Annotated in this window: 110 protein-coding genes, 1 pseudogene and 1 other annotated feature (1 of these 112 running past the window's edge); of the genes and pseudogenes, 32 read left to right on the top strand and 79 right to left on the bottom strand. The window is 52.5% G+C overall.

The annotated features are described in order from the left end of the window. The 5 genes from EDM54_RS09485 to EDM54_RS09465 all read right to left on the bottom strand — a co-directional run. Nucleotides 1-1160, bottom strand: partial view of a spore germination protein gene (locus tag EDM54_RS09485; RefSeq protein WP_003387798.1) — the 5' portion only. 373 nt of this gene lie to the left of the window's left edge; the window shows 1160 of its 1533 coding nt (coding positions 1-1160); its start codon is at nt 1158-1160; its stop codon lies off the left edge, out of view. Nucleotides 1161-1277: 117 nt separating this feature from the next. Next, on the bottom strand, nt 1278-1664 hold the full coding sequence (locus EDM54_RS09480) for a DUF1294 domain-containing protein (RefSeq protein ID WP_052259620.1): 387 nt from the start codon (nt 1662-1664) through the stop codon (nt 1278-1280). A 2-nt stretch (nt 1665-1666) separates the two neighbouring features. Beyond that, nucleotides 1667-2284 (bottom strand): DedA family protein, encoded by a 618-nt coding sequence (locus tag EDM54_RS09475; RefSeq protein ID WP_003387800.1) that lies wholly within the window; start codon nt 2282-2284, stop codon nt 1667-1669. A 179-nt stretch (nt 2285-2463) separates the two neighbouring features. Beyond that, nucleotides 2464-4245: a B12-binding domain-containing radical SAM protein gene (locus EDM54_RS09470; RefSeq protein ID WP_122958119.1), complete on the bottom strand. Its 1782-nt coding sequence runs from the start codon at nt 4243-4245 to the stop codon at nt 2464-2466. Nucleotides 4246-4363: 118 nt separating this feature from the next. Next, complete coding sequence (locus tag EDM54_RS09465) at nt 4364-4876, bottom strand: MogA/MoaB family molybdenum cofactor biosynthesis protein (RefSeq protein WP_122958118.1); 513 nt, start codon at nt 4874-4876, stop codon at nt 4364-4366. Nucleotides 4877-5081: 205 nt separating this feature from the next. Here EDM54_RS09465 and EDM54_RS09460 point away from each other — a divergent pair, with 205 nt between their 5' ends. Beyond that, nucleotides 5082-6521 (top strand): aminotransferase-like domain-containing protein, encoded by a 1440-nt coding sequence (locus EDM54_RS09460; protein ID WP_122958117.1) that lies wholly within the window; start codon nt 5082-5084, stop codon nt 6519-6521. Nucleotides 6522-6631: 110 nt separating this feature from the next. Further along, entirely contained in the window at nt 6632-7978 is a 1347-nt protein-coding gene (locus tag EDM54_RS09455) for a TrkH family potassium uptake protein (RefSeq protein ID WP_003387806.1), read from the top strand. Between the two features lie 22 nt (nt 7979-8000). Here EDM54_RS09455 and EDM54_RS09450 read toward each other — a convergent pair whose 3' ends face one another. From EDM54_RS09450 to EDM54_RS09405, 10 genes are all read right to left on the bottom strand, one after another. Continuing rightward, nucleotides 8001-9401, bottom strand: coding sequence for a sodium:solute symporter family protein (locus EDM54_RS09450; RefSeq protein ID WP_170208324.1), 1401 nt, complete (start codon nt 9399-9401; stop codon nt 8001-8003). Nucleotides 9402-9609: 208 nt separating this feature from the next. Next, nucleotides 9610-10704 carry a 3-isopropylmalate dehydrogenase gene (leuB, locus tag EDM54_RS09445; protein ID WP_024984402.1) on the bottom strand — a complete coding sequence of 365 codons (1095 nt, stop codon included), beginning with the start codon at nt 10702-10704 and terminating at the stop codon, nt 9610-9612. Nucleotides 10705-10925: 221 nt separating this feature from the next. Further along, nucleotides 10926-12461, bottom strand: a complete 1536-nt coding sequence (locus EDM54_RS09440) for a 2-isopropylmalate synthase (RefSeq protein ID WP_003387809.1) — start codon at nt 12459-12461, stop codon at nt 10926-10928. 42 nt (nt 12462-12503) lie between these two features. Then, nucleotides 12504-13493, bottom strand: a complete 990-nt coding sequence (ilvC, locus tag EDM54_RS09435) for a ketol-acid reductoisomerase (protein ID WP_003387810.1) — start codon at nt 13491-13493, stop codon at nt 12504-12506. A gap of 55 nt (nt 13494-13548) precedes the next feature. Then, nucleotides 13549-14049, bottom strand: coding sequence for an acetolactate synthase small subunit (gene ilvN / locus EDM54_RS09430; RefSeq protein ID WP_003387811.1), 501 nt, complete (start codon nt 14047-14049; stop codon nt 13549-13551). Next, nucleotides 14050-15786: a biosynthetic-type acetolactate synthase large subunit gene (gene ilvB / locus EDM54_RS09425; RefSeq protein ID WP_003387812.1), complete on the bottom strand. Its 1737-nt coding sequence runs from the start codon at nt 15784-15786 to the stop codon at nt 14050-14052. Nucleotides 15787-15995: 209 nt separating this feature from the next. After that, a complete protein-coding gene (locus EDM54_RS09420) occupies nt 15996-16454 on the bottom strand; it encodes a hypothetical protein (protein ID WP_122958115.1) in 459 nt (152 codons plus the stop codon). Nucleotides 16455-16463: 9 nt separating this feature from the next. Then, the gene (sat, locus tag EDM54_RS09415) at nt 16464-17630 is read right to left on the bottom strand and encodes a sulfate adenylyltransferase (protein ID WP_003387815.1); all 1167 of its coding nucleotides are present in this window, start codon (nt 17628-17630) and stop codon (nt 16464-16466) included. Between the two features lie 19 nt (nt 17631-17649). Then, nucleotides 17650-18351 carry a phosphoadenylyl-sulfate reductase gene (locus EDM54_RS09410; protein WP_003387816.1) on the bottom strand — a complete coding sequence of 234 codons (702 nt, stop codon included), beginning with the start codon at nt 18349-18351 and terminating at the stop codon, nt 17650-17652. Between the two features lie 182 nt (nt 18352-18533). Then, complete coding sequence (locus EDM54_RS09405; protein ID WP_003387817.1) at nt 18534-18800, bottom strand: hypothetical protein; 267 nt, start codon at nt 18798-18800, stop codon at nt 18534-18536. A gap of 272 nt (nt 18801-19072) precedes the next feature. On the opposite strand from EDM54_RS09405, the gene EDM54_RS09400 reads away from it, so the two are divergent. Further along, nucleotides 19073-20110: a hypothetical protein gene (locus tag EDM54_RS09400; RefSeq protein ID WP_039071390.1), complete on the top strand. Its 1038-nt coding sequence runs from the start codon at nt 19073-19075 to the stop codon at nt 20108-20110. Between the two features lie 285 nt (nt 20111-20395). Here the strand turns inward: EDM54_RS09400 and EDM54_RS09395 are convergent, their stop codons facing one another. Next, nucleotides 20396-20683 carry a tyrosine-protein phosphatase gene (locus tag EDM54_RS09395; RefSeq protein ID WP_003387819.1) on the bottom strand — a complete coding sequence of 96 codons (288 nt, stop codon included), beginning with the start codon at nt 20681-20683 and terminating at the stop codon, nt 20396-20398. A 36-nt stretch (nt 20684-20719) separates the two neighbouring features. On the opposite strand from EDM54_RS09395, the gene EDM54_RS09390 reads away from it, so the two are divergent. After that, nucleotides 20720-21103 (top strand): hypothetical protein, encoded by a 384-nt coding sequence (locus EDM54_RS09390; RefSeq protein WP_122958114.1) that lies wholly within the window; start codon nt 20720-20722, stop codon nt 21101-21103. A 114-nt stretch (nt 21104-21217) separates the two neighbouring features. Here the strand turns inward: EDM54_RS09390 and rplT are convergent, their stop codons facing one another. The 6 genes from rplT to EDM54_RS09360 form a co-directional block, all read right to left on the bottom strand. Further along, on the bottom strand, nt 21218-21577 hold the full coding sequence (rplT, locus tag EDM54_RS09385) for a 50S ribosomal protein L20 (protein ID WP_003387821.1): 360 nt from the start codon (nt 21575-21577) through the stop codon (nt 21218-21220). Between the two features lie 151 nt (nt 21578-21728). Then, on the bottom strand, nt 21729-21926 hold the full coding sequence (rpmI, locus tag EDM54_RS09380; protein ID WP_003387823.1) for a 50S ribosomal protein L35: 198 nt from the start codon (nt 21924-21926) through the stop codon (nt 21729-21731). 54 nt (nt 21927-21980) lie between these two features. Beyond that, the gene (gene infC / locus EDM54_RS09375; protein WP_031932304.1) at nt 21981-22484 is read right to left on the bottom strand and encodes a translation initiation factor IF-3; all 504 of its coding nucleotides are present in this window, start codon (nt 22482-22484) and stop codon (nt 21981-21983) included. Between the two features lie 260 nt (nt 22485-22744). Continuing rightward, nucleotides 22745-23764 (bottom strand): GTP 3',8-cyclase MoaA, encoded by a 1020-nt coding sequence (gene moaA, locus EDM54_RS09370; protein WP_003387825.1) that lies wholly within the window; start codon nt 23762-23764, stop codon nt 22745-22747. Nucleotides 23765-23803: 39 nt separating this feature from the next. Continuing rightward, the gene (locus EDM54_RS09365; protein WP_031932303.1) at nt 23804-25726 is read right to left on the bottom strand and encodes a molybdopterin biosynthesis protein; all 1923 of its coding nucleotides are present in this window, start codon (nt 25724-25726) and stop codon (nt 23804-23806) included. Between the two features lie 76 nt (nt 25727-25802). Continuing rightward, entirely contained in the window at nt 25803-27038 is a 1236-nt protein-coding gene (locus EDM54_RS09360; protein WP_122958113.1) for a molybdopterin molybdotransferase MoeA, read from the bottom strand. Between the two features lie 79 nt (nt 27039-27117). Between EDM54_RS09360 and EDM54_RS09355 the strand changes: the two genes are divergently transcribed. Beyond that, on the top strand, nt 27118-27393 hold the full coding sequence (locus tag EDM54_RS09355) for a ubiquitin-like small modifier protein 1 (RefSeq protein ID WP_003387828.1): 276 nt from the start codon (nt 27118-27120) through the stop codon (nt 27391-27393). 1 nt (nt 27394) lies between these two features. Further along, nucleotides 27395-27667, top strand: coding sequence for a MoaD-like domain-containing protein (locus EDM54_RS09350; RefSeq protein WP_003387829.1), 273 nt, complete (start codon nt 27395-27397; stop codon nt 27665-27667). Nucleotides 27668-27742: 75 nt separating this feature from the next. Here the strand turns inward: EDM54_RS09350 and EDM54_RS09345 are convergent, their stop codons facing one another. Next, complete coding sequence (locus EDM54_RS09345; RefSeq protein ID WP_024984409.1) at nt 27743-29551, bottom strand: aldehyde ferredoxin oxidoreductase family protein; 1809 nt, start codon at nt 29549-29551, stop codon at nt 27743-27745. 254 nt (nt 29552-29805) lie between these two features. Between EDM54_RS09345 and EDM54_RS09340 the strand changes: the two genes are divergently transcribed. Genes EDM54_RS09340 through EDM54_RS09320 form a run of 5 tightly spaced genes read left to right on the top strand, consistent with a single transcriptional unit; the run spans nt 29806 to nt 34153 of the window. After that, nucleotides 29806-30735: a substrate-binding domain-containing protein gene (locus tag EDM54_RS09340; protein WP_003387831.1), complete on the top strand. Its 930-nt coding sequence runs from the start codon at nt 29806-29808 to the stop codon at nt 30733-30735. Between the two features lie 31 nt (nt 30736-30766). Further along, the gene (locus EDM54_RS09335) at nt 30767-31681 is read left to right on the top strand and encodes an ABC transporter substrate-binding protein (RefSeq protein ID WP_171506404.1); all 915 of its coding nucleotides are present in this window, start codon (nt 30767-30769) and stop codon (nt 31679-31681) included. A gap of 12 nt (nt 31682-31693) precedes the next feature. Next, nucleotides 31694-32356, top strand: a complete 663-nt coding sequence (locus tag EDM54_RS09330; protein WP_003387833.1) for an ABC transporter permease — start codon at nt 31694-31696, stop codon at nt 32354-32356. Between the two features lie 4 nt (nt 32357-32360). Further along, nucleotides 32361-33101 (top strand): ABC transporter ATP-binding protein, encoded by a 741-nt coding sequence (locus EDM54_RS09325; RefSeq protein ID WP_003387834.1) that lies wholly within the window; start codon nt 32361-32363, stop codon nt 33099-33101. 17 nt (nt 33102-33118) lie between these two features. Beyond that, a complete protein-coding gene (locus EDM54_RS09320; protein WP_024984411.1) occupies nt 33119-34153 on the top strand; it encodes a ThiF family adenylyltransferase in 1035 nt (344 codons plus the stop codon). 221 nt (nt 34154-34374) lie between these two features. Here the strand turns inward: EDM54_RS09320 and thrS are convergent, their stop codons facing one another. The 4 genes from thrS to EDM54_RS09300 all read right to left on the bottom strand — a co-directional run bounded on the left by thrS (nt 34375) and on the right by EDM54_RS09300 (nt 38970). Beyond that, the gene (gene thrS, locus EDM54_RS09315; protein ID WP_003387837.1) at nt 34375-36288 is read right to left on the bottom strand and encodes a threonine--tRNA ligase; all 1914 of its coding nucleotides are present in this window, start codon (nt 36286-36288) and stop codon (nt 34375-34377) included. A gap of 352 nt (nt 36289-36640) precedes the next feature. Next, nucleotides 36641-37558 (bottom strand): putative sporulation protein YtxC, encoded by a 918-nt coding sequence (gene ytxC / locus EDM54_RS09310; protein WP_039071393.1) that lies wholly within the window; start codon nt 37556-37558, stop codon nt 36641-36643. Between the two features lie 166 nt (nt 37559-37724). Further along, nucleotides 37725-37943 (bottom strand): hypothetical protein, encoded by a 219-nt coding sequence (locus EDM54_RS09305; RefSeq protein WP_003387841.1) that lies wholly within the window; start codon nt 37941-37943, stop codon nt 37725-37727. A 79-nt stretch (nt 37944-38022) separates the two neighbouring features. Further along, complete coding sequence (locus tag EDM54_RS09300) at nt 38023-38970, bottom strand: spore coat protein (RefSeq protein WP_024984412.1); 948 nt, start codon at nt 38968-38970, stop codon at nt 38023-38025. A 220-nt stretch (nt 38971-39190) separates the two neighbouring features. Between EDM54_RS09300 and EDM54_RS09295 the strand changes: the two genes are divergently transcribed. The 3 genes from EDM54_RS09295 to gerQ all read left to right on the top strand — a co-directional run bounded on the left by EDM54_RS09295 (nt 39191) and on the right by gerQ (nt 40855). Further along, nucleotides 39191-39757 (top strand): YqaA family protein, encoded by a 567-nt coding sequence (locus EDM54_RS09295; protein ID WP_003387844.1) that lies wholly within the window; start codon nt 39191-39193, stop codon nt 39755-39757. Nucleotides 39758-39945: 188 nt separating this feature from the next. Further along, on the top strand, nt 39946-40368 hold the full coding sequence (locus EDM54_RS09290) for a cell wall hydrolase (RefSeq protein ID WP_003387845.1): 423 nt from the start codon (nt 39946-39948) through the stop codon (nt 40366-40368). Between the two features lie 46 nt (nt 40369-40414). Then, complete coding sequence (gene gerQ, locus EDM54_RS09285; RefSeq protein WP_003387846.1) at nt 40415-40855, top strand: spore coat protein GerQ; 441 nt, start codon at nt 40415-40417, stop codon at nt 40853-40855. Nucleotides 40856-40910: 55 nt separating this feature from the next. Here the strand turns inward: gerQ and EDM54_RS09280 are convergent, their stop codons facing one another. The 14 genes from EDM54_RS09280 to EDM54_RS09220 all read right to left on the bottom strand — a co-directional run bounded on the left by EDM54_RS09280 (nt 40911) and on the right by EDM54_RS09220 (nt 55983). Next, nucleotides 40911-41375 carry a PilZ domain-containing protein gene (locus EDM54_RS09280; RefSeq protein ID WP_003387847.1) on the bottom strand — a complete coding sequence of 155 codons (465 nt, stop codon included), beginning with the start codon at nt 41373-41375 and terminating at the stop codon, nt 40911-40913. 138 nt (nt 41376-41513) lie between these two features. Beyond that, complete coding sequence (locus EDM54_RS26425) at nt 41514-41687, bottom strand: hypothetical protein (protein WP_155807990.1); 174 nt, start codon at nt 41685-41687, stop codon at nt 41514-41516. Nucleotides 41688-41749: 62 nt separating this feature from the next. Beyond that, entirely contained in the window at nt 41750-43015 is a 1266-nt protein-coding gene (locus EDM54_RS09275) for a GNAT family N-acetyltransferase (protein WP_238986202.1), read from the bottom strand. Between the two features lie 218 nt (nt 43016-43233). Continuing rightward, entirely contained in the window at nt 43234-43863 is a 630-nt protein-coding gene (locus EDM54_RS09270; RefSeq protein WP_024984414.1) for an NUDIX hydrolase, read from the bottom strand. A gap of 211 nt (nt 43864-44074) precedes the next feature. Next, nucleotides 44075-45028, bottom strand: coding sequence for a Gfo/Idh/MocA family protein (locus tag EDM54_RS09265; RefSeq protein WP_122958112.1), 954 nt, complete (start codon nt 45026-45028; stop codon nt 44075-44077). A 346-nt stretch (nt 45029-45374) separates the two neighbouring features. Then, nucleotides 45375-46643 carry a cation:dicarboxylate symporter family transporter gene (locus tag EDM54_RS09260; protein WP_003387851.1) on the bottom strand — a complete coding sequence of 423 codons (1269 nt, stop codon included), beginning with the start codon at nt 46641-46643 and terminating at the stop codon, nt 45375-45377. Nucleotides 46644-47082: 439 nt separating this feature from the next. Beyond that, the gene (gene murQ, locus EDM54_RS09255) at nt 47083-47988 is read right to left on the bottom strand and encodes an N-acetylmuramic acid 6-phosphate etherase (protein WP_003387852.1); all 906 of its coding nucleotides are present in this window, start codon (nt 47986-47988) and stop codon (nt 47083-47085) included. Between the two features lie 37 nt (nt 47989-48025). Beyond that, entirely contained in the window at nt 48026-48988 is a 963-nt protein-coding gene (locus tag EDM54_RS09250) for an ABC transporter ATP-binding protein (protein WP_003387853.1), read from the bottom strand. Further along, a complete protein-coding gene (locus EDM54_RS09245) occupies nt 48985-49959 on the bottom strand; it encodes an ABC transporter ATP-binding protein (RefSeq protein ID WP_003387854.1) in 975 nt (324 codons plus the stop codon). The genes EDM54_RS09250 and EDM54_RS09245 overlap by 4 nt, the downstream gene beginning before the upstream one ends. Before the next feature lie 18 nt (nt 49960-49977). Then, nucleotides 49978-51315: a serine hydrolase domain-containing protein gene (locus EDM54_RS09240; RefSeq protein WP_122958111.1), complete on the bottom strand. Its 1338-nt coding sequence runs from the start codon at nt 51313-51315 to the stop codon at nt 49978-49980. Nucleotides 51316-51328: 13 nt separating this feature from the next. Then, nucleotides 51329-52162, bottom strand: coding sequence for an ABC transporter permease (locus tag EDM54_RS09235; RefSeq protein WP_003387856.1), 834 nt, complete (start codon nt 52160-52162; stop codon nt 51329-51331). 15 nt (nt 52163-52177) lie between these two features. Then, on the bottom strand, nt 52178-53119 hold the full coding sequence (locus tag EDM54_RS09230) for an ABC transporter permease (RefSeq protein ID WP_003387857.1): 942 nt from the start codon (nt 53117-53119) through the stop codon (nt 52178-52180). Between the two features lie 63 nt (nt 53120-53182). Beyond that, nucleotides 53183-54736 carry an ABC transporter substrate-binding protein gene (locus EDM54_RS09225; protein WP_003387859.1) on the bottom strand — a complete coding sequence of 518 codons (1554 nt, stop codon included), beginning with the start codon at nt 54734-54736 and terminating at the stop codon, nt 53183-53185. Between the two features lie 23 nt (nt 54737-54759). Continuing rightward, complete coding sequence (locus EDM54_RS09220) at nt 54760-55983, bottom strand: anhydro-N-acetylmuramic acid kinase (RefSeq protein WP_051925446.1); 1224 nt, start codon at nt 55981-55983, stop codon at nt 54760-54762. Nucleotides 55984-56195: 212 nt separating this feature from the next. Between EDM54_RS09220 and EDM54_RS09215 the strand changes: the two genes are divergently transcribed. Further along, nucleotides 56196-56978 (top strand): YheC/YheD family protein, encoded by a 783-nt coding sequence (locus tag EDM54_RS09215; RefSeq protein ID WP_122958110.1) that lies wholly within the window; start codon nt 56196-56198, stop codon nt 56976-56978. A 69-nt stretch (nt 56979-57047) separates the two neighbouring features. On the opposite strand, the gene mscL is transcribed toward EDM54_RS09215, so the two are convergent. Genes mscL through EDM54_RS09200 form a run of 3 tightly spaced genes read right to left on the bottom strand, consistent with a single transcriptional unit; the run spans nt 57048 to nt 59221 of the window. After that, complete coding sequence (mscL, locus tag EDM54_RS09210) at nt 57048-57512, bottom strand: large conductance mechanosensitive channel protein MscL (RefSeq protein ID WP_003387862.1); 465 nt, start codon at nt 57510-57512, stop codon at nt 57048-57050. A 48-nt stretch (nt 57513-57560) separates the two neighbouring features. Then, a complete protein-coding gene (locus EDM54_RS09205; protein WP_003387863.1) occupies nt 57561-58487 on the bottom strand; it encodes a nucleoside hydrolase in 927 nt (308 codons plus the stop codon). Next, entirely contained in the window at nt 58484-59221 is a 738-nt protein-coding gene (locus EDM54_RS09200; protein ID WP_122958109.1) for a nucleoside hydrolase, read from the bottom strand. Before EDM54_RS09200 ends, EDM54_RS09205 begins: the two co-directional genes overlap by 4 nt. 225 nt (nt 59222-59446) lie before the next feature. Between EDM54_RS09200 and EDM54_RS09195 the strand changes: the two genes are divergently transcribed. Next, nucleotides 59447-59806 (top strand): hypothetical protein, encoded by a 360-nt coding sequence (locus EDM54_RS09195; protein WP_003387865.1) that lies wholly within the window; start codon nt 59447-59449, stop codon nt 59804-59806. Nucleotides 59807-60511: 705 nt separating this feature from the next. Here the strand turns inward: EDM54_RS09195 and EDM54_RS09190 are convergent. The 7 genes from EDM54_RS09190 to EDM54_RS09165 form a co-directional block, all read right to left on the bottom strand. Then, on the bottom strand, nt 60512-60700 hold the full coding sequence (locus EDM54_RS09190; protein ID WP_024984421.1) for a hypothetical protein: 189 nt from the start codon (nt 60698-60700) through the stop codon (nt 60512-60514). A gap of 342 nt (nt 60701-61042) precedes the next feature. After that, the gene (gene hrpB, locus EDM54_RS09185; protein ID WP_122958108.1) at nt 61043-63601 is read right to left on the bottom strand and encodes an ATP-dependent helicase HrpB; all 2559 of its coding nucleotides are present in this window, start codon (nt 63599-63601) and stop codon (nt 61043-61045) included. A gap of 45 nt (nt 63602-63646) precedes the next feature. Next, nucleotides 63647-66064 (bottom strand): RNA polymerase recycling motor HelD, encoded by a 2418-nt coding sequence (gene helD, locus EDM54_RS09180; protein ID WP_304363370.1) that lies wholly within the window; start codon nt 66062-66064, stop codon nt 63647-63649. A gap of 259 nt (nt 66065-66323) precedes the next feature. Beyond that, nucleotides 66324-66458, bottom strand: coding sequence for a hypothetical protein (locus EDM54_RS26965; protein ID WP_255320242.1), 135 nt, complete (start codon nt 66456-66458; stop codon nt 66324-66326). Between the two features lie 28 nt (nt 66459-66486). After that, a complete protein-coding gene (locus EDM54_RS09175) occupies nt 66487-66930 on the bottom strand; it encodes a hypothetical protein (RefSeq protein WP_003387870.1) in 444 nt (147 codons plus the stop codon). Beyond that, nucleotides 66927-67172 carry a hypothetical protein gene (locus tag EDM54_RS09170; RefSeq protein WP_003387871.1) on the bottom strand — a complete coding sequence of 82 codons (246 nt, stop codon included), beginning with the start codon at nt 67170-67172 and terminating at the stop codon, nt 66927-66929. Before EDM54_RS09170 ends, EDM54_RS09175 begins: the two co-directional genes overlap by 4 nt. 112 nt (nt 67173-67284) lie before the next feature. Continuing rightward, the gene (locus EDM54_RS09165; protein WP_003387872.1) at nt 67285-67584 is read right to left on the bottom strand and encodes a zinc ribbon domain-containing protein; all 300 of its coding nucleotides are present in this window, start codon (nt 67582-67584) and stop codon (nt 67285-67287) included. Between the two features lie 143 nt (nt 67585-67727). Between EDM54_RS09165 and EDM54_RS09160 the strand changes: the two genes are divergently transcribed. Both EDM54_RS09160 and EDM54_RS09155 read left to right on the top strand, forming a co-directional pair. After that, complete coding sequence (locus EDM54_RS09160; RefSeq protein WP_031932287.1) at nt 67728-68627, top strand: SDR family oxidoreductase; 900 nt, start codon at nt 67728-67730, stop codon at nt 68625-68627. 208 nt (nt 68628-68835) lie between these two features. Then, nucleotides 68836-70818: a methyl-accepting chemotaxis protein gene (locus EDM54_RS09155; protein WP_122958107.1), complete on the top strand. Its 1983-nt coding sequence runs from the start codon at nt 68836-68838 to the stop codon at nt 70816-70818. Nucleotides 70819-70986: 168 nt separating this feature from the next. Here EDM54_RS09155 and EDM54_RS09150 read toward each other — a convergent pair whose 3' ends face one another. Then, nucleotides 70987-71406: an NUDIX hydrolase gene (locus EDM54_RS09150; protein WP_003387875.1), complete on the bottom strand. Its 420-nt coding sequence runs from the start codon at nt 71404-71406 to the stop codon at nt 70987-70989. A gap of 89 nt (nt 71407-71495) precedes the next feature. Continuing rightward, complete coding sequence (locus EDM54_RS09145) at nt 71496-71690, bottom strand: hypothetical protein (protein WP_003387876.1); 195 nt, start codon at nt 71688-71690, stop codon at nt 71496-71498. A 185-nt stretch (nt 71691-71875) separates the two neighbouring features. On the opposite strand from EDM54_RS09145, the gene EDM54_RS09140 reads away from it, so the two are divergent. Then, nucleotides 71876-72538, top strand: a complete 663-nt coding sequence (locus EDM54_RS09140; RefSeq protein WP_024984427.1) for a YHYH domain-containing protein — start codon at nt 71876-71878, stop codon at nt 72536-72538. A 262-nt stretch (nt 72539-72800) separates the two neighbouring features. On the opposite strand, the gene EDM54_RS09135 is transcribed toward EDM54_RS09140, so the two are convergent. Further along, the gene (locus EDM54_RS09135) at nt 72801-74024 is read right to left on the bottom strand and encodes an RtcB family protein (RefSeq protein ID WP_174768845.1); all 1224 of its coding nucleotides are present in this window, start codon (nt 74022-74024) and stop codon (nt 72801-72803) included. A 222-nt stretch (nt 74025-74246) separates the two neighbouring features. Here EDM54_RS09135 and EDM54_RS09130 point away from each other — a divergent pair, with 222 nt between their 5' ends. Further along, entirely contained in the window at nt 74247-75356 is a 1110-nt protein-coding gene (locus tag EDM54_RS09130; RefSeq protein ID WP_031932283.1) for an NADH-dependent flavin oxidoreductase, read from the top strand. 38 nt (nt 75357-75394) lie between these two features. Here the strand turns inward: EDM54_RS09130 and EDM54_RS09125 are convergent, their stop codons facing one another. Further along, nucleotides 75395-75958 (bottom strand): histidine phosphatase family protein, encoded by a 564-nt coding sequence (locus EDM54_RS09125; RefSeq protein WP_122958104.1) that lies wholly within the window; start codon nt 75956-75958, stop codon nt 75395-75397. A 151-nt stretch (nt 75959-76109) separates the two neighbouring features. Here EDM54_RS09125 and EDM54_RS09120 point away from each other — a divergent pair, with 151 nt between their 5' ends. Next, nucleotides 76110-77054, top strand: coding sequence for a TIGR01777 family oxidoreductase (locus tag EDM54_RS09120; RefSeq protein ID WP_122958103.1), 945 nt, complete (start codon nt 76110-76112; stop codon nt 77052-77054). Nucleotides 77055-77211: 157 nt separating this feature from the next. Here the strand turns inward: EDM54_RS09120 and EDM54_RS09115 are convergent, their stop codons facing one another. The 3 genes from EDM54_RS09115 to EDM54_RS09105 all read right to left on the bottom strand — a co-directional run bounded on the left by EDM54_RS09115 (nt 77212) and on the right by EDM54_RS09105 (nt 79964). Further along, nucleotides 77212-77757: a hypothetical protein gene (locus EDM54_RS09115; RefSeq protein WP_122958102.1), complete on the bottom strand. Its 546-nt coding sequence runs from the start codon at nt 77755-77757 to the stop codon at nt 77212-77214. Nucleotides 77758-77933: 176 nt separating this feature from the next. Next, nucleotides 77934-78326 carry a hypothetical protein gene (locus EDM54_RS09110; RefSeq protein WP_122958101.1) on the bottom strand — a complete coding sequence of 131 codons (393 nt, stop codon included), beginning with the start codon at nt 78324-78326 and terminating at the stop codon, nt 77934-77936. 300 nt (nt 78327-78626) lie between these two features. Then, the gene (locus EDM54_RS09105) at nt 78627-79964 is read right to left on the bottom strand and encodes a glycosyltransferase family 2 protein (protein WP_122958170.1); all 1338 of its coding nucleotides are present in this window, start codon (nt 79962-79964) and stop codon (nt 78627-78629) included. Between the two features lie 355 nt (nt 79965-80319). On the opposite strand from EDM54_RS09105, the gene EDM54_RS09100 reads away from it, so the two are divergent. Beyond that, nucleotides 80320-81030 carry an FHA domain-containing protein gene (locus tag EDM54_RS09100; RefSeq protein WP_003387887.1) on the top strand — a complete coding sequence of 237 codons (711 nt, stop codon included), beginning with the start codon at nt 80320-80322 and terminating at the stop codon, nt 81028-81030. A gap of 93 nt (nt 81031-81123) precedes the next feature. Here EDM54_RS09100 and EDM54_RS09095 read toward each other — a convergent pair whose 3' ends face one another. The 4 genes from EDM54_RS09095 to EDM54_RS09080 all read right to left on the bottom strand — a co-directional run bounded on the left by EDM54_RS09095 (nt 81124) and on the right by EDM54_RS09080 (nt 88316). Further along, entirely contained in the window at nt 81124-83148 is a 2025-nt protein-coding gene (locus EDM54_RS09095) for a penicillin-binding transpeptidase domain-containing protein (RefSeq protein WP_412679382.1), read from the bottom strand. 242 nt (nt 83149-83390) lie between these two features. Next, nucleotides 83391-85271 carry a molecular chaperone HtpG gene (gene htpG, locus EDM54_RS09090; protein WP_003387888.1) on the bottom strand — a complete coding sequence of 627 codons (1881 nt, stop codon included), beginning with the start codon at nt 85269-85271 and terminating at the stop codon, nt 83391-83393. A gap of 205 nt (nt 85272-85476) precedes the next feature. Continuing rightward, a complete protein-coding gene (locus EDM54_RS09085) occupies nt 85477-86652 on the bottom strand; it encodes a PstS family phosphate ABC transporter substrate-binding protein (RefSeq protein ID WP_122958100.1) in 1176 nt (391 codons plus the stop codon). Nucleotides 86653-86762: 110 nt separating this feature from the next. Further along, complete coding sequence (locus tag EDM54_RS09080; protein WP_003387893.1) at nt 86763-88316, bottom strand: 2-isopropylmalate synthase; 1554 nt, start codon at nt 88314-88316, stop codon at nt 86763-86765. A gap of 93 nt (nt 88317-88409) precedes the next feature. Continuing rightward, nucleotides 88410-88639: a binding site (T-box leader), on the bottom strand. Nucleotides 88640-88939: 300 nt separating this feature from the next. Here EDM54_RS09080 and EDM54_RS26760 point away from each other — a divergent pair. After that, nucleotides 88940-89122, top strand: coding sequence for a hypothetical protein (locus tag EDM54_RS26760; RefSeq protein ID WP_218032624.1), 183 nt, complete (start codon nt 88940-88942; stop codon nt 89120-89122). A 32-nt stretch (nt 89123-89154) separates the two neighbouring features. Next, complete coding sequence (locus EDM54_RS27355) at nt 89155-89322, top strand: VOC family protein (protein WP_218032625.1); 168 nt, start codon at nt 89155-89157, stop codon at nt 89320-89322. A 194-nt stretch (nt 89323-89516) separates the two neighbouring features. Here EDM54_RS27355 and EDM54_RS09065 read toward each other — a convergent pair whose 3' ends face one another. The 4 genes from EDM54_RS09065 to EDM54_RS09045 all read right to left on the bottom strand — a co-directional run bounded on the left by EDM54_RS09065 (nt 89517) and on the right by EDM54_RS09045 (nt 92278). Next, nucleotides 89517-89915, bottom strand: a complete 399-nt coding sequence (locus tag EDM54_RS09065; RefSeq protein ID WP_003387896.1) for a DoxX family protein — start codon at nt 89913-89915, stop codon at nt 89517-89519. 332 nt (nt 89916-90247) lie between these two features. Beyond that, nucleotides 90248-90670, bottom strand: coding sequence for a VOC family protein (locus EDM54_RS09055; protein ID WP_024984441.1), 423 nt, complete (start codon nt 90668-90670; stop codon nt 90248-90250). A 32-nt stretch (nt 90671-90702) separates the two neighbouring features. Then, complete coding sequence (locus EDM54_RS09050) at nt 90703-91179, bottom strand: helix-turn-helix domain-containing protein (protein WP_122958099.1); 477 nt, start codon at nt 91177-91179, stop codon at nt 90703-90705. 61 nt (nt 91180-91240) lie between these two features. Further along, on the bottom strand, nt 91241-92278 hold the full coding sequence (locus EDM54_RS09045) for an AraC family transcriptional regulator (protein ID WP_170208327.1): 1038 nt from the start codon (nt 92276-92278) through the stop codon (nt 91241-91243). Nucleotides 92279-92503: 225 nt separating this feature from the next. On the opposite strand from EDM54_RS09045, the gene EDM54_RS09040 reads away from it, so the two are divergent. Further along, the gene (locus EDM54_RS09040) at nt 92504-93079 is read left to right on the top strand and encodes an NAD(P)H-dependent oxidoreductase (RefSeq protein ID WP_031932270.1); all 576 of its coding nucleotides are present in this window, start codon (nt 92504-92506) and stop codon (nt 93077-93079) included. A 51-nt stretch (nt 93080-93130) separates the two neighbouring features. Here the strand turns inward: EDM54_RS09040 and EDM54_RS09035 are convergent, their stop codons facing one another. Beyond that, nucleotides 93131-93460: a hypothetical protein gene (locus EDM54_RS09035; protein ID WP_122958098.1), complete on the bottom strand. Its 330-nt coding sequence runs from the start codon at nt 93458-93460 to the stop codon at nt 93131-93133. A gap of 20 nt (nt 93461-93480) precedes the next feature. After that, on the bottom strand, nt 93481-93918 hold the full coding sequence (locus EDM54_RS09030; RefSeq protein WP_122958097.1) for a hypothetical protein: 438 nt from the start codon (nt 93916-93918) through the stop codon (nt 93481-93483). A gap of 330 nt (nt 93919-94248) precedes the next feature. On the opposite strand from EDM54_RS09030, the gene EDM54_RS09025 reads away from it, so the two are divergent. Then, entirely contained in the window at nt 94249-94719 is a 471-nt protein-coding gene (locus EDM54_RS09025) for a DinB family protein (protein ID WP_122958096.1), read from the top strand. 33 nt (nt 94720-94752) lie between these two features. Here EDM54_RS09025 and EDM54_RS09020 read toward each other — a convergent pair whose 3' ends face one another. Then, nucleotides 94753-97146 (bottom strand): penicillin acylase family protein, encoded by a 2394-nt coding sequence (locus EDM54_RS09020; RefSeq protein WP_122958095.1) that lies wholly within the window; start codon nt 97144-97146, stop codon nt 94753-94755. Between the two features lie 406 nt (nt 97147-97552). Here EDM54_RS09020 and EDM54_RS09015 point away from each other — a divergent pair, with 406 nt between their 5' ends. Together EDM54_RS09015 and EDM54_RS09010 are read left to right on the top strand one after the other, a co-directional pair. After that, a complete protein-coding gene (locus tag EDM54_RS09015) occupies nt 97553-98155 on the top strand; it encodes an RNA polymerase sigma factor (RefSeq protein WP_227277557.1) in 603 nt (200 codons plus the stop codon). Nucleotides 98156-98237: 82 nt separating this feature from the next. Continuing rightward, nucleotides 98238-99050, top strand: a complete 813-nt coding sequence (locus tag EDM54_RS09010; RefSeq protein ID WP_141334126.1) for a DUF4367 domain-containing protein — start codon at nt 98238-98240, stop codon at nt 99048-99050. A 186-nt stretch (nt 99051-99236) separates the two neighbouring features. Here EDM54_RS09010 and EDM54_RS09005 read toward each other — a convergent pair whose 3' ends face one another. Continuing rightward, nucleotides 99237-99407 (bottom strand): zinc-binding dehydrogenase, encoded by a 171-nt coding sequence (locus EDM54_RS09005; RefSeq protein ID WP_227277577.1) that lies wholly within the window; start codon nt 99405-99407, stop codon nt 99237-99239. A 234-nt stretch (nt 99408-99641) separates the two neighbouring features. Between EDM54_RS09005 and EDM54_RS09000 the strand changes: the two genes are divergently transcribed. Together EDM54_RS09000 and EDM54_RS08995 are read left to right on the top strand one after the other, a co-directional pair. After that, nucleotides 99642-102758: a GNAT family N-acetyltransferase gene (locus tag EDM54_RS09000; protein WP_122958094.1), complete on the top strand. Its 3117-nt coding sequence runs from the start codon at nt 99642-99644 to the stop codon at nt 102756-102758. Next, a complete protein-coding gene (locus EDM54_RS08995) occupies nt 102745-103602 on the top strand; it encodes an amidohydrolase family protein (RefSeq protein ID WP_003387913.1) in 858 nt (285 codons plus the stop codon). Before EDM54_RS09000 ends, EDM54_RS08995 begins: the two co-directional genes overlap by 14 nt. Before the next feature lie 122 nt (nt 103603-103724). Here EDM54_RS08995 and EDM54_RS08990 read toward each other — a convergent pair whose 3' ends face one another. Both EDM54_RS08990 and EDM54_RS08985 read right to left on the bottom strand, forming a co-directional pair. After that, nucleotides 103725-104249, bottom strand: a complete 525-nt coding sequence (locus tag EDM54_RS08990; protein WP_051925441.1) for a hypothetical protein — start codon at nt 104247-104249, stop codon at nt 103725-103727. 284 nt (nt 104250-104533) lie between these two features. Then, complete coding sequence (locus EDM54_RS08985; RefSeq protein WP_122958093.1) at nt 104534-105172, bottom strand: cysteine hydrolase family protein; 639 nt, start codon at nt 105170-105172, stop codon at nt 104534-104536. Between the two features lie 296 nt (nt 105173-105468). On the opposite strand from EDM54_RS08985, the gene EDM54_RS08980 reads away from it, so the two are divergent. After that, nucleotides 105469-107991, top strand: coding sequence for an SEL1-like repeat protein (locus EDM54_RS08980; RefSeq protein WP_122958092.1), 2523 nt, complete (start codon nt 105469-105471; stop codon nt 107989-107991). A gap of 301 nt (nt 107992-108292) precedes the next feature. Here the strand turns inward: EDM54_RS08980 and EDM54_RS08975 are convergent, their stop codons facing one another. The 4 genes from EDM54_RS08975 to EDM54_RS08960 form a co-directional block, all read right to left on the bottom strand. Beyond that, nucleotides 108293-109474 carry an MFS transporter gene (locus EDM54_RS08975; RefSeq protein WP_122958091.1) on the bottom strand — a complete coding sequence of 394 codons (1182 nt, stop codon included), beginning with the start codon at nt 109472-109474 and terminating at the stop codon, nt 108293-108295. Nucleotides 109475-109556: 82 nt separating this feature from the next. Then, entirely contained in the window at nt 109557-110111 is a 555-nt protein-coding gene (locus EDM54_RS08970; RefSeq protein WP_024984453.1) for a MarR family winged helix-turn-helix transcriptional regulator, read from the bottom strand. 300 nt (nt 110112-110411) lie between these two features. Beyond that, complete coding sequence (locus EDM54_RS08965) at nt 110412-111380, bottom strand: NAD-dependent epimerase/dehydratase family protein (RefSeq protein WP_003387920.1); 969 nt, start codon at nt 111378-111380, stop codon at nt 110412-110414. Nucleotides 111381-111559: 179 nt separating this feature from the next. Further along, nucleotides 111560-112081: a TetR/AcrR family transcriptional regulator gene (locus tag EDM54_RS08960; RefSeq protein ID WP_003387921.1), complete on the bottom strand. Its 522-nt coding sequence runs from the start codon at nt 112079-112081 to the stop codon at nt 111560-111562. 555 nt (nt 112082-112636) lie between these two features. Between EDM54_RS08960 and EDM54_RS27350 the strand changes: the two are divergent. After that, a pseudogene (locus EDM54_RS27350) lies at nt 112637-112918 on the top strand (hypothetical protein); the annotation flags it as partial. Nucleotides 112919-113418: 500 nt separating this feature from the next. Here EDM54_RS27350 and EDM54_RS08950 read toward each other — a convergent pair. The 3 genes from EDM54_RS08950 to EDM54_RS08940 are packed head-to-tail and all read right to left on the bottom strand — an operon-like array spanning nt 113419 to nt 115178. Next, nucleotides 113419-114090 (bottom strand): formylglycine-generating enzyme family protein, encoded by a 672-nt coding sequence (locus EDM54_RS08950; RefSeq protein WP_024984454.1) that lies wholly within the window; start codon nt 114088-114090, stop codon nt 113419-113421. Between the two features lie 36 nt (nt 114091-114126). Then, a complete protein-coding gene (locus EDM54_RS08945; RefSeq protein WP_122958090.1) occupies nt 114127-114495 on the bottom strand; it encodes a DUF4180 domain-containing protein in 369 nt (122 codons plus the stop codon). Nucleotides 114496-114524: 29 nt separating this feature from the next. Then, nucleotides 114525-115178, bottom strand: coding sequence for a TetR/AcrR family transcriptional regulator (locus EDM54_RS08940; protein WP_003387924.1), 654 nt, complete (start codon nt 115176-115178; stop codon nt 114525-114527). Nucleotides 115179-115343 lie beyond the last annotated feature (165 nt).

The following is a 115343-nucleotide window of genomic DNA, read 5'->3' as shown; positions in this document are numbered from 1 at the left end:
AGCGCTCCAACGATTCCGATGGTAGGTCCAATGGGGCCAGGCAGACGTACGCTTGCTTCCCGCAAAATCTCAATCGCCGTCTCCATAATTAATGCCTCCATCACAGACGGAAAAGGCACAGTTGAGCGTCCGGCAGCCATGGCTATAACAAGCCGGGAAGGGATCATTTCCGGATGAAACGAGCTGAACGCGATGTAAAGAGACGGCATAAGCAGCGCGATAATCATGCTGACTCCCCGAATCATCCTGATAAAGGTTGCGATATAAAAGCGTTCATAGTAATCTTCCGGGCTCTGATAGAACTGCGAGAAGACAGCCGGTGCGATTAGGGCAAACGGAGTGCCATCAACCAGAATCGCCACCTTTCCTTCCAGCAGGTTGGCGACCACCTTGTCCGGCCTTTCCGTGTTCTGTATCTGCGGGAAAGGAGACCAGCGGGTGTCCTGGATCAACTGCTCGATATAGCCGCTCTCTAATATGGCGTCGATGTTGATATTTTCAACCCTTCGGCAAATTTCCTGAACGATGGGCTGATGAGCGATCCCCTCGATATAAGTAACGTAAATATCCGTCTGTGTCCGTTGGCCTACTACAAAATGCTTGAGCCGCAGGTTGGGGTCTTTTAGCCGCGACCGGATTAGCGCTGAATTAACGCAAAGCGTCTCTGCAAAGCCGTCGCGCGGCCCACGTACGACAGACTCCGTTTTGGGCTCTTCCACCCCACGTCGATCCCATCCCCTGGTGTTGTTTAAAAACACCTTGTTCTGTCCATCCAGAACAAGCACGGCATTTCCAGAGAGGATGTTGCGAATCGCCTGCCGCAGTCGGTCTGTAGATTCCAACTCATTGACAGCCGGTTTTTCGTAGGTGACACTCGTGGAAGCCATAAACCGTATGATATACTCACTGACCACACCTCGGTCCACCATGCCATCTATGAATAGCAGAGCGGCCTCTGTGCCGTTTTTCACAGTAAACCTCCGTACCACCAAGTCATCGCTTTTGCCGAGCTGTTTCTCCAGCAGGGCGAGGTTTTCTTCCAGACTGGAGGAGAGGATCGTATCAGGGACGCTTTCCATGCTTTTGTTGGCATGTTGGGTAAGGGCAGCATTCCGCAAACTTGCTTTTCGCTTTTCCCACGCTTTCCAAAACTGGCTCAACGCTCTCCCCCCTGTACCGTCAGATGTGGTTAGTGTGCCCAAAAATGGATAGAACACTCTCCTTTTCATTCTGATGGAACAGGTAAAACGTCCGTTGAACAACAAAAAAGACCGCCTTTACGACAAGGCGGACCATTTCAGGATATAGCGAATCGCTAGAAAAAGCAGATACATCTGAATGATGAAAAAAACCGGAACAGGGATCGTAAAAGAGAGGTGCTTGGTCTTGTGGCGGAAAAAGAGCATACCCGCCCAGGTCCCTGCTGCCCCTCCCAATGCAGCGACGAGCAGGAGCCCGGATTCGGGTATGCGAAGCCTTCCCTGCTTGGCGCAGCGCTTGTCGTTTGCCGTCACCATGAAGGCGTACACATTGACAAGAATGATGCCCGCAAGCAGCCAGAGCAGCTTCTGGCTCCACCAGCCGTACCCGATCATGAGCCAGGTACACGCCAGCAGAGCATTGCGAACCCTTTTATACGTTTCCAAATGATGCTGGTTGTTCATCTTTATTCTCCTTTTGCCCGAAAAGCGCGATTGGCAACAATGAACCGGCGAATGAGAAGACCTGCAGCAAACAGAACCGCCAGCACCAGAAGGCCATATAAACCGTAGGAGCGGATTAATGTGATGATCCCTTCTACATTGCGTCCAAAAATGTATCCAATCGCATAAAACGCAGCCGTCCATAATAAGCCGATCGGGTACGACAAAATCGCATAGCGTCGGAAGGTCATTCCGCTCATTGCGACGATATACGGAACCACGTGCCGAACCACAGGAAACAAATAGCTGAAGCAAAGAGCCAGCGTGCCGTACTTCTCCAGCAAAGCAGTAGATCGCTGGACCGTATGCCTCATCTTTTCCGTTTTGGACAACCACTTCAGGATCGGTTTGCCAAAGAATTTTCCGAGCAGAAATCCGATCGTCAATCCCGAAGCTACTCCGATATAGCCTGCCAAAAAGGCGTAGACCGGGTCCAGCAGTTTAATTGAAGCCAGAAATCCCCCCGTGGCCACCACCAATTCGTCTGGAATGGGCAATCCGACGATCCCCAGCCAGAGCAAAAAGAAGATGGCAATATAGCCGTATTGCTCGATTATCGACATCAACAGGTTGATTTCCATGGCGCAAAAAATCCCCTATCCTCGCCGCTTGGCTCTGTTTCGTTTAGGCCGTCGGCGCTATTTCCAATTTCATATCCCTTTTACCTATACGGATGCACAGCCCCAAAAGTTACTTGTACTATTTTGCAATCTAAACAAGGCTTTTATCAATACAAATCATTTATTGAACAAGAAATGATCTACCGAATGGACAAAAGCTCGTCTTGCTTGACCACCGTATAGGAATTATCCTGACCTTCCTGATAGGGATAATACACAACCAATACATGCGAACCTTCTACAAGCTCACCAGATTCCTCCCATTTCCCAATGTCGAAGGAAACAAGAGCAGGCAGGGTGTGCTTGAAATACTCCTTCTCCGTTGCGGTATGTCGGGCGAAATCTTCGCGCAGCTGCTCGCGTTTTTCCGCGACGACCTGATAGAGCGCTTGCAGGTCCGATTTTTCCAGTACGTCATCCCACCAGAGCTTTCGCGGGCGATGCTTTTGATTCCGCAGGTAATCGTATTTCATCAGGCTGAGAATGTGCTGCATCTGCTCTGTCCCGCGATTCTCCAGAAACAGGCGCAAACGGAGAAACAAATCCTCCAACTGATGACCGATCCGGCTCCACCCTTTTTCTTCCCAAAAATCTCCAAACTCCTGAAAGAAATCAAAAGGTGTGGCAAAGGTGCGGGTCACAAGCCATTCCAGCGTGTTGTCCATACGATGCGCATTCCAGTACTTCTCCAGAATATCCTCTGCCCGCTTGATCCGCTGCATATCGCCAAAAGAGAGTACATTGTTCCCGAGAATTTCGTACGGTGCCTGGTCCATGTAAATATAGCCGTGATTGGCTGCCCGCGCTCTGACGCCAGTACCGCGCAGCATCTTCAGAAAACCGAGCTGAAGCTCTTCCGGCCGAAGCGCGAACACATCGTTGAACGTCTTGCGAAACGAATCGTAGTCCTCTTCGGGGAGTCCTGCAATCAAATCAAGATGCTGGTCAATTTTTTTGGAATTCTTGATTTTGGTAACGGTATTGGCCAGGCGATCAAAGCGTTGAATCCGCTGTACGAGGCGGTTTGTCTCGTCATTGGTCGACTGGACGCCGATTTCAAACCGGAAAATTCCCGGAGGCGCATTTTCAATCAGGAAGTCGAGAACGTCGGCACGCAGAATGTCGGCCGTGATCTCGAACTGAAACACGGTTCCATTGTGATTGTCAATCAGGAACTGAAAGATCTCCAATGCGTACTTCTTGTTGATGTTAAACGTCCGGTCGACGAATTTAATCGTTTTGACCCCGTGGGAAATAAGCCTCAATAAATCAGCCTTCACTCGCTCAAGGCCAAAATAGCGGACCCCGTCTTCAATGGAGGACAGGCAGTACTGGCACTTGAACGGACAGCCGCGCGACGCTTCGAAATAAACGACCCGATTGTTCAGCTCGTCCAGATCCTCTTCAAATGGGGAAGGGATGGAATCCAAGTTCTCAATTTGTGCACGCGGAGCGCTAAACCTGACGTGCTCTCCGTCGCGATAGGCGATGCCCGCGACGTCCTTTAAGCGAGGAGGCTCTCCTGTACGAAACGATTCATCATAGGCTTGCATCAATTCAAGAAACGTCTGCTCGCCTTCTCCCAGCACGATCACGTCGAATTCCGGATGCTGCTTGAGCCAGTGGTCGGCATCATAGCTCACTTCCGGACCTCCGACGATGACGGGCAGGTCGGGACGGATTTTCTTCAAGTTGGCGATCACGTCGATCGTCTCGCGTATATTCCAGATGTAACAGGAAAAAGCGGCAATATCCGGCTGCCGCTTGTAGATGTCACCGACGACATTCAGGGTTACATCGTTTATCGTGTATTCGGCCAATTCAATATCGGGAAATGTCGGCTTTGTATAGCTGCGCAAATAACGCAAGGCCAGTGAAGAGTGTATGAACTTGGCGTTAAGTGTAGACAATAAAATTTTCATCTGTACGTGTACTCCTCTTGGACAAATCTCCCCCTGTCTTTCGCACAGGGGACAGGCACTTTTTGCCTTCTGTAACAGTATCACAAGCCATGCCCGGCAGCAAATGCAGATACTGGTCCTACCCTTTTTTGGTCAGCTCCCGGATGACATGTCCAAGCTCCGGCACGATCAAACGATTCATCGCCAAGCGGACTGCTCCTGTAGAACCTGGCGTAGAAAAAATGGCCTTCCCCTGTTTGACGCCAGCGACCGCTCTGCTGAGAATGGCAGCCGAGCCGATATCCTCCGTGTAGCTCAACATGCGGAACAACTCGCCGAATCCTGGAATCTCCTTATCCAAAAGACCCGAAACGGCTTCAAATGTATTGTCCCGAGGAGAGATGCCTGTCCCGCCATTTAGCAAAATCGCTTGAACCGCCGGATCGGCCACTCCCTCTTCGATGGCTGTGATCACCTGTGCAGGCTCGTCCTTTACGATGCGATATTGCAAAGTAAGATGACCAGCCTCCCGCAACAGCTCCATCATCAGTTGGCCGCTCTTGTCCGTCTCTTCGGTCCTTGTATCTGAAACGGTAATCACCATGCAGCCCACTTGCTTCGGGGCATTTGCCTTATGCTCCTTCGTGCTCATATGATTTCATCCTCTCTGGAAACGGCATAGGAAAAACCGTCCCGCCCCTGTCTTTTATCTGAAGCCATGATACCATTTTCATGGCAGGCCTATCCAGTCACGTGCAATACCGTTCGATTACATGTTTCACTCCCTGCTCGATCGGGATTGTTTTATAATGAGGCGATAGAAGGTTGACATTGCTTTCATCGAGGTGGGTACTCACATGCCAAATCGCCCTTTCTTTTCCTTTCACTTTCACAAGCATTCCAAGACACCGCTTAACGTTCAACTGTTCGAACAGTTGCAAACAGCCATCTTGCGCGGCGCCTTTCTCCAGGGAGACCAGCTCATTTCGCTTCGCGAGATGAAGGCGATCACCGGCTGTTCTTTGGAAACGGTGAAAAAAGCGTACGATTTGCTAGTCCAACATGAATGGGTAGAAGCCCTGCATGGAAAGGGGTATTTCCTCACCGCAAAAGCCAGGGAAATGCGACGCAGCGACCGGCTCCCTCTCGCTGATATTCCGCTCTTCTCATTGGCTGATTCTACACCCCCGCCAGGCGACGACTTGCTGCGACGACTGCGCTCTTCCTTTGCGGATAGCGTAAACGTGCTGACTGAACAGGCGGGGCAAAAGAAAATCCGAAGAATACAGGCTGCAGACGCCTATTGCGTACATTTGAACAGCCGGGGAATACCTGCCGCACCTGAGCGTCTGCTATTGTTTAACCGCAGTACAAGTGCATTTACCTTCGTTGTTCAGCAGCTTATGCAGAAAACAGATATCGTCTTTGTGGAAGAATACCATTACCCTGTATTTTCCTCTATGCTGAAACACTGCGGCATCACCGCAAAAGCGATCCCCCTGGACAGGGAAGGCATCGATATAGAAGCTTTGGAGGCCGCCACGAAAGCAGCTCCTCCCGGGTGGCTTTTGATCAATCCGCATCACCATTTTCCTACCGGGATCAGCTATTCCCGCAAGCGAAAAGAGTATTTGCTAGACTGGGCGGAAAGAAATCGCGTGACGCTTTTGGAAAACGACCATCACGGAGATTTGTGGTTTCGCAGACCAAGTCGCACGCTTTACCAGCTTGCAGTGGAAACAGGACGCTCAGTCCCCGTCTATACGCTTCATTCCTTTTCCAAAACGCTTGGGCGCGACCTTCAACTAGGGGCGCTCGTGCTTCCAAGCCAGCTTACGGAGGAGGAGCGTGAGCGTTTGCGGCAGCTCGTTTCCCTTACAGGTGCAGAGCCATCCTTGCTCATTTTGGAGGCGGCCGTTTCCCTCCTGAACGATCCGTGGTTTGCCGAAGTTTATCTGGCGGAAAGACGCTCTCTCTTTTTTGCCAGATGGCAATGCCTGCTTCAGGAACAGCCGCAAGCACTGCCGGCACATGCCCGCCTGCTGCCGATAAAAGGCGGACTCAATACGTGGATCGAGTGGGGGACGCCCAGTCCGCACGCTGCCGCACAGGAAGAACGGGTAATTACTCTCCTGCGCGAGGAGGGACTTGAACTTGCGGCAGGAAAGTCCTTTCGCCTTCCTGACGAACCAGAGGGACTGATCCGGCGGCCAGCCGTTCGCTTTCCGTTAGCTCCGCTGGACAAGCGGGAGCTGACGTATTGGCTGCAGCGCCTGGGAGCCATGCTCCTTCGTTAAAAATCCATCTTCACCGCTTGCTTTTCGTCTATTATACTTACATTGGTTCCTGACATACTAAGCGAAAGCCTTTTGCCCAATCAAACGGAGAGAACCGAGGATGATCGCGAATGATACGGAAAATTGTAGAGAAGCTCCACCTTGATCCCCCGAAAACCCTTGTCCTTGGTTTTGCCCTTATCATTCTGCTTGGTGCCTTTCTGCTCACGCTGCCTGTCGCGACGATCGACGGGGCGGGACTTTCCTGGCTGGATGCCTTGTTTACCTCTACGTCCGCCACATGCGTAACAGGATTGGTCGTCGTGGATACAGGCACGACATTTACTTTGTTCGGGCAGCTCGTGATCTTGAGCTTGATCCAGGTCGGCGGGCTCGGCTTCATGACCATCGCCACTTTTTTTGCTCTGATCATGCGCAAGCGAATTTCTTTGCGCGAGCGCCTTCTCCTGCAGGAATCCTTAAACCAGGTTTCGATTGAAGGGATTGTGCGCCTGGCAAAGCTGATCATTATTTTTACAGCTATCACCGAGGTTATCGGCGGATTGCTGCTGGCCCTGCGCTTTTCTTTTGACATGCCGGTCGGCAGAGCCTTTTACTACGGCTTTTTTCATGCCATCTCCAATTTTAACAACGCCGGCTTCGACTTGATGGGCGACTTCTCCAGCCTGACACGCTATGTATCGGACCCTGTTGTGACGTTGGTCGTCTGCGCCATGATCATTCTGGGCGGGATCGGCTTCATCGTCGTCAGCGAAGTGTTTGAATACCGTCAGACAAAGCGATTGTCGCTCCATACAAAAGTTGTTTTGTACACGACTGCCTGTCTGATCCTGATCGGTACCGGACTGATTTTTATACTGGAATACAACAATCCGAAGACGCTTCAGCCGCTTTCGCCATTGGGGAAGGTGCTCGGCTCCCTGTATCAGTCCGTCACGGCACGTACGGCAGGCTCCAACACGTTGAGCATCGGAGATATGCGGCAGTCTTCCCTGTTTCTCATCATCCTGTTGATGTTTATCGGGGCCTCTCCAGGGTCTACGGGAGGCGGTATCAAGACGACGACCTTCGCTACCCTGATCGGAGCCGTCATCGCCCAGATCAAAGGGAAGGAAGATGTGATTTTTTTCCGCCAGAGATTGCTGCCCCATGTCATCTATAAATCGCTGACTGTAACCGTCATCGGGATGCTTGTCGTCATCGTCGTAACGATGATCCTCACCATTACCGAAGCGGGTGCCGAATTTTTGATGATCCTGTTCGAGGTGACCTCCGCATTTGCCACAACGGGGCTTTCGATGGGACTTACCCCGCTGCTGACCCCGATCGGCAAGATCCTGATCATCCTGACCATGTTTGCAGGCAGGCTAGGCCCCCTTACCATCGCCTTTGCACTAGCCCAGCGAAAGCAAAAGGAATACTACCGCTATCCAAAAGGAAAAATCATGATTGGATAGCGAATAAAACAGCCCCGTCACTTCAGCCAAGAGGCCGAATGGACGGGGTTGTCGTTTTTCGCGCCAATAAATAGCCGGCAAGCAACAGGGCAAGGCTCCACGCTCCACTCACATAGAGCGGATCGATACCGGTCACAGGCAGCAGCAGCCAGCTCCAGACCAGTGCGAAAATCGGCGCGCCCCAAATCGCGACTGCTCCATAGCGCTCATGTACCGGCGTCAACTGAAACAGGAAGAAAAGCACGGGGAAAAATACCGTGACCCCTCTGAGCGTCATCGCCAGGAAGGCCCAATGAAGAATGAGTGCATGCTCATCCAGACAGACAAATGCGTAAGCCATCAAAATTACAACGATGATCAACAATCGTGAGAGGGCCAGATTTTTTTTGTCTGAGCGAAAGCGGTCCGTATATTTCTGGATGACATCCCGATTGAGAATCGTTGCGATGCTGAGTGTCAATGCGGCGCCTGTCATCACCACAGAAAGCAGGATAACGGCATATGCCCCACCGGCCAGCCATGTCGGGGAATGGAGCAGAAAGAACTGGGGAACGGCCTCGCGCGGTGAAAGCTGCGGATGCGTGTCATGCATATACATCCCGATCCATGCACTCACCAGACCGATCAAAATGATGACAACTCCCGCTGTCACGGCGCCTGTCCGGGCATCTGCGGCACTGCGGCTCGCGAAAATGGGCTGAAGATACGCCTGCGTAGAAAAAATGCCGACGATCATTGCTGCACCCTGCGCCCAGCCTATGCCTGCTTCCGGCACAGTCAGAGTGAAACGCCCTTCGCCCCACCAACGGATGTAGCTGTCTCCGCTCACTTGCCACCACAGCCAAGCGCCAGTCCCGACCAGCAGCAGTACAAGCATGGCTGTTTTTAACGTCCCGACGATGCTCGCTCCCATGAAACCGCCAGCCAGCACGTAAGCAAAAATTAAAAAGGACGGGATCAACGCCATAACAACCAACGGCCCTTTCCAGAAAACAGTGACGAACGGAAGGGCAGCCAGCAATTGTGCGATCACCTGGATAAACATGCCCAAGGATAAAAACAAGCTGGCTCCCAGTTGCGAGCGGCGACCGTATTGCCCTCCGACCAGCTCTGGCAGCGTCTCCACTCTCATCCGAATAAAGCGATTGGCAAACAGCCCAAGCAGCATGACCGCAACCCCGCCGCCCAGCGTAAACCAGATCGAAGCCAAGCCGTACTGAAAGGCAAGCTCTCCCGTTCCGACGATAGAGGTGCCGCCGACGAATCCACCTACCAGGGCTCCGGCAACCATCCCGGCTGACAAGGAGCCCCCTGCATTGCTAAAATCGCTGCTGCGCCGTACATCTCGCTTCGCCACAACACCGGCAACGACTGTACACATCAAGACCGCAAGAAAACTGAGCAGAAATCCGATCGAGGACACGCTGTTCTCCCCTCTAATGCTGCTTTGTTGGGCCGCCACGGCAACACGTGGCGACATCTGTCAAAAGATTGAGTTAATGACTTTAGTATATTACAAGAATGAGTTCATTCACAATAAGGGTTTACCCTTCCAGTGATATGAGCCATAAAAAAGACCCTGCTTGCTGTCGGCACAACGACCTTTGCAAACAGGATCCCGTGTATTCTCTTTACTTGGAAACGGCGGAGCCGGAGAGTGCTTCGCACACCAGTCGGCCCATTTCTTTTGTTCCAATCGCTTTGCTTCTGTCTGCGGCGATGTCTCCGGTACGGTGTCCCGCTTCCAGTACGGACCAGACAGCACGCTCTACATCATCTGCCGCTTTGTCCATCCCAAAGGAGAGCCGGAGCATCATCGCTGCGGACAGGATCGTCGCCAACGGATTGGCGATTCCTTGTCCGGCGATGTCAGGCGCCGAACCGTGAACCGGTTCGTACAGGCCAAAGCTTCCCTCAGCGAGGCTTGCCGATGCCAGCATACCGATCGAACCGGTCAGCATGGCCGCCTGATCGCTCAAAATGTCCCCAAACATGTTTTCTGTCACGATGACATCAAACTGCTTCGGAGCCCGGACCAACTGCATGGCGCACGCGTCTACCAGCATATGGGAGAGCTCGACGTCCGGATAATCGGCCGCTACCCGCTCTGTTACCTTCCGCCAGAGACGGGAGCTTTCGAGAACATTCGCCTTGTCTACCGAGACGAGGCGTTTTTGGCGCTTGCGGGCCACATCAAACGCGACGCGGACGATACGCTCGACCTCCGCCTCGTGATAGATGCATTGGTCTTCTGCCACTTCGCCGTTCGGTCCGTCGTAGCGTTTTTTCTCTCCGAAATAGATGCCGCCTGTCAGCTCCCGGACGACGATCAGATCGACGCCAGATACGACCTCCGGCTTGAGCGAGGACGCCTCTACCATCGAGGAATGCATGGTCGCCGGCCGAATATTCGCAAACAAGCCCAGCTCTTTGCGAATGCCGAGAAGCCCCGCTTCCGGACGAAGATGGCCGGGATTTTGATCCCATTTGGGACCGCCCACGGCACCCAGCATAACCGCATCCGCTTCTTTTGAGATCGCGATGGTTTCTGCTGGCAGCGGTGTTCCATCTGTGTCGATGGCGATACCGCCGATGCGTCCGTATTTGTAGTCAAATGTTACTCCTTCACGTTCTGCCACCAAAGAGAGAACCTTGACCGCTTCCTCCATGATTTCCGGTCCGATTCCGTCTCCGGGCAGGACTGCGATGCGATAGTTTTTTTTCATCTTCATCCCGCTTTTCTTTCAGTATCGTCTCATGCAAGTATGGTTGATCTCTTCCACGTATCGTTTTTCTTCTATTTATATATGGTTTCATGCAGCCGATTCATATCCGGTATCATACAACCGAATCGTTTTACCGGCTGCGTTCGGTTTCCTATCATTTTTACCGTCTGCCGTACGCTTTGGTCTCTTCCACTCTATCCTTTTTGCCGTTCGTCTCACGCTCAGCTCGTCGCTGCTACCAGGGCCTCTCCGCGACGCTCCAGAATCTTGTTGATGGCCCGCACATAAGCAATGGCGCTCGCTTCCAGAACGTCCGTGCTTACGCCACGGCCGGTTACCGTAAGATCGCCCTGCTGCAAGCGGACAAACACTTCTCCGAGGGCATCCTGGCCTTGTGTTACCGAGAGAATTTTGTAATCGGTCAGACTGACCTCTTCACCCGTCGCCCGATCAATTGCCTTGTAAATGGAATCAACAGAACCGTTTCCGCATGCAGCCTCCTCGCATGTCGAACCATCTGCCCGCACCAGTCTTACGCTCGCGGTCGGTACGGAGAGGTTGCCGTAGGAAAGCTGTACGGACTCGAGGCGGTACATTTCCGTCCCGCGGACCATTTTTCCGTCAACCAGAGCCAGAATGTCATCGTCGCTGATCTCTTTCTTCTTGTCGCACAATTCCTTGAAGGAAGCAAAAGCCGCGTCGATCTCTTCCTGCTCCAGATGGTAGCCAAGCTCCACCAGCTTTTCTTTGAAAGCATGGCGGCCGGAGTGTTTGCCCAGCACCAGCTTGTTGGATTTGAAGCCGACGGATTCCGGACGAATAATTTCGTAGGTGGTCGCCTCTTTGAGCACGCCGTCCTGGTGAATTCCCGATTCGTGGGCAAACGCATTCGCCCCCACGACCGCCTTGTTCCCAGGCACGATCATCCCGGTCAAACGGCTGACCAGCTGACTGGTCCGGGCGATTTCCTTCAGATTCAGCTTGGTCGTCGCCTCGTAGAAATCCTTGCGAGTCTCAAGGGCGAGAGCCACTTCCTCCAACGCTGCGTTGCCTGCGCGCTCTCCGATACCGTTGATGGTTCCTTCCACTTGGGTCGCGCCTGCTTCCACTGCGGCGAGGCTGTTTGCCACCGCCATGCCCAAATCGTCATGGCAGTGACAGCTCAGGCGGATTCCTTCCACTCCGGGAACGCGCTGGCGCAGCTCGCGGAAGATGTTTCCGTACTGGTACGGTGTCATGTATCCGACTGTATCCGGGATGTTGACTGTGGTCGCGCCTGCTTTGATCACAGCTTCTACCACTTCGGCCAGAAAATCGATCTCGGTGCGGGCAGCATCCTCGGCGGAGAACTGCACTTCCGTAAAGTATTTCTTGGCGTATGTGACTGCTTCCACCGCTTTTTCCAGCACCTGCTCCTTGGACATGCGCAGCTTGTGCTCGCGGTGAATCGGCGATGTCGCCAAAAAGACGTGGAGGCAGGCGTTTTGCGCATGGCGCAGCGCTTCGTATGCCTTATCCATATCGCCCTTGACCGCACGGGCCAGGCTGACGATGGTGGAATTTTTCACGCGCTTTGCCACTTCGGCCACGGACTTTTGGTCGCCCGGGGAGGCAGCGGCAAAACCCGCTTCAATTCTCGTAACGCCCAGCTTCTCTAGTTGTAGGGCGATCTCCACCTTCTCGTTCGTGCTGATGTTGACGCCCGGAGACTGCTCCCCGTCGCGCAGTGTTGTATCAAAAATCTCAATGGTCCGCATGAACTTTCCACCTCCACAAAAGTTGTTGTTTTGTTTTTTTTCTTATTTATTCAGCCAGGACATCATGCCACGCAGCTTCGCACCCACTTGCTCGATGCCGTGTTCTGCTTCCAGACGGCGGCGAGCATTGAAGCCAGGGCGGTTCGCCTGGTTTTCCAAGATCCAGTTGCGGGCGAATGTGCCGTCTTGGATTTCCGCAAGCACTTTTTTCATCTCTTTGCGAGTTTCGTCCGTGATGATGCGACGGCCTGTGCTGTAGTCGCCGTATTCGGCTGTGTCGCTGATGGAGTAGCGCATGCGGGCGAGTCCGCCTTCGTACATCAGGTCAACGATCAGCTTCAGCTCATGCAGACATTCGAAGTAGGCGATTTCCGGCTCGTATCCGGCTTCAACCAGTGTATCGAAGCCCGCTTTTACCAGCTCGCTCACGCCGCCGCACAGTACAGCCTGCTCACCGAACAGATCGGTTTCGGTCTCTTCGCGGAAGGACGTTTCGATGACGCCCGCCCGGGTGCAGCCGATGCCGCTTGCGTACGCCAGTGCCGTTTCCTTCGCTTTGCCGGAAGCATCCTGGTATACCGCGATCAGGCCTGGAACGCCGAAGCCTTCTTGATACACGCGGCGTACGAGATGGCCCGGGCTCTTTGGAGCAACCATGATCACGTCAACGTCTGCTGGAGGCACGATTTGCCCGAAGTGGATGTTGAAGCCGTGGGAGAAGCAAAGCGTCGCGCCCGCTTTCAGATTGCCTGCGATCTCGTCGCGGTATACTTGCGCCTGACGCTCATCCGGCATGAGGATTTGCACCACATCTGCACGGCTGGCCGCTTCCGCTACCGATACGACTTCAAAGCCGTCTTTTGCCGCTTGGTCCCAGGATTTCCCTTCACGAAGACCGACAATGACTTTATAACCGCTGTCGCGCAGGTTTTGTGCTTGCGCGTGGCCTTGGCTGCCGTATCCGATAATTGCTACCGTTTTTCCTCTCAGTGCCTCTTTGTTTACGTCTGCTTCATAGTACATAGTTACCATGTGTATAGCCTCCCTAAAAAAGTTTAGTTGTTATCATTATTCTGAATATGCTGGTTTATACGTTGGCCGGTACAGGCACAACACTGCGTGCCATTGCCATGGAACCGGTACGCGTCAGCTCAATGATACCGTAGGTTTGCAAAAGAACGAGCAAGGCGTCGATTTTTTCTGTATCCCCTGTTACCTGGACGATCAGCGAATTTGGACCTACATCGACGATTGCGGCCCGGAACGGCTCGACAATCCCGTTCAATTCGGCCAACTGGCTCGGGTTGGCACTTACTTTGATCAGTGCCAGCTCCCTGGATACAAAGCTGTTTGCGCTGAGGTTCGTAACATTGATCACATCAATCAATTTATAGAGCTGCTTCATTAATTGATCGATTTTTTGCTCGTCTCCCCCGGTGGTGATGATCATCCGGGACAGCCCCGCCTCTTCGCTTCCGCCGACAGTGATGCTGTCGATATTGAAGCCGCGCTGGCCAAACAGATTGGCGACACGCGTCAGCACGCCGGGTTGGTCATTGACGAGTACGGCAATCGTATGTCGCTGCATCTAGTCGTCCCCCAATACCATTTGATCTAATGTGTTGCCGGCAGCAACCATCGGATAGACGTTTTCTTCCTGGGCCACGCGGAAATCCACAACGACTGGACCGTCATGCCGGAGTGCTTCGGCCCAGACAGCTTCTGCCTCCTCTGGCGTCGATGCCCGCAAGCCCTTTACTCCGTAAGCCTCTGCCAATTTGACAAAGTCCGGGCTGCAGGTCAGATCGATCTGGCTGTAGCGGTTGTCGTAGAACAGCTCCTGCCACTGGCGAACCATTCCGAGACACTGGTTGTTGATGATGGCGACCTTGACCGGTACGCGATACTGGGCGAGAATTGCCAGCTCCTGGTTGGTCATCTGGAAGCCGCCATCCCCTACCACCGCGATAACTGTTCGCTCTGGATGTGCAATCTGCGCGCCGATCGCGGCCGGGAAGCCGAAGCCCATCGTGCCGAGACCGCCCGAGGAGATGAAGGAGCGGGTATGCTTGAACTTGTAGTACTGTGCCGTCCACATCTGATGCTGTCCGACGTCTGTCGTGACAATCGCTTCTCCATTCGTGGAGCGGTACAGCAGTTCAATCACCGCTTGCGGCTTCAAGACCTCGCCATCCTTTTTGTAGCTGTACGGCTTTTCTGCCTGCCACTTGTGCAGCTGCGCAATCCACTCCTCGGAGTCGCACCGGGAGATGAGCGGCAGCGCCTTTTGCAAGGTGCTCTTCACATCTCCGGTCACCTTTACGGCTGTGGAGACGTTTTTGCCAAGCTCCGCCGGATCGATGTCCACGTGGACGATGCGGGCTTTCGGAGCAAACTCCTTCGTCCGCCCCATCGTGATCCGGTCGTCGAAGCGGGCACCGAGCCCGATGACACAGTCAGCGTTGAGCAGCGCCTGATTGGCTGTGTAGGAGCCGTGCATTCCCGGCATTCCCAGAGACAGCTCGTGTACCCCTGGAAATCCGCCCAGCCCCATGAAGGTGTTGATGACCGGAATCCGCGCCGCTTCGGCGAAAGCGCGCAGCTCCTGATCGGCTCCGGCGGAAATGATCCCGCCGCCTGCCATGATTACGGGCCGCTTCGCCTTTGAAATCGCCTGAACGAAAGCCTCGACATCCTCGTCGCTCGGCACTACCTCGGCTTGATAGCCGCGAATTTCCACCTTTTCCGGATAGAAGAACGGCGCCTTGGCATTGCTGACGTCTTTCGGAATGTCGATCAGGACCGGTCCCGGGCGCCCTGTCGTTGCGATATGGAACGCTTCTTTGACGACTCGCGGAATGTCGCGGACGTCACGCACAAAGTAGCTGTGCTTCGTGATCGGGATCGTAATGCCCGTGATGTTGGCTTCCTGGAACGCATCCGTGCCGATCAGTTGCTGAGCCACGTTGCCTGTGATGCAAACGAGCGGAACGGAGTCCATCTGCGCCGTGGCAATCCCGGTTACGAGATTGGTAGCCCCCGGCCCGGATGTGGCGATGACCACGCCCGGCTTTCCTGTCGCCCGTGCATAGCCGTCGGCTGCGTGAATCGCGCCTTGCTCGTGCCGGGTCAGGATGTGCTTGAAGTAGCTGCCGTACAAAGAATCGTAAATCGGCAGGACCGCACCGCCCGGATAGCCAAAAATGTACTCCACTTGCTCCAGGATCAGGCTGCGCAGAAGCGTCTCCGCCCCTGTCACCTCCTCACCGAACTTGACCGGCGGCATGCCGTTCTTTCCTTGTAATTCGGCTGTTTGTACACTCATGTTTCTCTCCTCCTCCCACGGTCTCTTCATGTATTGAAAAAACCTATTGGCTAATAGAAAAACCCTTTCGCCCCGACACGGTTTTGTATGCCATGTCTGTTTGGGGCGAAAGGGTTCGCGGTACCACCCAACTTCATCGGCGCCTCACGGTCAGCCGATCTCAGCCAGTCGATTGAAGACTGCGACACGGTAACGGGTGTCAATCGGCCCTACCTACTAGCCGCTATGGCGGCAGCGACTTTCAGTAAGGCGGCTCGAAGGCGAGCAATGCTCTGCATTCTTTGCCCAGTTCTCATCATCCTGGGCTCTCTGTAAAAGAAGTGGCAGGCACCATCCTTGTCATAGCCGGTTTGAATCAATATTTTCAATATTTCATTGTTGTCTGAAAATAAAGTGTTATGTCTGATTATAGCCACGCGTCTAGGGGGTGTCAACGAGATAAAAAACATTTTGCCGGACTTTTGTCCGAACGAATGTTCAGTCAAAAACGGCTTCGCCGTGCGGTTTTTTCGTTTAAGCGGATTCACATTCTTTTCAAAAAATTTGCGCTGCCGCTGCATTTTCTCCGGCCCAGAGCCCCCTCCATCCTGCTTTCCGTCGAAAAACGAGTCAGGAGATTCCGATCCCTGCCCAGCAAAAAAGCCCGGGCTTTCCCGGACTTTCGGCATGGTCTCTCTTTACGCTTTCAGCCCATTTTTCTCCGCCATCCCTCTGATCAGCACCTTGGCTACCTCGGGTCGGGAAAATTCGGCTGGAGGCATCACTCCGTTGCGAAGCAGCTCCCTTACCTTTGTACCGGACAGCTTTACATGCTGCTTGCTGTCATGCGGGCAGGTCTTGCCTGTCGCCATTCCTTGGCATGCCTTGCAGTAGAAGCTGTGTTCAAAAAAGAGCAGTTGAATCCCCAGCTCCCCAGGCAAAAACTCGGAGAAAATGTGCTGTGCATCATAGGTTCCATAGTAATCTCCGACTCCGGCATGATCCCGCCCTACGATGAAATGGGTGCAGCCGTAATTTTTCCGCACCAAAGCATGAAACACCGCCTCTCTCGGCCCGGCATATCTCATCGCTGCCGGAAAAGAGGCCAAAAACACCCTGTCCCGCGGATAGTAATGCTCAAGCAGCACCTGATAGCTCTCCATCCGGACGACAGCCGGCACGTCGTCCGCCTTCGTTTCCCCCATCAGCGGATTCAGAAACAAGCCGTCGACGATTTCCAAAGCGGTCTTTTGGATGTACTCATGGGCCCGGTGGACCGGATTGCGTGTCTGAAACCCGACGACAGTCTTCCAGCCCTTTTCCTTGAATGCTTCCCTCGTCTCCGCCGGCGTGTAGTAGGTATCGGCAAACAGTGCGGGAATGGGTCTTTTCAGGACGTCGATCGGACCGCCAATGTACAGATCGGGCTTCTCAAACAGCTTTTTTACTCCGGGATGCTCCAGATCGTTTGTACGGAATACATGCAAGGCTTCTCGTCTTTTATCAGGCTTGTATTTGCTGTTAACCGTCAGCACTGCGTACACCGTACCATCTTCCCCCGCCAGCAGCACTTCGTCCCCGATCCCGACATCCCGCACAGTTCTCTCATCCACGGCGAGGGTGACCGGAATCGACCAGACCGTGCCGTTTTGCAAACGCATCGATTCGACAACAGACTCGTAATCCGCTTCTTCGAGAAAGCCGGTAAGCGGCGAAAACGCTCCGATGGCAATACAATCGATGTCTGACAGCGTCCAGCGATCCACCGTTATGACCTTGCGGCTTCCTTTCTGCGGCAACCTTTTTTCCGGCGATACGAGTCGATTGATCAAAATGCCACCGTGGGGCAGGCTGCACTGTTTCATCATCCTCATCTCCCATTGCTTATTTATGCAGTCCGCATTCTGTTTTCGAAAAACCGCTCCACCTGCCAGCACGGGGGTCCTCTCCCGGCATTACAGGCCGGGTGCAAACACTGCATCCAATACTCGGATAGTGGCGATCATGCAGAGGGTTGTAGACGACATCGTGGGACCGGATGTACGTCCAGACGTCTTCCTGAGTCCAATCCGCCAACGGGTTCAGCTTGACCAACTGAAATTTTTCATCCCACTCCACCTTTTTCGCATTTGCCCGCGTAGGGGCCTGCTCCCGCCGAATTCCTGTAATCCATGCGCTATATGTGGAAAGAATTTCTCGCAGCGGCTCTACCTTCCGAAGCTTGCAGCAGAGATTCGGTTCCCTTTCCCAGAGCTTGTCGCCGTATCTCTCCGCCTGTTCTTCCAGAGTGAGCGCTGGCAGCTTTTGAATGAATGAGATGCCATAACGCTCTTGCAAGCGATCCCTCGTCGACAGCGTTTCCGGAAAGTGTTTGCCTGTGTCGAGATAAAAGATTGGCGTTTTCGGGGCCAGCTTGTGCAGCATGTCGATCAAGACGACGTCTTCCGCACCGAAGCTGGATGCCAGGACAATCTCTGTCCCAAACTGTTCGATTCCCCATGCGAGCACATCCTGGGGGTGCTTGGTTTCCAGGCGGTAAGCTGTCACATTCAGCTCCGCGTCCGAAAACCTGCGTTGATGGGTCATGCGTTTATTCTCCCTTCCTGCTAGGCTTACCTCACATCATATGAGGAAAGCAGGCGGGTGGATATTCGTCCCGGCAAACAATTGCCCACCGGCAGCCAGTGAATTCTCCCGGTCAGTGATCGACTTTCCCGGAGAGCAAAAAAGCGCCGCCGGATTTTTTCATCCAGACGGCGCTCTTGAATTTACTTGTCAGAGTTTTCGTTTTCGTAGGGAGCAAAGAAGCTGACCACCGGCATTGTGGCTGGTGTTGCCAGTGATGTTGTGGCTTGCGCTGCCGCTTGCCCCTCAGACTGGCTGCTGTCAGATACGGTGCTTTTTCCCAGGAACGAGGATGGCGGCACCACGTATGTTCCTTTATTTTCGCTCTCCTTGGCAAAGGCTCCTGTCGTCAGCATCGCCGAGCTCGCTACTGCCAGAAGGCCCAACATCATCCATTTGTTCTTTTTCATCTGTTCTAACACTCCTATCCAGGATTTTCTTTCACGCTCTCATCGTAACGCATCTGCATGGAGGCCAGAAACGGACGGGGGATGGGTTTTATTTCCTCCCGGAGACGGATGCATCGGCAGGTTTCAAGCCTGAGTTCCCCCGGTGAGGCATACCATCCTTTCCAAGACCATTGCACCAGTACCAAATTCTCATTTTTTCCCAATTCCATGTACAAAGAAGAAAAAAATGGTACGATGCTGTTGTTCTGATTTTTTTCCTAGGAGGATTATGCATGAAGAAAGTGATCGGCATATGGCTTACGGCCATTCTCTTGATTGCCGCTCTCACCGCTTGTTCGCAAAACGCCAAACCGGCTGATGAGAAGGCCCCCCAAAAAACCGAGGAGGCTTCATCGGATACGAAAACATCCGATACATCCTCATCTGAAGCAAATAAAGCTCCCGGAGAAGCCGTCCCCTTTGAAGTGGTTGGACAGTCCTCTGAAGACGCTCCGACCGATCAGGGTCAGACCGAGGTGCGTCTCGGGGGGAATGTTACCGTCGAAGAGAAGGAACTCGTCATCAAAGGGACCAGCAATCTGCTGCCTGGGGCCATCGTGGAGGCGGAGGTTACCTCAAAGGGCTACAACATGTGGGGATACAAGGCAAAGACAGAAGTTAACGGGGACGGCAGCTTTGAGATGACTGTAAAAAAGCCGGATGTCAAAAATACGATGGATGTGGAGCTTTCCTTTGATCCCTACGACCAAAGCGATCGCCTCAAGAAAGTCTATGGAGATAGCGGGGAGAAGCTGGCCGGACCATTCGTCTACCAGTCCAGCAATTTTGCCGAGATAGCATACTACGCTGCTGCTTACGCTCATGTGGCCCATGATGCCCCACTCAAAACGGCCGTCGCATTTGAGACTCCGAAGTGGGATAGACCTTCCGATTACGGGGACCCGACCGTCTGGTTCAAACCAACTGTGACCAAGGATGAAAAATACCTCTACGTCTCGGTAAAAAGCAACCTGTTGGAAGGGGCAACTGTCAAAGGGGATGTCGATATTCCCGGGCACATTCATTACGGATACACGGACTCTACGCGTGTCAAGCCCGATGGCTCGTTTACCTTGCAAATCGCCCATCCCAAAAAGGTCAAGGAGTATTATTTCCTGATTCGCTATGAGCCTGAAGAGGTGACGTGGCCAACCTTGAAGGAAGCCTACGGAACAAAAGGCGAAAAGCTGAAGGGTGAACTGGTCAAAGTGAAAGACAAAGATGACAAGACGATCAATATCGTAGAGATGAAAATCAAAATTACCGAGTAGAGCCTGACTTTCAGTCGAAAAATGCGTGTAAAAAAGAAACTGCCGGTTCGCTTCACTTTCGCAAGCAACTCGGCGGTTTCTTTTTGTCTTAGCGAGCGGCATATGAGCAGACAGTCATATTTTCGGCGTCCGAATCGCTGCTATTTGGCGTCTGTCTCGCTGCTTGTGACATCCATCTGTTATTTTTTAAGCGCGACTCGCTGCTTTTCGGAGACCATGAGTTCACTTGCAGCTTTTCAAAAGTCCCACCGCAGCTTTTCAAAAGTCCGCTCGCAGCGCTTCCCTTTATTTCTTCTGAGCAGCCTCAGGCTTCTTCGGTGTTCCTTCCAGAAGCAAATCCTGCATCGCTTTGCGCTTCTCCTTCGTCAGCCCCAGCGCTTTCTCCAGGTATTCGTCATAGGAGCCGTAAGACTTCTTGATTTCGTCGAGAGCAGTCTGGAGGTACTCCTTGCGCACATCCAGCAAGCCTTGAGAAATCTCCATGCTGTATGGATCGAGCGCGTCCTTGAACATGTCGACCGCGATCTTGTTTGCCCCTTCGCGGTATGTATTGCTTTGCTGAGCAGGAGTCATCCATTACGGTCTCTTCCGGTACGTCCAGGGTTAACTTTGGCTGCAAAAAGCTTTTTGGAGATTTTTCCGTCTCAGGGCTCATCCATCTTTCACTACTCGGTTCTCGAGCAAACAGGCGAAGGCATTCTCGGCTACGACGATTTTGGGCCGTACTCGATGCGAGACGTTCGCGCCGAAGTATGGCGACTGCCCTCTGTTCTTACTGCCGTTCGCGAAAAGCAGACGACTGTCTCCTTGTCTGATTCGCTGCACCAGTATCCTTCTCGTTATGTACAGGGGTTGAACCCTTTGCTGATCGTGCCGATCTGCTCGTCGTCAACCGTCATTGATTTTGCCGGATTATGCAGGCATGCAGGCGGTCCTTCTTCGATTTCCCAAAACCTGGTCCATTATGCATCAAATCCGCTGTCAGGAAGCTAAAGGCGCATAACCGCTCGCAGGCCGTGGCCAAAGCGATGCGCCGGGGGCTGATTTGCTAACTCGATAAAAATAAAAAAACCGGTCAACCCCGAAGGGACGACCGGTTTTATTGTCTTACGCGTTCAGTTTGCTTTTTGCAACTGTTGCCAGCTCGTTGAATGCCAGTTTGTCATTCACAGCCAGATCAGCAAGCATTTTGCGGTTTACTTCAACGCCAGCCACTTTCAGGCCATGCATCAGACGGCTGTAGGACAGACCGTTGAGGCGAGCTTGCGCGTTGATACGAGTGATCCACAGTTTGCGGAAATCACGTTTTTTCTGACGACGGTCGCGATACGCGTACATCAGGGATTTCATTACCTGTGCGTTCGCGGATTTAAACAGGCGATGCTTGGAACCGAAGTATCCTTTCGCCAGCTTCAGGATTTTCTTATGACGACGGCGTGATACAATGCCACCTTTTACTCTTGGCATACTAAATTCCTCCTGATATTCCAGCACGGCGGCCTGATTGACTAGCGGCCGGGGCGAAAGCCAGACTGAAAGCTGGCCGGCTTACCCAACCTCCACAAGGCGCTTAGGGAGCACATGCTGATCATAGTGTTTGTTGGTTCGAGAATACGGTTTACAGATACGTAACCAGCTGTTCGATGCGTTTTTGGTCGCCTTTGGACACCAGAGCGCCTTTGCGCAGGTGGCGCTTCGCTTTGGTGGATTTGTTGGCAAACAAGTGGCTGGTGTAAGCGTGGTCGCGCTTCAGTTGGCCGGAACCAGTCTTTTTGAAACGCTTCGCAGCGCCTTTATGAGTTTTCATTTTCGGCATGGTGGTAATCCTCCTGTCCTAAACTGCTGTTTCGAGGCGGTGTGGCCTCGGCTTTTACTTTTCCGCTTTCGGCGCCAAAATCATGATCATGCTGCGGCCTTCAATTTTAGGCTTGCGCTCTGGAGCTGCAAGATCTTCACAAAGGGTGGCAACACGTTCCAAGACTTGCTGTCCGATCTCGGAGTGAGTGATTTCACGTCCACGGAAACGAATCGAGCACTTCACCTTGTGCTGTTCTTCCAAAAACTTGCGGACGTTGCGAAGCTTCGTTTGAAAATCGTGTTCCTCGATGTTGGAAGAGAAACGCACTTCCTTCAACTCGATGATCTTCTGGTTGCGACGCGCTTCCTTTTCCTTCTTTGCCTGTTCGTACTTGAACTTGCCGTAGTCCATGATACGGCAAACCGGCGGCTTGGCTGTCGGAGCTACGTTCACCAGATCGAGATCAGCTTCCTGCGCGATACGCAGCGCTTCTCTGATGGGCACGACTCCCAACTGGCTCCCGTCCGATCCAATTAAACGGACTTCACGGGCGCGAATCGCTTCGTTCACTAACAGTTGATCCTTGCTAATACTTGCCACCTCCGTCTTTTTCGAGAAGGAACAAAAATGTGCGAACGCTAATGCGCCCGCACATATCTCACCTAGCAAATACAACAGATTCACAGATTGCTTTGCGAGTGACCTGTCAACAGTCAAAATGACGTCGAACCAGGTGAGAAGCTGGGCGCTCCTGCTTTTTCTCGAAGGTATAAGTGTTTATACTCATATAATCATACTGGGTGAAGCAAGTCTTGTCAAGGGGGACTTCACTTTCACTATCCACCGATATGGGACATCTCTACCTTGGATCGTTTGGCGATCCCCGGCGTATTCTTGAGACGCTCCTCGGAATAGCGGTCATCCCGGCGAAGCCAGATCGAGCTGATCAGCTCCCGGATTTCCCCGTCGCTCTTCCCTTCCCGCAGCGGCTCGCGCAAATCCTCGCCGGACGAGGCAAACAGACAGTTGTACATTTTGCCCTCCGCCGACAAGCGGGCACGCGTACAAGTGGAGCAAAACGCCTGGGTGACCGAAGAGATCAAGCCGATCTCCCCCTCCTCGCCGACATAGCGGTACCTCGATGCGACTTCTCCGTAATAATTGGGATCAGCGGCTTCCAAAGGCATCTCGCTGTGAATCATGCTGACGATCTCCCTGGATGGCACCACCTGATCCAGCCTCCAGCCGTTGCTGTTGCCGACATCCATGAACTCGATAAAACGCAGGATGTGCTTTTTCTCCCGGAAATACCGGGCCATCGGCAGGATATCCTGGTCGTTGACTCCGCGCTGCACGACCATATTGATTTTCACGCCAAGTCCCGCTTCAGACGCAGCCTCTATTCCTTCGAGTATCTGCTCCACGCGGTACCCTCGGCCGTTTATCTTGCTAAAGCGCTCGTCATCGAGAGAATCCAGACTCACTGTCACTCTGTCGAGTCCCGCCTGCTTCAGCTCCTTGGCGTGCTTGGCCAGCAGCGAGCCATTGGTGGTCATCGCAATATCCTTGACCCCCTCTACCCCGCGAATCATCCTGATCAAGTCCGCCAGATTCCTGCGCATCAATGGCTCTCCGCCTGTAATGCGGATTTTCTCGACACCGAGCGAAGTAAAAATGGCGGTCAACCGTGTAATTTCCTCAAACGTAAGCAGCTTGTGCTGCGGCAAGAACGGATAGTCCGGGCCAAATATTTCAGCAGGCATGCAGTATTGGCAGCGAAAATTACATTTGTCTGTCACAGATATGCGCAAATCGCGGAGAGGACGTTTTCGTGAATCAAACACTTGCTTTTCCATCGCTGACCACTCCCCATTCGCCATCATTACCCTGCTTGCTTACGTGGGTGACAGATGGGACGATATATATATGATACTGCCAGAATCGCGGCAATTGTAGCCCCCTAAACGCTCAACTTCTTGAACAAATTGCGGAGAACGGATGATTTCCAAAAGCTGTGCGCCCTCTTCGCTCCGGTAGAACGATCCGCTCATCAGCAGATCATAGCGCTCTTCGGCGACCGGAATAAAATCGAGTCCCATCGCTTTGGCCGCCGAATAAATGCCCAGTCCGACATCAGCAGTGCCACCGGCGACCGCGGCGGCGACACTTAAATGGGAGACTGCCTCACGGGAATAGCCGTAAATGTCCGCTTGATCAATCCGCTCTTGCTTGAGCAAATAATCTAGCAGCAGCCTCGTTCCCGCACCCCTTTGGCGGTTGATGTACGTGACGCCGGGTCTTACCAGGTCGCGAACCGTAGCAATCCCCAGCGGATTTCCCGGTTTGACGATCCAGCCTTGCTGACGGTAGACCAGCTGGATGAGCACCACGTCCTTGCCGGGCAAATATTTTTCCACAAACGGCTGATTGTAGGTGCCTGTCGCTTCATCGAACAAGTGGATACCTGCGATATGGGCTTCCCCTTTTTGAATGGCCAGAATCCCTCCCATACTGCCGAGATGGGAGGAGACGAGGAACCGATCCGGATGGGCCAGGCGAAGCAAGGTATGGAGCACGTCCATGGACAAATCATGGCTTCCGGTAGCTACGATCGTGTTATGAATCTGCTCGAGCGGCCGATACAGCTCGATTTCCGCCGTCTCTCCCTGCTCGTATCCGAGATGGCCGGGGGAGATTCGCAAGAGCCCGTCGGCCCGTACCATCGACATGGTGACTCCCGCCGCGCGGGTCAATGGATTGGCGATGTACCTGCCGTCGATACAGCCGACCGTCATGCGGATAAAGTCTTCCGCTCCCATGACGGAAACGATGCGTCGCCCGATTGTCGCTTTAATCTTCTGACGCTCGTTCTCCATCACTCCATAATACCGATGAATGAGCGAACGGGCAAACCATTCCAGATTCAAGTAGGCGGAAACGGGATATCCCGGCAGCCCGATCACGGGTTTTCCTTCCACAATCCCGACTACCACCGGCTTTCCCGGACGGGTCGCTACTCCATGTGTCAGCACTTCCCCCAGCTCTTCCACGACATGGACGGTAAAATCCTCCCGGCCCGCTGACGAACCGGCATTCAACAGCACCAGGTCCGCATCCTGCACGGCCGATTTGACCGCTTCCCTGATCAATCCGCAGTCGTCCGGAACGATGCTGTGAATGACCGGCTCCGCCCCCCACTCCTCCAAATAAGCGGCAAAAACGGCTCCGTTAAATTCGATGATCTCCCCTTCGGCTACCTGCTCGGAAGGAGGGATCAGCTCCGATCCGGTCGGAATGATGACAACTCTCGGCTTCTTGTAGACCGGAATCGTGACATTGCCGCCCGCGAGCAATGCTCCCAGATCGACTGGCCGCAGCTTGTGGTGGGCCGGCACGATGACCTCGCCGATCACAACGTCTTCGCCGATCGGACGGATATGCTGCCAGGGTGCGACCGACTCCAAAATCTCGATCGTCTCCTCGTCCACCTGATGCACATATTCGATCATGATGACGGCGTCGAATCCGTCGGGAATCGGGTCTCCGGTATCTACTTCTACGTAGTCCTCCCCGCGCTTCAGCCTGACGGGATGCTGCTCGTCTGCCCCAAATGTCTTCTCAGCCCTTACGGCGATGCCGTCCATCGCAGATGCATGGTAATTGGGCATGGAAACCTTGGCGTAAATCGGCTCGGCGGTAACCCGGCCAAGTGCTTTTGCCGTCGGAATGTACTCGATCTGCGGCGCGAAGCGGACTTTTTTCGCAATCTTCTCTTGTGCTTCCCGAAGCGGGGTGTCTTCCAGGTAGATTTTCCGCATACTTCTCCTCCTGCGAACGTTTCAGCGTTGGTTTGATCCCTGCGCTTTCGCCCTTCTATGACTTGCTTTTTTTGCTTCAGCTCTTGAAAAGATGTACTTTGACACACTCGCCTTCTACGATTCCTTCTTTATTTGCCGCAATCTCCACGATCCCTTCGCTTTCGACCAGCGTGGAAATCAGGCCCGACTTTCCAAAGACGGGCACAGCCCACAAGCCGTCCTCTCTCTCCTCCAGCTTGACTCGAATGTAATCCGTCCGCCCAACCGCGGAAGGGACGTTTCTCGCTATTTTTGCCGACAGGCGCAGGTCCGTCTGAGCCGGGCGAAGCCCCTGGAGTCTCTCCAGTATGGGGACAGCGAAGAGTTGAAACATAATCATCGCCGATACCGGATGACCGGGCAAGCCCATCACCGGTTTTTCTCCCGCTTTTGACAGAATTGTCGGCTTGCCGGGCTTGGTCGCGACACCGTGAACCAGAACGCCGGGATCACCGAGAGACTGCATCACCTGTACGGTGTAGTCCCTCGTCCCGACGGAGCTGCCGCCCGACAAAATGAGAAAATCCACTTTATGAAACAATTCGCTTGCCCGTTTGGCAAAGGTATCGTAATCATCTTTGACGATTCCCCCGTACAGGACCGTTGCTCCGCATTGCCGGGCTGCCGCTCCGATGGTGACGCTGTTGATGTCCCTTACTTCTCCCGGGGCAAGCACCTTTTTTTCCGAAGGAACGATCTCGTCTCCGGTGGACAATATGCCGACGATTGGCCGAGGGTGTACACGCACCGATGTCCTTCCGATCGCAGACAGGACGCCAAGATCCTGTGGACGGAGCCGATGCCCGCAAGCCATGACCAGCTCTCCTCGCTCCACGTCGTCGCCGGCCCGGACGATATTTTCGCCTGGAGCAACTTGCCGGAAGACATTCAACATCTCCCCAACCTCTTCGACATGCTCGATCATGACGACGCTGTCAGCCCCGGCAGGGATCATCCCTCCTGTCGGAATTGCCTGAGCCTGTCCTTCATGCAGGGCAGTATCCGCTGCCATGCCCATCTCGATCCGGCCTGTTATGTCCAGGAACGCCGGCAATGAATCCGAGGCCCCAAACGTATCTTTGGCGCAAACAGCAAAACCGTCTACCGTCGAGCGGGAAAAGTGCGGCACCTGCTCATCAGAGATGACGTCTTCGGCAAGCACCATCCCGCACACTTCGATCAGGGGAAGCTCGACGGGAGGCCGGCAGGGCTGGAATTGCTCGTTGATGATGCGCAGCGTCTCGGACACGGTTTTTACATGGAAGAATTTCATGTCTGCCTCCCTTTGGAATAATCGTTTAGCTTGATCACAGGATCGACTATAATTACAAGAAAAAGGAGAAAATTCCGATATGATCGTAAAGGTATTCGCCAATTTCCGCGAAATTTGTCAGGCAAAAACGGTAGAAGTCCCTACAGACAACGGCAATCGGGTCATCGATATCCTCGAGACGCTGATCAGGATGTTTCCTGCGTTGGAAGAGGAGGTCTTCACACCGGAGCGAACACTCAAACCATTTGTCCACGTCTTTATCAACGGGCGCAATGTCATTCATGCAGACGGGCTGGAGACACGCGTGCAGGAGGATGACCAGTTTGCGCTGTTCCCTCCGGTAGCAGGAGGCTGAAATGGCTGAGCAAACCGTGGAGCTGCGCGGCATCCCTCTCTCTCACCTGATCACCTATCTCGCCGAGTGCGGCGGAGTGCCGCTCGGCGATACGCTGCCGATCACAGTCCGAGGCGAACGTTGGCAAGCTGAATTGTTGCGGGAGGAAACCATACCGATTACCTCCCGCTTTGAGGTGCAAGCCGTGTTTATCCGCTTTCAGGCTGACGATCAGGGAACGCTCGACCGACTGTGGGAACGCTTTCGGATCAAGGTTCTCCGGGTTGGCGGTTGACAGGCCGGAAACAGCCGGCGAGAAAGAAAGATAGCCAGAAAAAGGTGGATGCCAGGCTCCACCTTTTCTTGCTTGCTAGGAAATGCCCAGCTCTTTCAGTTTTGCTTCAGGCACAACGCCGTCCACCCAGCCGCGCACCTGGTAGTATTCGTCCAGCATGACGTCCATGCGGCTTACATGGCCGGCACTGTTCCCTGTTCCCGGCTCTTCCGTAAAGCGTTTGGGCAGGTGGTCGTCCTCCCGTTTATTGAATCCGGCCAGGTTGTTGTAATGGCGCTCCAGATTGTAGATGCGCTCGCCGATTTTCATGACGTCGTCCGCGTTTACTTGAACGCCGGTCATCGTCGCGTACTGCTCAGCGTAGTTCTCCGCATTTTCCGAGAACGAGGAGAATTTGCAAATGTTCATCGAGTCGGAGAAGGCCAATAGGTCCTGGAATACCTTCAGCAGCTCTCCCTTGCCTTCCGGCTTCAGGCGGTCTGTCGGCATCGGGATACCGGCAATTTCGCTGGCAACCGTGTACCCGCGCAGGTGACAAGCCCCCCTGTTGCTGGTCGCGTAGCCGAGTCCAATCCCCTGGATGCCGCGCGGATCATACGCCGGAATGGCCTGACCCTTGACGCACATCGCCAGGTTTTCGTCGCCGAAGTGCTTCGCCGCTCGGGCGGTTCCTTCTGCGAGCACATCGCCGATCCCTTTCCGGAAGACGAGCATTTCCGTCAGCTCGATCATCCGGTCTGCATCGCCCCAGTCGATTCTCTCTTCCGTCAGCCCCTTCTCGTACGCTTCCATCATACAGGACAGCGTATTCCCCAGCTCAATCGTGTCCATGCCGTGCTCGTTGCACAGATTGATCAAAAAGGAAATCGGCGCCGCGTCGCTTACTCCGCAGTTGGCGCCAAGCGCCCAGCCGGACTCGTACTCGAAGCTCTCGACGCGGGTTTTGTACTTGCCTTCCTTTACTTCGACTTCCTTTTTGCAGGCTACCGGACAGGCATGGCAGGTATTGTCCGCCACGAGCAGCGTAGCGTTGACCGTCTCGCCGCTGTGCCCCTCTGCTCCGTCCCAGTGCGAATATTTGGAATTCATCGTCGGAAGTGCGCCTACTTCATTGATGATACTGGTCAAAACGTTCGTGCCGTATACAGAGAGACCGCCCTTTTTCGGAGCCGTCAGACCGCCTTCCATGATCGCTTTGAGCGCCTTCTGGTTTGCTTTCTTGTACTCCTCATCCTGTGCAGGCTGCGGCATGTTTCCTTTTTGGGGCGCCTTGATGACGATCGCCTTCAAATTCTTGCTGCCGGCTACCGCCCCTGTGCCCCCACGCCCTGCCGCTCGGTCGTTTTCGTTCATGAACCCCGCAAAGCGAACCAGATTCTCTCCCGCTTGTCCGATGCAGATCACACTCAGGTCTTCCTTGCCGTAGCGCTCTTGCATCGCCTTTACTGTAGCGCGGGTCCCCTTTCCCCACAAGTCGCTTGCATCGCGCAGCTCTCCCTGTCCGTTCTCGATGTACAGGTAGACTGGTTTGTCGCTTTTGCCTTTGAAAATGACGTTGTCGATGCCCGCCCACTTCAGCCGCGCAGCCGACCATCCGCCCATGTGGGAATCCGTCACCGTACCTGTCAACGGAGACTTGGTCACCATACAGAGACGGCCGCTCATCGCCGAGCGCGATCCGGTCACCGGTCCGGTCATCACACAAAGGATGTTCTCGGCAGAAAACGGTTCCACCTGCGGACCGTTGTCATACACGTATTTCACTCCAAGCCCGCGTCCACCGATGTACTTCCTCGCCAGCTCCTCGTCGATCTGGCGATAATCCACGGCACCGGAAGAGAGGTCGACCAGGATCTCGCGGTTTTTGAAACCTCCCAGGTTCATCGCATGCTTCCCCCTTTTTTTCCATATGGTTGAATCTGAACGTTATCCTCTCTAAGTTCGACTATCGAGCAGGATTTCCTTCCTATAATACTGCGGCGGATCGGCAAAATTACCAATTTTTCGATTATTTTTTCGACTGATGTATTGCCAAGCGAACCATTCCTCAAGTATGTTTGTTTTAAACAAAACGGAACCAAACTGCTACCAACAAAACCAAACAAAACCAAATTAACGTGCTGGGAAGGGGGATTCTGGTGGATCGGGCGTATCTCACTCCGGAAGAGGTCGCTGCAGTATTAAAGCTGTCCAAGTACACCGTTTACGAGATGATCAAGCGCAAGGAATTGCCGGCTTCCAAAATCGGACGAGCCCTGCGCATTCTCCGAACTGATCTCGACCATTTCATGCGCGCTCACAAATCGTCAGAGGAGGAGCTTCCGACTCTCCATGACCGCTCCGCCGTTTTGCGAAGAGGTCACCCGCTGCAGGAGATTTACTTTGCCGGCAGCCATGACTTGTCGCTCGACCTGCTCACCCGTATGATCGCCAGACGCGGGGTAACGCTGTTCCCTGTCTATTCCGGGAGTATGGACGGATTGATCGAGCTGTACAAAGGCCGCGTGGACATCGCCGGCTGTCACCTGCTGGACCAGACGACCGGCGAGTATAACCTCCCCTATATCCGCTCTCTGCTGCCAAACGAGGAGGTGGCCGTCGTCAATCTCGTCACCCGTTGGCAAGGGTTTATCGTGCCTCTGGGCAATCCGCGGATGATCACCAGCTGGGAGGAGTTTCTCTCGGGCCGTCACCGCATCGTCAACCGTCAGCGAGGCTCAGGCACTCGGGTGCTGCTCGACTTCAAGCTGCGCCAGCTCGGCCGCTCCGCCGATCGCGTACCCGGCTACTACCGGGAAATGAACACACACTACGAGCTTGCTTCCGCTGTCCTGCGGGGAGACGCGGACACTGCACTGGGAATCGAAAGTGCCGCCCGCGGGCTTGGACTAGACTTTTTCCCTGTGCAGGAAGAGCGGTACGATCTCGTATTGCCTACGAGACTGCTCGATCAGGAGCGATTCCGCATCATGCTCGAGGTGCTGCGCGACCCGGGCTTTAAACAAATGGTCGTCGCCATGGGAGGCTACGGGGTGTCCTCAACCGGAAAAATAATTGACAGAATGTAAAAATGATTTCAACAATAGGGAGATGATTAGATTGAAGCGTCTTTATGTCTCTTTCTTCGCTGCCGTTCTTTCTTTGCTTCTCGCCGCCTGCTCGCAGGAGCCATCGGCAGCAACGCAAAGCTCGCAGCAGCCTCCGGCAGGAAATCAGCAGCAGGCCACCGCTGCGGAGCCGCGGCAACCGGCAGCTCCCGAATCGAAGCCGTCGGAATCGTCCGCCAAGGAGATCGTTTTGGCCACGACGACCAGCACGCAAGATTCCGGCCTGTTGGATGTGATGCTGCCCGCCTTTGAGCAAAAGAGCGGCATCAAGGTAAAGGTCGTCGCCGTCGGAACCGGACAGGCGATCAAGCTGGGCGAGGACGGCAATGCCGACGTGCTCCTCGTGCACTCCCGAAAGGCGGAGGACGAATTCGTATCCAAAGGATTCGGAACAGACGCCTATGACGTCATGTACAACCAGTTCTACATCGTAGGTCCCGCTGATGATCCGGCCGGCGCAAAAACAGCGAAAACCGCAGCAGAAGCGTTTGCCCTCATCGCGGAAAAGAAGGCTCCATTCATCTCTCGCGGTGATGATTCGGGAACGGACAAGAAGGAGAAAAGCATCTGGAAGGAAGCGAAGCTCACTCCCGAGGGCGACTGGTACCTCTCCTCTGGTCAAGGAATGGGGGCAACCCTGCAAATGGCGGATGAGAAAAATGCCTACACGCTCACAGATGAGGCCACCTATCTCTCCCGCAAGCTGAATTTGCAGGTCGTCATGCAGGGAGATCAGTCTTTGCTGAATCCATACGGCATTATCAAAGTAAAATCGACTTCCAAACCGGATGAAGCGATGCAATTTATCCAGTTTTTCACCGGCGAGGAGGGGCAAAAAATAATCGGCGAGTTCGGGAAAGACAAATACGGAAAAGGGCTGTTCGTCCCTTCTGCCAAGAAACGATAGGGGCTCTGCTTCATGCTCATGACCCCTGAAGTATGGGAGGTTGTCTGGCTCTCCCTCAAAGTGACAACGACTGCAATATTGCTCGGCTCTTTGATCGGCATTCCGCTCGGCGCCTGTCTCGGTCTTTATTCTTTCCCGGGAAAACGGCTGGTTATCGTATTGATTTACACTTGTATGGGTCTTCCCCCGGTGTTGGTCGGGGTCATCGTCTATTTATTGCTCTCCCGATACGGGCCGCTCGGTTCGCTCGGCCTTTTGTTCACTCCGGAGGCGATGATGCTTGCCCAGGTCGTCTTGGTCACTCCGATCCTGGCTGGATTAAGCCTGTCTGCCGTCCAGGCAAAGGAGAGGGCCTATTGGGAAACCGCGAAAAGTCTCGGTGCCAGCCCTCTGCAGCTCGTCTTTACCATCGTCAAGGAAGCGCGCAAAGGCATCTGGGCTGGCGTAGCAGCCGCATACGGCAGAGCGATTTCCGAAGTTGGCGCCGTCATGCTCGTGGGCGGTAATATCGAGCACCATACACGGGTTATGACCACAGCGATCATACTCGAAACGAGAATGGGCAACTTCACGGCAGGACTGCAAATGGGATTGGTCCTTTTGCTGATCAGCTTTTTGTTCAACAGCTTCTTGGTTATCGGCGTGCTGAACCAATTAAAAACCGGGCGGAGATGACAGGATGAACAAGCTCAAGCTCAGCGACCTGGAAGTCGCCTACAGAGGAAAGACCGTATTGCGTGTAGACAAAGCCGTATTTGAACATAGGAAAATCTACGGCATCGTCGGTCCCAGCGGTTCGGGCAAAAGCACCTTGCTGCGTGCGATGACGCTGTTGGAGCAGCCGGCTGCAGGCAGGATGGATGTGTTTGGCACGGTTGTTGACCTTTCTTCGCTCACCCACGCAAAAGGCTTGCCACTGCAGCGGCGGATCGGTTACGTCCCGCAAAAGCCAACCATGTTTGACTCCACCGTCTTTGACAATGTAGCACTGGGGCTGCGTTATCGCGGAACAGATCGGACGGCGATCCGTTCGCTCGTCACGGAAGCGCTGGAACTGGTCGAGCTGGGGCATACGGCCAAGCAGCGTGCGCATACCCTATCGGGCGGAGAGGCGCAGCGGATCGCCCTGGCAAGGGTGCTGGTATACCAGCCTGATCTGCTCTTTCTCGATGAACCGACTGCAAACCTCGACCCTTATCACATCGCCATTTTCGAGCGAGTGCTGAAAGCGATCCAACAGACGCGGGACATCACGATCCTGATCGTGACTCACAATTTGCAGCAGGCAAGGCGGTTGACCGACGAATGCTTGTTTATCCACAAGGGACGGATCGTTGAAAACGGAAGTACGGAGGCGTTTTTTACCCGGCCGAAAAGTCCCGAGCTGCAGGACTTCCTCTGCGGCCGGATGATTTACTAAAAAAGGGGGCCTGGATAATGAATCCGGATTGGATGCAGCGCTATTCCAGACAGATGCTGTTTGCCCCGATCGGCAGTGCGGGACAAAATATGCTGCAACAGAAAAAAGCGGCAGTCGTCGGGATGGGAGCACTGGGAACCGTCCTCGCCAATCACTTGGCGAGAGCCGGCGTCGGATACCTGCGGCTGATCGACAGGGATTTTGTGGAGGAAAGCAACCTCCAGCGGCAAATGCTCTACGATGAAGCGGATGCCAGGCAGCATCTGCCAAAAGCGGTCGCCGCAACTGCCAAGCTGAGGCGCATCAACGCTGACATTGCTGTCGAAGGAATCGTCGCAGACATCAGCCCGGTCAATGCGGAAGCCCTGCTCTCCGATGTGGATGTCATTCTCGACGGGACAGATAACTTTCAGATTCGTTATCTGATCAACGACGTAGCCGTAAAGCATTCGATTCCCTGGGTTTACGGCGGCGTTGTAAGCGCGCGCGGAATGTTCTCTGTTATCCGCCCCGGCATCACTCCCTGCTTTCGCTGTCTATTTCCTACCGCTCCCGCAGGACGGGGAGAAACATGCGATACAGTCGGCGTGATCGGCCCTATTGTTCACATTGTCGCATCCTACCAGGCGACGGAAGCGCTCAAACTGCTCATCGGAGCGGATGACATGCTGAATCCCCATCTGGAACAGCTAGACATCTGGGAAAACGACTTCATGCAGATGAATGTCGCAAATGGCCGAAATCCTGCATGCCCCGCCTGTGTCGGGCGAAGCTTCAGCAGTCTCGAGTGGCAAGAAGGGGCTGAGGAGTTTGCCGCGCTGTGCGGCAGAGATACGGTCCAAATCAGCCCGCAGCGCCCCCTCTCTGTCAATCTCGACCGAATGGCCGAGCGCTTTCGCGTCCTCGGACGAGTCGAAGCCAATCCGTTTCTGCTCCGCTTTCATGTGGAAGGCTGCACGCTCGTCTTTTTCCAGGACGGACGCGTGCTCATCCAGGGTACAGATGACATCGCAGCTGCCCGGAGACTGTACGCCAAGTACGTAGGACATTAACGGACAGTCGGGAGCAAAAAAGCCCTGGTCTGCAGATCATTCCAAGAGGGGGTCCGGATCGCTCGTCGCCCGAGTTCGCTATCCCGAGTTTGCAGTCCCGGGTTCGCTTTATGAAAAAAGGTGCTGTCCCGGCTCTTGCGGACAGCACCTTTTTCATTTCCGATTTCAAACGGACAGCTTGTTTGTTTCTCCCCTGTACTGACCCAAGCGGTCTGTCAGGTTTACTTCATTTCGCTAATCTCGGCTTTAATCTTGTCGAGGAAGGCATCTACGCTCATGCCGCCCTCGTCGCCTACGCCGCGCTTGCGGACGGACAGCGTCCCTTGAGCGACTTCGTTTTCACCGATAACCAGCATGTAAGGCACTTTTTGCACCTGTGCCTCGCGGATTTTGTACCCGATTTTTTCATTGCGGGCATCAAGCTCCACGCGAATGCCGGCTTGCTCCATTTTTTCCTTGACCTTTTGCGCGTATTCCACATGCACTTCATTGATCGTCATCAGGCGAACCTGAACCGGAGCGAGCCAGACCGGGAATGCGCCAGCATAGTGCTCGATCAGGATACCGATAAAGCGCTCCATCGAACCGTACATGGCGCGGTGCAATACGACCGGACGATGCTTCTCGTTGTCTTGGCCGACATATGACAGGTCAAACTTCTCAGGCATTTGGAAGTCGAGCTGGATCGTACCGCACTGATGGCGGCGTTTCAGCGCGTCCGTAATCTGGAAGTCGATCTTCGGTCCGTAGAACGCACCGTCTCCTTCCTTGATTTCGTACGGCAATCCCGCTTCTTCCAACACGTTTCTCAAGGATGTTTCGGCAATCTCCCACAGCTCATCGGAACCCATCGAATCCTCAGGACGAGTGGAAAGAGCTACGCTGTACTCAAATCCGAACACTTTGTAGATCGAGTCGATCAAACGGATCATGCTCTTGATCTCTCCCTCGATCTGGTCCGGACGAACAAATACGTGGGCATCGTCCTGACAGAAGGTCCGTACCCGAAGCATCCCGTTCAGTGCGCCGGAATACTCGTGGCGGTGCACCTGACCGAATTCGGAGTAGCGAATCGGCAGATCGCGGTAGGAGTGCATTTTGTTTTTATAGATCAGCATGTGGCCGGGACAGTTCATCGGCTTCAATGCATAAGTGGTATTGTCTACCTCGGAGAAGTACATATTCTCGTGGTAATGATCCCAGTGGCCCGACTGCAGCCAGAGGCGCTGGTTCATAATAAACGGAGAGCGCACTTCCGTGTAGTGGGCCAGCTGCTGCATGCGGCGGGAGAATTGCTCCAGCTCGTTGCGGACAGTGAAGCCGTTCGGCAGATAAAACGGCATGCCTGGCGCTTCTTCGGAAAACATGAACAGCTCCAATTCCTTGCCCAGCTTGCGGTGGTCGCGTTTTTTCGCTTCTTCGATAAAGTGCAGATATTCATCCAGCTCCGCCTTCTTCGGCCAAGCCGTGCCGTATACGCGCTGGAGAACCTGGTTATCCGAATTTCCGCGCCAGTACGCCCCAGCCACACTCATCAGCTTGAATGCTTTGATGAAACCGGTGGACGGCAAGTGCGGTCCGCGGCACAGGTCGAAGAATTCACCCTGCTCGTAGATGGTGATAGTGGCATCTTCCGGAAGGTCGCGAATCAACTCCAGCTTCAGGTGATCGTTAATTTCCTTGAAGATCGCGACTGCTTCGTCACGGCTTACTTCTTTGCGGCGGATCGGCAAGTCTTCCTTGATGATCTTTTCCATTTCCGCCTCGATTTTTGGCAGATCATCCGGGGTGAGTGCCACCGGGATATCCATGTCGTAATAAAATCCGTCTTCGATCACCGGACCGATGCCCAGCTTTACCTCTTTCCCGTACAGGCGTTTAATCGCCTGAGCGAGCAAGTGGGCCGTGCTGTGACGATACACTTCCACACCATCCGCGGAATCAAGCGTAACGATCTCAACGGCCGCATCCTCCTCGATCGGTGTGTAAAGATCGACTACCTTGCCGTTTACTTTACCGGCAACCGCCTTTTTCTTCAGACTGGAGCTGATCGAACCGGCGATCTCTTCGACAGTGACGCCTGCGTCATACGGACGAACGGCGCCGTCAGGGAATGTAACGTTGATTTGTGCCACGATCCATACTTCCTTTCTCCATCGTATTTGCTTTGTTTAGGGAAAATAAAAAAGCACTCATCCCTGAAGGGACGAGTGCTTGTAACCCGCGGTACCACCCTACTGGCCTGTAGACATGCCCTGCCCATCAACGGGTCAAAAGCAGGTCGATTCCAGACCTCTCGAAAACGTAACGGTTTGAACCGGCTCGCCGATACTGTGAGCAAGAAGCTCTTTCCCGGCGGCTACTCGAAGGGGGTAGATCGATACGTGTACGCAGCGGGCTTCCAGCCTGTGTCCCGCCTCTCTGGAGCAACATGGGTATCGTCCATGTCCTTCTCATTGTATTTTCCGTGTTAGGTTGTTTTTCGTATTATAAAGGAGTTGGTTTGTTTACGTCAAGTACACGTCTGCCGGACAGACACAGGGAACACGAATGGCAGGTGATCAGCCGGTTTTCAAAAATGCTGCGAACGGTCTGTGTCAATGCGGGCCTGTCCTGCGCCATGTGAAAAACGATACGTTCCGGCGCAATCGCTACCAGAGCGCTCACCAGATAATCCTCTTCCCGGCATTTCTGTTCATCCGTAAACATGACGGCGTCCAGATGGTCCAGCCAGATTCGGTCTCCGTGTTTATCATAGAGATGGAAAGGTTTGTCCACACTAGGAACAACGTGAACGACTTCCTGCTTGGCTTCCTGATCGGCGATAAAAAAGCGCAGCAGGTCAACGAACTCCTGATACTGCCTGTCTTCGAGATAATCGTCAAGGCCGGTTTCGATCAGCTCAAACAACTCATTCCAATGCTCCTGCAGACGGAAGCGGACAAACCCGAGTACGTTCAATTCGCGCTCGTCCTCCAGGTAGTCCCGCACTTTCCGGTATATCCTTGCTTTCCGGGTAGTCGCTTGCAGAAGATCGGCTTCTTCTTCCCCTTCTGCAAAAAGCCGCTGGACGAACGGAATAACGTAAGGCCACTCATCTTCAAGCTGCTCGGACTCGATCAGGTCGCCGGCTATTTCCTCCATGACCTCCGGTTCCTTGACCCGAATGACCCACTCGGCTACAGCCAGCGAGATAAATGCACGTGCCCATTCTATCGTCTCCGCATCGTATTCTTCCATACACCAGCTTTGAAAGCGAAACATCCTGAAATCGCCCTGATCGCGTTCTTCATATGTAATGCGCACCGGATCGGTGTTGACCCGCTCCTTCATCTCATCGATGATCGAGCGAAAAGCATCACAATGCGCAGGGACATTTTCAAAATATAAGGCGTACGTTTGCATCGTCCATCTCCCCAATCCGCAATGTAGTTACAGTATATGTCCTGCTTGAGGCGATATACTTTTAAACGGATGGAAACAGAGGGAAGGTTGCACATCGAAGACAGCGGTCGCTTTTCAAAGCAAGAAAAAACAACCCTACCTCTTGGCAGGGTTGCGCTGCGAATAATTATTCAAAGCCGATCTCCTCATACACTTCAGGGTCCCAATAAATAACCGATTGCTCCAAGGGAACGTTCATCTCGCGTGCTCCGTTGGGCTTTCCGTTGAAGTAGATAATTTCCGTAATGGCCAAACGATCGCCTCGTATGTCGATTTCTCCCTTAAATTCAAGAGTGGTTCCATTTGGTGCAAAAAAGATGACTTTCCCCGATCCCAGTGTTTTCATTGGGTACCTCCCGTTGTATGGTCTGTACCCTTATAGTAGTAGACAATCTTTCCCAACGTCAACAATTCCTAGAGACTTTTTACCCAATTGTCGAATCTGAAGCTCCTTTTTTTCTGCTTCGCCCCTGTCTGTTGTCGGTCGGCTGAGACAGACTGCTGTAGGCTTCCGCTGTCAAAGTTCCCTCGGCATCAGCCGCGACCTGCGTCTCCTCGCTCACTCCGTAATGCTCCTGTCTGTACGTGGGAGAGGAAAAAATTTGGCTTGCATTCGCTGGCCGCTGCAGTGTTGGGCTCGGGTAGGACACGCCTGAGATGGCGGAGGTCTGCTGTGAAGCAGGGCCCTCGGGCTCAACCGCGTTCGTAATCACCGTCCCGTTTTGAGGCGAAGGCATGGCCGCGGGAGGCGGTGTCATTTGCTGCCCCGCACCCTGGCTCCCTTCGGACGCCGGTTGGTAGCCGCGCAGCAATTGCGCATTGGCGGTCGGCTGCATCGTCAGGAATGGATAGTATCCCTTTCGCTGCATATAGCCCCACATCTCGTAAGCCTGGTTGGCGCAGTTGACAGCACTCTGCAGCAGCATGTTTCGGAGCTGTGGATGGGCAGCCTCAAGCGCTGCCGCCATTTTGCATGTTGCCCCTGACTTGTGCAGGCCCAGCATTGCCGAAGAAACATCCCGATCGTCCATCTGATTGGGATGAACATTCGGCTGTTGTGTTTGCGGATACGTTTGCGGGTACATTTGCGGCATTTGACCGGACTGCATCGTGCCCATGACTGCATGTGCCGCCGCTATCGCTGAAGCAGGACGGTATGGCAGCGCCTCTCCCGCACCCAGCCCGTGGACGGTATGGACCATGCTGTTGTACTCATTTTGCATGAATTGCAGCTGATGGCCAAGCAGGTGACTCAGTTCAGGGTCGCGAACATAAGGAGCATACAGCTGGGCCGTATTGATCGCATTGACCGCCTCATTCAAAACTTCGTGCAGCTCCATCACTTCATGTGCTCCGTACGCGTGAGGTTGCATGTGACCAATTCCTCCTTTTCACAAATCCCTAACAGTATGTCCTTTTCTGTTGGCAAATAGAAGCAAGTTTCTTTCTGCATTTTCCATGTTTTTCTGTAACTCTTTTCGCCGACCAACGTAATACGAGACATATACCTTTGTACAAGACATATATAGAACTACAGAAACGATTTCGTTTCCTGTATAATGAAACGATAATCAAGGACTTGAGGAGACGCTCATGTTTGAACAAATTACACAAGTTTTCATGCAATATGGAGTCTGGGGGCTATTTGGACTTTCTTTTTTGGACTCGTTTATCGTACCCGTCCCTCCCTTTTTCTTGCAGATCGCGATGAGCCTGATCGATCCAGCCGCTGCCCTGCGCTATGCCACGGTCGCGTTTACCGGCTCTATCCTTGGCGCTCCGATCGGATACATACTGGGCAAGTGGCTCGGCAAACCGATCTTGAGAAAGATCCTGCCGGAAAAGTGGACAAAGCTGGCTACCGAACAGTTCGACAAAAACGGAGATGCCGCCGTATTGATTGGTTCCTTTACTCCCATCCCTTTCAAGGTGTTCACCATTTTAAGCGGCGTCTTTAACTATTCGCTGACGAAGCTTATGCTGTTTGCCATTCTCGGTCGGGGTATCAAATTTTATCTCATCGGAATATTGTTTCACCTCTATGGAAAACACGCCAAAGTATTGCTCGACGAATACCTGGAAATTGCCGTGCTGGGCATCGGTGCGGTTGTCGCTATCGCCTGGCTGGTATGGAATAAACGCAGAAAAAAAACCGCTTGATTGTCTGCTGAAAAGTGTTTGCCTTTGAACCAAAAACGCTCCGGAAAGTGCGCTGTCCCTCTTCCTGGACGCGTTTTTTTGTTTGCGGCCCCAAATACCTCGTCTCTTTCGCAATATTTCATGGACATTCACCTAATATGTACCTCCCCATATATTGTAATTGTGAGTTTTTTGGAGGAGGTGAAGCGATGGCCGTAATCAAGGTAAACTCCAGAGATGTCGACATGTTGGCTCGTCTGATCCGTGCCGAAGCCGAGGGAGAAGGGGAACTGGGCATGCTGATGGTCGGAAACGTCGGCGTGAACCGCATTCTTGCCAATTGTCTTGATTTTAGAAATATACGAACGATGCGGGACATGGTGTTTCAGTCACCGGGAGGTTATGAAGCTGTACAAAAACCTTACTTCTATCAGCGCGCCAGGGATAAGGAGCGCCGCCTGGCAAGACGAGTCGTAAATGGAGAGCGCACGCATCCCGCCTCAAACGCATTGTGGTTTTTTCGACCCAGCGGCAACTGTCCGGCGCAATGGTATAACCAGCGAAATTCGGGACGTTACAAGGCCCACTGCTTCTTCGTCCCTTCCCCCAGGGATTGCCCCCGTGTTTTCTGATTGTACTTGATGGTGCTTGCAAGTCCAGAAAAGGAGAGAGTTCATCATGAGTCAACAAATGCCTTACAATCCTTATGTCACCTACCCCTATACGGACATGTATCCTTCTTCATCCTTTCCGTACCAGATGGGCCAGCAGCCGGTTCAACCGGGACAACAGCAAGCTGTCCCCATGCAGCCAAGCGGAAGTCTGATTCCCGGAACGCCTCTGGCTCCCGGTCAGGTCGTTGAAGAATCCTACATTGAGAACATCCTTCGCCTGAACCGCGGAAAGGTGATTACGGTTTACCAAACCTTTGAGAACAATACCCAGTGGAATGCGAAAATTTTCCGCGGTGTTCTGGAAACGGCAGGGAGAGATCACATTATCCTCAGCGACCCGGAATCGGGAAAACGGTTTCTGCTGCTGATGGTAAACACTGACTATATCACCGCAGACGAGCATTTGAACTACATTCCTCCGGCACTGCCTTCAGGTATCCGCTAAAAACAAAAAACCTCATCGCTTGCAGATGGGGTTTTTGTCTGTTCAGATATACGGATTACACAACCTGCGGATCGCTTGAATCGGCTTTGGCAAAATACGCTTGCTTCTCATCCTGCCAAAACAAGCCGCTCGGCAAAGAGCTTTTTTGCCTCATGCGAATCGCCAGCAGATTGACCATGCGATTGATCTCGGCGTGGGCCCACTCGTCCATCGTAAATTTGACAGCGTATTCATAGATCGTTTCATTCCAATTGCTGTTGCGAACGACATGTCCGTACATTTTCAATTGCCGAGAAAATACCTCTGTTTCAAATTCAAGCACCAACTGATCATTTACCGGCAATTTCAAATCAGAGAGAAAGCGAAGGCCGCCACCTCCTATGTCTTCGATCAAAACATCTGCGCTCCCCACCTTCATCGTCTTTCCTTTTAACATGACGATTGTCATGCGCGAACAGAGCGGGGGAACCAGCTGCAGTCGAAAGTAGTCTCTTCGTTGCCAATTGATGACGCCATTCACCGTTTTCACCTCATGTTAAGGAATATGGTCCTGTTTCTTTGGGATCACCGTTTAGCGAGTGACTTTGGCGAAATAAACGCAAAAATGGAAAAAAACGCCGCGAACACGGCGCTTATGATATTTTCCGCAAAACCTTCCTTATTCTTTTTTCTGCTCCGGGTAGTTCATTTCCTTCTTGGTAATGGGAGAATTTTCCCATAAATGATTTTGATCAAACTTGATCGTGTCTTTGCGCATAAAGCGGAACAGGAGGTCTACCACCCACCAGACCAAGACCATGAAGATGAAAAATATGAGAACAGCTCCCCACACGGAATACCTACCCCCTCCCCTTTTACTGCCACTATATGAAGAGAAGGTAGAATTGATTCGACCTAAAAACCGGTCGTACAGCGTGGCTTGCAAGGGACGGCAAACAACCGGTCTATCACCTCTACGTATTCGGGCCGCGACAAATGGGCCAGCCCGTACTGGTATAAGCTGTGAAAGCGGACTGCCCCCATGACAAGCGAAGAAAAATCGGAGATATCGAGTGATACTTCCGCGTCGGCTTGTGCGGGCGTTTCCGGAAGTAGCCCGGGCAACCCGTCGCGAAAGCAGATGGTATAACTCTTTTCATTATCCGGCAGAAAGCTGTCGCGAATATGAAAGGTAAGCGTGCAGCTTTCCCTTCCCATACGGTGATCCGCCATTTGACGAAAATAACCCGCTACATCAATCATTCGATACATCAGCCCGACACCGGACGCATGGCTTTCATGATAGTAGAAGGGGATCAGACGGTCAGAGCCGTTTCCCGGATCGGCGAGCAGAAAGTGAAAATCTTCTTCCTGGGTATAAAAGATGCAGCGCCTGACCTGGTCGGCTTGGCTGCGCAAAAAGGCGAGAAGTCCACGCATGGCCTCCGGCGTTTCACAGATAAACTCCTTGACGTGCAAATCGTGGATGCTGGCATTTTCCTGTCTGACCTGTTTAAACTGCAGGACCAGATAGCCGCTTAGCTGTCCATCCTTTCGGCAGCCAAAGGCGATATGCTCCGGCCGATCCAGAAAGGCATCCAGCTCGCGTGCCGTCTTTTCGATCATCCCGTGGGTTTTCGCGGCATAGCGGTTGTAGCTCCCCAGGATATCAGCGCGGTCCTCCTTGGACAGAGCAATGACGTCCTGCTTGCTCCCGGCAGGCAGGTCCAGAGGAGAAACCCGGTATTCATTCATTTTGGTTCCGGCTCCGAAGCCCATCTGTTTGTAAAAATCGACTCGGAACGGATAAAGGGAGACGAGACTGACGCCACGATCACGGTATGCCCGCAAAAAATGGAGCAGCATCGATTTGGCTATTTTCTCCTTTTTGTGCAGCAGGTCAACAGCAACGGTACCGATCCCTCCGGTGAGCAGCCGTTTTCCATGAACATTCATGTGAAAATCGAACCATTTCATCACACCGACCATCCGGTTGTCGCGAAAACAGCCGACAAAAGAAACCCCCGGATCCTCCTGCATGCTTTCGCGAATCCGATTGATCCAGCGTTCCTTCATATCCGGCACTTGCATTTCCTGTCTCGGATATGCCATTCCGACTATTCTGACGAATCCCTCCGCTTCGGAAGGCTTCAATACGCGGATTTCTTCCACCGGCATCATCCCCCGCTTCCCTTTTTTCAGTTGCGATACATCTGATAAAAAATATTTTACTGAATGCTTCCATCTTCTGGCAAGAAAAAAGAGACAATCGGGCTTTGTATCGCCCGCTCTCGAACCGCTGCCACTCTCACAATGCTCGCTATTGGAGCAGCCGAATGGATAAAAGGGCATCCCGGTAGACAAACCGGGGCCCCTTCATGTTGCCGTGCAGCCTGTTTTTATGATGTGTCGGCCAGTTTTCTGATCGCCTTGAACACTGTCTGATAGTAGCTTTTCTCATGAGCGACCAGGTCTGCCATCCCCACCTCTTGGCTTACTCCAGAGACGCTTCCGTCTTCGTCGCAGACGAATCCGCTCGCTCGAACCGAAGAAATCTCGCCGTTCAACAATCTCATCAGCTCATCAAGCCGAATCCAGAGCAAGCCGGTCAGCTCCTCCTGCTGGATCTGGTACGCTTCCAAGGGCTGGTCGGATTCATATCCGTACACGTGGCAAATCTCCCTGTCGACAATGCCCGGCTCACCGGAAACATCCCGTATGACTCCAATATGCTGCAAGCTCTCATACGAGACAGCCAGTCCCAGCTCTTCCTCCAGCTCACGCACGCCGTCCCTCGGCCCTTCACCGGCAAGCAGATGGCCCGCCGAAGTGATATCCAGCTTGTTTGGCGAGGTGTCCTTCTGAGGATGGCGTTTTTGAAATAGCAGGTAGACCCGCTCTTTCTCCCGGCGGTATATCCAACAGTGAAACGTCTGATGCCACAGTCCGAGCCGATGCACTTCACTGCGCGCTTCCGTACCGATCCATTGCCCTTTCTCGTCAAAAATATCCAGCGTTTCTTCCTTCACTTTGTTCACCTCAATCGAACAATTTGCTTCCTGCGTTGCAATCCCGGCAAGCTTCCCAAAACCGGCTGCAAATGCAAATCTGTGTCATCGCTCCGACGTTCTCAACTACTGCGCGGCCCGGGCTTCGATCCGTTCGGACTTGACATTTTCATCCTGCGTGATGTGCCTCTGGCTGACAATCTATCGGGCCGGAACACGCATATAGAGCGGTTTATTCTTTTCCATGCAAGGCCTCCAAGGCTTCCTGGACCACGAGTCCGGTATCAAAGCCGATCAGTCTCGCCTCTTTTCCATCCAGCGCATTCGCCAGCTCATCGAGCAGCAGGTGCATGCGATCCTGATCCGGCACCTGGACTTCTTCCAGCGGCTGGCCCATCCCCCCTGCCAGCAGCGTGCTCCAGTTTTTCACAGACAGCGTCCCTTTTGTACCGTAGACCGTATAAGCCAAATGCTCCTCATGAGCGATGCCTGCGAGGCCATTAATCGTGACGGGCGTTCCGTCCGGGAGACGAAGCAGCGCGGAAATACCCGTTTCACATAGCTCCTGGTTTTCCGGGTAGTCCACATCAGAGCGAACTACTTCGCAGCGGCCCAAGAGTGCATAGGTCAGGTGGAGAAAGTGCGGCAGCACTTCGCGGACAAAGCCGCCCTGCTCCCGGCCGGAAAGCCATGCTGTCTGCTGCCAAGGACGCGGCCACTGATGGAAATGAGTGACGATGTCCACCCTGCGCACGCTTCCGATCTCCGCCAGTCTCCGCTTCAGCTCGGGAAAAATCGGACGATAGAAGAGCGGAAAATTCATGGCGTGGATAACACCAGCCTCAGTTGCCGCCCGCAGCATCTCTTTTCCTTCCTGAACCGAGTTCGCCAAGGGCTTTTCGCACAGCAAATGATTCCCTGCGGCAAGCACGTCCAAGCCAATCGGATGGTGAAATTTAGGTGGAACTGCTATGTAAACAAGATCGAGCTCCGCTTCACGGAGCAATAGCCGATGGTCTGTATGCCAAGCTGCGATGCCGAAGCGGTCTGCCACTTCTCGGGCACGCTGCGAAGCGGCATCACAAACTGCCGCCACCGTGAAGCGTTCATGGGTATTCATTGCGTGCATAAGACGCTCCCCCATCACTCCGGAACCAATGATTCCAACTGAGTAGCGTTCCTTCATAAAAAAATCCCTCTTTTCCGACTTTTTGTTCTCTGGCACAAGGCAGGCGGGACTTCCAATGTGCCAGTTATTTCCAAACCTCCCTATTGCATGTTTGCTGCACTCGGATTTCTCGCTTTTTTCGCATACACAAAAAATACAGCTTCGTTTGCGCAGTCATGCGCTTTGACCGCCTTCCCTGCCGATGTGCTCCGGCAAATGTCTTTATCGTACCGTTAGCGGCCTTTGGAGCGCTTCGCGAAAATTGCTCTTCTCTCCGGTCAATTTCTGCGTAGTCCTCACTTCATGATACAACAAAAAAGGGCCCTTTCGCCTGATGATTCCGGCGAGGGGCCCTTTGACCGTTTTACGCCACCTTGGATGTGGCTTCACGGATGTATTCTTTTGCTTTTGCCTGGTCAAACTGCCCTTCCCAGCGGGAGATAACGACAGCGGCAAGAGAGTTGCCGACAACGTTGACCACTGTGCGAGCCATGTCCAGCAGACGGTCAATTCCCGCGATGAAGGCAAGACCTTCAAGCGGAATGCCGACAGAGCCAAGGGTCGCAAGCAGCACGACGAAGGATACTCCAGGCACGCCCGCAATCCCCTTCGAGGTGACCATCAATACCAGCATCAGTGTAATTTGCGCACTGATCGGCATGTGAATGCCATACATCTGCGCGATAAACAAAGCCGCCAGCGCCTGATAGAGCGTGGAGCCGTCCAGGTTGAACGAGTAGCCCGTCGGAATGACAAACGACGTGATGGCTTTCGGACAGCCAAGGCGCTCCATCTTTTCCATGATCTTCGGAAGCACCGACTCCGAACTGGCCGTAGAATAGGCCAGAAGAAGCTCGTCCTTCAAGATCTTGATAATGGAAAAGATCGAAATCCCGCTCATGCGTGCAATGACACCGAGAACGACCACAATGAAGAACAGCATCGTCAGGTGTACCAAAATGACCAGCTTCCCGAGCGGAACAAGGGACGACAGACCGAATTTGGAAACGGTTACGCCAATCAATGCGAAAACACCGAACGGCGCGAACTTCATGATTGTGTTGACGACCCAGAACATGGCGTCCGCCACACCCTGGAAGAATCGAAGAACAGGTTGACCCTTTTCTCCGGCAGCGGCAACCCCGAGTCCAAACAGGACGGAGAAGAAGATAATCGCCAGCATATCGCCTTTGACAATCGATTCGAATACGTTTTTCGGCACGATATTGACGAAGGTATCAACAAAGCTGTGGCTTTGCGTCGATTCAGCCGTCTCCACATATTGGTGGATATCGGTTTTGGCAAGATTCGTCATGTCAACCCCGACACCGGGATGGAACAGGTTCGCTGCAACAAGACCGACAATAATCGCAATCGTGGTAACGATTTCAAAATACAATATCGTTTTTCCGCCGATCTTCCCCAGCTTTTTGATGTCTCCCACACCAGCAACCCCGACGATCAACGTGGAGATGACGATCGGAACGACGATCATTTTAATCAGCCGGATAAAGATGTCGCCAATCGGCTGCAGGTAGCTCGCCACCGCAGGATTGCCGTAAAAGATAGCACCTACCAGAATACCAAGGAATAGACCGATTACAATTTGAATGGCTAACCCGAATCGTTTCATCCTGACACCTCGCTGTCCTTTCGTAATTGTGTATATATCAGTACAAAATCGACAAGGAATTGTCGAAATTTGTCGAAGTAACAATATTATAGTAGCAGACACGGGTTTTTTTTCTCAATGTAAAGAAATTCCTTTTTGCACTTTCGACACTGTTTTCTGGTATCTTTTGGATGGTACTGAAAATTACATGGTTGATCTATATATTTTTCGCTAGGTTATCATAGCATAACTTTGACAAAATCCGCGTTTTTTGTATTCTTATTTATTTTCTATAATTTCATTATGATTAAACTCTACTGAATATTTTTGAACTAACTTCTTCCTGGAAAACGCAAAAAACCGGAGCGGTCTCCCCTCCGGTTTGGTTCCTATCTATCGAAAACAATTGTATACAGCACATTCCTGTTACATTTTTCGGCAACGGTGACTACTACATCTCTTATCCGTACAGGCGGATGGCGTCGCGAATTCTCCCATTGGTCTGTTCGAGTAGCTGCAGCGCCTCTTCCCTGTTCGATCCGGTCAGCTTCATCAAAATGGCGGCTTTCGCGTCTCCGTTGGCCAACTCGGCCAGCCGTCCGGCTTCCTCGTATGTGACACCCGTGACCTCCATCACGATTCGCTTGACCCTCTCCCGCAGCTTTTGATTGGTCGCCTGGACGTTGACCATCAGGTTGCCGTATACTTTCCCGAGCCGAATCATCGTTGCTGTCGTCAGCATGTTCAGTACCAGCTTTTGCGCTGAGCCTGCCTTGAGCCGGGTAGACCCGGTTACGACCTCCGGCCCGACAACAACATTGATGGAGACATCGACTCCGCCATCGATCAGCGCTGTCTCATTGCAGGACAGCGAAATCGTCCTCGCTCCGATCGTCTGTGCTGCCCGGAGCGCTCCGATCACATAAGGCGTACGGCCGCTGGCGGCTATGCCCACAACAACATCTTTTCCTGTCACGTTGTATTTGTGAATGTCTTCCTCGCCGAGCTCCTCGGAGTCTTCCGCTCCTTCTACCGCCCTGATCATCGCCGAAGGTCCTCCGGCGATAACCCCCTGGATCAGCTCGGGGTCCGTACCGAATGTGGGCGGACACTCCGACGCGTCCAGGATGCCCAGACGGCCGCTCGTCCCGGCGCCAAAGTAAAACAGGCGTCCCCCGTTTTGCAGCGAATCGACGATGATCTCAACTGCGTCCGCCACTTGATCGAGGACGTCCTCAACCGCGTAGGGCACCTTTTTGTCCTCGTCGTTCATCACCTGCAAAATTTCGCGCACAGGCAGTTGATCCAGGTCCCTCGTCCTTTCGTTTTTTCCTTCTGTCACAAGTTCTTTCAAGTTCTCCAGCATCCCGTTCGCTCCTCCCCTGCTCTCCTATTTGCGTCTTTTACTCCAGATGGCATGAGACCCAATGCCCTTCTTCCTTTTGTCTGAGCAGCGGGATTTCGCTTCTGCACACATCCATGCAGGATCGGCAGCGCGGGTGAAACGTGCATCCGGCTGGCGGATTGGACGGACTGGGCAAGTCTCCCTCCAGGATGATGCGCTGCAGCTCCCTTTTCGGATCGGGAACCGGCACAGCGGACAGCAGTGCCTGGGTATACGGGTGAGTAGGATTCCGGTACAAGGACTCCTTGTCAGCCACTTCCACCACTCTGCCCAAATACATGACCGCCACACGGTCCGATATATGCCGAACAACGCTCAAATCGTGGGAAATAAACAAATAGGTCAACTGAAATTCCTTTTGCAAATCCTGCATCAGATTGAGGATTTGCGCCTGAATGGACACGTCGAGAGCGGATACCGGCTCGTCGGCGACAATCAGTTTTGGCCGCAGGATCAAAGCCCGGGCAATCCCGATCCGCTGCCTTTGCCCGCCGGAAAATTCATGCGGGAAGCGGCTGAGATGCTGCTTGGACAAGCCGACGATCTCGATGATTTCTTCTACCCGTTTTTGCCGCTCCTGGGCCGTTCCGATTCCGTGGACGATCAGCGGGTCTTCCAAAATCCGCCCGACTGTCTTGCGCGGGTTGAGCGAGGCAAACGGGTCCTGGAACACCAGCTGCATATCGCGGCGCACCCCTCTGAGGTCAGCCGGGCTCAGCTTGCAAATATCCCGTCCCTCGAAAAAAACCTCCCCCGCGGTCGGTTCGATCAGCCGGAGTATGCATCGTCCGGTCGTTGATTTGCCGCATCCCGACTCTCCGACAATACTGACCGTCTCGCCGGGATAGATCGTCAAGTCAACGCCGTCGACCGCGCGGACCACTTTTTCTTGTCCGAAAAAGCCTTTTTTGCTGACAAAATGCTTCGTCAGCGATTTGATTTCCAAGAGCGGCTTCGTCATCGCTCATCCCCCTCCTGATACAGCCAGCATCGGCACTTTTGACCGCCCTCGACAGGAAGAAGCTGCGGGTTTTGTTCCCGGCAAATGTCCATCACGTGGGAACAGCGCGGAGCGAAACGGCAGCCCGCCGGCATCTCGTGCAGCAGCGGCACCGAGCCCGGAATCGCCTCCAGCCGCTCCGCATCCACACTGACGCTCGGCATGGAATTCAACAGCCCTTTTGTATAGGGGTGCTTCGGCTCCTCGAACAGCTTCGTAACTTCCGCTTCCTCCACGATTTGTCCGGCGTACATGACGATGACCCGATGGCACATCTCGGCTACGACGCCCAGGTCGTGGGTAATCAACACAATCGAAGTATGGTTTTCCGCCCTCACCTTTTTCATCAGCTCAAGGATTTGCGCCTGGATGGTTACATCGAGCGCTGTCGTCGGTTCATCGGCGATCAACAGCTTGGGCGAGCAAGCCATCGCCATCGCAATCATCACCCGCTGCCGCATCCCTCCGGACAACTGGTGCGGGTACTCGCCGACGATCTCTTCCGCGCGGGGAATCCCGACTTCCCTGAGCAACTGGACCGCTCTCTCCTTTGCTGCTTGCTTGGAGAGTCCGAGATGGCGCCGGAGCGGCTCGCCGATCTGTTTTCCGATCGTCTGGAGCGGATTGAGCGACGTCATCGGCTCCTGGAAGATCATCGCGATCTCGTTGCCGCGGATCTTTTGCATTTCCTTTTCTGACAGCGTCAAAAGCTCCTTCCCTTCAAAGCGTATGCTTCCGGTCATTTCTGCATTTTTGCCCAAAAGGCGCATGATCGACAGACTGGTGACGCTTTTTCCGCAGCCGGATTCCCCGACGATTCCCACGGTTTCTCCGGCTTGGACAGTCAGACTGACACCGTCGATGATCGTCAGGCTCTTACCCGATTGGGCAAAGGATGTACGTAATTGATCGATGTGTAGCATGGCAGCCATTGTTCTTCCTCCTTTTGCTCAGGATGAGCCTGCCGTCCCGATTAGGGAAAACAGCTGATTGCAGACAGAGCGCCTCCACGGACCGATCAGGCTGCTGACAGTCGGATGGACCCGGTTTGTCAGGATGATCAGCGTCGCGCCTCTGGCCGGATCACGCCAGATCGATGTTCCGGTAAATCCCGTGTGGCCAAAGGCTTGGCTGGAGAGGACATCGCCGCCTGTGCAGCCTGCAGCCATCTGCTCCAGCGTGCCCCCCGTCGCGGATGCTTCCCACCCCAGCGCTCTCATCGGTGCAAGCTCACCCGTATGGGAGCGGACTGCCGTGGCTCGCAGGACGGGATCGATCCGCACGGGCGACTCGTTTGAAGTCCAGATGCGCATGTACCGTTCCGTATCCGCGCTGGTGGAAAACAGCCCGGCGTGGCCGCTGACGCCGTCGAGGCCGTGATATGCGTTGCAGTCATGCACCGATCCCCGGATGATTCCTCTCCGCCAGTCAAAGCAAGCCAGACGCTCCGACAGCTCACGGGCGGACGGCAGTCCGAGCGCTTCCTCCTGGATCAACTGCTGCCTTGCCATGTCCTGCTCATATGCATTGCCGTTCTCCGTCGGTGCGATTGCGCTCACATCCAGGCCGTCATGCTGCAAGGGCAGATAGCAGGTACGGGTCATCCCGCTCGGTTGAAAGATAAGCCGCTGGGCCAATTGATCTAGCGGCTCATCCCATGCCCGCTCCAGGATAAAGCCAAGCAGCATGAAGCCAAGATCGCTGTAGACGACCTGTTTGCCGGGCGTCCCCGTCATCGCCTCAGCCGCGATCAGCCGCAGGTACTCCTTGACGCCGCGGGCATAGAGGAAAAAGGGGCGCCAAGCGGGGAGGCCGGAAGTATGGGTCAATAGATGCAGCAGCGTGATCTTGCGCTTCGCTGTTGCATCCGTCCCCTCTTCCAGCTCCGGGAGATGGCGGGTGACGGAATCTGTCAGCGACAGCCTGCCTTCCTGTACGCTGAGAAGAACGAGCGGCAGCGCAACCATCACCTTCGTCAGCGAAGCCATGTCATACATGGTGTTGGCATCGACCTCGATGCCGTCTTTTTTCGCGTCTCCGTGCTTGGATGAATCTGCGGGGCTTGCAGAGCTAGCAGGGCTTGTCATGTTCGGCTCTTCTACCGAGCCGAATGCCTGCTCCTGCTCGTCCTGTGCACCCTCTGTCTTCCCGACCGCTACGGTTATGGCAGGAAGACCGTCTCTGGCAAGAGTGGCTATTCCCCCCGGGAAAATCCCTTGGCTGATGCCCGATTCCAGATTTTGTTTCAAACGCTCTCGCAAGGCAGATTCGAGCTGATCGTGACTCATCTTCGTCCCTCCGTTACTTGCCGCGGTGGCGCGGGTCGAGAATATCGCGCACAGCGTCCCCAAACATATTGCAGGAAAGGATGGTGATCGTCATTGCCACGCACGGCCAGATGATCATTCCCGGCGCCAGCTCCATATAGCGGCGCGCTTCCGAGATCATTCCGCCCCACGAAGGGTCTGGCGGCTGAATGCCGAGACCGAGAAAGCTGAGCGCCGATTCTGTCAAAATCGCACCCGAGATAGCGAGGGATGCCTGGACCAGCAGCGGTGCCGTTACATTCGGGAAAATTTCCAGAAACAAAATGCGCGGCGTACTGGCGCCGATAGCCCTTGCGCTTTCCACGTACTCCTGATTTTTGATCGATAGGACTGCTCCCCGGACCGTTCGCGTAAAGATCGGAATATTGACAATTCCGATCGCCAAAATGGTATTGAAGGCCCCTGGCCCAAGCGCGGCCACGATCGCCAAAGCAAGCAAAATTTCCGGAAAAGCAAACAGCACGTCCATTACACGCATCACCAATCCGTCAATCCAGCGGCCAAAGTAACCGGCGATCAATCCAAACAGCGTGCCAAAAGCGACGCTGACCAGCACCGAGGAAATTCCCACCATCAGCGAGACTCTGGCTCCGTAGATGATCCGGCTCATAATGTCTCTGCCGAATTGATCCGTGCCGAGAATAAATTCGCCGGAGCTGCCCTCCATGCGATGATCCTGAAACATCTGCGTCGGATCGTATGGAGACAATACGGGAGCGAAGGCAGCGGCCAGAGCGAGCAGCAGCAGGACGATCAGACAGACGACTGCTGTTTTGTTCTCAAAAAAGCGTCTTCGAAATGTGCGCATGTCGCATTCCCCTTGTCAATACTTGATTCGCGGATCAATCCAGGTGTAAATCAGGTCGATGATCAGATTAACCAAGACGAACACCAAAGCGACGAACAGGACGCCTCCCTGTACGACAGGATAATCCCGCTGGTAAATGCCATCCAGGACATACTGCCCCAGTCCCGGTATGGAAAACAGTTGTTCGACAATGACCGACCCGCCCAATAGGTAGCCGATCTGCATACCGGCAATCGTAACGATAGGGATGGAGGAATTTCGCAGCGCATGCCCCATTACCACGGTCCATTGACTGTTTCCTTTGGCACGAGCGGTGCGGATGAAATCTTTGTCCATCGTTTCCATAAAGGCGGAACGGGTCATCCGCATCACGCCGGCAGCGACGACGATTCCCATCGTAACCGCCGGGAGGATAAACACTTTGAATGCCTCTGCCGGATCATCCCAAAAGTGGACCACATCGATCGGCGGAAACCAGTTGAAATACAGCGACAGGCCGAGCAGCAAAAGCGTACCGATGGCAAAGTTGGGAACCGAAATCCCGAGCAAGGTCAAAATGCGAATCACCTTGTCCGTTTTGGAGTGAGAGCGAATCGCCGACAGGATGCCGAACGGAATGGCCAGGGTCCAGCCGATCACAACCGCCATAATCGTCAATTGCAGCGTAATCAAGAACCGCTTGAGAATCTGCGGCAAAATTTCTTCGCCGGTGTGCACTGAAACACCGAAATCCCCTTGCAAAAGTCCGCCGGCCCAGTGCAGGTACTGGCTTATGAGCGGTTTATCCAGCCCCATCTCCGCTCGCAGGACGGCGACTGCCTCCGGGGTCGCTTCCGTCCCGAGCATGATCGACGCCGGATCGCCCGGAACGAGATGGAGGATCGTAAAAACGAGGATCGAAATGCCGACAAGGATGGGAATCAAGCTAATGATTCGTTTGATCAGGTAACTTCCCATAGATACCCCTCCACAAAAGAAGAAATCGGGGAGATCGTCTCCCCGACTCCCTCCCTATCTCACTTACTTCTTCACCGATGCTCTCACCAACGCGGTGGATTCGCCCGCTGCCGTCGGCGAAAAATCGACGTTGTCGCGGACCGCGTAAAAGTTTTTCGGAGAAGCCAGGAACAGGTTTGGTGCGTCTTCTACCAGCAGCTTTTGCGCTTCGTCATACAATTTCTTGCGTTCTTGCACATCGACCGTCTCCAGCGCCTTTTGAACGAGCTCATCGTATTTCGGGTTGGAGTAATTCCAGACGTTCGCCGATCCTGTAGTCGAGAAGAAGTAGCGCATCGAACGGTCGGAGTCCACGCCGGATGTATTGCGGCCGACCATCATGTTCATATCTTTGGATTTCCAGGTGTCGATGTAGTTGCCCCACTCCAGTTGGTTGATTTTCGCGTTGATGCCAATCGCTTTTAAGTGCTGCTGAATGATTTGCGCCGACTCAACCATGTCCGGGTAAGTAGAAGCTGTTTCAATGACCGTGTCAAAGCCGTTTGGATACCCCGCTTCTGCAAGCAGCCGCTTTGCCTTTTCCACATTCGGCGTGTAGCTTGGATAGCTGGACGGATCAAGCGCCCAGCTGGTCAGTGCCGGTGCGATCGGCCCGGTCACGGATGCCTCGCCCTTCCATACGGTTTGCACGATTTGATTGCGGTCTACGGCATAACTGATGGCCTGACGGACACGCGGATCGTCAAAAGGCTTTTTCTTCACGTTGATACCGAGATAGCTGTACTCCAGAGACTGGTAGCTCTTGATCTGGATGCCCGGCTTGCCCTCGAGAAGCTTCGCCGAATCCGCCGATACAGCGCTGATGTCGATTTTGCCGGCGCGAATGGCAGCCATGCGCTCTGCCTCATCCTTCATGATCTGAAACTTGATCGCGTCTACCTTTGGCAATTCCTTGTTAAAGTAGTCCGGGTTTTTCTTCAGCAGGACATACTGTCCAGGCTCGCTTTTTTCCAGGATGAACGGTCCGGTGCCATTGGCTTCCTTCGTCAGATCAGTCGATCCCTTCGGAACGATGGAAGCCGAGGACGCGGACGCATTGGTCAGGAAAGCCGCATCAGGGGTTTTCAGCTTGAAGACGACTGTTGCAGGGTCCGGCACCTCGATCGTATCGACACTGGCGAAGTACGATTTGGCGATCGAACCGGTGTCCGGATTCAAAATGCGCTCAAAGGTGTACTTTACGTCCTCCGCGGTCATCTCTTGTCCGTTGTGGAACTTGACACCCTTTCTCAGATGGAAGGTAATGCTCTTTCCGTCGGGAGCCGTTTCCCATGATTCCGCCAGCCCCGGGACGAGATCGAGATTGGCGTCCAGCTTGGTCAGGCTGTCATAAACCAATGAGTAAACGCGTGCACTGGAGGCCGCAGGCACCTTGTGCGGATCGTACCCGACCGGCTCCTGATCGACCGCGACGATCAATTCCGATTTTCCTTCAGTTTGGGATGCTCCCTCGGACCTCGGCTTGGAATCGCCTGCAGGTGCGCTCCCGCCTCCCGAACAGGCTGAAAGCATAAGGGACAGCGACAGGAAAAAACTTGCCAACACTCTCTTTTTCACGTTTTTTACCCCCTGAGTTTCGGTTAATACAAACAGATATTGCCTAATGGGACTGCCCGTTTCGCGCCGGTTACCGACGGTACATTGCTCGGGCGGCCCATCAAGGTTTCATGTCCCAATACAGCGAAGGCGATTGCTTCCTTGGCATCGTCCGGCACCCCGTACGCCTGCGCTGTCGTCAGCGCGATACCATCGGGCAGTTCGTCCCGGAGCATGCGAAGCAGCGTCTTGTTATGCGCTCCTCCTCCAGACACGATCACCTCGTGAACCCGGGCATGGGGAAACACAAAATGGCGGTACGCATCCGCGATAGAAGCTGCCGTCAGCGCCGTTGCGGTAGCTGCGATATCCTCTGCGGAGAGGCCGAGCGCCCTTGCATCACTGCACAACCGGGCAGCAAATGCTTTGCCGTACACTTCCCGCCCGGTGCTTTTGGGCGGTGCGAGCCGGTAATAGGGGTCAGACAACAAGCCCGAGAGCAGCTCGGAAGACACTGTTCCGCCTGCCGCCATCGCTCCGCTCTCGTCATAGCGAAGTTTTCCGTCCGTCAGGAGCTGGATGATCTCGTCGATCACCATGTTCCCCGGACCGGTATCAAAAGCTGTCACTTCCTGAATAGCCGCTCCGGCAGGAAGTACCGTCACATTGGCAATCCCCCCGATATTTTGCAGCAAGCGGCCTTTTTCCGAATGGCGGAAGAGCACATAATCGGCATAGGGGACGAGCGGAGCGCCCACCCCTCCGGCTGCCAGATCCCTCGCCCGAAAATTCCCCACTACAGGGATTCCGGTACGCTCTGCCAAGGTCGACAGCTCGCCGATCTGCAGGGAAGCGCGGACATTTGTCATCCCCTCCGGCCCGGGAAAGGGCACAGGCCTGTCGATATGCCAGACGGTTTGCCCATGGACGCAGACTGCATCAATCGCCTCCGGGGAAAGATCCGCCTTTTTCAGAAGCTCGCGAACAGCATGGGCGTACCATTCCGCAAGTCCGTAGTGTACCGCCGTCAATTTGTCCAGACGGGCTGTATCAACGCTGCACAAGCTCTTTACCCATTCGCGAAGCTCGTCGGAATACGGCAAATAATGAAATTTCTGCAGACGCACACTCTCGATTTCTTCCCGGTCGTCCGTCAGAATCTCCACGAGCGCCGCATCGACTCCATCCAGCGAAGTCCCTGACATCAATCCGATCAACGCATGCTTCTTCCTGCTCCGATAGTCTTGCAGCCTGGGAGTTTGATTCATGATCTCACCTACTCTCACCCTGCTTATCTTTACGAAATTGCCTCTCTAACGAATGTTTGGAATAGTCAATCCTGTTATCGCTTTCATTATATGAAATAAAATTACCACGGTCAATTGAAATAGAGTAAATAATATTTCAAGAAAAAGAGTGGAGTTTCCGGTCTTGCTGTATATCCTATCAAGAGAACTGTCTATGAATGGAGGGCATACGCTTGATTCCTTCTTCAAAGTGGAGCCTGCACAAATTTTTTGACAGGCATCCGGTCATTCGAGGCTATCTGCCTGCTACGGCTTTGTACCAACCGGCGCTGCTTGATTCCTTTCTTCAGAAGTACGATACGGTCTACATCAAACCGAGTTCAACACATATGGGAAAAGGCATTATGAAGGTATGGAAAACCGACAGCGGATATGCATGGGTCAAGGAGCGCGGACAGACCGTCACCGCCTCGACACTGGGGGAACTGAAACCAATCGTCAATCAGAGCGTGGGCAATAGAAAGCACATTATTCAAAAGGGGATTCCGCTGGCCGAGGTAAATGGACGGCCGTTTGACATCCGGGTAATGATGCTGCGCAATGGGGCAGGGAAGTGGCAATACGCCGGCATGCTGGCAAAGGTCGCCGGCCCTGACAGTGTCATTACCAATGTCGCCCGGGGCGGCGGCTATGTCACCACGGTGCCCAAAGCACTGCGACAATCCCAGGCGGTAAAAAGCGAGCAGGTGAACACTGTCACACGCGAGCTTATCCGATTGAGTCACCATGTATGCTCCCACTTTAACAAATACAAGCATTCGTCTCAAATAGGGATTGATTGGGCAGTAGACAAAAAAGGCGGGCTCTCCATTATCGAAGTGAATTTCGATTTTCCTTCTCGCGGCCTGTTTGCGAAGCTGCCTGACAAGACGTATTACCGTTTGATCAAGCGTTTGCGCTCTCAGTATTTGGCCAGACGTGCACGCCTGAAAAAAAGAAAGCCGGCCTCTCGATAAAAGAGAGACCAGCTCGGCAATGACGATAGCGCTATTGGCCCGTCTTGCTTTCTCATCGTTTTTCTACCGTTATCCTTGCGCCGCTTTTGCCTCGATTTCGGTCAAAGGCGATGTGCACTGCGGGCACCGGGTCGCCTTGATCGGAATGGAAGAGATGCAGAACGGGCATTCTTTCGTAGTCACAGGCGGTTTTTCCGGTTCGTTCTTTTTGCGGAAACGATTCACCTGCTTCACGACAATAAAGATGGAGAACGCGATAATCAGAAAGTCGATGACGGTATTGAGAAACAAGCCGTAATTGATCGTGGCAACCCCCGCATCTTTGGCTTCTTTCAGAGTCGCAAAGTCTCTGCTGTCCAAACTGATGAACAAGTTGGAAAAATCCACTTTGCCAAGCAGCAAACCTACTGCCGGCATGATGATGTCGTTAACCAAGGATGTTACGATCTTGCCAAAAGCAGCTCCGATCACAACCCCGACTGCCAGATCAACGACGTTCCCCTTTAAAGCAAACTCTTTAAACTCTTTCAGCATCGGCCTCACCTTTCCATGTGCATTCACACGCAGTGTACTTATCTTCTATCAGAAAACATTTTGCAAAAAGTGTTCGACGAACCGCTCATGGTCAACTTCCAGGCAAACGTCGACATTGGCGGCGGCAGCCGGATGCTTCCGCCTGTCGCCAATGGTTCGCGCATCCGACAGTCCGCCGGATGTATCCACTGAGACATGCATCGGAACGGCAGTCACAAAGGTCGGATCAATGACGACCCCGACAGCCAGCGGGTCGTGAAGCCCGCATCCCCGGACATTCCCTACCTGCGCGTAGGCATTCATGTAAAATTCGCACATGTCGGCAAACAAGCGGGAAACATCCGTCCCCTTTTCGCGCCACAAGGCCAGATGCTCCCTGGTCAAAAGCGTCTGCATCGTCACATCGAGGCCGACCATCGTCACCGGAATGCCGGACTGAAAGACCAGCTCTGCCGCCTCCGGGTCCGCACAAATATTTGCCTCCGCCACCGGCGTCCGATTACCCGGCACTGTCACGGCTCCGCCCATCACGACGACCCGCTCCACCAGCGCAGTCATTTCCGGCTCGTCCCTGATCGCCTTGGCGAGGTTTGTCATGCTGCCCACGGTAACGATCGTCAGCTTGCCAGGGTGTCTCCTCGCCTGTTCGATCATGAATGCCGATGCCTCTTGCTTCTGTACAGGCGTTTGCGGCGGCGGAAGCTCGATGTTACCCAAGCCGTTTTCTCCGTGAAACAGCTTGGCTTTTTCCTTCAGCTCGCGGAACAGCGGCCGCTTGGCTCCCGCATAGACCGGTATCTGGCTGTATCCCAAAAGCTCCAGGATTTGCACGGTATTTCGCGTCGCTTCCTCCACCGTAATGTTTCCAAAGGTCGTGGTGATTCCCAAAACCTCCAGCGCCGGTGAATGAACGGCGTAGGAAATGGCGAGAGCGTCGTCGATTCCTGTATCTACATCAAGTATTATTTTTTTCATTGCTTGTCCCCCGTCCCCATGACTTCCATAGCACGTTTGACGACTGGCTCCGTCTGAATATCGAGGCACACCTCCGTGTCAATCCCGACACGCGGAATCGCCCGGAGATCTGCTATCAGGGCGCCGCGGGAAAGCGTGCTCTGGCAGTCGACGGAGATCTTCAGTGTCTGCCTCTCTGCTATTTCCGGATGGATCGCTGCCATCATTGCCGCACATGCATCCAGACTGTTTCCCCCATCCATCCGCATATGTAGCGCATAGGTCGCATCGAGCGGAACGAGGAGGAGCGGCAGCTTGGAAGCCAGGACGAGCGCGGCTGCCTCCGGATCGGCATGCATGTTCGCTTCGGCAATCGGGGTGACATTTCCCGGTACGCGGATTGCGCCTCCCTTTACAATAACGGCCGCAAACTTTTTCGCCAGTTCCTTGTCCATATGGAGGGCCTTGGCCAATTCTGTCAGGGGACCGAGTGTGACCAGGATCAGCTCTCCTCTATGCAGGTCTGCCTGCCGGACAATCAGTTCCGCCCCTTGGTCCGCTTGCGCCAGCAACAGGCCGCTCTGTCCTGCCGACTCCAGCACTTGTCTTGTCTGATTCATCGCCTCTGTTTGACTGGGCCCGCCAAAGACGATGCCCGTCAGCTCTATGTCAGGTGAACCTAAAGCGAGCCGCAGCGCCGGAATATGGTCTGTTCCCTCTCCCGTCACCAGCAGCATCTTTTTCTTTGTGTGCATGCTTTCACCTCGATTTCTACTCGCTCCTAATCCTAATCGAATCTGAAAAAACCGTCAATTGAATGCCATCACTCATTGCTGCCAGAAGTATGCACTAAGCCGAAGAAGCGCGAGGCATGCACGGAATCGAAGCGCTCGCAGGCCGACTGCTCTTCCACGCTTGCAACTTGACAATCAATCTTTTACACTAATCCATAGTTTCAAAAAAAGGAGTTTGCCCTCTACATGTCCCTGAAAATAGCCAGCCCACAACAAGAATTGCTCGTTTGCTTGCAGCAGCAGCTTGTCGAAATATTGCTCCGGCATAAAAAGAAGCCCTACCTGCCGGTCTGGGGCGAACTCTATTCAATTTTGAGAGAATTTGTCAAAATATCCAGAAAATCCAGCCAGAATCTTTTGCTCTATTCGATTTCGCCGACTGGCTCGCTCCATTTTATACATGAGACAGGCTTGTTCCGCGTAGATATTCCTGACCCCGGCCTGACGATTTCTCTCTCTACCGACGAATTGATTGAGGCATTGATCGCCGGACGCTTTTTTCCCGCGCTGCCTCCAATCGACACAGCCTCCCCGTTACCGGAGTAGCATCCGAGACAGTGGGAGATTTTTTTATCTCAACCTTGTATAAACGAAAAAATCCTGGCTTTCGCCAGGCAATTGAGGGTAGTACTGAATTATTCACGTGAATAACATAGCTTCATTATAGTTCTTTATTCCTGATTATGCTATGCGAATTTATAGGAAATATCACCTAGATCATCCAGTGAAAGCGTAAAAAAATAGAGCGGCTCTCCTGCACAGTTTCGAGCCGCTGCTGCAAAGTTACGAACTCCCCAAGTTCGCTTATACAGATTGTACTATGTAATTTGAATATCGAAAAGTGTCGTCTTTTGAATTTACGATAGAAAATGGCAAATGTGCGAAGTGTTAGGAAAAAAGTTCAGCAAACAAAGGAGCCATTCACCTTGCAGAATCACAGTATTCACGCATGCTGAACCAAATCCGCTTCCTCTGATTTTCTTAATCATTTGTAATCCATTACCTGCTTGAGATGCTATTTTTATAGCGGTGCTGCAAACAAAATTCGCCATTCACCATATTTTTTAAGCTAAGAAAGGCTCTCGGCATTCTCTCCGTGAGTCGCCGGCATTTCTGCCAGGCAGGGAGCTTCCATCGCATCTGGCTTTTGCCATGCTCCGCTTAATGTCTGTACGATGAAAATAGAGGGTGCCATGCGTCATAAAGTCCTTGTTAACGCTGGACAGCCCTCTCTTTTGAATGCTTGTTTGCTTACCGGTGAGTGCCAAATAAAATGCAGAGGTAGACGTACTGGCTGATACTCACCTCGGGAAAGAAGAAAGCCAGATTGCTTTTTCCGGGAGTCTGTCTGACCGAATACCGCAGCTTGCTGTTTCGCAGCGATTGGGCCATCCGGTACGCCTCGCTCCAGGTCGCATGGAAGGAAATATTTTTTGCCATTCCTGTCAAACACCTCATCTTGATAGTGCTCATCTCATGAACATAGCATGTCCAAAAATTGGCTGAAAGATTTATTTGAAATGACCCTTGGTTCGAGCTTTAGGGGAGAAGATGAACAAGGAGAAAAACGCAGGCGGTTCGGTGGGACACTTGCGGGTGAGTTGGACTGTCCGACTGCATTCCAAGATTCAATCGGTACTTTAACGTCTTGGCGATGCCGGACGGGACTACATAACGCTCAGGCGGCTGCTGGATACCCTTTCAGGGGGTGAAAGACAGCGCATAAAAGAGGCTGTTCCCCAAGCAATTGTTGACGCTTGGAGAACAGCCTCTGGCAAATGTTCATTTCGCGGACGGTTTTGGCCGCACCTTGCTCGTCGGCATCGCTTCCAGGGGATCGTCCGGCCAGTAATGCTTGGGGTAGCGCCCTTTTAAATCTTTTTTCACATCAAAATAGGCATTCTGCCAAAAGCTTGCCAAGTCTCTGGTCACCTGGACCGGCCGATGTGCCGGAGACAGGAGGTGCAGCGTCAGCGGAACACGCCCGTAACAGATGCGAGGGGTTTGCATCAACCCGAACATTTCCTGCAGCCGGACAGAGAGGACCGGCGCATCCGGGTCGCTGTAATCAACCGGAATCCGTGAGCCGCTGGGCACGCCGATATGCGTAGGCGCTTCTTTGTCGAGCTCTCTTCTCTGCTCCCACGAGATCATTCCAAGCAGGATATCTGCGAGGGAGAGGCGCTGCAGATCCGCACCTTTTTTCATCCCGTGCAAATGGGGGCCAAGCCAGTCGGAAAGCGTTTCCCTTAGCGCCTCGTCCGATACATCCGGCCACTTTCCTTGCCCTTGACTTTGCCCCTGTTCCTGCCGGTGCATGAATTGCAGACGCTGCTGCAACTGCCGGGCTTGTTTCGTCCAGGGCAACAGCTCCAATCCTTCCGATGAGATACCGGAGAGAAGCGCATACAATATATCTTCCGGGTCGGGCTCTAGCAAAGGGGCTTCCTGAATCACAATGGCTCCCAGGCGCTTGCGGACTCGCGCCCTCACGCTTTGCTGGCCTGCCTCCCAATAGACGAGGGCCTCGCTTTCCATCTGGTCAGCAAAATACTTTTCCAGCTGCTCCGCGTCAATCGGCGCTGCCAAGTAAATCGTGCTTTCACTTCCCTGGTCATCCAATTCGGCTGCCACCAGATAAGGGGCGTTCGCGAGAGACTGTATTTTCGTAAAAACCGCACCTCTCCCGTTTTGCAGCAGAAAACGGCCATTTTCCCTGCGCTGGGCGATCCGGTCCGGAAAGGCATACGCAAGCAGCAGTCCGCACGCTGCCGTGTCTGAAGCCTCCTGCTGTATGCCAAACGAATGTTTCCAATGCTCCGCTTCGGCCCATACGCTTCGGCAGAGTGAACGATTGAGAGATATTCCCGCATATTCCTCCACCTGATCTGACCCTGCATCCTGAACAAAACGCAGCGCTTCAACCCGTGTCCGGATATCGACATCCTCGCCTGCCCGCAAGCCACGAAGCACATCCCGCTCGCCGAGCAAAGCGGCCAGCTCGCAAGCCAGCCCGCCCAGACCAAGCGGGATTGCGACGAGGATCATATGGGCCAGTCTTGGAGGCAATCCCGTTTCCGCCATTCTTTTGCCGTGCGGGGTCACCGCCCCCGACTCATCGAGTGCCCCCAATCTGGCAAGAAGCTGGCGGGCCTGCCTGAATGCCGCAGCGGGAGGAATATCCAGCCACGAGAGCTCAGACGGATCGGCTACGCCCCAGACTGCCAATTCCAGCGCAAGCGCCGTCAGATCCGCCTCCTTGATTTCCGGCGTCCGTGCCGCTTCCAATTGCCGTTCCTCTTCCTTTGTCCACAAGCGGTAACAGGTGCCCGGTCCAAGCCTGCCCGCACGTCCCCGACGCTGATCCGCCGACGCCCTCGCCACCCGTACGGTCTCGAGTTTGGTCAGTCCGGTGCGCGGCGAAAAGCGCGGGACTCGCATCAGTCCGCTGTCGATGACCGTCCTGACACCTTCCACCGTCAGACTGGTCTCCGCAATCGACGTAGCCAGCACGATTTTCCGCTCACCAGGCGGGCACGGCGCAATCGCCCGATCCTGTGCCGCCGAGGGCATATTTCCGTACAACGGTTCTATTCGAATACGCTTGCCTGCGTTCTCCTGTCCGCCCAGCTCCAGCTCTTTCAGCCTGGCTTCCACTCTGCGAATCTCTCCTGCTCCCGGCAGGAACGTCAGGATATCCCCTTCTTCCTGCTTTAGCGCATGCTGGATGGTATGAACCACTTTTTGTTCGAGCGGCCCTTCCCAGCGGGTATCCAAATAATGGGTTTCCACAGGAAAAGAACGCCCCTCGCTCCTCAGGATCGGAGCACCGTCCAGCAAGGCGGACACAGGCTCTGCCTCCAGCGTTGCGGACATGACCAATATCCGCAGGTCATCCCGCAGCAACTCACGGGACTGAAGGCAAAGGGCTAGGCCCAGATCGGCCTGAAGACTTCGTTCATGATACTCGTCAAAAATGACCATCCCCACGTCTTCCAAGGCCGGATCAGACTGCAGCATGCGTGTCAGTATCCCTTCGGTAATGACTTCGATCCGCGTTTTCGGGCCTACGCGGCTATCCATCCTGACCCGATACCCCACTGTCTCCCCCACTCGTTCTCCCCGGGAAGCTGCCATGTACCGGGCAGCCATGCGGGCGGCAAGCCGGCGAGGCTCCAGCATCAAAATCCGGCGTCCTGCGAGCCAGGGCTCGTCGAGAAACGCCAGCGGCACACGCGTGGTTTTCCCTGCACCGGGTGAAGCGATCAGCACCGCGCTGGCATGAGAGCGAAATGTCTCCAGCAAGCTGGGCATGATCGAGTCGATCGGCAGTGTCTTCATCTCATCACCTCATCCGATTGCGAACAAACCTTCTCTCTCTCTTCTTTACACTTCAACATAAGCATCTGCCGGAGCGTCCGCCAAAAACGGACTCTTTTCACCCAGACAATACAGATGCAGCTCGTGCATGGCGCGGGTGCAAGCCGTGTAAAAGAGCTTTCTCTCCCTTTCCCGGCCGTATTGCGCCCGGGAAGCATTGTAAATGATAACGCCGTCAAATTCTACCCCTTTGGCGAGGTAGGCCGGGATGATGTGAAAGCCTTCTTCAAAAGAGACGGTTTCTTTGTCAATCAGCCGAACCGGTACCTTTTCGCGCAGCGCTTCATACGCTTCCCGGCTCTCCTTAGCCGTTTTGCAGATGACGGCAATAGTGCGATGACCTGCTGCCGTCATTTCGCCAATCCGGGCTGCGACTTTTTCTGCCAAATCCTGCTGATCCGACACCCTCGTCAGTGTCGGCTTTTTCCCGTCGCGGTTAAACGGTTCGATCGCATTGTCGCCGCGAAGCATGGCACTGGTAAACTGGACGATGGGCCTCGTAGAGCGATAGCTCCGGGTCAGGATGATTTTCTCGGTATGTTCCTCGCCGTACAGTGTCGCAAGCCCGGCAAAATCCTGGCCGCTCGTCGAATGGGCATAGATCGCCTGATTCAAATCACCCAGCACAGTCAATTTGGCATGGGGAAACAGCCGTTTCATAAAGGCAAACTGGAACGGGGAGTAGTCCTGGGCTTCATCGACGAACACATGCCGAACTGCTGTATTCGTTTGAAAGCCTTCCACCCTTTCCTTCAAATATAAAAAGGGAGTGGCGTCTTCCCAGAACAGATTCCCGCCATCCAGGCACGCCATAGTCTGCGAGCAAATCTCCGGCCAGTGCCCGGGAAGCTCCAGAGAGCCTGTGAGCGATTGCACGAGCTGCGGATCTTCAAACAACTGCCGGTACAGCGCCGCAAGATCGATGAAGCGCAGCTGCTTGACTTCCCTGCGAAGCGGGGCAAAATGCTCCTGCACGACCTTCACTGCGAGCAGCTCCCGTTCCCGGTCAAAATCGTTGAACGTCTCTCCCGAAAACTGTTTCTTGCCTCTCAGCTCTTGGTACACCCGCTGATAATCATCGCGATCCAATAGCTCAATGGCTTCATCCACCCAGGCACGGTTTATTTCCTTTTTCCCGAGCCGTTTCAGCTCACTTAAGAGCCATTCCGCCAGCAGCCTCATCCGGTTAGGGATGCGCAGTGAAGAATCCATCTCGTAAAATCGCTCTTTGATCGCGTCCGCGGAAATCAGCGTACGCCCGCGGAATTTCACGTCCCGGAAGCACATTCCTACATTTCGGAGCGATTCGACGTATGCATCGATCACCCGGAGCCATTCACCGCCAGCCTTGTAGCGGATTCCCTCCGCACGGGCGTTGTATCCGGGTTCGTTCATTGCCGTGTAGATGTACTCCATCTGGGAGAACGGATCTTCTACCGTGAACCAATCGCCGAGTCTGTGTTCCACGTATTCCTGAAAGGTGGTCTGCTGCATGTTTTCCTCGCCCAGCTCGGGCAGAACGGTAGAAATGTAGCTGTTAAACATCGGGTTCGGGGAAAACAGGACGATCTGCTCGGACCGGAGCGTTCCCCGATAGCGGTAGAGCAGATATGCGACGCGCTGCAGCGCTGCAGACGTCTTCCCGCTTCCGGCTGCTCCCTGGACGATCAGGAGCCGTTTGCTTGTGTTGCGGATAATTTTGTTCTGCTCCTTCTGGATGGTGGCGACGATGCTTTTCATCTGACCGTCGCCCTGTTTGCCCAGCACCTCCTGCAACAGCTCGTCGCCAATCGTCACGCCGGTGTCGAACATCGAGCAAAGCACGCCGTCGCGGATGATATATTGCCGCTTCAGCTCCATGGTGCCGCTGATCAGACCGCTTGGCGTTTCGTATTGCGCCGGGCCTGGGGAATAGTCGTAGTACAGGCTGGAAACAGGGGCACGCCAATCGTACACGAGAAACTCCACTTCATTTTCATCGAGAAGCGAGCCGATCCCGAGGTAAATCCTTTCCGCAGTCTTCTCCCCGTCTTCGCGGAAATCAATGCGGCCAAAGTACGGAGATTTTTGCAAACGAACCAGTGTTTTCAACTGATTGCTCGCATGCCGGTGCAGCCGCTCCCGCTCGGAGAGAACCTCAGCCTGCTGCTTGATGCTGGCATACGTCTCGACTGCTTCGATAGCATCGTCGAAGTTGACGGTCACATCCTCCCAAAAGTTCTTGCGGATGTGGACAATATCTTCCTTTACATCGCTTACATGCTGTTCAAGAGATTCAATGCGCCGGGAGATCACGCCTACAACCTGCTCCACCCGCTTCTGTTCTTCCTGTCGGTCCTCTGCTTCTTTTCGATCCTCCTGCCCTTTGACCTGATCTTCCAGTCTTCCTTGATCTTCGTGTCTGCTCTGGTCCGACATGCTCATGCGCGTTCCCCTTTCCTGCTCCTTTTTTCTTTGCCAAGATGGGTTTGACAAAAGGGATTCCATGTGATAAGATATTATTGGGATAATATTTTGTTGTTCTGATATCGAGGTGCAATCACTCCTCATTGTAACACAGGAGTGCTATGATTTCAATTTCCCACTTTTACTTGAAACGACCAAAACGGAGACGCAACGTGCGGCTCCGTTTTTTTATGCCCATATAAGCTGCCCCCAAGCTGGGCTTATCCATACATGATTTTCAACACGTCTCGCTCTTTTGTCCCAAAAATGATTGCGGTCCCGGTCCATTTTCCCCGCCATCCGTTACCATGTAGTGCTCCTCTTTCATATCGAACGTTTTGGGATTGAAAAGTTGATCCCACTCCATCCACATCATGAACCCTCCTGCATGCTTTGGTCCTTTACAGAATGGACAGAAGCGGTTTTTTTACAGATACCTCCGACTGCCGATCGGGGAGGAGAGTCAATTTGATCTTTCCCCTGTACAGCTTGTTTTGTCCGCCTTCTATGTACCCTGCCAGCGTAATCCCTTTGTCTTCCCCGGCAGGAGTAGAGCTGTCGCCGCTCGGAGGCAATTGACTCTCACCGGCATAGTGAAAAGAAATGCTGCTCTCACCAGTCTTGTCTCTGATGTCGATGACAGCTTGAAAGGATGTCCCCGGCTCCAGCTTGGGAACGCTGATCACCCCGTCAAAAAAGCGAAGCTCTGCTCCCTCCACCACGCCTCCACTCTTGTTTTGGATTGTCAGCTCGATGTGATTCTGGAAACCGAAAACCCATTGGTACAGTACGATTGCCAAAAACCCTGCCAAAACGATCCAGAGCGACATTCGGATGAGCCTCATGTGTGCTTCTCCTCTGTTCTGCTCGCATTTTCGCAAGTAACGCCCGCAGCCTCCAGCAGCACCTTCCCCATCCGTGCCGCTTCTATCAGGCAAAGCTCGAATTCAACCTCTCCCGATACATGTGAAACTAGCTGAATAATGTCGGGACAATCGTGGTTGCAGATTAAAAACTGCTCCCATTTTGCCTCGGAGCGCGGTACCTTTTGCGCGTGAAATCCGCTTTTGAAGCCGCCTAACGTCATCCTTATCTCCTCGCGATTCTGCTAATTTTGAATCAGGTCAATCGCATTTCGCCCCTCGTCTAACAGGTTTGAAAAAATGCCGCCATTCGCCACCGGAGTTCTCCTGCTGTTCCTAGCCGAAAAACAAGTCGAGAACATCCCGGGGAAGCGACGCATCCTTGCGGTAAAACTCGCTGTAGCCGCAGCCGTTGCAGCTCACCACATCGAAGCGCTGGTACTGCATATTCAGCACCCGTGACAGCGTCCCTCCCGTCGCGGACATTTCCGTGACCGTTGCGGATGTACCCCCGCATTTGGGGCAGCCGGATTGCCTGTCGTCCTTGTTGTAGTGGCTATTCCCCGTTTTCCGGGTACAACTGCATTGAAGATTATGGTCGAGCCATTCATTGCAAATGTGACATTGCTGCCGCATCGGACTTTCTCCTCCCGTCTTTCCTCTATGTGATTGACGTTTCAAAAAGCAAACCGTTTCTTCTGTCCAAAGACATTTCCGTCTGCACACCCCTCACCGGCAGGAATACATTGTCAAGGTAAACGCCTAATGGAGGAATGCGCATGTTTCCCATGTACCCCTATTACTCCTTCCGTACCGAATGCGAGACCAAGCCGATTGCATTTCCGCCTCAGCACCAGGAGCGTCAGCCTGGTCTGGAGTATTTGATGGTTCCCTTGCCGATAGCCGAAAACCCGGGCTACATCGGATCAGGCAAACTGCAGGACAAGGTAGCCGTCATTACCGGAGGAGACAGCGGTATCGGACGGGCCGTTGCCATCGCCTTTGCCAAAGAGGGTGCGGATGTTGTCATTGCCTATCTTTACGAGCACGAGGATGCGGCCGAAACAAAACGGCGTGTCGAGGAGCTTGGCAGACGTTGTCTGTCCATCGCAGGAGACCTGCGTCACCCGGGGACTTCCCGTGATGTCATCGGCCAGACCATCGAAACATTCGGCCGGCTTGACATCCTTGTCAATAACTGCGCTGTTCAGTATCCGCAAAATAGCATTCTCGACATCTCCGACGAGCAATTGGACAACACGTTCCGCACCAATCTTTTCTCTTTCTTTTACATGACGAAGGCAGCCCTGCCTTGCATGAAGCGTGGAAGTGCGATCATCAATACGACCTCGGTCACTGCCTATGAAGGTCAAAAGGAGCTGATCGATTACTCCTCGACCAAAGGTGCGATCGTGTCGTTTACCCGCTCCCTCTCGTTGTCATTGGTCAGTGAAGGCATCCGGGTAAACGCCGTTTCCCCCGGTCCGATCTGGACACCGCTGATTCCCTCCAGCTTTTCGGCAGAACAAGTCATGTCCTTTGGCCTGGACACTCCGATGAAGCGGGCCGGCCAGCCGTTTGAACTGGCGCCGGCTTACGTCTATCTTGCTTCCGACGATTCCAGCTACGTCAGCGGCCAAGTCCTCCACGTAAACGGAGGGACGATCACTTCATCGTAAGAGAAAAAGTCTTTTGCTCCCACCGCTTTTTCGAACCTGCCCGAATCGAAGGATAAACGGGCAGGTTTTTATGTTTGACGATAGTGAATAAGCTGAAAAGAAAGAAAGTGACACGATACATTTCCAAGTTTGCCAAGCTATGCTATTTTAATTTAGTTGATTTTTATCTGTTATATATAAAATTCGTTCTCAAAAGGGGAAATCATGCATGTCAGACACCATGAAAAACCGCAGAGGATTTTCGGTCCGCTCAAAGCTGATTCTATCCTTCGCCCTCCTTCTCATCATACCAAGCCTGGCTATCGGCGGATTTTCCTTTCAAAGCGCCAAGCAAAACATGGAGCAGGAGGTTCTCCGCGGTGCCCAAAAGGACGTGGAGCTGCTCAGTCTCCTCATCCACGATACCATCTCCCCCAAAATAAGTGATGTGGATTATTTCTCTGCGCACATCAACAAGCAGGATTTTGCGGGAGACGACAGTCCTCTGGTCAGAAGCCGGTTGGATCAGTACCACAGCCTCCATCCTGAATTAGTGAGCGTCTATGTGGGAACGGACAGCGGCTCCATGATTCAGTCCCCCCGCAAAAAACTGCCGGACGGCTACGATCCGCGCACAAGACCTTGGTATCAGCAAGCAATGGCCCAAAAAGGAAAAGCGGTGATCACCGCTCCCTACATCGCTGCTACTACGGGCGATATGGTTGTGACGATTACACAAAGTCTGCGGGACGGCTCAGGTGTGGTGGCCGTTGATCTGGATCTCGACAATTTGAAAAAGCTCACCTGCGAGATTCGCATCGGAGATGAAGGCTATGCGACTCTAATCGATCAAACGGGGAAATACATCGTCCATCCGACGGAAAAAAGCGGTTCGGAAGCGGACAATTCCTGGGTCACAGCGCTGCAAAAGCAAGCGACAGGATTCTTCAGTACAACTATCGAAGGACAAGCTGCAGACATCTTGTTTGCAACCAATTCTCTTACAGGCTGGAAGATCGCAGGAATTATGTATACCCATGAGATCGAGCAAGCAGTTCAGCCGATCTGGTACCGTACCCTGCTCGTCATGGCCCTCTCGATCGCGCTGGGAGCCATCCTCGTCTATGCGATTATCCGATCGATCACGATTCCTTTGAACAAGATGATGCAGGTCGCCGAAAAAATCAGCCAGGGGGACCTGACGGAGAATGTACACATTCAGACTCGGGATGAATTCGGCCGGCTCGGACAGACGATCCAACATATGCAGGATACTCTGCGCGAGCTTTTGCAGGAGGTAGCGAGCAGCTCCGAACAAGTAGCCGCGGCGGCGGAGCAACTGACGGCAAGTGCCGGTCAGACGAGCGGTGCGACGGAGCAAATTTCCCTGACCATGCAGGATGTCGCATCCGGGGTAGACAAGCAGGCGCAAAGCGTTGAACAGGCGTCCGCCACCATTGCCCGTTTGTCAGAGCGCGTTCATCTGGTCTCAGAGAACACGGAGCGGGTCTCTTCGCTTACTGCAGAAGCTTCGGAGCAGGCTTGCAGCGGGGAAGCGGTTATCCAGGATGCGGAGCAGAAGATGAATGACATTCATTCTGCCGTTCGCAATTTGGCAGACGTCATCCAAGGGCTCGGCGATCGCTCCCAGGAGATCGGTAGCATTCTCGATGTCATCACCGGAATTGCCGAGCAGACCAACCTGCTGGCTCTCAACGCCGCCATTGAAGCCGCGCGGGCAGGAGAACAAGGACGAGGTTTTGCTGTCGTGGCAGATGAAGTACGGAAGCTGGCAGAGCAGTCGGCCCAATCAGCCACCCAAATCTCCCGCTTGATCGCCGCCGTCATGGATGAGACGAGTCAAGCTCTGCAGTCCATGGCCCAAACAACGTCAGGTGTAGAAGAAGGGCTAGCCGCTGTCAGCAAGGCGGGGCGTTCCTTTGCCCACATCGAACAATCCGTCCAGACCGTCGATCAAAGCATGCAGGAAGTAACCGGCGCCATGCAGCAAATAGCCGACGCGGCCGAGCAATTGGTGTCTGCCATGAAAACGATCACCAGCTCGGCGGAAATAGCCGCTTCCCGTACGCAAGAAGCCTCGGCTGCTTCCGAAGAGCAGCTCGCTTCGATCGAGGAGATTGCCTCCTCCGCTACGTCCTTGTCTCAGATGGCAGACCGTCTGCAGACTCTCGTCGGACGGTTCAAGCTGTAGCGAAACACAACAAGCTCATGCATACCAACAAAAGAAAGGGATATCTCCACTGGTGGGGATGTCCCTTTTTTCTCAAACGCTTACGGCTTAGCCGAAATCCACGGACTGATGAGCCAATTCAATTGCGTTAAGCTTACCTTTTTCGACAATCAATCGTTCCTGGCTCGATTACTCTTGCGGTTCCCCTTGAATCACATAGTCAGCTCCTGCTCCACGGAGCAGGGCGGAGACACCATCAGGATGGTAAGGCAGCAAACGATCCGCCTCAGCCAGATCCACCCATTTGACTTCCAAAATCTCAGAATCGTAAGGAATCGTCTCAGGGCGCTGAAGAATTTCGCCGCGAAACGTAATAAAGTGGACGTGCTCATCTCCGATATACGCTTCATTGACGGCAACGATTCTGGACACGTTCACCTCGTAACCGGTCTCTTCCCGCGCTTCACGGATGGCGGCTTCCCGCAAAGTCTCCCCTGCCTCTACTGCTCCTCCCGGCAGACTCCAGCTTCCTCGTTTATTGAAGACCAAGAGCACCTGATTTTTTTGTTCGTCAAATAACAGCGTATATGCGACATCTACTCTCTTCAATGATTAGCCCTCCGGTATATGATAGAAATGTTGGCTTTCGGTCTTTGGCATGGTCCTGGCGAGGCTTTTTTGATTAGCCGCTTCATGTGCTACTCCTGGAACTTGGCCGGCTTTTCCACATAGCTTTCCAGAATGTATCCGCAGCTCGTACAAATGATATGGATCACAGCAGAATTGGTAGAAAAGATTTTGTTCATGGGGGCTATGGAGGCATACCCGCTTTGCTTTCCCTTTCCCCATTCCGTTGCATAGCATTTGGGGCATGGTGTGGCCGTCGTTTCCATCTCAATCATCCTCCTTTTTATGTTGGGGCGACCTTCACTGGAAATGGTTTACACGAGATAAGCATAGCATAGATTGGGTCGGCCCTGCCCCTTTCTCGAACAATAATCGGATTTTCGCTAACTTTCCCCAAAAAGCACAGGCAATCTATTATAATAGAAGAAATGGAAAAAGGAGGGTATATTCTTTGAAAAAGGGAATCATCTTTCTTCTTTTACTAGTCTTGGCGTTCTCGATTCTTCCGGCTTCATTTGCCCATCCGGGCAGAACGGATGCGAATGGAGGCCACACCTGTCGAACCAACTGTGAAAAGTGGGGACTCCGATACGGAGAGTATCATTACCACAATAGCGGAGGGTCGAGCTCAAGCTCATCTGGCAAGAGCAGCCCACCATCTCCAAAGTCGACCCCGAAGCCTGCTCCGCAACAGTCATCAGCACCTGCCCCTGTCATCATACCAATCATCGCCGTCAAATCAGCAATGGTTTACATTCAACCTGTTCAGCATGATGATTATATGATCGGTCAGGTAGAGTACGGAACTATAGCCCAGGATCATGGGACGGTTGAAGGATGGATTACTTATCATTTTGCCGACGGACGCATCGGTTACATTCCGAAAACCGTCATCACCCAGTACGAATCGATTCAGCCGAAGAATGTTACCGTGCAAGTGGACAAGGCTTACGTCTTTGCCATTCCTTCTGCCTCTGGAAGCGCCAACGGGTCGCTGACGAAAAACACTACGGTGCAGGCGTTGGGGAAAAGCGGGGAATGGTATTATATTTCGACAACGGATAGTCAAGGAAACGCGATAAAAGGATTTCTCTCCGGTACCGTAGCTTGGTAACGCGCTAGAGCGTCCTGCTTGGGACACCTTGATAAGCCGCGGACACAAACCCGCGTTTTCCCCGGCTCAACAGGTGTCCCATCCCCCTTTGCATCCTCTGCTTTCCTTGCTCTCACAAAATTTGCTCTTTTCCCTTTTTCAATTGGCTCCTTGGGCCGTGATCAGCCGTCTTCCTTCCATATTGCTGCAAATGTAAAAGGAGGGACAGCCCTACAGCTCCCCCTAAGTCCGATGCTTTACAACGCTTTACACTTACGAACACTCAATCCTTATACGGATCAAACTCATCCGCACCCGCCATGCAAACACCGATGGGCTTCAATACATGCAAAACCTCTACCGTCTCCTCATGGGCCCGCAGTACCTCGGACAGCTTTTTGTATACGAACGGACTCTCATCCGTTCCCGCTCCGCGAAGCTCCACGCCAAACTCGCTGATCGCCCGCTTCATCTGCTCCACGGTAATTTTGCCGCCGCTGCGCTTGCGCGTTTTCCAATTCATCCTGCCGGCCGCCTCGGTACGGCTCATGATTCTACCTGCTCCGTGCACTGTGCTGTAAAAGGCCTCCTTGTTTTCCTGTGAATCCTTTCCTTTCACGATGACGGACAAATCACCCATGCTGCCCCCGATAAAGCCAAGCTGACCCGGCGCTGATGGCGTCGCCCCTTTTCTGACGACCACGTACTCTTTGCCGTCATGCATTTCCTTCCAGGCGAAATTGTGATGGTTATGAACCTCGAAAGTTGTTTCCGCACCGAGAATGCCTAAAACCTGATCGATCACATAGTCACGGCCTGCATACGCGTATTTGCCCGCAAGCGTCATCGCCTTGAAATACATCTCGCCCAGCTCGCTGTCCAAATCGAGCAGCGTCGGCGGCTGATCCATGCTCTCGCCCGGTGCCTTGTCCGAAAACCTTCGCCCATTCGCCAGATTCAAAAATCCGCTGGCGGTCTTGTGTCCAAACCCGCGACTGCCGAAATGGTTGGCGATCCACACCATTCCCGTCGCTTCCTCCACGAACAGATCGACGAAATGGTTCCCGCTTCCCACGGTACCGAGCTGGCTTTTGGCCAAAGCCTTCAGGGAGTCGTGCTCGTGTTTGCCGATCTGCTTGTACACGTACCAATCTTCCTCTTCGAATAGATCGTGATCGACCTTCTCGTTGTTGACCCGCCCGATTCCAAAGGAAATGGTTTTGGCGATCTCATCCATGATTTGCGGGATTTTCGTCTTGATTTCCTCATAGCGGAGGTCGGTACGGACGGCCTTGTTTCCGCAGGCGATGTCGTACCCGACGCCGGAAGGAGAGATTTGTCCGTCGTAGACGACAACGCCTCCGACAGGCTGTGAGTATCCTTTGTGGTGGTCCGCCATGAGCAATACTTGGACGACATTGCCGTATTTGGAGCAGGTCACGGCCTGCGATACCGCATTTTCAAGTGGGGTCCCCCACACTCTTACATTGGCAATGGTTTGGTACATGATTTCGTTTTTCTCCTTTTTTCTTTACTTATCATTTATGAATTGTCTGTTTTGGGATAGTATCCAGTATTATACAACAGTTTCTTTTCTTTTTCTTGGTGGCAAAGTCTGGGCTTGTTCTCTTTACTGACAATCCCTGTCAGTGAAGCCCCGTTATAATCATAACTAAGACTGCTAGGAACAGACCGATAATCGAATCATCCAGATAAGGAGATATATGCTATGAACGATAGATTCCAACCGATTTTCGAACCTTTTGTTCTTCCTTGCGGCGTAGAGCTGAAGAACCGGATCAGCATGGCACCGATGACCATTTCCGCCGCCAACGCGGATGGATCCGTTTCCGACGATGATTTGAGCTACTACAGCCGCCGTTCTCGCGGAGTCGGCATGGTGATCACTGCATCCACGACTGTCAGCGCTCAAGGCGGGTTCCCCGGTTCAGCAGCAGCCGATCGCGATGAAATGATTCCCGGACTAGCCCGGCTTGCTTCCACGATCAAGGAGCACGGCCCCAAAGCCATTCTGCAAATTGTCCACGGTGGCCGGCAGTGCCCTGCCTCCAATGGCGATGTCGTCAGCGCAAGCGCTGTCCCCATGGAAAAAGAAGGGGCCGTAGTCCCGCGCGAATTGCGCGAGGAAGAGATTGTCGAGATCATCCGCACCTTCGGAGAAGCGACGAGACGGGCGATCGAGGCAGGATTTGACGGAGTGGAAATCCACGGGGCGAACGGCTTTCTGATTCAACAGTTCTTTTCGCCGCATTCCAACAGGCGCAAGGACCGCTGGGGCGGAACGCTGGAAAAGCGAATGGCGTTTCCGCTGGCGGTCGTAGACGAAGTCCATCGGGTCGTCCGCCAGTACGCCAAAGAGCCTTTCATCATCGGATACCGGCTCTCCCCCGAGGAAGCGGAAACACCCGGTATTACAATGGCGGACACATTGCCCTTTGCCGAGGCTCTGGCTGCAAAGCCGCTCGATTACCTGCACATTTCTCTCAACGATTTCTGGTCAGTCCCCAGGCGCGGGATCGACGATGACCGTCCGCGCATCCAGATCATCCATGAGCGTGTCGGCCATCTGGTTCCCGTCATGGGTGTAGGTGCCATTCGCACCGCACAGGATGCCGTTCGTGCTTTGCAAACAGGAATACCGCTGATTGCACTGGGCCGAGAACTGATCATGGAGCCGGACTGGATCGAAAAAATCGCCGATGGACGAGAAGACGAGATCAAGACGACGATTGCCAAGGATGATCAGGCCAGGTTGGCCATACCTGATTCCCTCTGGAGAATGATCGCCGGTGTACCCGGTTGGTTTCCGGTGGAATGAGCGGCGTTCGCATTTTTCCGCAATACCATTACAAGGGATCAGAGGCCAATCTCTGATCCCTCCGCTTTTTCAAACACATACAGGCGTCCATTGGCGATTGTCCGCAGCGCCGGACCTCTAAAGCCTCTGTTCACCAGCTCTTTTCGCATGAACAGCATGAAAGCTGCGTGACCGACGATCAGCACATCTTCCCCGCCCTTTAAGAGAATATCGTCCAAAAGCGTTGAAATCCGCGCTTGCACAGCTTTTTTTCCCTCAAGCTGGGACGGATGATTCAACAGCCACGCCACGCGGAGTATGAAAGCCCAGCACCAGAAGGGCATTTTGGCTTCCCCGCGAAAAACCGGGTAGATCGGTATCTCTCTCAATGCTGCCGTCCGGATATTCTCCCCGTCGTAGATGGTCTCGGCCGTTTTGACTGCTCGCGGCAGATCGCTGGCGTAGCATCTCGTCCAGGAAATTCCCCCCAAGTCTACTTCCCCCGTCTTGACATCGGCCTCGTCGTATTCCGCAAACCATTGCATCACTTCCTTCTGGCTCAGCAACGCCATTCCCGGATTATCTTTTTTCACTTTAAAATGCCTTACCAATCCAATCTTCACTGCTCGTCTCCCCTCCAAAACCCAAAAACGGAGGGAGATGAGCCTCTGCCCCCGCATCTATCCAATTTTTGGTATACTCAACTATGTACAACTGTTACGACGCTTCGCGTTATATCCGATCAAAAACGCAACCCATGGAAGGGTGAATTCTGTGAGCAATAAAATCATTCTCGCTGGCGGCTCCGGCTTTTTGGGGAACGCGTTCGCTTCCTTTCTATCAGAAAAAGGCTATGAAGCTGTCATCCTCTCACGCAGCGCCGCCGGAAACAATCCGCATGCCAGGTACGTTGCCTGGGACGGGGCTGCGGTCGGCGAATGGGCGGCCGAGCTCGAGGGCAGCCGAGCTGTTGTCAACTTTGCCGGAAAAAGCGTCAATTGTATCTACACCAAGAAAAATAAAGCGGAAATTATCCAGTCCAGACTTTCCTCTGTCAAAGCACTGACAGATGCGATACTGGCATGCAAAAATCCGCCTCCCGTATTTGTCCAGGCGGGCTCCCTTGCGATTTTTGGAGATACCCGCCAGCTTTGCGACGAAGAAGCTCCACACGGGGAAGGCTTTTCCGTGGAGGTTTGCAAACGGTGGGAGGAGGCCTTCTTTGCGGTGGAGCTTCCAAAAACGAGAAAAGTTTTGCTGCGGATCGGCTTCGCCTTGGGGAAAAACGGGGGCGCCCTAGAGCCGCTCATGAACCTCGTAACATACAACCTCGGCGGCACCGTCGGCTCGGGCGACCAATACATTAGCTGGCTGCACGTCGATGATCTGAACGAGATGATTTTCGCCGCGATCCAAAACGAACAACTGCAGGGAACCTACAACGCAACCGGCCCCACCCCTGTGACCAACCGCGAATTCATGCAGACATTGCGGAAGGTCATGAACAAGGGATGGGCTCCTCCTGCTCCGGCCCCATTGGTATGGCTCGGTGCCTACCTGGTCATGAGAACAGAGCCCAGCCTTGCCTTGACCGGGAGGAATTGCGTCCCCAAAAAGCTGCTCGATGCGGGATTTTCATTCAGGTTTACCGATTTGGAAGAGGCATTGCGGGATATTATCGAGACGAACGAACATGGCGCTTTCTCCTTTTTCCGCTGATCGTGCGGCACGAGACGCTATCGTTTGCCCCCTGTCCATGCAGCAGGCGAGTCAGTATTTTGAAGAGAGAGAGCTGCTATTTTTGCGGAAAACAAGCTGCTATTTTTTGATGCATTCAAATCACCATTTTTGCAGCTTCCGCCTGGTTGCATCGGATTTACGGTTCCTGCTGGACATGCAGCAAATTTCCGATGGAGAACCTGTCGTATGTCTTTGCGTTGTCCTTTGATGTCCAGCTTACAACCGCATATGACGTTTCAAACATGCGCCGAATCGCCTCCTCATCCAATCCTCTCGCATCGAAGATGACGGATTGTTCCGAGATCGCAAAAGGCTCCGAGCCAACATTGTTTTGTTCAAATGAACTCGTGGAAATCACCCGCGACTGGTCGAACTGTTTGATTACTGTCGACAGATACGGAAGCTCGATCTTTCTGTCCGTTGCACTTTTCGAGTCATCGATCCGTACGCTGACCTCAAGTTTTCTGAGGTCTTTTTTGTTGGCTTCCGGGACAGATGCCGCATCCTGCTCTTCTTTCGATAAATGGCTTACTGTTACTTTTATCGTTGCTTTCGGATTCTCTTTGCCCAGGCCGAAAACAAACATGACCATGACAGCAGCGACGCCGAGCAAGAAAATGACTGTTTTTCTGATACGCTTCACTTCCCTGTCAAAGATTCTTCTTCCGATAATATTCTTCACAGGTTCTCCGGCTTCCCTGATCAAATATTGAGAGAGCGGCTCGCATAAGTTAGAAGATATAAACATAGAATGATAGCAGCAGGTTTCCTTTAAGGATATAGCACCCGACATGCGTTCTTCTTGGCACACCCTGCTCCTGTTATTCACTGTTCCTGACAAACATCGCTTTTATAAATCTAGCTAGAACAGGATGCTTTGCTACCTTTTAAGCGGACAAACGATAGACACAAAAAGTATACATACGAAGCAGATGCTCCCAAAAGATAGAACTTGAAAGAAAATGGCACAAATCTTCCCGTCACTATCAGAAACAGAATCCCTGTAGCGGCTACACCTGCGATTACATAAAGCAGGCTTTCTATGAAAAAACGCTTGACAGGCTTCGTATTGCCGATAGGCTTCAACAACCAGTCAATCGCAATAGCCATGGGAATTCCCAGGAAAAGTACCCTTGGGAAAGTAAACATCGCCAGCGGCAACACCATGAACCGATCTTGAAAATAGAAAAGTGCGGCTCCAAAAACAAACAGAAAGCTGGCCGGAATGCTTGCGATAAAATGCTGCGCCATATGTGTGCCTCCGTGATCAAGAAATGGCTTTTTTTCCTTGCTCCTAGCATTTCACCAATCCTTCAAGCAGCATGTGGTCCGATCTCCCCATACAGCGCCGCAACGTGTGCCGGGAGAGGCACACGTCTGAAAATGGCAAAAAGCTTCAAAGGAACCTCAAAAGGGTGGTCAGGAGTTGAATTGATTATAACAAAAGGTGGAAATAGAGTTAACTTTCGCAAAGAAAAAACCTCACCGAGAAGTGAGGTCGAAAAACGGATTCTCTTCTTTAAAAACTCGCTTTGTTCAATGGAAAAAAACCTATTTCCAGACCCGGCCAAGCTTTAGACACTCCTGAAAATATCCGCAAACAGACACCGGGCTCATGATCATCTGGTAGCAAAGCACAAATGCAACAAAGCCCCAGCGGTTCCGTCTGATCTTCAGATCCAGAGTGCGAAAGACGTATTTCTGGTAGCGGTACAAAATCATATTTTGCAAAAGCGCCAACGGCAGGACGAGGAGGGTAATCGGTCCGACAATCCAGTAGTGCCCAAAGAAGGCCGCGACCAAGCCGGGAAGCCAGCAAAACGTGTACACGAAATCGAGATAGGGCATGAGCAGGTTGTAGCCGGTCAAGAACCGGGCAAACATAATCGGCTGCTGCCACGGCTTTATCACTTTCAACGCCTCGATCATTCCTCTGGCCCAACGGCTGCGCTGTCTGAAAAAGTGCTTGAAGGTGGTGGGAACATCGGTAAAAGCCACGGCCAGCGGTTCAAAGAAGACTCTTTGGTTGGTGCCAAGCAAACGCCAGGTCAACACAATATCTTCTCCGATCGCATCCGGCCACCCGCCGATATTTCGGATCGCATCCGTTTCGTAGAGGGAAAAGGCCCCCTGTGCTACAAGCGTCCCTTGGTATAAACCTTGTAATCTTTTGATGCTGGCAATACCCAAAAAGTAATCCCATTCCTGGATTTTTGAAAGGAAATTGTCGCGGCTGTTGCGAACGAGCACCGCTCCGGCCACAGCACTGACATCTGCGGGCGCAGACAGCATGCGGGCAACGATATAGCGGATCGCTTGGGGATGCAGAAGCGTATCGGCGTCTAGTGTCACGACATACCGGGTCGTCACCAAAGGAAGGGCCCGGTTCAGCGCGTGATGCTTTCCGGCTCTGGTCTCTTCAACAACCAGAATGTCCAAGCCGAGCTGCTTGCCGAGCTCTTTCGCTACTTCAGCCGTTCGGTCGATGGAGCCGTTGTCTACTACGATGACGTCTATCTTGCCCTCGTGGTCTTGTTTGGCGATCTGGTTGAGCGTTTCTCCGATCCCTTTTTCCTCGTTCCGGCAGGCGATCACAATCGTAATGTCTTCTTTCGGAGCGAGCGTCTTGAAGGTCGGTTGACGATCCACAAGCAGACTGGCAATCATAAATGCATTCATATATCCCGGTATGTAAGAGATGCCCGCAATCACGGCAAAAGCGACGAACGAAGGTATGTACTGCTCCAGATCATGGACCCATGGCAAAGACAGGACAATTGAAAGGGTCATCCAGGAAACGGCAATCAATTGACTGATCCAAAATTTCATCTTTACCGAAATATATCTGGAGGAGGCTGCACGATTTAATGGTTGTTTGGGGCAATTCATGTTGGACTGCAAAGCTAGGACCCCCTGCCACGGAAACCCCACAGGCTCCCGTGATGTTTGACTAAGATTGTGAAAGGCAGCACACATAACCAGCATACCTCATGGCATTGCAAGGGCTACATGATAGCCTTTTGGAAATGCAACCAAAGAATAGCAACCACGTTGGCTGCTGTGGCCAAAGTGTCCGGAAGCAAAAAAGCCGCCTCAGGGCGGAGGCGAATGCTGGCGTCTTTCATAATCGATTGGATACCGATTCACAAAACTCAATGAAACATTCTATCACGATCTGTCGTACTATGAAAGAATATAACTTTTACAAGCAAATCCATTGATCATCAGAAGGAGGTTATCCATTGTGAGTTTGCCGTCACAATTGGTTGTCATCCGCGGATTTCCTTTTGACGGGGGATCAACCTTTCGGCTTCTGCAATCCAGCACCTTATTGGGAAGAAAAGATGGGTCATGGGAACCGGATATCGCATTTGACAACGTCTACGTCTCTCGAAAACAGGCATCGATTTCCTTTGAAAACGATCACTACTATATTATGGATTTGGACAGCAAGCATGGAACAGAAGTCAATGGGCAGCGGCTGATGCCCTTTGTGCCGACGATTCTCGCAGCCTCCGACAGCATTTCATTTGCAAGGGGGATGGTTGCTCTTGTTTTTTCTCCGGTAAATCTGGAAGAGACATTGGACTTTAAACCCTTGTTCCTGCAAGGCAGTACCCCTCTGGAGGAGGACCCTGTGAGACAGATCATTTGGATTCATGGCCGCAGCTTTCACTTTTCCGAAAAGGAATACAGATGTCTGGAGCTTTTGTTGCGCAAGGAACGGCAATTTGTCGGCAAAGACGAAATCATTCGCTATGTATGGCCGGAGCGGCCGGCAGACCCGTTGCTTCCCTCCGTCAGCTCGGAGGAAATCAATTCTCTTCTCTACCGAATCCGCAAAAAAACGAATCACGCCGTCACTATTGAAAATATCAGAGGCAAAGGTTACATATTGAAGCTGTTGCCGCCACAACAGACAGAATCGCAGGCGCCAGCCCATTCCCGTTGCTAAATAGCTGCTGCTTGACATCATCAAAGGACCGGTGCACTTCACCGGTCCTTGCTTGTTGACGTTCGAGTCTTTCCCTTGCCCGACAATTGTGCTTTACGACGCATTCTTCAACACCTGCTGAAAGATACGCTTGACCTTCTTCGTGACGACACTGCTCCCTCCGCGTCCTTTCACATCTTCGACCATCATGGACAACAGCAGCTCCGGAGCATCGGCATCAAATCCGACAAACCATCCGTTTTCTTGGCCGTCCGCGTCTTTGCTCTGTTTCAATTCTGCCGTCCCGGTCTTGCCGGCGATGGATTTCCCCGGAATATATGCGCCGTGTCCCACTCCATCGGGGCTGCTGACCGCTTGAATGAGGTCTTTTCTCAATAGCGCCGCTGTCTCGGGAGTCATGGCTTGCTCCTTCCAGATGCCCGGCTCTTTTGTCTTGCCATCTTCCAGCAGCAGGGGGCGAGGGATATTGCCTTCGTTCACGAGTGCCGAATAAACCAATGCGACGTGAAGCGTGGTCATCTTTACTTCCCCCTGCCCGTAGCCGGTATCCGCAAGCAGAATTTCGTTCTGGATGCCGCTGTTCGAAAGCTGCGACTTGCTAAACGGATAGGGAATGGGCAATGCTTCGCCTATTCCGAACTTGGCGCTCTCTTTTTCAAATGCTTCGGCACCGATCTGCAGTGCTGCCTGCGCGAAGTATATGTTGTCCGAATAAATGAGAGACTTCAGCAGATTGACGGATTTCGCCGCATGGACGCGCGTGACGAAATAGTTGCCCCACGAACCGTCTTTGGCCCACGTCAGCCCGGAGATTTGTTTCTCTTCGCCGGGATCAATGGCATTTATATCCAGACCGATCGCAGCCGTGACGACTTTAAATGAGGAGCCGGGCGAATACCCCTTTGAAAACCGGTTCAAAAAAGGATTCCGGGGATCGTTCTGCCACTGCTCGTATTGACGGCTGGACAATCCGCGTATGAACGCATTCGGATCGTATGACGGGCTGCTCGACAAAGCAAGAATTTCGCCCGTCTTCGGCTGAACAGCCGCGACAGATGCCGACTCCTGCTTTACCTCGTCGTAGATGGCCTGCTGCAGGCTTGCATCGATGGTCAGCTTGATCGTTTCCCCCGGAACAGCCTTCGTTTCGGCAATTACCGCTTTTTGCTTGCCTTTTTCATCGGCAACGGCGATAACCGCTCCGTTTTTTCCTCTCAATCGGTCTTCGAATACTTGTTCCAAGCCGGCTTTTCCGATTTGATCGCCGATGCGATAGCCCCGATCCTTGTGCCGCTTCAGTTCCTCGGCACTCATCTCGCCTATATATCCGGTCAGGTGCGCTGCAGCCTCGCCATACGGATAGACACGCAGTTTTTTATCCTGGAAACTCACCCAAGGGACATTTCTGTATTCCGCTGCGGTTTCTTCCCCCACAAACGCGATGGGAACAAATAAATCAGGCTTGACCCAGGAAGCGCTCAGCTTTTTGTCGATCTCCTCCACGCTGATGCCCAGCTTCTCAGCCAGTTCCGCTTTATTCTTTTCCGCGGACTCCCCCAGCTTCCCCGGAATGATGCCAAGCTGCAGAGCTGCTCCGTTTAGCGCCAAGCCGTTTCCGTGTCTGTCCAGTATCTCGCCGCGCTCCGCTTTAATGGTCTGCACCCGCACCTTATCTCCCTTTTCCATTTGCGGGAAAATAAGCGAGGGCTCCCACTCGATCAGCCACTTTGTTTCCTTGTCGAGCTCGGTCTTTTTGAGCTTTAGTTGATGGTCGAAATCCAGCGGACCGGCAACCGTGTCCATTTTGACGTGATAAGGGACGGTCATTTCCGCTTCGTCTTTGCCAGCGGGCTGCTGCTCCACGGAGATCTTCTCGATCGAAAGGTTCTTTGCTTCGATCCCGTCATAGATTTTCTCGTAGCGCTGCGCGAACTCTTCGGCAGTCATCCCGGCTTTTGCCTCGGGGGTCAATTGTTCGTACATCTCTGAAAAATGCTGCTGCTGCCAGTCGGAAAGATACGACTGCGCGACATCCTCGGGGTTTTCTTCCTGCTTGCTGCATCCAACCAGAGCCAAGATGAAAAAGAAGGCAGCCATCGTCCATACCTGTTTTTTCACTGTCCATTCACCCTGCTTTATTGAATGATGATAGCATTCCTTTCCTGGTCGCTCAGAAGAGGGCCGACATTGGCCGGCCGGTCTACTGGCCGTACATGCGCTCCTCCTTCGTCGCGACAGCTACATCATAGGTCAGGGCGCATTCCCGATCAATAGATGAACAATGATAACAAAATGATAATGGGAAAACGAAAAAACGCTTGAGGCCACTTCAGAACCCCAAGCGTTTTGCGTCACGTTCATCAAACCATGATTTTGCAAATATCATTTGTAAATTCAACCGGATCTTCAACTGGCAGGCCTTCGATCAAAAGGGCTTGATTGTACAAGAGAGCCGTATACAGATTCAGCTTCTCCTTGTCTTTTTCATAGGCGTCTTTCAACGATTGGAACACGTCATGCTGAACGTTGATTTCCAGCACTTTGTCCGCCTTCACATTGGGGTTGTTCGGCATGGCGTTCAAGATTTTTTCCATTTCGATCGTCACTTCCCCTTCTGTCGACAAACAGACAGGGTGACTCTTCAATCTCTTGGATGCTTTTACTTTTTTCACTTTGCCCGCCAACAGGCTGGTCATATAGTCGAACAGTTCTTTGTTCTCGCTGTTCTCGGCTTCGTCGGCGCTTTGGCTATCATCCGCTTCGATGCCCAGGTCGCCGCTCGATACGGAACGGAATTCCTTGTCTTTATACTTTTGCAGCATCTTGATGGCGAACTCGTCGATGTCGTCGGTGAAATACAAAATTTCATAGCCTTTTTCGGCCACCAGCTCTGTTTGCGGGAGCTTTTCAAGCCGTTCATTCGATTCCCCGGAGGCGTAGTAGATGTATTTCTGTTCTTCCGGCATTCTCGCCACATATTCATCGAGCGTAACCAGCTTTTTCTCCTTGGACGAATAGAACATGAGCAAATCTTGCAGGACATCCTTATGGCTTCCAAAATCGCTGTAAACGCCGAATTTCAATTGTCTGCCGAACGATTTATAGAATTGCTCGTACTTTTCTCTTTCATTTTTCAGCAGACTTTGCAGCTGGCTTTTGATTTTGCTGGCGATGTTTTTCGCGATCAGCTTCAACTGCCGGTCATGCTGCAGCATCTCCCTGGAAATATTGAGAGACAAGCTTTCCGAATCTACCATTCCTTTGACAAAGCTGAAATGGTCCGGGAGCAGATCGGCGCATTTGTTCATGATCAATACGCCATTGGCATACAGTTCGAGGCCTTTTTCATATTCTCTGGTGTAATAGTCGAAAGGAATGCTCTCCGGGATAAACAGGATGGCCTGATAGGACACCGCGCCATCCGCGTTGATATGGACATGCGCGAGCGGCTTGTCGAAGCCGTAATGCTTTTCCGCGTAGAAGTTCTCGTAGTCTTCATCCGTCAGCTCGCTCTTGTTTTTTCTCCAGATCGGAACCATGCTGTTGATCCGCTGTTCTTCCTGGTACTCCTCGTACTCGTTGTCGCTGCCTTCCTTCAGTCTTCTTCCGGTCACATCCATCTTGATCGGATAACGGATAAAGTCGGAGTATTTTTTGATGATCGCCCGCAGGCGGTACTCCTCCAAAAACTCGTCGAAGCTCTCTTCCTCCGTGTTTTCTTTGATCTTCAGGATGACGTCTGTACCGACCGTTTCCTTTTCGCACGGCTCAATCGTATAGCCGTCCGCTCCGGAAGACTCCCACTTGTATGCGCCGTCGCCGTTCAGCGCTTTGCTGATCACCGTCACGACATCCGCCACCATAAATGCGGAATAAAAGCCGACGCCGAATTGGCCGATGATCGCATGGCCGTCTTTCGTTTCGTTCTCTTTTTTGAACGCCAAAGAGCCGCTCTTGGCGATGACGCCGAGGTGATTTTCCAGCTCTTCCTTCGTCATGCCGATACCGGTATCACGGATGGTCAAGGTTCTGTTTTTCTTGTCGGCAATGACCTTGATATAGTAGCTGTCTTTGTCAAAGACCAGGCTCTCGTCAGTCAGCGCTTTGTAGTAAATCTTGTCGATCGCGTCACTCGCGTTGGAAATCAGCTCGCGCAAAAAAATCTCTTTTTGCGTGTAAATGGAATTGATCATCATTTCCAAGAGCCGCTTGGATTCCGCCTGAAATTGCTTCTTTTCCATTGGACATTCTCCCTTCCCTGGAAACTTGGTTCATCGATGTAGCGATCGCGATAGCGAATCTTTTTTAGCACTCTTTGGCCTTGAGTGCTATCCACTATTTTTTATAGCAATACTCCCTTTTTGTGTCAACGAGGTTTAGTGACAGAACGCTCGTATCACACCTATCAATCCAAATCCAGTCTTGGCGGCCGGTCCTGCAGCTTGCCTATCGAACAGCCGGATCCGCTATCGGCACATAGCCGGTCTTTTCCACCAGCCACTGTCCTTGGGGCGACAGGATCCACTCGATCAGCCTGGATACGTTCGGATTGTCGCTGCCCGCTGTCACAGCGTAGAACTCGGCAGTCAACGGATACTCCTTGCTGCTGATCGTGCTTTTCTCCGGCTTTACTCCGTCCACCTCAAGCAGGCGAATATTGCCGTTGCTTGCCATCTCGGTCGCGAAATAGAGGAATGAATAGCCGATGGCGTTCTTGTAGTTCCGGTAGTTCGCCGTCTGCTCGATAATTCTCCCCATCCCTTGGACCACATCCTCCTGGGGAGGGGTCATCAGCTCCTTGTCTTCCATGAACCTCTGCAGCATGCTTTGGCTTCCGCTGTTCTCCGGCCGCTGGAAGGCGCGAATCGCTTCATTGGGGCCGCCTACCTCCTTCCAGTTGGTGATCTTTCCCGAGTAAATATCCTGGATTTGCCCGGTCGTCAGCCCTTTCACGGGATTTTCCGCGTTGACGAAAAAGACGAAGGCTTCCCGACCAACCGGCGTGAGCTTCAGCTCTTTGCCTTTCCTTTTGGCTTCCTCCAATTGCGATTCGGAGGGAGCAAAGGCAAAGATGACATCTGCGTTGCCTACGATCAAATTTTCGTATGCCTGCGGAGTCTTGCTGACCATCACTTCGCCATCGTACAGATCGTACTGCTTCTCTGGATAAACCGCCTGCACAAAGGCGGCATATAAAGGATAAAACGCTGTCGCTCCGTCAATTCTGGGCAGCTCGGATTCCAGCTTGAGGGTCGAGGGCTCCTCCAGCTTTGCCGCTTTCGTATATGGCTGAAACGGGCGGTACTGCTCCAAATCTACATCCTGCTCGCCAACGGTTTCGATACTGTTATGGTAGGCGTAGTTGATCTCATAGCCTGCCACGGCCAAGAGACACAGGCCAAAACAGACCGCCAGCGATCGATAAAGGATACGCGGCTTGATTGGAACGAACATTCGCAAAATAACGAACAGAATGAGCACAGCCGTTACTACTGCCGAAAGCGGCGTATAAAATTTTACTCCGCCTTGCAGCGTTGTAAACAACATCGCCATGAAACCGAAAAACAGCAGGCCAGCGATGATCACGATGCAGCCAATGATTTTCCCGATAAGATTGTACATGTCTGCCCCCTTGCTCTTTTCTCTACTGCCCATTATAAGCGAATGTAAAAGAATGGCAAAAGGAACAAATCAAAAACCCCTGGTTTCCCAAGGGCTTTTGATTGTCCAGCTTACCCAACCGGATTCAAGCTCTCATTCGTCACATCAAGCAGGACGGCGTTGATGCCGTTGAGGAAAGCCATGGCGCTCGCCTTGATGATATCCGTGTCCATGGCCCGTCCGGAGTACGTTTTGCCTTGATGATCGATGCGAATATTGACGCGCCCGATCGCTTCTTTCCCTCTGGACAAGCTGTTGATTTTGTAATCCTTCAATTCCACGTCCAGTCCCACCAACGATTTGATGACACTGTACAAAGCATCGATCGGTCCGTCGCCGACCGCGCTGTCTGTAAATTCCTCGTTGCCCTTTTTCAGCTTGACAGTGGCCGTCGGATACTGGTCATTGGTCATCACCTGGAAGGATACCAGCTCATACAGTTGACCGCAGCTTTGCTGCTGAAGCGCGCGGTGATTGGTGACCAGGTAGTAGACGTCGTGGTCGTACACTTCTTTTTTCGAATCGGCCAAGGCGAGGAATTTTTCGAACAGCGCCTCAAAATCAGCCGCATCGCCTGTGTCAAAGCCCATTCTTTCCACCGCATTTTTAAACGCATGGCGGCCGGAGCGGGCCGTCAAAATCAGTTCCATGCTCTCCGCCCCTACGTCTTCCGGCGAAATGATTTCATACACCTGTTTATCCTTCAGCAAACCGTCCTGGTGGATGCCGGAGGAGTGAGCAAAGGCATTTTCCCCGGTAATCGCTTTGTTCACCTGTACATCCAGTCCAGTCAGGTACGTGAGCAGCTTGGATGTTCGCAGCAGCTCTGTCGTTTTGATATTGGTGGAGCAATTGTAGTAATTCTCCCGGACCTTGAGTCCCATCACGACTTCCTCAAGTGATGTATTCCCGGCTCGTTCACCCAAACCGTTAATGGTCACTTCGACCTTTTCCGCCCCGTTTTTCACGGCAGCAAGTGTATTCGCCGTAGCCATCCCCAGGTCGTTATGGCAATGGACGCTCAGGATGACGTCCTCATTGAGATTTTTCAACCGTTCGTTGATCTTGCGGATCAGCTCGCCGAATTCCTCCGGGACCGCATATCCAACCGTATCCGGCACGTTGATGATGGTAGCGCCTGCTTTGACGACGGCTTCAATCGTTTTCCACAAATATTCGAAATCCGACCGGGATGCGTCCTCTGTCGAGTACTGCACGCGCGGAAGCAGCGTTTTGGCGTATTTCACCGCGTCGACCCCCATCTGCAGAACGGCGTCCTTGGAGCGGTTAAATTTCTTGTCCACATGGATGTTCGAGGTACCCAGCACGATGTGGATGAACGGGTCCTGCGCAAGCTTGATGCTATGGTACACGGCGTCGATATCGCTTTTGACCGCGCGCGCCAGTGCCGTAATCGAGACGGCGTCCCCTACACTTTTGGCAATTTCCTGAACCGCTTGAAAATCCCCCTGCGACGAGGCGGGAAAACCGGCTTCAATCATATCTACCTGCAGTCGTTTCAACTGCTGTGCGAACTCGACTTTTTGGTGGACATTCAGTTTGGCGCCCGGCACTTGTTCTCCGTCGCGCAAAGTGGTATCCAATACGATAATGTTTCTTGTCATCTGTGCTTCCTCCCCAGTACTCCTTGTTTTCTGTATATCAAGCGGGGGCGGCTAAACCCGGACTTTAACCAACAAAAAAACCCCGTCTCTACGTATAGAGACGAGGTTGACCCCGCGGTACCACTCTACTTCATTTCCTGTGAAATGAGCTCATTCGATGGCCATCACCATCTATCCTTGTAACGGTGGAACTCCGGCTTACCCTACATTGTCAGGCAGCAGTTCATAGACGAGTTCGAAATGAATGATACTGCCGCTTCGCACCGACCAACGGCTCTCTGAAAGATCTTTTCATTTCTACTACTTCTACTCATAACCATTTGCTTGTTAAATTATTGGAAATTGTATTACATTCGTAAAGTTGTGTCAACAGGCAAATCTTTTTTATGCTTGGGGTATCTTGCTCATATCCCTGTACAGCATATTCCACCGATGGCCGTCCAAACGGTGAAACCGATCCCGTACATCCATCCCAAATCCTTGTCGCGATGGAGGCGTCTCTTTTTAAGACGCCGCTACACTCTTAGTGCAATCTCTAGTTTCTCCTGATAAAAGGTTGTAAAAATTCCGTATTATGGCTTATCCTAAACCTAATCTGGAAGGAGAGGACGTGCAAACCGGTAATGGTGCGTACAGAACCAATCATTGCAGTGAATGATGTGAAGGCCAGTTCGCAGTGGTATCAATCGCTGCTCGCTTTCCAAAATAGCCACTCCAACGGCATATTTGATCAGCTTGTTGATACGGATGGAACATCCTGCTTTGCCTGCATCATTGGGGTGATCATGGGCATCCGTCGTTACTGAGTCCGGATCATGGAAAGCCTGGAAACGGACTGTTGCTCTTTTTCCGGGTTGACGATTTCGACCGTGCATGGGAAAGAGCTCAATCGCTTGGAACAAAGATTGAGGACGAGCCCCATCTTAATCCGTTTGCCGGACACAATGAATTCACCTTGCGCGATTTAGACGGATATTATATCACAATTTGCTCTGTACCGGTTTGAGGTACGGCAGCACTCCCGACTCTCTCCTTTCGTTGGAAGGCGGCCTTTCAACTGCAGTAGCAAATGATAAACGCCACTACGGCAAAAAGAGAACCGATCAGAAACACCTTCTGAAAGGCCGATGCCCAGCCCCTCTTTGGAACCAACGAAAACACCGGCAGTTCAGCCGGTGTAAGGAAGCGTATTTATCCTTCTCAATCCTCTCTGTTTTGCAGGGGAATGAGTTTCCGTGCCCTTTCGTTTCTCAGCCAAATCGCTCCCCAAGCCAACACCGCAAGATAGACCGGAAACAGGACATGGCTGAAAAGAGGAGCATCCATGCGAATGTGTGTAGCGATGGCCCCCCCGAAATAGCCCGTCAGCAGGACCGCGCCCAAAAAAGCTGTACGAGGAATCGCGTAAAGAATCGTGGAGATGAGTCCGAGTGTACCAATCACAGCAAGATGATGCTGGGCGTATCCGAGCTGCAGTGTTCCTTCCACTACGGGAGCTGGTTGAATAAATTTGAAAATACTGTCGAAGAGCATAAACAAAATGACAAGTCCGCTCATGATTCGCGCCGTCCACAGCCGGCTTTTTGAAATGCTGTTCATCCTGTCATTTCTCCTTTCCTCATTTTCCACTTTCGGGCGTTTTTACGATCAAGCTTCATTTCCATTCGTAATACCTTCCTTACCGCTTTGCTCTGACTTCTCCCATCCTCCCTTTCCCAGCAACCAGGATCGTGCCTCTTGTATACGTAAATAGTAGCAAAACAAATCATTCCTGGTTTCTTATGGATTGCTGTCATACGCTAGATGCCAACTCCATTCAAAGAAAATACCACGTCCGCTGACGTGGCTTGAATGTGTTTGTAAGCTCCAGCATGTCGGCAGGATCAATCCTGTACTCCTACACTGACCATACACCGAATACAAGCGGCAAGTTAACCCTCAATCTCCCAGGCCGGATTCCAGACTACCTCCCACAAATGGCCGTCCGGGTCCAGGAAGTGCCCGGAGTATCCGCCCCAAAAGGCTTCATGCGCCGGGTCTGTTATCACGGCCCCGGCCTTTTCGGCGAGTTCCATGATCTTGTCCACTTCTTCTTTGCTGCCGACATTGTGACCGATCGTAAATTCGGTTGAGCTTGGCGATGCCAAAGGAACCTTCGCCTCATGGGCGATGTCCTTCCGCTGCCAGATAGCGAGCTTGAGCCCGGCTTGCAGGTCAAAAAAGGCAACGGCGCCGTGTTCAAATTCTGTACCGATGATCCCCTGTGTCTGCAAACCGAGTCCGTCGCGATAGAATGTCAGCGATCTTTCCAGATCGTCTACCCCCAATGTAAGAACGGAAATTCGCGGTTTCATCATCTTGAACAGTCCTCCCAGAGCTGATTTTTTTATTCACTTTTCACATATGATCGCCGATTGCCACCCTTTTTTATAGTAAAAAACGGACACGTTTCTTTGCTTTTTACCTGTTTGAAAACCTGGTTGGGAGTCAATCCATAATAACGTTTAAATTGATTGATCAAGTGCGCCTGATCGTAATAACCGTATTTTACAGCTACGTCAGCGAAATGGGACTGTGATCCATTATTCAGCTCTCGCAGCAAGCTCTGAAAGCGGATGATGCCTGAAAGCTCTTTTGGGCAGACCCCCAGCTCTTTTTGAAAGCCTCGTCTTATATTCCGGTCACTGTATCCGAGCAAGTCAGCCAAAGAGCTCATCGAAACCATTCCGCGACTGACGTACATGTATTGCAGACTCGTTTGCAGCAGATCGTCGGAATCAGCTGCCTGTGCATGCAAACATTTCAGCAAATCGAGCAGTTCGCGCTGCACGGCAGGTGTTTGAAAAGGAAGATACATTCGCATGTGAATTCACTTCCTTTTGATCATAGATTCATCGACGCCGGGATTGTATGTGCGGCAATGCTCATAATTCAGCAGTATCGAGGGATACCGATTTTTGTCTTCTCTGAGCCCGGTACTGCCCCGGCGTCAATCCCGTCCATTTTTTAAATGCAGCTTGAAATGCGCTTGGCTCTGTATAATGCAGCAAGTAGGCAATCTGACTGATGGAATACTCGTGCTTGTTTAAATAAACCAACGCGATTTCCTTGCGAACGCGAGCCGACAACTCATTATAAGACGTACTCTCTTCCTTTAGCTTCGCTTGCAGTGATCGCGTACTCATCTGAAACGATGCTGCTGTCTCCTGCAAAGTCGGAAGAGACGCAGGCATGCACGCCATCATCCATTGGAAGACACGGTCCGAAAATTCCCTTCCTCTGAGCAGCTTCTCTCTGACTTCTTCTGCGATCGGTTCAAAAGCTCTCCGCAATCGCGGATCTGAATACAGGATCGGATATTGCAGAACCTCCTTGCTCATGCGCAGCCCATTTTCCCGCCCGTCAAAGCGCGGCTCTACGCCGAATATGGACAAGTACGGGCCGTCATCCGCAGGAGCTGCATGGGCAAATTGCAGCTCCTTTATCGTAATGGACCGGTTGCTCATGCGGGCAATCAAATGATACAAGGAGCTGACCATATCCTCCACGCACTGGCGGGACATCGGCGTTGGGGTTGTCTTGTAAAACCGGAGGATCGCATCGTCTCCCTGCTCCTCCCAATCCAGATTATACCCGCTGCAAAGAATCACGTTGTACCTTTGATAAGCCTTCAGCGCATCGACGATTCTATCGGAGTGCATCATGACATAGCCGAGAATGCCCATATCGGCGATATCCGTAAGCTCTCCCTGATGCAGGCCGAAATAGTCGTCCTGCGTAAACCGGGCGGCTTCGTTCATCAACCGCACCAGCTCGCTCTCGTCTATGCGGGCGTCCACATCCTGCAGCTTCGCCATGTCAAAAGAAACGTGACGGCAAAACTGCCCGAAATCGAACCCTTTTTGCGCGATGGTCTTCATGATCGGGTACACCATGGAAATGGCAAATCCCTGGTCATCCATCAACGTCCAAGCCTCCCTTTTGCGCAAAACAACAACATTTATGCGCTTTGCATCATTTATGTGTCCGAAATTCATCCGTTATACTGAATACAGTCCTTCTTTCCATCCTATCACAATGAATGAATCGCATCGGAAGGCTACGGTTTTTGCTCCCGCCCGGCAGTGTGTGCAAACCGCGGAGGCAGCCATTTTTTTCATAATACGCACAAAGGGGGATACAGAAAGTTGAATATTCTCGTAATCAACGGACATCCCGATCCGGAAAGCTTTTGCTCTGCCTTGTCCCATGCTTATATGGAAGGGGCCTCCAGCACATCGGCACAAATTCGGACCATCGACTTGAGCCAAATTGAGTTTGATCCGAATTTGAAGTATGGGTACCGGAAAAGAACCGAGCTTGAAAGCGACTTGCAGGAAGCGCAGGAATTGATCCGCTGGGCCAACCATCTCGTCATTGTCTACCCGACTTGGTGGGGAACGATGCCTGCCATCCTGAAGGGATTTTTTGACCGCGTCTTTTTGCCCGGGTTCGCGTATAAATACCGAACAGATTCTCCATTATGGGATAAGCTCTTGACCGGAAAAACGGCGCGTTTGATCGTCACTATGGATACGCCTGCCTGGTACAATCGCTTGATCTACAGACAAGCCGGGCATCTCGTGATGAAACGAAACATCTTGCATTTTTGCGGGATCAAGCCAGTGCGTGTGACCGAAATCAGCCCGGTGAACTCTTCATCGGAGAAGCAGCGGGCCAAATGGCTGGAGAAAGCAAGGCAGCTAGGCTCCAAACTGGCGTAACACCGACGGATACTGTCATTCACTGGCGATTCGCAGCAACTTCCCGCTCTCCTATTTGTAAGTTGCCGACTCCGTACGGACGGACTCGCTGTCCATTGCAGCTTGGACCTTGATTGTATGCGGACCGCTCTCCGTGTTTGCGATGGCAGAGCTCAAGGAAAAATGGGGTACCTGCAGCACCGCCTTGACCGATTCGCTCTTCTCAAGCACGCTGCCCCTCCAGCGGTATATGTTTACATCCGGCCAGTGAAGGTGCAAGCCTTCAAACTGATTGACCAGTTCATCCGCTCCGTCTCCGTCCAGGTCTGCAAGACGCGGGTCCCCCCAATCCTCAAAGGCGAACCATTTGTCTTGGGAACTATCATAGTAAAAATAACCCATCCTGGCCGGTCCGTTTGCAGCTAATGCCGCTGCACCTGCAGCACGTAATTTGAGCCCGCAGCGGCATGGTTTTTCTCCAACAAGACCACGGAAGCCTTTTTCTTTTGAATGGCGTCTTCAATCAGACTGGCAGAAAAACATTCCCGATAGCCGAACGTCTCTCCTTTATGTTCAAGAAGAGCAACAGCCTGGTAATCGGAACCGCAAGAGGCAACCGGATTTGTTTCTTTAAACACTTGCAAAAATGCCGGGCTTCCCGCTACGTTTCCGAATGGAATGGTTCCGGCATGCTCCCATGTCTGGGCAGGCTTTGCATTTTCGAGTTCTGTAAGCTCAACCGCTTGGAACAAGAGTGCAGCCTGTTCAGGGAACGAAATACGCAGCGATGCCTTCTGCTTCCGGCTCCAAACGTGCTTGCAAGCCATAGCCTTCTGAGCGAACCGTTTTTTCAAGGCCATCCCTGTCGACCCGTAAGGTTGGTTCGGATTCCATTGGGTTGCCGCAAGCACTTGCAGCTACTACTAGCAAAATCATCACTGTGCAGAGATGAATCCGTATGTTACCCATCAGCTTTTTCTGCTCCTCGTACAAATTTCAACTAAATAGACGGCTGATCCCATGAAAAGTTTCCTTCTGGCCTGCCATGAGGTCCGTTCAGTAAAAAACCACGTCTTCCACAACGTGGTTACATTTATTTCGTGAAAACCCAGAAGGTACTTGCTCTATATCGAAGAATTATATTCGAAATGGCTACCAGCCACACGAATTATGATGAAGGAGAGGAACGGATGGAAAAGTTGATCGAGGAGTACCGCCAAGACCATGAGCTGCTGCGAGAAGCCGTTGAAGGATTGTCTGAGGAGGAGTTGCGGTTCCAACCTGCACCGGACAAATGGAGCATCCACCAGATTCTTATTCATGTTGCAGATGCCGAAATCTTGGCGACACATCGGCTGAGAAAAGTCTTGGCGGAGGAAGAACCGCTTCTCCTGTCATTTGATCAGGAAGCCTGGACGGATAACCTCGGATATAATCGGTTGGACCGCAAGCAGCATATGCTCCTGTTCCAAATGCTGCGGGCCAGCATGCTGCCGCTTCTCGAAAATCTGACTCCCGAGCAGCTTGAGCGGGTCGGGCAATATCCCGATGGAGTGCGGTACACGTTCAAAGAGCTGCTGGGATTGCGCGTCCAGCATGTCCGTGACCACCTCTCCCAGATTGAGCGGGTAAAGCAGGCATTTCGGGAGCATAGGCTATAAGGAGGACCCTCCTTCGCCCGACCTAACAACAATCTACTTGGGCCGGAGCGTTAGCACATGGCCTGTTTCCTGTGTGTCCGCGATGGATGTGGCATGGTACACTCCCTCGACCCATGCACCAAACTGATCGTCGTACCAAGGGCTTTTTACATGTCCCGACTGACCGGGACCGACTACATGATACCCCTTTGTCAAATCATTCGTATCGACGACAAACCGCCAGGATGCCCCGTGGTTGATGAGGCCCGTCTTTTGATTGTAGCTGGCGGCCTGGACAGTTACAGCGCTTCCCCCTGCCGGGATCGGTTTTGCCCAGTTAAAGAGGTAGTTCAGTCCGGTCACGCTGGACAAGGGGTGAAGAAAAGACATTTGATGAGCCTCGCCCCACTTCCATTTCTCGCTGTTTGTTCCGTGGGCAGCTTCGATTTCCGCAATGGCTTCCTGCAAAGCAGCGTGAAGCACCTTGGAAAGCCCTCCCTTCTCCTGTACCCAAGGACCCGGCTTGCCGGTGTGGGCTCTGCGGATCAGATCGTCGACGATTTGCCTCTTTCCTTCAAACAAGTCATTTATGCTGTCCGGTATTTGCTCCTTGAACAGGACATTCGCCACTTGCCGCATCCACGTATGAAATACGAGAGGCGCAGCCAAATCTTTGTCGTCGACGAAATTCCATGTTTCCAGCACAGCGAGAACAGCCTTTTCTTTCTCCGTGAGCGGCTCCTTTTTCACATGCTCCAAAAAGATCGGCACGAATTCATCAGCCTGCAGGTTTGCTTGATCCATTTGCAGCTTTTGCATGTCCTCCACGGTCAGCTTTTCCTTTGCCTGCAGCACCTGCTGTATTCTCATTTGACGATACGGCTGTGCCCAGACATTGCTGATGTGGTACGGATAGCTGTCATCCGTGACTTTGTAATTCGCGCTGGAGATGAAGCCCTGCATTGGATTCACAGTCTTGGGGAGCTGGTCGTACGGGATGTACCCCGTCCACTCGTATTCATCTGTCCACCCGGGAACAGGGACGAGGCTGTTGCCCTTTTTGCGGATGGGAATTTTCCCGTTTGCCTTGTAGGCGATGGTCCCATCCTGTGCGGCAAATACAAAATTTTGCGTCGGCGTGTGGAAGTCTTCCAGCGCCTTTTCAAACTCGTTCCAGTTTTTCGCTTTATTCATCCGCAAAACCGCTTCCAGCTCCCGGGATGGCTCCAGCGCCGTCCACTTCAACGAGAAAACGGTATCTTTGCCGCTATCTTCGGCGAACTCCGAAATAACAGGCCCATGTCTCGTAATGGTGACCTGATACGGGATCGTCTCTTTGTCCTTCACCCGGATCGGCTCATCGATGACCTGTGCTTCCTCCCATTTCCCCATGTAGAGAAACTGGCTCGGCTGCTCCGGATTTCTTTTTTCGATATACAAATCCTGTACATCCGGTCCCGTATTCGTCACTCCCCAGGCCACATGCTCGTTATGGCCCAGAATAATCCCCGGGACTCCCGCAAAAATAACACCGCTCACATTTACCGAAGGAGCCTTCAGATGGGTCTGGTACCAAATGGATGGCGTCGCCAGGGACAGGTGCGGATCATCCGCCAACAGCGGCTTGCCCGACGCGCTTTTTTTGCCGCTAACCACCCAGTTGTTGCTCCCATTGAATTCAGGGGGAATGATCGCTTTGGCAAAGCTTTTCTCGACATCTACTTTTCCATCCCCGATGGGCGGAATGATCGGAGGCCCCGCTTTTTCCTCGTTCGGGAACAGATCGTACGCCTTCTCTTTCGGAAAATGGTTCAGGAGGTAATAGCGAAACGCTTGCCCTTCCCAATGCCCGCCCAGATCATAGGCCATGTATTTTCCGATGGTCAGCGAGTCGAGCGGCGTCCATTCCTTTGGCTCATAGCCCAGAAGTGCAAATTCGATGGGCAAGGCTCCCTTTGCCTTCGCCTCGCTGATGTAGGCATTCACCCCGTCTGCATACCATTGCAGGATATCCTTGGCTTCCTGCGAGTAGACCTCATGGGAGAGCTTTGCCGCTCTGCGCAATCCGAGCGTCCGGAAGTATTTATCGCGGTCCACAGCCTTCTCGCCAATGACTTCGCTGAGCTCGCCGGATGCTTGCCTTCTGCTCAAGTCCATTTGAAACAGGCGGTCCTGTGCCGTAACATATCCTTGGGCCATGAATAAATCATGCTCGTTGCTGGCGTAAATATGCGGGACGCCATGCTCATCTCTTGCGACCGTTACCGATTCTGCAAGCCCCGCCACGGAAAGCTCGCCTTCGATCTGCGGCAGCGACCTTGCTATGTATGCGTTTGCGATTCCAAATAAAACAGCGCTGATTACAAGCAAAACAACCACTGCGGCAACAACAATCTTGACCGCTTTTTTCCTTCTGCTCACCTTCTGTTTTTGAAGCACAGCTTCCATTGAACTCGCCCCCCCTTTTGTACAAGGTAAAAAATGAATGACTATTCAGTTAATTTTCTTTAGTATACCACAAAACCGCCCAATAGAAAAAAATTCCAACCCCCCCGAAACCTATCCCCGGATTTCCCGACGATCTTGAGTCGTTCCTGCATGCAAGCTGTTGCCCGTGCACTGGCATTTCGCGGATGCCCGTATCGATTTGAACGTTCCGGGCGTAACTGTAGTTGGGCATTGGCTGTCTTGTCCACAAAAAGGTTGACCGCCCTGTTGCTGCTTCCTGTATGTTGAACTGGTGCCAACTTTGATTTCACGGGCGAGAACGACTGCTCCCGTCCGTCCATTTCTTATTTTTTTCGGTAACCGTCACATTTTGATGTGGCTCCTTCGTTGTTTAGGATGAAAGGGGGTGAGCGGTTTGGATGAAGCTGAACTACAGGGGATCATCGCTGACGTATTGAAGGGTGATACCGAGAAGTTCGAGAAGATTATGCACCTCTACCAAAAATCGATTTTTCTCTATTGCTATCACATGCTGGGCCATCATTCCGAAGCCGAGGACAGCGGCCAGGAAGTATTTTTGAAGGCATATCGCTATTTGGAGAAATACAGGCCCGAGATTCCGTTTGGCGCCTGGCTGTACAAGATTGCCTACCATCAGTGCATCGATGTGATTCGCAAGCGAAAACTGGCGAAATATCTCCCCTTCTTTTATCGGGACGAGAAAGAAAACAAACACGTGGATCAGCAAATCGAAGCCCATTATTTCGACGAGTCCGTGCATAAGGCGATGTCGAAATTGTCGGTGGAAGAGCGGAACCTGTTGATTTTGCGCTGTGTAGAGGAAAAGAGCTATCAGGAAATCAGCCTCATTCTGAATCAAAGCAGCGCCACTCTTCGAAAAAAATACGAACGTTCGGCTGCGAAATTCCGCAAGTACTATGCCCAAGGAAAGGAAGTGGGACCAAATGAGATCGGACAGGGATCAGGATTTGAGAGAACTTTTTCATGACCCACGAATTCCCGATGTAGACTTGACGGGAAAAGTGATGGGGAAATTGTACGCCGAACAAAAAACAAAGGAGCGATTTTTCGTGAAATACAAAGTGGGTTTATTGGTAGCGGCAGGAATGGTTTTGACAGTCTCTTCGGCTTTTGCGGCAGTCAACTATCACTCTTTGAAAAACAAGCAGGGAAATGTGGTATATGAGAAAAAAACATTGGAAGAATCAGGCTATACTCGTCCTTCCAAAGATGAACAAATCCGCTCGCTGAAAAGCGGCGGATACGCCGACGAAGTGTTGCAAGAAGGCACGGCCGGTCTCTTTTATGTCGTTTCGGACATTCCGGATATGAAAATTTACACCGAAAGCAAGGGCATTTCCTTTACGGATGTGTCTAAGCTCCGAGACAAAATGAAGGATCAATCCGTCAAGATTTTAGACAGCCTGGAAGGCAAATACAAGTTTGAAAGTGCAAGAGTCGACTTTGAGCCTATGACTTATGTGAATCCTCTCAGCCCGGAAGAAGAGGCAGCCATTGCGAAAAAGCTGAAGAGGCAGGCCGAGGAGTCCAAAAAAGAGTTTGCCATGATGCCGGTGGAGCTGTCGAAGGACTACTGGAGAATCCTCAGCATCTACAACAACCAAGGAAAAGACATCCGGGTTACGATGTCCAAAACAAGCAGCAAAGAGACAGTTATCGTTCACAAAGAGTGGGACCTGAAGGAAGAAAAGCTAATGGTAAAAGGGGTAGAAATGATCTTCACGGATTTTGGCACGGGGAAAAATATTCACTGGGTGTACGACGTGCCAAACACGAACCAGACGATCCGCTACCATATCGAAACATCCAATCCGGTGACCAAAGAAGAGTTGGTCAAGATCGCTGAGTCGTACCTGGATTAATTTGCGTGGCGGGTTATCCAAGGAAACGATTTACGTACTCTAGCTGATCGTTTCAGATGATCACCAAGTAGACAGAAGTCTTTCTGGACACAGGTTTGACAAGCTGGCAGAATCGAGTAATGCAGAATCGTCAAAGCGCCCCTTGCTTCTTCCAAAGCCAGGGGCGCTTTGATATATACAGTCCAATCAAGAGACATCCAACACGACTTTCCCTCGTCCATGACCTTTCTCCACCTCTCGATGAGCATCGGCCGCTTGTTCCAGCGGAAACGTTTTTCTCATGAACACCTGCAGTTGTCCTTCGGCATACAGCTCGACAATCGCGGCTAAACGGGCGCCGGAGCGCTCCCGGAAAATGACGACAATGAACGATGCCTTCTTTCAGGCTGCGGGCTTTACGTCCAATTTCGTTTGCCGGGTAGTTCTAATCGTCTTGCACGTCTTTACCTCCTCGCTAAAAGGTTGTTGGGGAGCCGTATCCCTCTGCCACCGATAAAGCAAAATCGATGAACCCCGAAACCACCCCGTCCTCTCATACGTATTCTCTTGCAAGATGACAAATATTCCAAAATTATCGAGGTGCAGTCAATCATGGAATCTATTTCTATCGTTCCCTACCGCCCCGAACTGGCCGCAGCCGTCGCTGACATGTGGAACGCCAGCCGGGATAGCTGGGGGGGCGGAAACTCGATTACAACGGCGGAACAAATCCTGCAAGAAGAAGCAAGCTCTGATTCTCTCGCCGTTTACCTGGCGATGGATGGCGATAAGGTCGTTGGCTACTGCAGCCTGGCCGAGTACCGGGAAGATACGGGTGCCCTCTATATCCCGCTGCTCAATGTGCGTCCTGACTACCAAGGAAAAAAAGTGGGACGCATGCTGCTTGCACGCGTGCTGGAGCAAACGATCCAGCTCGGCTGGCCCCGACTTGATCTCTACACGTGGGCAGGGAACACGAAGGCTGTACCCCTGTATAAAAAATTCGGCTTTTTCTGGGAAGACCGGGACGATACCACTCATCTCATGAACATGATCCCCACTGTGCTAAGGACAGAGGCAATCGCCCCCTATTTTGAGGAGCTCGACTGGTATCAGGACTCCACCCGGGAGATTGTCGTTGAACCCGACGGGAGAAAGGAAAACGGCTTTGACTATTTCACCTACTCCTGGGCAAAAGGCGAAAAGAGCCTGCGCGTGGAGTTTGAACGGCTCGGCCGCGGCATGCGCCTCATCGAAACAGAAGACTATCTCCTGTCTGCGGAGGTTGAAGGAGCGAAGCTGGTCTTTGGCCGGGAGTACCGGATTCACTACCGGATCGTCAACAAATCGGGCAAGCCGCTGCAGATTTCCTTGAAGGGAGCACCCAACGAAAACATCCGCTTTGATTATCAGCAGGAGCTTGCAGTTACCGGGGAAACGACACTGTCGGCAAGCTTTTTTGTCGGCGGGATCACCGAAGAACAAAGCGTCTGGCGTACGCATCCCCGTGTCTGTACGCACATCCTGATCAACGGCAAGGCCGCACTGTTTCAGGTGGGAATTCTCCCCAAGTTTCCCGCTTCCCTTTCCCTGCAAGTGCCCGGGCTCACCTATCCGGGGCGGACAGCACAGTTTTATTTGGATGTGGAGAACAGCTTTGAAGAAGAGGCAGAGTTTTCCTTCGAACTGCCCTCCTGTTCCTTTCTCCGCATCAATCAGCAGCGCCATACACTCCGGCTGCAAGGCAAAGAACGCGTCTCTCTCCCGCTTGACGCCGACCCCTATGAGCACGGCTTTTACGAGGCCGATGTGCAGGTAGAGGCGAAGCTCGCGGATGGCGGCTCTGTCTCTTTTTCCAAAAAAATCGGTGCCGCCTTTACAGGACCGGGCGCCATGCTGTCAGGGGAAACGGAACAGACGTGGCAGGTGCACCACGGCCTCCACGCGCTCTACTTCAACAAGGAAGACAACGAGATCACCGTTGTCAGCGGCACTGGCGGAGAGCCAACCTATCTCACCTATCCGAAGATCGGCAAGCCGTATTCCAGCGAGTTTTCCAAAAAACGTCCCGAGAAGGTCGAATGTATCGTGGAAAAAGGAGCGATCGGCTTTTGCGCTGCTTACCGCTCCGGCTCATTCCCTCAAATTGCGTTGATCGGAAAGACGCTCCTCTTCGGAGACGGCACGGTTGTTCACGAATTGGAACTGACCAATCTCTCCGCAGACAGGCTGGGTACGGAGCTGTGGCTCAGCCAAGGCTTTGCCCATCCTATTTTCCGCCCGATCCTTCCGTATCAAGGCCGCTATGTCCAGACACCGGCATCGTACGGGAGCGACATGGACTATTGGGACGGCGAGCTGATCAGTGAGAACTGGCTGTTTTCAAGAAACGATATCCCCTGGGGCATGTGCTGGCCCGAAGAATACCGTATCGATCTTCAAGGCTGGCATATGTCTCTGGAAACCAGTCTCGGCATACTGGAGCCGCATGGCAAAAGGACATTTGGCCCCTTCTACATCACCTGCGGGAGCTTTACGGATTGGAAGGAATTCCGTGCGTTTGCACGAAAAGAAGCATTGCCGGCGGACTTGTCCCTGACCGATCATCTGGAGCTGGTTGTGAGCGAGCACAATCCTTTTATTGATAGCGATAAATTTGAAGTACAGGTAAAAGAGTACAAGCAGCAGTATCTCGATGGAGAACTGACTGCTTCGCTGGAGAGCATGCCAGATAGCGGACAAGCGCAGCGCTTTGCGGAGGATGAGGAAAAGACGGAATCCGGCTACTCCTTTGCCGCACCAGAAAAATCCTGTGAGCTCGTCCGCATAGACGGGCGGTTTGCGACACATGAGACTCATTTGCGCAGTGTTGTGTTTCCGGTTGGGCCAGGAAAGGTTTTACTGGAGACGGCAGAAGAAAAAGGGCAGCAAGTCTATATCGCCGACAATGGCCCGCTGCGGATCAAGGCAGCTCCCGAGTTCTCGCCGTCACTCTTCTCGCTTTCCAGCCACGGCCAGGAATGGCTGGCTACCTCCTTCCCGGAGCGCGGGCCCAAATCATGGTGGAATCCGTGGACCGGCGGGATTGGCAATATCATCGCGGAGCTGAACTCGTTTTCCCTGATCAAGGAGGAGCGGACGGCCTCCTTTGTCCATCTGGTTGATAACAGGCAGAATGTCTGGCAGGGCATCAAGCTGAGCTACGATGTGCAGAAGCAGGAAAAGTATCGCGGTCTGACATGTCATCAGTATTACCTGCTTCTGCCGGGTGTCCCTGTCCTCTGCCATACCGTAGAGATCGTGCAGAATACCGGAACGTATTTTGCCGGCAAGGAATGGTCGACAGAGATCTTTTTGCGGACAGAGGATACAGACGAAGAGATTTGGCTGAAAACCGCAGGAGCAAATGGCGAGGAACTGTGCTACAAGCTGGGGCAGGGTGAACTGTCCGTTGCCGAAATCTCCGATTATATCGTCGGCTCCGCTTCGCGCAACGACCAGATGCACATTGTCACCGACCTGGATACGGCAGATGTGAGCCTCTACGCCAACAAGGAAGTGGCCGTCGCCTCGGTCGTGCGCGAACTCAACCTGCCGAGCGGCAGCACTGCCTTTACCCCGCCCGTCTTTTTCGTGTTTGCAGACAAGAAGATCCCGTCCGATTCCCTGTCTGCATTGCGGGTAATCCGGTTTTCCGAGCAAGGGAGGACACGCGATGAAAATCATTGATGCCCATATGCATTTGTCCCATATCGAGGAGTTCAAGCGGACTGCGGCAGAAAAGTCGGGGGTTGATTACTCTGTCGCCGGCATCCTGCAGGAATACGCGGAAAATGGAGTGGTACTGGGGATCGGCATGGGGCTTACGGAGACAAAACAGGACGGCTTCCCCGATGCGGAGGCTGCCACTCCAATGGGTCTTGATTTGACAGAAGAACTCCCGCCGCAGCTCGTGTACTGCCTAGGAATCAATCCTTTCAAGCTGGATCAAGCTGCCGTGGCCAGGCTGGAAGCAGACCTGCAAAAGCCAAACGCGGTCGGACTCAAAATCTATCTGGGCTACTATCCCTTCTACGCCTACGATAGCGTCTATGACCCGGTCTACGAGCTGGCGGCCAAGCATCAGGTGCCTGTCGTCTTCCACACCGGCGATACGTATTCGGAGCGAGGGCTGTTGAAGTACTCCCATCCGCTTACGTTGGACGAGGTGGCGGTGAAGCATCGGGAGGTTACCTTTATGATGGCCCATTTCGGCGATCCGTGGGTGCTGGATGGGGCGGAAGTCGTTTACAAAAACCGCAACATGTTCGCTGATCTCTCCGGCTTGATGGTAGGAGATGCCGCCAATTGCGCCCGGCTGAAGGACTCCCCGCTCTTTTTCGCCCATTTGCGCCATGCGATCACGTACTGTGACCACTATGACAAGTTTTTGTTTGGAACCGACTGGCCCCTTGCTCCGGTGAAGCCGTACATTCAGTTCGTCCAGGAGCTGATTCCGGCCGAATATCACGAGGATGTGTTTTACAAGACGGCTCTAAAGGTGTTTCCGAAGATCAAAGCGTTGGTTGAGTAGACTTTGGGACGCTTGCTGTCACATAAGAAATCCCATGTCGATTCGCGTTTAACCTGCGAAGGAACATGGGATTTTTCTTGTTCTTGAAAACTCCTTCATTCTTTCTTTTACCCTCCCCCTTTTCAATCGTAATAGCCTTTTTCAAAAACAATTACGGTCTCCACCGGATTCTCTGGCTCATATATGCCAAATTCAGCATAAACCCCGAACCCGTACTTATGTGAGATGAACCCCGCCTCTATTTCCAAGTCGCTATCATATTGCCTGACGAACTCCATTGCCTCTTTCAATGAGCAATCCAGGAGATTCTTTCCATGAAACAGAACAGACGCCGGCGGAAAAAATTCGATCGCATTGCAAATCTCAGGCTCCTTGTAGTAGACAAAGCAGATGCGATAATCATCTTCTTTCTCGTGCAGCCGTCGGTATTTTCGCGGATTAAAATTCAATGCTTTTTGAACTTCTGCCGGTGTCATCCCAAGTCGCAAAACGCCTGCACCCACATAAGGATCGATCACAAATTCCGTAATGCCGGGATACTCGCTGTCATTTTTGGGACGATCCTCTTTGGGAACATTTCTCGGAGGCTCTGGATCCGGAATGTTGTACTTTTTTATGATCTTTTCCTTTATATCATCGGGAAGCAAAGCCCTCTCCTCCTTGAGAAAAATCATATTCGACTCAAACCATCCATCTGCTCACCTATACAGTTTCCGCAGCGGTAACGAGCAATGGAACTTTTTCGAGCCACTCTCTCAAACTTTAGCACAAATTGCCAACGGTCTATATCGCCTCTCAATCACACATAAGTTCCAATTCGATCCTTTCAACGCTTCCCCTTCCATACAGATACATTTTTCTTTGTCCGCATAACAGAAAAAACGGCATCTCTGCCGTTTCTGTATGGGTAGATGAATTTGCAAGACGGACCTCACCCTCGCTGCACACGATGCATAAAGTCCTCCGCCGTCATGACATGAGCGGTCGACACATTGAGCAGAGCGAGCGTGACGCGGTGCACTTCCTCTGCCGGGACCTGGCCAAACCCAGTATCGGGATAGTCATACGTTCCGGTCGCATCGGAGAGAAAGGCGACGCGATACCCCAGGTACATCGCATCGCGGGCGGCGGAATGGCAGCAGTTTTCCGTCGTTACCCCGGTTATGGCTACCGTCTCGATCCCCTTGCTCCTCAAAATGATGTCCAGATCCGTACCGAAAAACGCGCTGTAGCGGTGCTTTTTAATCACCGGCTCACGGGGCTGCGGCGCCACCTCCGGATAAATTTCCGCACCCGGTCTGCCATCTATGAGACAGGCCCCTTCAGCGATCGGCGGATAGATTTCGCCAAACATGCCAAGGTCTGACCCATCCTCGCGATGACCATGCGCCGTATAGATCACCGACATTCCTGTTTCCCGGGCAAACGCAAGAAGGCGATGCAAGGTGGGCAGGATGCGGCGCCCCATCGGCGTCTCAAGCGGCGCACCTTGTGCGATAAAATCATTTTGCATATCTACGACGAGAATAGCCGTCTTTTTTGGATCAATCTGTTCAATCCGCATACCCATGGCAGTCGCCTCCCGATCTTTTGTCCAGCGCTTTTGAAGCATTCGCTCGGTAGCACCAGCTTGCCAGCCTAATGGAATCATTCTATCAGAGGTGCAGCCGCTTGAGTGTAATCCGGTTAACACCTTATCTGATTTTTCTGTATATTCATATAAGTATTCGCATTGACTCAATCGTATTGTGAGCGAATGGGTCTTTTGAAATATGAGCTAATAATCTATTGGTGCTATACTAAAGGGAAATTTAGCATAATCTAGCGTTTATCGTGAATTTTGAAAAAACAAGGAGAAACCAAAGGATGTCACACAGGGTATATGTATACAATGTCAGCACCCCTTCCGAAGCGCAGGACACCGACAGGATGATGCTGGAATGGGGCTATGAAATGCCTCTTTTATTGCAGCCGCTCCTGGTCGACGGCGGATTTGTTGCCGGCAACAATTACAACAATCACACAGAGCCCGATAATGCCGGCCTGTATTATGCTGCCCAACCGGGTATCGAAAACTTGAAGCGCTTTTACGATTTTCTCGAAAAACAGGAAATGCTGATCACAAACAAAGAAGCCTTTGTTGAAGCCAAAAACAATCTCTTCACTTACCTCGACAAACTGAAACTCCCGTATTTCCACCTGGATGCCTGGGACGTATTCAATATGGACGACACCCCGCATGCCGAACAGGCCGAAGTCTGGCTGGCCAATATTGCCCATAACAATGAGATCATCAAAAAGGCAATGGAAAACGACGACATCTCGCTGCTGAACGATTCCGACTTGATGGACGTGAGCCCCGGCTTTGCGTCGTTTGCCGAGCTGCTCAATTACGAACATTACCAATACGGCTGGGGCCACATCTGGCAGCCTTTTGAAGAAGTGCCGGAAGTGGAGATATATGAGGAAAATGGCTTGTGGGGCCTGAAAGACAAGGATGGAAAGGTATTGCTTCATCCGCAATTTGACGAGTTTTACGGTTTTGGTCCCGAGGATCTTGCCGTGGTCTCGCAGGGCGGCAAATTCGGCTACGTGCATAAATCAGGCAGGATCGCCATCCCCTTGGTCTGGGAGGACGCATACGATTTTGAATACGGCACCACATCGGCTATTGTCAAACGAAATGGTCAATTCGGCCTGATCGACCCCAACGGCAACACAGTCGTCCCCGCACAATATGAAGCATTGGAATCCCTGGACTACAGCGGACATTTCACGGCAAAAAAAGACGGGAATTGGGGAGTCGTGGACCAGAGCGGCTCCACCGTCATCGATTTTGAATATGACGAAGCTTTCGAGAACGGGCACGGATTTTACCATACAGCAGTAAAAGGCCGTAAAAACAAGAAAATATTCAATGATCATTTTGTCTATATCGGTGAATTTCCGTTGTCAGCAGTGGAATCCATCGGCGAGGGGCTTCTCCTCGTAAAACCGCACAAGAATGCCAACCACAGCACCTTATACAAAAAGGACGGCACCATTTGCGCATCCGGCTTCGAGAAGATAAACAGGCAAGCCAGCTTTCCCAATATGCTTGTACTGCGAAAAGGGAAAAAGTATGGCGCTCTCGGTTTGCGGCAGGAAAGCCTTCTGCTCCCCTATGAATTTGATGCGCTGATTGATATGAACGCCTATATCGATTCTCGGCCGAGCAATTTGGTACTGGCCCAAAAGGACGGGCAAAAAGGCGTGTTTGACGGTGATCCCGATCGCCCGACATGGTTATTTCCATTGGAAGATTACCAAAGCATTCTTTGGCTGTACGAAAACGCTTTTGCCCTGAAGCGAAACGGGTTGTGGTGCATCGCCTATTCGCCTGAAAACCGGCTCGGCGGATTCGAATTCGATCTTGTGGTACGAAAAGCGCCTGTTAACGGTTTCGCTTATGCTTTTAAGGGACCTGACGTGTTTGTGGCAGACGAGTCCGGGGTGTCGATGGCTGATAAAACTCTGGTTCTGCAGGATGCCGAGGATATCGATTACAACTATTATTTTGATGCCAACGTGCGCAATCGCCTGCTAACCTATGCAGAAGCGGCCATCGCCGATGATGGCGAAGCAGATGAACACACATCGGCGGAGGATTTGTACAGCCTTGCCCTTGATGCCTGTGACGCGGGCGATTATGAGAAAGCCATCCAGTACGATACCATAGCCGCTGAAAAGGGCTATGCCCCCTCCATGAACAATCTTGCTCACATGTATTACAGCGTAGAGGGCTATCTCGATGACGACAAGGCCTTTTTCTGGTACGAAAAGGGCGCTGAGGCAGGCAATGCGTATGCCATGAACGGTCTGGGCATTTGCTATCAAAACGGAGTAGGGACAGCACCCGATATGGAAAAAGCGTTGTATTGGCTCGGCAAAGCTGCGGACAACGGCCTTGCGCTTGCCCACACCAACATGGGCTCCTTGTATTATGAAGGACATCTGGTGCCGCAAGATATCGACAAGGCGCTCTGGCATTACCAGCAGGCGGAGCAATTGGGCTCGCCGCAAAACGGCTGGCTTGGCTACTTGCACGACCTGAAAGGGGAGTATGAAAAGGCCTTCGGTTATTACCAGAAGGATTATGCAGAGGGCAGCGACGTGGGAGCCTATAACCTGGGGATTTGTTTCAGTCAGGGACTGGGCACAAGCAAGGATGTTGCTGCGGCCATCACCTATTTTCATGCCGCTCTGGATAGAGAATATCTACATGCCCATATTGAATTGGCTAGAATATACCGCAACGAAGATGACTTTACGGATGAATCGCTGGCAAGACACCATATCGCGGAGGCCGAAAAGGCCGGCCTGGAAATCCCTGACGATCTCCATTCTTAACCCGGCCAACATCCCATGCACGCGCCTCTTCCGGCTCTACGTTGCGGCGCTGCATGGCGGCGGTGTTTATTTTCTTAAAAACCGCCGACGAATCTGTCGCAGTGGCCGTTCTCGGAAAAAGTAAGGGAACTACCACATACAAATCCCATGTCTTTTCGTGTTCACTATATGAAGACATAAGGGATTTTTCATGCCATGCCGCAGCAGCCCCGGGAAAGAACAAAAAACGCTCGGAATTCCAAGCGCTTGAGATTATTTTGATGGAGTATTGGTTGAAGCCCGGATGTGTCCATGAACGTGATTACTTCCCGGCATCCATTTCTTTCGGAATGTCTTCGCGGACCAGGCTGGCAGCCGCCAATCCAATGCCGAGAACGAGTGCAAGCAGGATAAATGTCTCCGCGAAGCTGCCCGTTTTCATAAATGAAATGGATAAAATCGGCCCCAGGCTTGTTCCCGCAAACAGGACAAAGGTATAAACGGAGACCGCAATGCCGCGCGATTTGCCTGCCAGCAGACCAACGAGAGAAATCAGCGAAGGAACAGCCAACGAGATTCCGCTGACAAAAATAAGCGACATCCCGATCAATAGCGGCAAATTGTCTGTCATTCCCAAGGGAGCCATCCCCGCAACAGCCAGCAACAGAGCGAAGCGCAATACGGTGCGGACTCCGAATCTTTTCGCCAGTTTTCCAGCGAGCGGGGAAATCAGCATGCCGAAAACACCGATCGCCCGGACGTACAGGATTTCCTGACTGGCAAGCCCAAAATCAGGCCCGCTCAGGTAATTTCCCAGCACGGTATACATGCTCACAAAAGACATCAACAATACCAGAGCCACAAGGTAGCACAATACAAGATTTTTTTGCCTGAACAGTCTTCCGATATGCTGAAACGGCTCCAAAATATTGGCATGAGGATGCTGAATTTCTCCCTTCGGCAGAAGCCACTGAACGAGTATCGCGGTAGCGGCGTAAACTGCTGCCAGGGTATAAAATACGGCGTTCCACCCGTATGCCTGACTGATCAAACCGCTGGCCACCTGTCCGACGATTCCGGCAACCAGAAATCCTGTGCTGATAAACCCGATTGTCGTCACCCTTTTGTCTGCCGGAAACATCTCTACAGCGTAGGCCAAAGCAACCGGGGAAAATGTGGCCGCAGCGGCCCCTTGCAGCCCTCGAAGGACAAGCACCCATGAAAAACGATCCACTGTCCCGAGCAGCAAAGAAATCAGCGACAATACAACAAGCCCGACAAAGATGATTGGCTTTCGTCCGTATTTATCGGACAGCGCACCGTAAATCAGGCAGCCAATCGCAAAACCGATTGAAAAAACGCTTCCTGTTGCGGCGGCTTGTGTAAGGGTAGCGCCAAACTGTTCTGCAAATAGGGAAACAAGCGGAATCGTCACATAGAGACTTGACATAACAACCATCCCGGACCAGCATAATACGGCCGTCATCAAGGAATAATTGCGCATGGTGCACCTCTTTTTCGTTTTTTCGATTTTGAAACTGATGCATGAATATAGTTAGATAATCTAATCATTAGCAGAAAAAAATTTATCTTCCCACTCCCAGCCTTCTTTCTATAGCAGCATTCAACCTAAGCAGCAGCTTTTCCAATACTCTGCGCTCCTCCGGCTCCAGCTCGCTGACGAGCGAAGAGCATGCCGACCAAAAGGTGGGAAGAACACCTTCGACCAACTCCCGTCCCTCGGGTGTAATGCTGACATGAATCATACGCCGATCCAAAGAGCTTTGCTCCCGTGCAATCCAATTGCGCTTTTCCAGCCAATCCAATAAAGCTGTCACAGAGGCGCGACGGATTCCAAGCCGCTCCGCGATTGCGGAGGGAGTGATCAGTTCCCTTCCATCGTGAAGCGTCAGCAGCAACAGCAAATCGAATTTGCTCTCGGTAATGTTAAAGGGCGCCAATTCCAGGTCCATCACATCTAAAACGTTGTCCCCGAGCCACATCAACAGCAGCCCCAGATGTGCCGAATGCCGGTCCGTGCTGCTGGAAGCAGTTTTGTCCATCAGCTCCAAATATGGCGTAACGCCTAACTTTGGCAAGGACTGATCCGCTAAATGGTCATGACTGTTTTTCCTGACCATGACTCCACCTCTATAATTAGATTATCTAACTATATGGTAATATAACTTGTTGTACACAGATTTGCAAGCCTTTGTTTTATCTTTTCTAGTCTTCCAAAGCCACCTTTGCCCATGGGAAGAACCCCCGCTTTTCTTTAGCTCCAAAAAGATTGATAAATAAATAAACGCAGCATACATCCGGCTGCGTTTAAGATAGAAATGGCAGGATATAGCGGGATCGATACACCGCTCTCTACCAGGTCAGTGCAGAGCCTTCCCTTAACGGTTCGTTCTACCTGATCATTAGTGATTAATCAATAACTATTGCAGAGACCCATTTCTTCCCTGCAGCAAACGAACCGTTCTCCCGATACCCTCTTCAAAAGCTGTCGCCCGAATCGGACCGATCAAGCTCTCGTATTTTTCTCCACTCAAGACTAGCGGCTCTTCTGTTAAATAGAGCATCTCGATTACCTCCTTCATCACCGGTACGAACATCCCAAGCAATGCCAGCCCTCCTCTGCCGAGAGGTATAACCGGTTTGGAGCTTCCGCTTGCCTGCCTGGCGATTCGCACGATCTCCTTTCCCGAAATCAGGCCTGCCCCCGGTATATTCCAATTCTCCCCATAGGCTTCTTCCTTGGCGGCCAGCTCCGCGATCATGAATGCCGCGTCCGGCAAGTAAACGTACTCCCGGGGAACACGCATGTTTCCGATGAAAAAAGCCATCCTGCCAGCCGCAATTGCTTCGAGCGTAGAGCCCAGATAGGAAGCCTCGTTCGCGGTGGGACCATAATAATCCGGCAAACGGACGATCATTACCCTGGCCCGCTTCCACCGGCTGTCGAACAGCATTTGCTCATACGCAAGCCTTGTCTTCCCTTTTCTCGTATGAGGCTGCTTCGGATGATCCTCGGTCACCCGCTCCATCTGTCTTCTGCCATAGGGATAAATGCCATCGATGGCGACTACCTTCAAGCTTAGCTGGCCCGCTGCCTCCATCACCGATTCGCCGAGAGGAAGCAGCTTGCTCTCCATCTCGTGATACGGCACATTCGCACAATGAAACAGGACATCCGCACCTTCCGCAGCCCTGACGATGTCATACGGACGAAAAGCATCCCCTGCCGCAAGCGTGAGATTCTCCGGATTGCCGAGTCTGTCCCTCAGCCGCTCCAGCTTCTGCAAAGATCTTCCGAAAGCCACCGTACGAATGCCCCGTTTCACTAGCTCTTCCGTTATCGCAGCGCCTGTACCGCCAGTTGCTCCTACAACAATCGCTTTTTCCAATGGGATCACCTCATTTGTTTTTGTTATCGATTAATCACTAACTATCGGACTAGCTAAATTGATCATCAGCAAGCTATTCGATTTCGTTATTTGTAATTGATCAATCACTAACTTAAAGACAATGTATCACGTTGTAATTGATCAGTCAATCACAACTTTCGCAAAATCTTTCCCCCCCTTCAAAATTCCTTCAATTCGGGCATGTTCAGCGCTGTCGAGATGTTGCACAGCATCCCCCGTGCCAGGAACAGCATTGTTCGTTCTTCCGGATTTGGAATGCCGGCAGCACGGAAGGCTTCCAAAACGATGCGGCGAACCTCCCCGAATCCATTTCGCATCGCTTCGCGGATCGAGTCTTCTTGAATCGTCTGCGCCTGCATCTGAAGCAGTATTTCATTCCGGTACGCATTCAAAATTTCATCATAAGCCTGGATCAGGTCTGTCTCCAGATGCTCCGGCGACGCAGACCCCACGACCTTGCGGAAGGAATCGATCACCCGCATCCAGGATACCTCCAATGCTGCAAGCAGCAACGCTTCTTTGGTCGAGAAAAAGCGAAAAATGTACGGCTGCGATATTTCGGCTCGTTTCGCGACTTGTGCTGTCGTTGCCCTGTAGTATCCAATCTCTGCAAATACCTCGATGGCTGCAGATATGATCTCCGTCCTGCGATTCACTGAAGTCGTCTCTGATTTCGACATCGGATTTCTCCTCACTTTTTACTGGTTAGTGATTCATCAATTAGTTCCCTATTATATACCAGGATTCGCTATGAAACAATTCAGCAATGACCGATTCTTCATCAATTTGCGCCTATAGTAGCGCTGCTGGCGCTGGTTGTTGCCACGGTCACAGCGGTTTAATCAAATGGAATGACCGTCCTCGCAAAGGGTTACGGTCTGTTTTTCACCGTATTCCAAAGCACACCGCCTTCAAAGGGGGTCTACTGAGCAAGGATTCGTGTCATCGCACGCCTCCTTCCCTGCGCCAATGACGAACTCGCGGTCTTTGGCCAGTTCATGAGTATTCAGAACCTCTCCATTTAATCGTGAGTTGTTACAAGCCGACGTTTTTTGTCGACAACAAAAACTGTAAATCAAGCAATATGCGTTGTACGATTAAATTGCCCGTTGTAAAGTATCTGTCTTATCCGTTGATGGAACGCCGTGTGCGATGAAAGTCGCCCGCACGGTGTATGCTCGAACGAAACCCTCACAAAGAGAAGGGGATAAGTCGAGAATAGCAATCGACCTCCTGTCGTTCAAGATCATAATGGAGTCCTGGAAGTAACTTATATAAATCAATATGCCGAGGGGACTTTAGGTCCAACTTACTCTGCTTTTTTGGACCCCGACGGAGATGAACTTACATTTACAGCCGAATCGGATGATCCATCAGTCTCTGTTACTGCTTATCCAACCAATTTATCTGCGAGATTTCCAAAACAAACAGTAGGAAGTACGATAACGATTACCGTTACAGCTCACGACGGTAAAGGCGGCACAGTATCCAGCAAGTGGCTTATCATTTGTAGATAACTTCCCTCCATCAACGGCCCTCGGGTTATTCCGAGGGTTTTTTATCGCTTTTTCGGGAAGCTCCCATCGTACTTTCTATAATTACCGTTTGTTACATGCTTGACCAATAACCAAACCCATTATGTAGGTCCTTTTATTCACCCTGTCATGAGTCTATTTTTCATTCCCGGAATATAATGCTGCTGAGAACTGGGAAGGAGTGTAAGAAAAATGGCTTATCCAGTCCAAGGACCTTCTTCACCGCCGCCTGGAACGATCCCTCCAAAACCTGCTGTTTCCTATATTGTTGATTGTTTATATGCGTTCACTTTTGTGTGGCTTATCAATGGGATAGGTTTTGGTTTTATCCAACGCGAGTAGAGTACGGCGAATTTTCCGGTTATAGATGGAATGGATTTGCTTGGGTGTTTTACGGAATCGATCCCAGATTTATTGATGCAGCTTCATGCCCACCAACCCCTCCCCCTTAGTAAGAGGCAGGGGTTACTTCATTTGCCGCCTCACACGGACCTGGCAAGACGAAAACCGAGGTCATCAATGCGAAACGTAGGGTGACTGCGGCGTCGGCATGTCGCTCCGCAGCCTCTAGCCTCTTCTGCCCAACTGCCACCGCGGAAAATTCTGTAGGAACCGTATACATTCTCATCATAGAGATCCCAGCACCATTCCCACACGTTTCCGATCATATCATAGAGCCCCCACGCATTTGGCGCCTTACTTCCTACCTCGCGAGCCATGCCGCCAGAATTTCCACGATACCATGCGATCTTATCAAGCTCTCCATACCGATACCCGGCAGCTCCTGCCTTGCATGCGTACTGCCATTCCGCTTCTGTGGGAAGACGATAACCATCCGCCTCCCAGTTGCAGACGACACTCCCACCATCATCACTTATCGAGTAACATTCCTGCAGGCCCGATAGCTGAGAAAGCAAATTGCAAAATAATACCGCATCATTCCAGGAGACCTCTACAACGGGAGTCTGAGGCGAGTCATTAGCTCCGGCTGTCTCTTGCATAATCGAGAAATATAGCTCATGCGTCACGGGAACCGCTGCGAGCAAAAACGAATTCACTTTTACCGTCCATGTCGTTTTCTTGCGATCATCTCTTAATTGAATATGACCCCGAGGAATTTTCACCATCGGATACTCAGCATGACTATGTCGCATGATTGACTGACACCCCCCTTCCGCCCGCTCTGTCTTCTACTCCAGCCTGCTTAACTTCTCAATCGCTTGTTCTTCTGTCGGCAGGAAAAAGATATCCTTTCCGTTGTTGGATTCATAGATGAAATCCTTTAAGCTCTTGCTTGAATACACAGAGAAATCTCCGACGATGGCAAGCTTCACGCGGTAATTGATGAACTTCTGCAGGATTTCGCCCGCCAGGCGTGTTTTCAAATCGAAAAAGCTTTCGCTTACCAGAGACTTGTTTAGAATGATGCGATCGCAGCCTGTCTCGTAATGAACAGTTGCAATAAGATCCAATGCCGACTGCACATCCTCTATAACGATCTCGCTGCTGCTCACAATGGCAACATCCGCCCCGCCTGCTTCGATTTTCGCTATTTTCATATATCTCCTCCTCGTTTTGCTTTGACTGCTTATTCCTTGGCAAGCCTTCTCACGTATTCCTCACAAATGTATCGGTTGTCTTCGCCATTTACGGTCGGAATGCCCGCCACTCGAAAGAAGCTGAGACCTACTACCATCGCCAGCAGTCCATACGCTGCGCTTTTGGGATCTTCTACAGACATATGTCCCGTTCTGTTGCCGTAATCAAAAATCTTGGCAATGCCATGAAGATCATTTGAATAGCTCTCGGATACGACTTCCTGCAAATTGCGATCCAGCGCGGCTTTTGAAAAAAACTGCAAAAAAAGCTTGGCTTTGTCTTCATATGGGATATACATTTTTTCAATGCCATCCAACTGAGAAACATTCATGCTTTTCCCTTCGTCATCACGGTAAGTCGGGAGGATATGCTTCAGAGTAACGTCAATCATTTCCTTGGCTGTCATCGTGCTTTCCATTTCTGCTTCAATTTTCAGACCAAAATACGCCAGAAATGCTTTAAAGGCTTCAATCGTCAGCGTATCCTTGTTCTTGAAATAATAGGTGACCACCCCTTTTGAGCAGCCGGCATACTCCGCGACCTTTTCCAAAGTCATGCCATCAATCCCGTGCTTGCTAATGCAGGTGAGCGTGGCGTTGATGACCTCTGCTCGACGCTTTGGTTCCATTCCTACTTTGGGCATTGTTTCACTTCACCTTACTCTTTTTTATACCGAACAGTCAGAATAAAAAGAGTGTACTCGATGATGGGGATTATTGTCAAATGGGGACGTTCATATGATGAGAAGATATGCATGGGACGTACTCTGCCTTGCCTGCTTGAGCGCGTTGTAGAGTAGAGAACTGAA

Origin of the sequence: Brevibacillus borstelensis (genome assembly GCF_003710865.1) — a bacterium.
Lineage (GTDB): Bacteria > Bacillota > Bacilli > Brevibacillales > Brevibacillaceae > Brevibacillus > Brevibacillus borstelensis.
The sequence above is the reverse complement of the archived record's forward strand: the minus strand, read 5'-3'. Positions and strand labels throughout refer to the sequence as shown.

What these genes read in the sequence shown, in the direction of transcription:
- EDM54_RS09480 (WP_052259620.1), bottom strand. Translation starts at nt 1,664, where the DNA reads ATGAACAACCAGCATCATTTGGAAACGTATAAAAGGGTTCGCAATGCT.
- EDM54_RS09475 (WP_003387800.1), bottom strand. Translation starts at nt 2,284, where the DNA reads ATGGAAATCAACCTGTTGATGTCGATAATCGAGCAATACGGCTATATT.
- EDM54_RS09470 (WP_122958119.1), bottom strand. Translation starts at nt 4,245, where the DNA reads ATGAAAATTTTATTGTCTACACTTAACGCCAAGTTCATACACTCTTCA.
- EDM54_RS09465 (WP_122958118.1), bottom strand. Translation starts at nt 4,876, where the DNA reads ATGAGCACGAAGGAGCATAAGGCAAATGCCCCGAAGCAAGTGGGCTGC.
- EDM54_RS09460 (WP_122958117.1), top strand. Translation starts at nt 5,082, where the DNA reads ATGCCAAATCGCCCTTTCTTTTCCTTTCACTTTCACAAGCATTCCAAG.
- EDM54_RS09455 (WP_003387806.1), top strand. Translation starts at nt 6,632, where the DNA reads ATGATACGGAAAATTGTAGAGAAGCTCCACCTTGATCCCCCGAAAACC.
- leuB (WP_024984402.1), bottom strand. Translation starts at nt 10,704, where the DNA reads ATGAAAAAAAACTATCGCATCGCAGTCCTGCCCGGAGACGGAATCGGA.
- EDM54_RS09440 (WP_003387809.1), bottom strand. Translation starts at nt 12,461, where the DNA reads ATGCGGACCATTGAGATTTTTGATACAACACTGCGCGACGGGGAGCAG.
- ilvC (WP_003387810.1), bottom strand. Translation starts at nt 13,493, where the DNA reads ATGGTAACTATGTACTATGAAGCAGACGTAAACAAAGAGGCACTGAGA.
- ilvN (WP_003387811.1), bottom strand. Translation starts at nt 14,049, where the DNA reads ATGCAGCGACATACGATTGCCGTACTCGTCAATGACCAACCCGGCGTG.
- ilvB (WP_003387812.1), bottom strand. Translation starts at nt 15,786, where the DNA reads ATGAGTGTACAAACAGCCGAATTACAAGGAAAGAACGGCATGCCGCCG.
- EDM54_RS09420 (WP_122958115.1), bottom strand. Translation starts at nt 16,454, where the DNA reads ATGCCGAAAGTCCGGGAAAGCCCGGGCTTTTTTGCTGGGCAGGGATCG.
- sat (WP_003387815.1), bottom strand. Translation starts at nt 17,630, where the DNA reads ATGAAACAGTGCAGCCTGCCCCACGGTGGCATTTTGATCAATCGACTC.
- EDM54_RS09410 (WP_003387816.1), bottom strand. Translation starts at nt 18,351, where the DNA reads ATGACCCATCAACGCAGGTTTTCGGACGCGGAGCTGAATGTGACAGCT.
- EDM54_RS09405 (WP_003387817.1), bottom strand. Translation starts at nt 18,800, where the DNA reads ATGAAAAAGAACAAATGGATGATGTTGGGCCTTCTGGCAGTAGCGAGC.
- EDM54_RS09400 (WP_039071390.1), top strand. Translation starts at nt 19,073, where the DNA reads ATGAAGAAAGTGATCGGCATATGGCTTACGGCCATTCTCTTGATTGCC.
- EDM54_RS09395 (WP_003387819.1), bottom strand. Translation starts at nt 20,683, where the DNA reads ATGACTCCTGCTCAGCAAAGCAATACATACCGCGAAGGGGCAAACAAG.
- rplT (WP_003387821.1), bottom strand. Translation starts at nt 21,577, where the DNA reads ATGCCAAGAGTAAAAGGTGGCATTGTATCACGCCGTCGTCATAAGAAA.
- rpmI (WP_003387823.1), bottom strand. Translation starts at nt 21,926, where the DNA reads ATGCCGAAAATGAAAACTCATAAAGGCGCTGCGAAGCGTTTCAAAAAG.
- moaA (WP_003387825.1), bottom strand. Translation starts at nt 23,764, where the DNA reads ATGGAAAAGCAAGTGTTTGATTCACGAAAACGTCCTCTCCGCGATTTG.
- EDM54_RS09365 (WP_031932303.1), bottom strand. Translation starts at nt 25,726, where the DNA reads ATGCGGAAAATCTACCTGGAAGACACCCCGCTTCGGGAAGCACAAGAG.
- EDM54_RS09360 (WP_122958113.1), bottom strand. Translation starts at nt 27,038, where the DNA reads ATGAAATTCTTCCATGTAAAAACCGTGTCCGAGACGCTGCGCATCATC.
- EDM54_RS09355 (WP_003387828.1), top strand. Translation starts at nt 27,118, where the DNA reads ATGATCGTAAAGGTATTCGCCAATTTCCGCGAAATTTGTCAGGCAAAA.
- EDM54_RS09350 (WP_003387829.1), top strand. Translation starts at nt 27,395, where the DNA reads ATGGCTGAGCAAACCGTGGAGCTGCGCGGCATCCCTCTCTCTCACCTG.
- EDM54_RS09345 (WP_024984409.1), bottom strand. Translation starts at nt 29,551, where the DNA reads ATGAACCTGGGAGGTTTCAAAAACCGCGAGATCCTGGTCGACCTCTCT.
- EDM54_RS09330 (WP_003387833.1), top strand. Translation starts at nt 31,694, where the DNA reads ATGCTCATGACCCCTGAAGTATGGGAGGTTGTCTGGCTCTCCCTCAAA.
- EDM54_RS09325 (WP_003387834.1), top strand. Translation starts at nt 32,361, where the DNA reads ATGAACAAGCTCAAGCTCAGCGACCTGGAAGTCGCCTACAGAGGAAAG.
- EDM54_RS09320 (WP_024984411.1), top strand. Translation starts at nt 33,119, where the DNA reads ATGAATCCGGATTGGATGCAGCGCTATTCCAGACAGATGCTGTTTGCC.
- ytxC (WP_039071393.1), bottom strand. Translation starts at nt 37,558, where the DNA reads ATGCAAACGTACGCCTTATATTTTGAAAATGTCCCTGCGCATTGTGAT.
- EDM54_RS09305 (WP_003387841.1), bottom strand. Translation starts at nt 37,943, where the DNA reads ATGAAAACACTGGGATCGGGGAAAGTCATCTTTTTTGCACCAAATGGA.
- EDM54_RS09300 (WP_024984412.1), bottom strand. Translation starts at nt 38,970, where the DNA reads ATGCAACCTCACGCGTACGGAGCACATGAAGTGATGGAGCTGCACGAA.
- EDM54_RS09295 (WP_003387844.1), top strand. Translation starts at nt 39,191, where the DNA reads ATGTTTGAACAAATTACACAAGTTTTCATGCAATATGGAGTCTGGGGG.
- EDM54_RS09290 (WP_003387845.1), top strand. Translation starts at nt 39,946, where the DNA reads ATGGCCGTAATCAAGGTAAACTCCAGAGATGTCGACATGTTGGCTCGT.
- gerQ (WP_003387846.1), top strand. Translation starts at nt 40,415, where the DNA reads ATGAGTCAACAAATGCCTTACAATCCTTATGTCACCTACCCCTATACG.
- EDM54_RS09275 (WP_238986202.1), bottom strand. Translation starts at nt 43,015, where the DNA reads ATGATGCCGGTGGAAGAAATCCGCGTATTGAAGCCTTCCGAAGCGGAG.
- EDM54_RS09265 (WP_122958112.1), bottom strand. Translation starts at nt 45,028, where the DNA reads ATGAAGGAACGCTACTCAGTTGGAATCATTGGTTCCGGAGTGATGGGG.
- EDM54_RS09260 (WP_003387851.1), bottom strand. Translation starts at nt 46,643, where the DNA reads ATGAAACGATTCGGGTTAGCCATTCAAATTGTAATCGGTCTATTCCTT.
- murQ (WP_003387852.1), bottom strand. Translation starts at nt 47,988, where the DNA reads ATGCTGGAGAACTTGAAAGAACTTGTGACAGAAGGAAAAAACGAAAGG.
- EDM54_RS09250 (WP_003387853.1), bottom strand. Translation starts at nt 48,988, where the DNA reads ATGACGAAGCCGCTCTTGGAAATCAAATCGCTGACGAAGCATTTTGTC.
- EDM54_RS09245 (WP_003387854.1), bottom strand. Translation starts at nt 49,959, where the DNA reads ATGGCTGCCATGCTACACATCGATCAATTACGTACATCCTTTGCCCAA.
- EDM54_RS09240 (WP_122958111.1), bottom strand. Translation starts at nt 51,315, where the DNA reads ATGAGTCACGATCAGCTCGAATCTGCCTTGCGAGAGCGTTTGAAACAA.
- EDM54_RS09235 (WP_003387856.1), bottom strand. Translation starts at nt 52,162, where the DNA reads ATGCGCACATTTCGAAGACGCTTTTTTGAGAACAAAACAGCAGTCGTC.
- EDM54_RS09230 (WP_003387857.1), bottom strand. Translation starts at nt 53,119, where the DNA reads ATGGGAAGTTACCTGATCAAACGAATCATTAGCTTGATTCCCATCCTT.
- EDM54_RS09220 (WP_051925446.1), bottom strand. Translation starts at nt 55,983, where the DNA reads ATGAATCAAACTCCCAGGCTGCAAGACTATCGGAGCAGGAAGAAGCAT.
- mscL (WP_003387862.1), bottom strand. Translation starts at nt 57,512, where the DNA reads ATGCTGAAAGAGTTTAAAGAGTTTGCTTTAAAGGGGAACGTCGTTGAT.
- EDM54_RS09205 (WP_003387863.1), bottom strand. Translation starts at nt 58,487, where the DNA reads ATGAAAAAAATAATACTTGATGTAGATACAGGAATCGACGACGCTCTC.
- EDM54_RS09200 (WP_122958109.1), bottom strand. Translation starts at nt 59,221, where the DNA reads ATGCACACAAAGAAAAAGATGCTGCTGGTGACGGGAGAGGGAACAGAC.
- EDM54_RS09195 (WP_003387865.1), top strand. Translation starts at nt 59,447, where the DNA reads ATGTCCCTGAAAATAGCCAGCCCACAACAAGAATTGCTCGTTTGCTTG.
- EDM54_RS09190 (WP_024984421.1), bottom strand. Translation starts at nt 60,700, where the DNA reads ATGGCAAAAAATATTTCCTTCCATGCGACCTGGAGCGAGGCGTACCGG.
- hrpB (WP_122958108.1), bottom strand. Translation starts at nt 63,601, where the DNA reads ATGAAGACACTGCCGATCGACTCGATCATGCCCAGCTTGCTGGAGACA.
- helD (WP_304363370.1), bottom strand. Translation starts at nt 66,064, where the DNA reads ATGAGCATGTCGGACCAGAGCAGACACGAAGATCAAGGAAGACTGGAA.
- EDM54_RS26965 (WP_255320242.1), bottom strand. Translation starts at nt 66,458, where the DNA reads ATGTGGATGGAGTGGGATCAACTTTTCAATCCCAAAACGTTCGATATG.
- EDM54_RS09175 (WP_003387870.1), bottom strand. Translation starts at nt 66,930, where the DNA reads ATGAGGCTCATCCGAATGTCGCTCTGGATCGTTTTGGCAGGGTTTTTG.
- EDM54_RS09170 (WP_003387871.1), bottom strand. Translation starts at nt 67,172, where the DNA reads ATGACGTTAGGCGGCTTCAAAAGCGGATTTCACGCGCAAAAGGTACCG.
- EDM54_RS09165 (WP_003387872.1), bottom strand. Translation starts at nt 67,584, where the DNA reads ATGCGGCAGCAATGTCACATTTGCAATGAATGGCTCGACCATAATCTT.
- EDM54_RS09160 (WP_031932287.1), top strand. Translation starts at nt 67,728, where the DNA reads ATGTTTCCCATGTACCCCTATTACTCCTTCCGTACCGAATGCGAGACC.
- EDM54_RS09155 (WP_122958107.1), top strand. Translation starts at nt 68,836, where the DNA reads ATGTCAGACACCATGAAAAACCGCAGAGGATTTTCGGTCCGCTCAAAG.
- EDM54_RS09145 (WP_003387876.1), bottom strand. Translation starts at nt 71,690, where the DNA reads ATGGAAACGACGGCCACACCATGCCCCAAATGCTATGCAACGGAATGG.
- EDM54_RS09135 (WP_174768845.1), bottom strand. Translation starts at nt 74,024, where the DNA reads ATGTACCAAACCATTGCCAATGTAAGAGTGTGGGGGACCCCACTTGAA.
- EDM54_RS09130 (WP_031932283.1), top strand. Translation starts at nt 74,247, where the DNA reads ATGAACGATAGATTCCAACCGATTTTCGAACCTTTTGTTCTTCCTTGC.
- EDM54_RS09110 (WP_122958101.1), bottom strand. Translation starts at nt 78,326, where the DNA reads ATGGCGCAGCATTTTATCGCAAGCATTCCGGCCAGCTTTCTGTTTGTT.
- EDM54_RS09105 (WP_122958170.1), bottom strand. Translation starts at nt 79,964, where the DNA reads ATGAATTGCCCCAAACAACCATTAAATCGTGCAGCCTCCTCCAGATAT.
- htpG (WP_003387888.1), bottom strand. Translation starts at nt 85,271, where the DNA reads ATGGAAAAGAAGCAATTTCAGGCGGAATCCAAGCGGCTCTTGGAAATG.
- EDM54_RS09085 (WP_122958100.1), bottom strand. Translation starts at nt 86,652, where the DNA reads ATGTACAATCTTATCGGGAAAATCATTGGCTGCATCGTGATCATCGCT.
- EDM54_RS09080 (WP_003387893.1), bottom strand. Translation starts at nt 88,316, where the DNA reads ATGACAAGAAACATTATCGTATTGGATACCACTTTGCGCGACGGAGAA.
- EDM54_RS26760 (WP_218032624.1), top strand. Translation starts at nt 88,940, where the DNA reads ATGGTGCGTACAGAACCAATCATTGCAGTGAATGATGTGAAGGCCAGT.
- EDM54_RS09065 (WP_003387896.1), bottom strand. Translation starts at nt 89,915, where the DNA reads ATGAACAGCATTTCAAAAAGCCGGCTGTGGACGGCGCGAATCATGAGC.
- EDM54_RS09055 (WP_024984441.1), bottom strand. Translation starts at nt 90,670, where the DNA reads ATGAAACCGCGAATTTCCGTTCTTACATTGGGGGTAGACGATCTGGAA.
- EDM54_RS09050 (WP_122958099.1), bottom strand. Translation starts at nt 91,179, where the DNA reads ATGCGAATGTATCTTCCTTTTCAAACACCTGCCGTGCAGCGCGAACTG.
- EDM54_RS09045 (WP_170208327.1), bottom strand. Translation starts at nt 92,278, where the DNA reads ATGGATGACCAGGGATTTGCCATTTCCATGGTGTACCCGATCATGAAG.
- EDM54_RS09035 (WP_122958098.1), bottom strand. Translation starts at nt 93,460, where the DNA reads ATGGGTTATTTTTACTATGATAGTTCCCAAGACAAATGGTTCGCCTTT.
- EDM54_RS09030 (WP_122958097.1), bottom strand. Translation starts at nt 93,918, where the DNA reads ATGGCCTTGAAAAAACGGTTCGCTCAGAAGGCTATGGCTTGCAAGCAC.
- EDM54_RS09025 (WP_122958096.1), top strand. Translation starts at nt 94,249, where the DNA reads ATGGAAAAGTTGATCGAGGAGTACCGCCAAGACCATGAGCTGCTGCGA.
- EDM54_RS09020 (WP_122958095.1), bottom strand. Translation starts at nt 97,146, where the DNA reads ATGGAAGCTGTGCTTCAAAAACAGAAGGTGAGCAGAAGGAAAAAAGCG.
- EDM54_RS09000 (WP_122958094.1), top strand. Translation starts at nt 99,642, where the DNA reads ATGGAATCTATTTCTATCGTTCCCTACCGCCCCGAACTGGCCGCAGCC.
- EDM54_RS08995 (WP_003387913.1), top strand. Translation starts at nt 102,745, where the DNA reads ATGAAAATCATTGATGCCCATATGCATTTGTCCCATATCGAGGAGTTC.
- EDM54_RS08985 (WP_122958093.1), bottom strand. Translation starts at nt 105,172, where the DNA reads ATGGGTATGCGGATTGAACAGATTGATCCAAAAAAGACGGCTATTCTC.
- EDM54_RS08980 (WP_122958092.1), top strand. Translation starts at nt 105,469, where the DNA reads ATGTCACACAGGGTATATGTATACAATGTCAGCACCCCTTCCGAAGCG.
- EDM54_RS08975 (WP_122958091.1), bottom strand. Translation starts at nt 109,474, where the DNA reads ATGCGCAATTATTCCTTGATGACGGCCGTATTATGCTGGTCCGGGATG.
- EDM54_RS08970 (WP_024984453.1), bottom strand. Translation starts at nt 110,111, where the DNA reads ATGGTCAGGAAAAACAGTCATGACCATTTAGCGGATCAGTCCTTGCCA.
- EDM54_RS08960 (WP_003387921.1), bottom strand. Translation starts at nt 112,081, where the DNA reads ATGTCGAAATCAGAGACGACTTCAGTGAATCGCAGGACGGAGATCATA.
- EDM54_RS08950 (WP_024984454.1), bottom strand. Translation starts at nt 114,090, where the DNA reads ATGCGACATAGTCATGCTGAGTATCCGATGGTGAAAATTCCTCGGGGT.
- EDM54_RS08945 (WP_122958090.1), bottom strand. Translation starts at nt 114,495, where the DNA reads ATGAAAATAGCGAAAATCGAAGCAGGCGGGGCGGATGTTGCCATTGTG.
- EDM54_RS08940 (WP_003387924.1), bottom strand. Translation starts at nt 115,178, where the DNA reads ATGCCCAAAGTAGGAATGGAACCAAAGCGTCGAGCAGAGGTCATCAAC.